The organism is Ignavibacteriota bacterium (assembly GCA_016716225.1).
Lineage (GTDB): Bacteria > Bacteroidota > Ignavibacteria > Ignavibacteriales > Melioribacteraceae.
On the sequence record JADJWT010000001.1, the window covers coordinates 4,066,346 to 4,181,688 of the forward strand.

95 protein-coding genes and 6 tRNA genes (2 of these 101 running past the window's edge) are annotated in these 115,343 nt (G+C 30.6%); 37 read left to right on the forward strand and 64 right to left on the reverse strand.

Annotated elements, in window-relative coordinates; translation table 11 throughout:
* The 24 genes from IPM32_17460 to IPM32_17575 form a co-directional block, all read right to left on the reverse strand.
* Positions 1–2,737, reverse strand: the 5' portion of a protein-coding gene (locus IPM32_17460; GenBank protein ID MBK8947038.1) for a CotH kinase family protein. The gene continues 803 nt to the left of window position 1, outside the view; 2,737 of the gene's 3,540 nt are visible here — the first part of the coding sequence; it begins with the start codon at positions 2,735–2,737; the stop codon falls past the left edge of the window.
* An 84-nt stretch (positions 2,738–2,821) separates the two neighbouring features.
* Entirely contained in the window at positions 2,822–3,655 is an 834-nt protein-coding gene (locus IPM32_17465; GenBank protein ID MBK8947039.1) for a glycoside hydrolase family 16 protein, read from the reverse strand.
* Between the two features lie 19 nt (positions 3,656–3,674).
* Positions 3,675–5,315, reverse strand: coding sequence for a sodium/sugar symporter (locus tag IPM32_17470; protein MBK8947040.1), 1,641 nt, complete (start codon positions 5,313–5,315; stop codon positions 3,675–3,677).
* A gap of 28 nt (positions 5,316–5,343) precedes the next feature.
* Positions 5,344–7,197 (reverse strand): glycoside hydrolase family 3 C-terminal domain-containing protein, encoded by a 1,854-nt coding sequence (locus IPM32_17475; protein MBK8947041.1) that lies wholly within the window; start codon positions 7,195–7,197, stop codon positions 5,344–5,346.
* A gap of 88 nt (positions 7,198–7,285) precedes the next feature.
* Positions 7,286–9,106 carry a family 16 glycosylhydrolase gene (locus IPM32_17480; protein ID MBK8947042.1) on the reverse strand — a complete coding sequence of 607 codons (1,821 nt, stop codon included), beginning with the start codon at positions 9,104–9,106 and terminating at the stop codon, positions 7,286–7,288.
* Between the two features lie 17 nt (positions 9,107–9,123).
* Positions 9,124–10,155 (reverse strand): PorV/PorQ family protein, encoded by a 1,032-nt coding sequence (locus tag IPM32_17485; protein ID MBK8947043.1) that lies wholly within the window; start codon positions 10,153–10,155, stop codon positions 9,124–9,126.
* Positions 10,156–10,170: 15 nt separating this feature from the next.
* Positions 10,171–13,284 (reverse strand): hypothetical protein, encoded by a 3,114-nt coding sequence (locus IPM32_17490; GenBank protein ID MBK8947044.1) that lies wholly within the window; start codon positions 13,282–13,284, stop codon positions 10,171–10,173.
* A 15-nt stretch (positions 13,285–13,299) separates the two neighbouring features.
* Positions 13,300–16,020 carry a TonB-dependent receptor gene (locus tag IPM32_17495; protein MBK8947045.1) on the reverse strand — a complete coding sequence of 907 codons (2,721 nt, stop codon included), beginning with the start codon at positions 16,018–16,020 and terminating at the stop codon, positions 13,300–13,302.
* Between the two features lie 84 nt (positions 16,021–16,104).
* Entirely contained in the window at positions 16,105–18,726 is a 2,622-nt protein-coding gene (locus tag IPM32_17500; GenBank protein ID MBK8947046.1) for a T9SS type A sorting domain-containing protein, read from the reverse strand.
* 79 nt (positions 18,727–18,805) lie between these two features.
* A complete protein-coding gene (locus IPM32_17505; GenBank protein ID MBK8947047.1) occupies positions 18,806–20,371 on the reverse strand; it encodes a sodium/solute symporter in 1,566 nt (521 codons plus the stop codon).
* A gap of 183 nt (positions 20,372–20,554) precedes the next feature.
* Positions 20,555–22,888, reverse strand: coding sequence for a T9SS type A sorting domain-containing protein (locus tag IPM32_17510; GenBank protein ID MBK8947048.1), 2,334 nt, complete (start codon positions 22,886–22,888; stop codon positions 20,555–20,557).
* A 75-nt stretch (positions 22,889–22,963) separates the two neighbouring features.
* Positions 22,964–24,247 (reverse strand): T9SS type A sorting domain-containing protein, encoded by a 1,284-nt coding sequence (locus tag IPM32_17515; GenBank protein MBK8947049.1) that lies wholly within the window; start codon positions 24,245–24,247, stop codon positions 22,964–22,966.
* Positions 24,248–24,259: 12 nt separating this feature from the next.
* Positions 24,260–26,224 carry a cellulase family glycosylhydrolase gene (locus tag IPM32_17520; protein ID MBK8947050.1) on the reverse strand — a complete coding sequence of 655 codons (1,965 nt, stop codon included), beginning with the start codon at positions 26,222–26,224 and terminating at the stop codon, positions 24,260–24,262.
* Positions 26,225–26,493: 269 nt separating this feature from the next.
* Complete coding sequence (locus IPM32_17525) at positions 26,494–27,945, reverse strand: sigma-54-dependent Fis family transcriptional regulator (protein ID MBK8947051.1); 1,452 nt, start codon at positions 27,943–27,945, stop codon at positions 26,494–26,496.
* Positions 27,946–27,954: 9 nt separating this feature from the next.
* Positions 27,955–29,433 carry a histidine kinase gene (locus IPM32_17530; GenBank protein MBK8947052.1) on the reverse strand — a complete coding sequence of 493 codons (1,479 nt, stop codon included), beginning with the start codon at positions 29,431–29,433 and terminating at the stop codon, positions 27,955–27,957.
* Positions 29,430–30,758: an extracellular solute-binding protein gene (locus IPM32_17535; GenBank protein MBK8947053.1), complete on the reverse strand. Its 1,329-nt coding sequence runs from the start codon at positions 30,756–30,758 to the stop codon at positions 29,430–29,432. Before IPM32_17535 ends, IPM32_17530 begins: the two co-directional genes overlap by 4 nt.
* A 111-nt stretch (positions 30,759–30,869) precedes the next feature.
* Positions 30,870–30,940 (reverse strand) — tRNA-Gln (locus IPM32_17540).
* A gap of 114 nt (positions 30,941–31,054) precedes the next feature.
* Positions 31,055–31,255, reverse strand: a complete 201-nt coding sequence (locus IPM32_17545) for a hypothetical protein (protein MBK8947054.1) — start codon at positions 31,253–31,255, stop codon at positions 31,055–31,057.
* A gap of 206 nt (positions 31,256–31,461) precedes the next feature.
* Positions 31,462–32,334, reverse strand: a complete 873-nt coding sequence (locus tag IPM32_17550) for a hypothetical protein (GenBank protein ID MBK8947055.1) — start codon at positions 32,332–32,334, stop codon at positions 31,462–31,464.
* A 36-nt stretch (positions 32,335–32,370) separates the two neighbouring features.
* Positions 32,371–32,826 carry a hypothetical protein gene (locus IPM32_17555; GenBank protein ID MBK8947056.1) on the reverse strand — a complete coding sequence of 152 codons (456 nt, stop codon included), beginning with the start codon at positions 32,824–32,826 and terminating at the stop codon, positions 32,371–32,373.
* 60 nt (positions 32,827–32,886) lie between these two features.
* Positions 32,887–33,480 (reverse strand): hypothetical protein, encoded by a 594-nt coding sequence (locus tag IPM32_17560; GenBank protein ID MBK8947057.1) that lies wholly within the window; start codon positions 33,478–33,480, stop codon positions 32,887–32,889.
* A gap of 268 nt (positions 33,481–33,748) precedes the next feature.
* Positions 33,749–34,192: a class I SAM-dependent methyltransferase gene (locus tag IPM32_17565; protein ID MBK8947058.1), complete on the reverse strand. Its 444-nt coding sequence runs from the start codon at positions 34,190–34,192 to the stop codon at positions 33,749–33,751.
* Complete coding sequence (gene recR, locus IPM32_17570; protein MBK8947059.1) at positions 34,193–34,789, reverse strand: recombination protein RecR; 597 nt, start codon at positions 34,787–34,789, stop codon at positions 34,193–34,195. It lies immediately after the preceding gene.
* Positions 34,790–35,116, reverse strand: a complete 327-nt coding sequence (locus IPM32_17575) for a YbaB/EbfC family nucleoid-associated protein (GenBank protein ID MBK8947060.1) — start codon at positions 35,114–35,116, stop codon at positions 34,790–34,792.
* 117 nt (positions 35,117–35,233) lie between these two features.
* Between IPM32_17575 and IPM32_17580 the strand changes: the two genes are divergently transcribed.
* The 16 genes from IPM32_17580 to IPM32_17655 all read left to right on the forward strand — a co-directional run bounded on the left by IPM32_17580 (position 35,234) and on the right by IPM32_17655 (position 48,841).
* Positions 35,234–35,884 carry a phosphatidylserine decarboxylase family protein gene (locus IPM32_17580; protein MBK8947061.1) on the forward strand — a complete coding sequence of 217 codons (651 nt, stop codon included), beginning with the start codon at positions 35,234–35,236 and terminating at the stop codon, positions 35,882–35,884.
* On the forward strand, positions 35,884–36,582 hold the full coding sequence (gene pssA, locus IPM32_17585; protein MBK8947062.1) for a CDP-diacylglycerol--serine O-phosphatidyltransferase: 699 nt from the start codon (positions 35,884–35,886) through the stop codon (positions 36,580–36,582). The genes IPM32_17580 and pssA overlap by 1 nt, the downstream gene beginning before the upstream one ends.
* Before the next feature lie 39 nt (positions 36,583–36,621).
* Complete coding sequence (gene purS, locus IPM32_17590) at positions 36,622–36,879, forward strand: phosphoribosylformylglycinamidine synthase subunit PurS (protein ID MBK8947063.1); 258 nt, start codon at positions 36,622–36,624, stop codon at positions 36,877–36,879.
* A complete protein-coding gene (gene purQ / locus IPM32_17595; GenBank protein MBK8947064.1) occupies positions 36,869–37,561 on the forward strand; it encodes a phosphoribosylformylglycinamidine synthase subunit PurQ in 693 nt (230 codons plus the stop codon). Before purS ends, purQ begins: the two co-directional genes overlap by 11 nt.
* 15 nt (positions 37,562–37,576) lie before the next feature.
* Positions 37,577–37,765, forward strand: coding sequence for a twin-arginine translocase TatA/TatE family subunit (tatA, locus tag IPM32_17600; GenBank protein MBK8947065.1), 189 nt, complete (start codon positions 37,577–37,579; stop codon positions 37,763–37,765).
* 15 nt (positions 37,766–37,780) lie between these two features.
* A complete protein-coding gene (gene gatA, locus IPM32_17605; GenBank protein MBK8947066.1) occupies positions 37,781–39,193 on the forward strand; it encodes an Asp-tRNA(Asn)/Glu-tRNA(Gln) amidotransferase subunit GatA in 1,413 nt (470 codons plus the stop codon).
* A gap of 240 nt (positions 39,194–39,433) precedes the next feature.
* Positions 39,434–39,628: a hypothetical protein gene (locus tag IPM32_17610; GenBank protein MBK8947067.1), complete on the forward strand. Its 195-nt coding sequence runs from the start codon at positions 39,434–39,436 to the stop codon at positions 39,626–39,628.
* Between the two features lie 153 nt (positions 39,629–39,781).
* Positions 39,782–40,660, forward strand: coding sequence for a succinate--CoA ligase subunit alpha (sucD, locus tag IPM32_17615; protein MBK8947068.1), 879 nt, complete (start codon positions 39,782–39,784; stop codon positions 40,658–40,660).
* Positions 40,661–40,672: 12 nt separating this feature from the next.
* Positions 40,673–40,819 (forward strand): hypothetical protein, encoded by a 147-nt coding sequence (locus tag IPM32_17620; GenBank protein MBK8947069.1) that lies wholly within the window; start codon positions 40,673–40,675, stop codon positions 40,817–40,819.
* A gap of 22 nt (positions 40,820–40,841) precedes the next feature.
* Positions 40,842–41,273 (forward strand): nucleoside-diphosphate kinase, encoded by a 432-nt coding sequence (gene ndk, locus IPM32_17625; GenBank protein MBK8947070.1) that lies wholly within the window; start codon positions 40,842–40,844, stop codon positions 41,271–41,273.
* Complete coding sequence (locus tag IPM32_17630) at positions 41,273–41,806, forward strand: NUDIX hydrolase (protein ID MBK8947071.1); 534 nt, start codon at positions 41,273–41,275, stop codon at positions 41,804–41,806. The genes ndk and IPM32_17630 overlap by 1 nt, the downstream gene beginning before the upstream one ends.
* Positions 41,776–43,035: a DUF1343 domain-containing protein gene (locus IPM32_17635; protein MBK8947072.1), complete on the forward strand. Its 1,260-nt coding sequence runs from the start codon at positions 41,776–41,778 to the stop codon at positions 43,033–43,035. The genes IPM32_17630 and IPM32_17635 overlap by 31 nt, the downstream gene beginning before the upstream one ends.
* Positions 43,036–43,050: 15 nt before the next feature.
* A complete protein-coding gene (locus IPM32_17640) occupies positions 43,051–44,079 on the forward strand; it encodes a hypothetical protein (GenBank protein MBK8947073.1) in 1,029 nt (342 codons plus the stop codon).
* Between the two features lie 108 nt (positions 44,080–44,187).
* A complete protein-coding gene (locus IPM32_17645; GenBank protein MBK8947074.1) occupies positions 44,188–46,431 on the forward strand; it encodes a TonB-dependent receptor in 2,244 nt (747 codons plus the stop codon).
* The gene (locus tag IPM32_17650) at positions 46,428–47,393 is read left to right on the forward strand and encodes a hypothetical protein (protein MBK8947075.1); all 966 of its coding nucleotides are present in this window, start codon (positions 46,428–46,430) and stop codon (positions 47,391–47,393) included. The genes IPM32_17645 and IPM32_17650 overlap by 4 nt, the downstream gene beginning before the upstream one ends.
* Positions 47,390–48,841, forward strand: coding sequence for a PEGA domain-containing protein (locus IPM32_17655; protein ID MBK8947076.1), 1,452 nt, complete (start codon positions 47,390–47,392; stop codon positions 48,839–48,841). The genes IPM32_17650 and IPM32_17655 overlap by 4 nt, the downstream gene beginning before the upstream one ends.
* Before the next feature lie 2 nt (positions 48,842–48,843).
* Here the strand turns inward: IPM32_17655 and IPM32_17660 are convergent, their stop codons facing one another.
* From IPM32_17660 to IPM32_17675, 4 genes are all read right to left on the reverse strand, one after another.
* Positions 48,844–50,163, reverse strand: a complete 1,320-nt coding sequence (locus IPM32_17660) for a nodulation protein NfeD (GenBank protein MBK8947077.1) — start codon at positions 50,161–50,163, stop codon at positions 48,844–48,846.
* A 140-nt stretch (positions 50,164–50,303) separates the two neighbouring features.
* Positions 50,304–50,618, reverse strand: coding sequence for a preprotein translocase subunit YajC (yajC, locus tag IPM32_17665; GenBank protein MBK8947078.1), 315 nt, complete (start codon positions 50,616–50,618; stop codon positions 50,304–50,306).
* Positions 50,619–51,767 (reverse strand): tRNA guanosine(34) transglycosylase Tgt, encoded by a 1,149-nt coding sequence (tgt, locus tag IPM32_17670; protein ID MBK8947079.1) that lies wholly within the window; start codon positions 51,765–51,767, stop codon positions 50,619–50,621.
* Positions 51,768–51,929: 162 nt separating this feature from the next.
* Positions 51,930–52,004: transfer RNA gene (locus IPM32_17675), tRNA-Glu, on the reverse strand.
* Positions 52,005–52,181: 177 nt separating this feature from the next.
* Here IPM32_17675 and IPM32_17680 point away from each other — a divergent pair.
* The 15 genes from IPM32_17680 (at position 52,182) to IPM32_17750 (ending at position 64,358) form a co-directional block, all read left to right on the forward strand.
* Positions 52,182–52,613, forward strand: coding sequence for an NADH-quinone oxidoreductase subunit A (locus IPM32_17680; protein ID MBK8947080.1), 432 nt, complete (start codon positions 52,182–52,184; stop codon positions 52,611–52,613).
* A gap of 2 nt (positions 52,614–52,615) precedes the next feature.
* On the forward strand, positions 52,616–53,104 hold the full coding sequence (locus IPM32_17685; protein ID MBK8947081.1) for an NADH-quinone oxidoreductase subunit B: 489 nt from the start codon (positions 52,616–52,618) through the stop codon (positions 53,102–53,104).
* Positions 53,101–53,631, forward strand: coding sequence for an NADH-quinone oxidoreductase subunit C (locus IPM32_17690; GenBank protein ID MBK8947082.1), 531 nt, complete (start codon positions 53,101–53,103; stop codon positions 53,629–53,631). The genes IPM32_17685 and IPM32_17690 overlap by 4 nt, the downstream gene beginning before the upstream one ends.
* Position 53,632: 1 nt before the next feature.
* Positions 53,633–54,748, forward strand: a complete 1,116-nt coding sequence (locus IPM32_17695) for an NADH-quinone oxidoreductase subunit D (GenBank protein MBK8947083.1) — start codon at positions 53,633–53,635, stop codon at positions 54,746–54,748.
* Positions 54,748–55,818, forward strand: a complete 1,071-nt coding sequence (gene nuoH, locus IPM32_17700) for an NADH-quinone oxidoreductase subunit NuoH (protein ID MBK8947084.1) — start codon at positions 54,748–54,750, stop codon at positions 55,816–55,818. Before IPM32_17695 ends, nuoH begins: the two co-directional genes overlap by 1 nt.
* A gap of 2 nt (positions 55,819–55,820) precedes the next feature.
* Positions 55,821–56,414 carry an NADH-quinone oxidoreductase subunit I gene (locus tag IPM32_17705; GenBank protein ID MBK8947085.1) on the forward strand — a complete coding sequence of 198 codons (594 nt, stop codon included), beginning with the start codon at positions 55,821–55,823 and terminating at the stop codon, positions 56,412–56,414.
* A 6-nt stretch (positions 56,415–56,420) separates the two neighbouring features.
* Positions 56,421–56,918 (forward strand): NADH-quinone oxidoreductase subunit J, encoded by a 498-nt coding sequence (locus tag IPM32_17710; protein ID MBK8947086.1) that lies wholly within the window; start codon positions 56,421–56,423, stop codon positions 56,916–56,918.
* Positions 56,915–57,232 (forward strand): NADH-quinone oxidoreductase subunit NuoK, encoded by a 318-nt coding sequence (gene nuoK / locus IPM32_17715; protein MBK8947087.1) that lies wholly within the window; start codon positions 56,915–56,917, stop codon positions 57,230–57,232. Before IPM32_17710 ends, nuoK begins: the two co-directional genes overlap by 4 nt.
* Before the next feature lie 3 nt (positions 57,233–57,235).
* Entirely contained in the window at positions 57,236–59,332 is a 2,097-nt protein-coding gene (gene nuoL, locus IPM32_17720) for an NADH-quinone oxidoreductase subunit L (protein ID MBK8947088.1), read from the forward strand.
* A gap of 32 nt (positions 59,333–59,364) precedes the next feature.
* The gene (locus tag IPM32_17725; GenBank protein ID MBK8947089.1) at positions 59,365–60,969 is read left to right on the forward strand and encodes an NADH-quinone oxidoreductase subunit M; all 1,605 of its coding nucleotides are present in this window, start codon (positions 59,365–59,367) and stop codon (positions 60,967–60,969) included.
* Positions 60,970–61,006: 37 nt separating this feature from the next.
* Positions 61,007–62,512: an NADH-quinone oxidoreductase subunit N gene (locus IPM32_17730; GenBank protein MBK8947090.1), complete on the forward strand. Its 1,506-nt coding sequence runs from the start codon at positions 61,007–61,009 to the stop codon at positions 62,510–62,512.
* Between the two features lie 65 nt (positions 62,513–62,577).
* Positions 62,578–62,985: an Rrf2 family transcriptional regulator gene (locus IPM32_17735; protein ID MBK8947091.1), complete on the forward strand. Its 408-nt coding sequence runs from the start codon at positions 62,578–62,580 to the stop codon at positions 62,983–62,985.
* A 13-nt stretch (positions 62,986–62,998) separates the two neighbouring features.
* Positions 62,999–63,313, forward strand: a complete 315-nt coding sequence (locus IPM32_17740; GenBank protein MBK8947092.1) for a hypothetical protein — start codon at positions 62,999–63,001, stop codon at positions 63,311–63,313.
* A complete protein-coding gene (erpA, locus tag IPM32_17745) occupies positions 63,297–63,650 on the forward strand; it encodes an iron-sulfur cluster insertion protein ErpA (protein MBK8947093.1) in 354 nt (117 codons plus the stop codon). The genes IPM32_17740 and erpA overlap by 17 nt, the downstream gene beginning before the upstream one ends.
* 99 nt (positions 63,651–63,749) lie before the next feature.
* Complete coding sequence (locus tag IPM32_17750) at positions 63,750–64,358, forward strand: superoxide dismutase (protein ID MBK8947094.1); 609 nt, start codon at positions 63,750–63,752, stop codon at positions 64,356–64,358.
* Between the two features lie 57 nt (positions 64,359–64,415).
* Here the strand turns inward: IPM32_17750 and IPM32_17755 are convergent, their stop codons facing one another.
* The 19 genes from IPM32_17755 to lipA form a co-directional block, all read right to left on the reverse strand.
* Positions 64,416–64,838 carry a F0F1 ATP synthase subunit epsilon gene (locus IPM32_17755; GenBank protein ID MBK8947095.1) on the reverse strand — a complete coding sequence of 141 codons (423 nt, stop codon included), beginning with the start codon at positions 64,836–64,838 and terminating at the stop codon, positions 64,416–64,418.
* 1 nt (position 64,839) lies between these two features.
* On the reverse strand, positions 64,840–66,246 hold the full coding sequence (gene atpD / locus IPM32_17760) for a F0F1 ATP synthase subunit beta (GenBank protein ID MBK8947096.1): 1,407 nt from the start codon (positions 66,244–66,246) through the stop codon (positions 64,840–64,842).
* 75 nt (positions 66,247–66,321) lie between these two features.
* The gene (locus tag IPM32_17765) at positions 66,322–67,566 is read right to left on the reverse strand and encodes a T9SS type A sorting domain-containing protein (protein MBK8947097.1); all 1,245 of its coding nucleotides are present in this window, start codon (positions 67,564–67,566) and stop codon (positions 66,322–66,324) included.
* On the reverse strand, positions 67,567–68,667 hold the full coding sequence (locus IPM32_17770; GenBank protein ID MBK8947098.1) for a hypothetical protein: 1,101 nt from the start codon (positions 68,665–68,667) through the stop codon (positions 67,567–67,569).
* A gap of 6 nt (positions 68,668–68,673) precedes the next feature.
* Positions 68,674–69,654, reverse strand: coding sequence for a PorV/PorQ family protein (locus IPM32_17775; GenBank protein MBK8947099.1), 981 nt, complete (start codon positions 69,652–69,654; stop codon positions 68,674–68,676).
* 272 nt (positions 69,655–69,926) lie between these two features.
* Positions 69,927–72,731 (reverse strand): TonB-dependent receptor, encoded by a 2,805-nt coding sequence (locus IPM32_17780; protein MBK8947100.1) that lies wholly within the window; start codon positions 72,729–72,731, stop codon positions 69,927–69,929.
* A complete protein-coding gene (locus tag IPM32_17785) occupies positions 72,731–74,266 on the reverse strand; it encodes a hypothetical protein (GenBank protein MBK8947101.1) in 1,536 nt (511 codons plus the stop codon). The genes IPM32_17780 and IPM32_17785 overlap by 1 nt, the downstream gene beginning before the upstream one ends.
* Positions 74,267–74,315: 49 nt before the next feature.
* Entirely contained in the window at positions 74,316–74,807 is a 492-nt protein-coding gene (locus IPM32_17790; protein ID MBK8947102.1) for a T9SS type A sorting domain-containing protein, read from the reverse strand.
* 1,674 nt (positions 74,808–76,481) lie between these two features.
* Positions 76,482–78,557: a hypothetical protein gene (locus tag IPM32_17795; GenBank protein MBK8947103.1), complete on the reverse strand. Its 2,076-nt coding sequence runs from the start codon at positions 78,555–78,557 to the stop codon at positions 76,482–76,484.
* 118 nt (positions 78,558–78,675) lie between these two features.
* Positions 78,676–79,230 carry a 2-oxoacid:acceptor oxidoreductase family protein gene (locus IPM32_17800; GenBank protein MBK8947104.1) on the reverse strand — a complete coding sequence of 185 codons (555 nt, stop codon included), beginning with the start codon at positions 79,228–79,230 and terminating at the stop codon, positions 78,676–78,678.
* A 2-nt stretch (positions 79,231–79,232) separates the two neighbouring features.
* A complete protein-coding gene (locus IPM32_17805; GenBank protein MBK8947105.1) occupies positions 79,233–80,057 on the reverse strand; it encodes a 2-oxoglutarate oxidoreductase in 825 nt (274 codons plus the stop codon).
* Positions 80,054–81,124: a 3-methyl-2-oxobutanoate dehydrogenase subunit VorB gene (locus IPM32_17810; GenBank protein ID MBK8947106.1), complete on the reverse strand. Its 1,071-nt coding sequence runs from the start codon at positions 81,122–81,124 to the stop codon at positions 80,054–80,056. Before IPM32_17810 ends, IPM32_17805 begins: the two co-directional genes overlap by 4 nt.
* Positions 81,121–81,408, reverse strand: coding sequence for a ferredoxin family protein (locus IPM32_17815; GenBank protein ID MBK8947107.1), 288 nt, complete (start codon positions 81,406–81,408; stop codon positions 81,121–81,123). Before IPM32_17815 ends, IPM32_17810 begins: the two co-directional genes overlap by 4 nt.
* 649 nt (positions 81,409–82,057) lie before the next feature.
* Positions 82,058–83,446, reverse strand: a complete 1,389-nt coding sequence (locus IPM32_17820; GenBank protein ID MBK8947108.1) for a Gfo/Idh/MocA family oxidoreductase — start codon at positions 83,444–83,446, stop codon at positions 82,058–82,060.
* A 33-nt stretch (positions 83,447–83,479) separates the two neighbouring features.
* The gene (locus tag IPM32_17825) at positions 83,480–84,598 is read right to left on the reverse strand and encodes a DUF5009 domain-containing protein (protein ID MBK8947109.1); all 1,119 of its coding nucleotides are present in this window, start codon (positions 84,596–84,598) and stop codon (positions 83,480–83,482) included.
* Positions 84,599–84,614: 16 nt separating this feature from the next.
* Positions 84,615–85,463: a nucleotidyltransferase gene (locus IPM32_17830; protein MBK8947110.1), complete on the reverse strand. Its 849-nt coding sequence runs from the start codon at positions 85,461–85,463 to the stop codon at positions 84,615–84,617.
* 44 nt (positions 85,464–85,507) lie between these two features.
* The gene (locus IPM32_17835; protein MBK8947111.1) at positions 85,508–86,590 is read right to left on the reverse strand and encodes a GHMP kinase; all 1,083 of its coding nucleotides are present in this window, start codon (positions 86,588–86,590) and stop codon (positions 85,508–85,510) included.
* A gap of 32 nt (positions 86,591–86,622) precedes the next feature.
* On the reverse strand, positions 86,623–88,272 hold the full coding sequence (locus IPM32_17840; GenBank protein ID MBK8947112.1) for a sodium:solute symporter family protein: 1,650 nt from the start codon (positions 88,270–88,272) through the stop codon (positions 86,623–86,625).
* Positions 88,273–88,574: 302 nt separating this feature from the next.
* Complete coding sequence (gene lipA / locus IPM32_17845) at positions 88,575–89,474, reverse strand: lipoyl synthase (GenBank protein MBK8947113.1); 900 nt, start codon at positions 89,472–89,474, stop codon at positions 88,575–88,577.
* 179 nt (positions 89,475–89,653) lie between these two features.
* Between lipA and IPM32_17850 the strand changes: the two genes are divergently transcribed.
* From IPM32_17850 to IPM32_17860, 3 genes are all read left to right on the forward strand, one after another.
* Positions 89,654–90,055, forward strand: a complete 402-nt coding sequence (locus IPM32_17850; protein MBK8947114.1) for a zf-TFIIB domain-containing protein — start codon at positions 89,654–89,656, stop codon at positions 90,053–90,055.
* 27 nt (positions 90,056–90,082) lie between these two features.
* Positions 90,083–90,637 carry a LemA family protein gene (locus IPM32_17855; protein MBK8947115.1) on the forward strand — a complete coding sequence of 185 codons (555 nt, stop codon included), beginning with the start codon at positions 90,083–90,085 and terminating at the stop codon, positions 90,635–90,637.
* Between the two features lie 192 nt (positions 90,638–90,829).
* Positions 90,830–92,044, forward strand: a complete 1,215-nt coding sequence (locus IPM32_17860) for a M48 family metalloprotease (protein ID MBK8947116.1) — start codon at positions 90,830–90,832, stop codon at positions 92,042–92,044.
* On the opposite strand, the gene IPM32_17865 is transcribed toward IPM32_17860, so the two are convergent.
* The 8 genes from IPM32_17865 to IPM32_17900 form a co-directional block, all read right to left on the reverse strand.
* Entirely contained in the window at positions 92,041–93,585 is a 1,545-nt protein-coding gene (locus tag IPM32_17865) for a 2-oxo acid dehydrogenase subunit E2 (GenBank protein ID MBK8947117.1), read from the reverse strand. The genes IPM32_17860 and IPM32_17865 overlap by 4 nt on opposite strands.
* 146 nt (positions 93,586–93,731) lie before the next feature.
* Complete coding sequence (locus tag IPM32_17870; protein MBK8947118.1) at positions 93,732–95,828, reverse strand: tungsten formylmethanofuran dehydrogenase; 2,097 nt, start codon at positions 95,826–95,828, stop codon at positions 93,732–93,734.
* 9 nt (positions 95,829–95,837) lie between these two features.
* Positions 95,838–96,542, reverse strand: coding sequence for a lipoyl(octanoyl) transferase LipB (gene lipB / locus IPM32_17875; protein ID MBK8947119.1), 705 nt, complete (start codon positions 96,540–96,542; stop codon positions 95,838–95,840).
* Positions 96,543–96,650: 108 nt separating this feature from the next.
* Positions 96,651–97,325, reverse strand: coding sequence for an endonuclease III (locus IPM32_17880; GenBank protein ID MBK8947120.1), 675 nt, complete (start codon positions 97,323–97,325; stop codon positions 96,651–96,653).
* A gap of 96 nt (positions 97,326–97,421) precedes the next feature.
* On the reverse strand, positions 97,422–98,456 hold the full coding sequence (locus IPM32_17885; GenBank protein MBK8947121.1) for a PorV/PorQ family protein: 1,035 nt from the start codon (positions 98,454–98,456) through the stop codon (positions 97,422–97,424).
* A 53-nt stretch (positions 98,457–98,509) separates the two neighbouring features.
* On the reverse strand, positions 98,510–102,049 hold the full coding sequence (locus IPM32_17890) for a hypothetical protein (GenBank protein ID MBK8947122.1): 3,540 nt from the start codon (positions 102,047–102,049) through the stop codon (positions 98,510–98,512).
* 40 nt (positions 102,050–102,089) lie between these two features.
* On the reverse strand, positions 102,090–104,930 hold the full coding sequence (locus tag IPM32_17895; protein ID MBK8947123.1) for a TonB-dependent receptor: 2,841 nt from the start codon (positions 104,928–104,930) through the stop codon (positions 102,090–102,092).
* Between the two features lie 106 nt (positions 104,931–105,036).
* Complete coding sequence (locus IPM32_17900) at positions 105,037–107,031, reverse strand: VCBS repeat-containing protein (protein ID MBK8947124.1); 1,995 nt, start codon at positions 107,029–107,031, stop codon at positions 105,037–105,039.
* 176 nt (positions 107,032–107,207) lie between these two features.
* Here IPM32_17900 and glmM point away from each other — a divergent pair, with 176 nt between their 5' ends.
* Positions 107,208–108,554 (forward strand): phosphoglucosamine mutase, encoded by a 1,347-nt coding sequence (gene glmM / locus IPM32_17905; GenBank protein ID MBK8947125.1) that lies wholly within the window; start codon positions 107,208–107,210, stop codon positions 108,552–108,554.
* 69 nt (positions 108,555–108,623) lie between these two features.
* Here the strand turns inward: glmM and IPM32_17910 are convergent, their stop codons facing one another.
* From IPM32_17910 to IPM32_17950, 9 genes are all read right to left on the reverse strand, one after another.
* Positions 108,624–109,529, reverse strand: coding sequence for a DUF58 domain-containing protein (locus IPM32_17910; protein ID MBK8947126.1), 906 nt, complete (start codon positions 109,527–109,529; stop codon positions 108,624–108,626).
* Positions 109,530–109,534: 5 nt separating this feature from the next.
* Positions 109,535–110,038: a tetratricopeptide repeat protein gene (locus tag IPM32_17915; GenBank protein ID MBK8947127.1), complete on the reverse strand. Its 504-nt coding sequence runs from the start codon at positions 110,036–110,038 to the stop codon at positions 109,535–109,537.
* A gap of 82 nt (positions 110,039–110,120) precedes the next feature.
* A complete protein-coding gene (locus IPM32_17920) occupies positions 110,121–111,074 on the reverse strand; it encodes a radical SAM protein (protein ID MBK8947128.1) in 954 nt (317 codons plus the stop codon).
* Positions 111,075–111,483: 409 nt separating this feature from the next.
* Positions 111,484–112,425 (reverse strand): LD-carboxypeptidase, encoded by a 942-nt coding sequence (locus IPM32_17925; GenBank protein MBK8947129.1) that lies wholly within the window; start codon positions 112,423–112,425, stop codon positions 111,484–111,486.
* Between the two features lie 104 nt (positions 112,426–112,529).
* Entirely contained in the window at positions 112,530–113,333 is an 804-nt protein-coding gene (locus IPM32_17930) for a 1-acyl-sn-glycerol-3-phosphate acyltransferase (protein MBK8947130.1), read from the reverse strand.
* A gap of 121 nt (positions 113,334–113,454) precedes the next feature.
* Positions 113,455–113,529: transfer RNA gene (locus tag IPM32_17935), tRNA-Glu, on the reverse strand.
* 13 nt (positions 113,530–113,542) lie between these two features.
* Positions 113,543–113,616: transfer RNA gene (locus IPM32_17940), tRNA-His, on the reverse strand.
* Between the two features lie 38 nt (positions 113,617–113,654).
* A tRNA-Arg gene (locus IPM32_17945) sits at positions 113,655–113,728 on the reverse strand.
* Positions 113,729–113,754: 26 nt separating this feature from the next.
* Positions 113,755–113,829 (reverse strand) — tRNA-Pro (locus IPM32_17950).
* Between the two features lie 223 nt (positions 113,830–114,052).
* On the opposite strand from IPM32_17950, the gene IPM32_17955 reads away from it, so the two are divergent.
* Together IPM32_17955 and IPM32_17960 are read left to right on the forward strand one after the other, a co-directional pair.
* Complete coding sequence (locus IPM32_17955) at positions 114,053–115,273, forward strand: ABC transporter permease (GenBank protein ID MBK8947131.1); 1,221 nt, start codon at positions 114,053–114,055, stop codon at positions 115,271–115,273.
* A 1-nt stretch (position 115,274) separates the two neighbouring features.
* On the forward strand, positions 115,275–115,343 hold the start of the coding sequence (locus tag IPM32_17960) for an ABC transporter permease (GenBank protein ID MBK8947132.1). 1,158 nt of this gene lie beyond the right edge of the window; only the first 69 of its 1,227 coding nucleotides appear in the window; its start codon is at positions 115,275–115,277; its stop codon lies off the right edge, out of view.

A 115,343-nucleotide genomic window follows, 5' to 3' on the forward strand; every position in this document is an offset into this window, starting at 1 on the left:
TCTTATTAAAATTTGCTCTTAAGTCAATTGTACTATTTACCAAAATCTCAATACTGTCAGAACTTGAATTAGCAGAACCGCTCCATCCGGCAAACTCATAACCCGGATTTGGCAAAGCTTTTACAATTATTTTTGAGCCCTTAAAATAATTTCCATACCAAGTATTTTGATTTAAAGTCAATGAATTCAGTTTAATTTTTCCGCCATTAATATCGTTATTATTTATTACTACAACTTGTTTTCCATTGAAACTAAAATAATTTTCAAAATGAGTACTAAGAAATGAAAATCTTAAATCACCAAAATTCTTAATTACTGAAATATTGTATTCCCAAGTTGAAAAATCGAAAGCATTCCATTTTTCAATATGGTCCGGGATTTCATTTCGAATTTTTTTAGAAATACTTGTTAGAATTTTAGAAAGATTTTCCGGTTTAAAAATTGTGTTCCCTAAATCAGCAAATCTATTTACAAATTGATTTTTGAATGTTTCATTTTCTAATAGTTTTCTTAACAGTAAAGTTCCCCATGGTGGATTTGGCCAATCCGGACCATTTGGTTCAGTTGCATATTCTAAAGTATTATGTCTGTAACTATCCAAATATCCAAAACCAAAATCCGTATCAAACAATATCCATCGCCATTTTGGTTGTTCGGTTCTTGATCTCCAAAATTTATTATTATTTCCGGGCCAATCGGTATTTCCAATAAAAATTTGAAATAAGTTGTAATCAACAAAACTTTTTATATCTATTTGGCTTGCGACAATTTTATAATTTTCATTATCATCCAAACTATTTGCATAAAGAAATTCCGTAAGTGCTATATAGCTTTCATTATTTCCATCGATCACAAATCCTTCCAATTCCAATAAATCTATAGAACTTTTTTCAACATTATAATGTGAAGCTAAATAATTAAGATTTACCTTTTCTCTTATATTATGAATACCCCAATACTCTCCATTTAAATACATTACAGACGGCTGAAACGCTAAATTATCAATATCCAAATCATTTGCAATTGTGTGAATAAAACCATCTCTTAACAGAGTTAAATTCCAATCATTCCCAGAATTTCTCAAAACAATTGATTCAAAATTATCAATAGAAAGATTTGGAAAAAATTTGTGATCAAATGTTTCGTTACCTTTTGCAAATACTGCTAAAGATTTTTGCGGATGTGCTCTACTCCATGCACCATAAATTTTTATATCTGCATTCCATTGTTTTGCAATATTTTTATCAATTTCAAAATATTCGAATGAAGCTGGTCTAGACCAATCCTCCCAAAAATTTGCTCCAAAATTTGGAATTGAAGATTCTGCATTTGGACCGAGTACATAAATTCCATAATTATAATCCCACAAATTATAAGGGTCAGTTGAAATAGAAATAACCGGTAAATATTCGTTTTCACCAATGAAATAAGTTTGTGTAAATGTTCTACTTGGTAAAAGATTTTCTTGAAACGATTTTATCTTTAAAACTTTTGTACTTGATAAAATTAAATTCTTTGCAAATAAAGTAGAATTTTCATCCGGTTCAGAGCCATCCAAAGTATAATATGTTCTTATATTTGGATTTGAATTACCTGCATTTATTGAAATTCCATTTTGATAAAATCCGGATGGAAAAGTAAGAGTGGGAGTTTCTACTTGTCCAGAAAAACCATTAAAAATATTTTCACTTCCGGGTGTTGGTTGATTGAAAAAATAAATTTCGTTTCCGCCATTTTTTCTTCCGATGGAAATATCAGAATCCGCTGAAATCAATTTTAAAGAATCAATTATTTCGCCGGAAATATTACTCAAATAAACGGTTTCTTCGCCATTTGCTAAATTAAAATTTGTGTGTAAAGTTGGTATCGATGAAAGTATTTCTTCTGGAACATTATTCTCATCTTGACTAACTTTTAATCCAATTGTTAAAAATGGAATTGCTGTTAAATCACTAGACTGTGAACCAAAATTATGAACTTGAATTGATAAAATATTGTTACCATCTACCAAAATTTGATCAGGTTCATTTATAAAAAATGTTTCTAATTTTTGATTTTGAAATAACTTTGCTTCAATTGTATTATCCGCTGATTTATTAAAAGGTATAAAATCACCATTAATGCCTAAATTTGATCGAGCAATTTCTTTACCATTTAAATAAGCAACAAATCCATCATCATAATCAATATTAAAAAATATTTCAGAAATATTATTTTTATCATTAACACTAAAATTTTTTCTAATATATACAGAATTAACATTAGATATTATTGTATTGTCATCATCATCACCGTAACCAATTCCAGCTTGACCAATATTCCATCCTAAATCATTAAATGAAATCTCTTTCCATCCGCTTGGAGGTTCTTTTGTTCCAAGAAAATATTTGCAGAAATCTCCTTCTTTAATTACTGTCTGCCAAGAAATAGCTTGAGTTTTAATATCTTTTCCGGAAGCATTAATTAGTAAATACTCGTTAGCATTCAACTGAATTGGAGGCAAAACCCATTTTTGCAAATTTGGTTTTGAATCAGAAAGTGCAAATCCACTTAGATTTATACTTTGTCCGCTATTATTAAAAAGTTCAATCCAGTCCGGAGTATCTCCAAATTCATCAAAGTAAGAATTCGAATTTGAAGGCATTACTTCATTTATTAAAATATTTTGCGAGAAATAAATATTATTCGATAAAAATGTTATAATAAATAATTTTGGCAATGTAGAAAAGAAATTCAAAATTCCCCCAAATAGAACTCTATAAAAAAAAATAGTGAACCAAAATAAAATTAGTTCACTACTTTCGTAAAATTAAACAAATAATTAATTTTCTATTTTTTGATAAACTCTAACATATTCAATTTCCATTGTTGCCGGAAATGCGTCGGGATCAATTCCTTGTGCACCGCCCCAATTTCCTCCAACTGCAACATTTAATATCAAATGAAATCTTTTATCAAACGGCCATTTTTCCCAACCTTTGTATTCATTTGTGAAAGTAAAATATTTTTGGTCATCAATAAAGAAATCAATTTTTTCTTCACTCCAATCAACAGAATATTTATGAAAATCTGAAATTGCAGTTGGAATTTTTAACTTATTTGTTTTTTGAGTTCCAATTACATGGTTATATGCTTTTGTGTGTACCGAACCATGAACCATATTTGGATCGTAACCAACATGTTCCATAATATCAATTTCTCCGCTTTCCGGCCAACCTCCGTATTCCCAATCTGTCGAAAGCATCCAAATTGCTGGCCAAGTTCCTTTTCCACTTGGAATTTTTGCCGAAACTTCAATTCTGCCGTATTTCCAATCACCTTTATACTTACTTCTTAAACGGGCAGAAGAAAAATCTCTGGTGCCTTCAGGTCCAGTATATTTTTCAGCAATTGCAACAATTTTAAGTTTTTCATTTTCGGTAAATGAGTTTTCTTTTCGGGCTGTATAATATTGCAATTCGTTATTACCGCCGCCACTTGCATTTACTTCGTATTCCCATTTTGATAAATCAATTTGTGGATTTTTGAATTCATCATTCCAAACTAATTTGTATCCTTCAATTTGAGGAATGTTTTCTTCATCTTTTGGTTCATTTCCGGATTCATTACAATTTAAGAAAGTGAACAACAATAAAGTATAAAATAAAGTTATCATTTTGTTTTTCATTTTTTAATTACCAAAAAATTGCATACAGAACTGCTAAAATTAAGCAAACAGTATATGATGCAAGATTAAATGTTTTATCTGTGTTAAATATTTTTGCAGTTAAATTAAAACCTTTGGGATCGTCATCATTTTGATTCGATGATAAACTAATCATTCCGGATATTACTATTGTAATAATAAACGTATATAACATTTGATCCATAAAAGGCAATTCAATTGCTGGAATTTTTAATATTAAAGCTACCGGAATTGATAATATAGCACCCCAAATTGCTCCTCTTGTTGTAACTTTTTTCCAGAACAATCCCATCATTGATACAGCTAAAATGCCTGGACTTACTAAACCGGTATATTCTTGAATATATTGAAAAACTTGTGGAAGACTTTTTAACAAAGGTGCAACTAATAATGCAATTACCAATGCTACTGCTGCTGTTATTCTGCCGGTTGTTACCAGATTTTTTTCACTTGCATTTTTCTTTATGTATGGTTTATAAATATCCATTGTAAAAATTGTTGCTGTTGAGTTAAGCATTGATGCTAATGAAGAAACAATAGCTGCAGTTAATGCTGCAATTACAACTCCTTTTAATCCACTTGGAACAAATGTACTTATCAACCAAGGATAAGCTTTATCATAATTTAAAGTTCCATCTCCTTTAGTAAATGCTTCTTTTGCGCCTTCAATTATAGCAGTTCCTTCCGGTTGTGAAAACATTACAAATGCAACAATGCCGGGAACTACAACAATTAAAGGAATAATGAGTTTTAAAAATGCTGCAAATGCAATACCCTTTTGTGCTTCTTTTAATGATTTTGCGGCAAGTGTTCTTTGAATGATATATTGATTAAATCCCCAATAATATAAATTTGCAATCCACATTCCGCCAATTAAAACTGCAATTCCCGGTAGATTATTAAATTCCGGATTATCTTTCGATAATATCATATGAAATTTATCGCCGGCTTTATCATAAATGTGAGAAAGACCATTTATAATTCCGCCATCTGGGGTTACATAATCTAAAGCAATAACTGTTGTAACAATCCCACCAAGAATTAATAAAATTACTTGAATTACATCTGTCCAAGCAACTGCAGAAAGTCCGCCATAAAGTGAATAAGCAGCTGCCAATAAACCCAATCCAATCATTGCTGGAAATAACAAAGAACCGTCACCTGTTCCCATTACAGTATCTAATGCTTTAGCCCCTAAGAACATTACTGTTGTTAAATTTACAAATACGAATAAAAATATCCAGAAAATTGCAAGAATTGTTTTTAGAGTTGTGTTAAATCTTTGCTCAATAAATTCCGGAATAGTGTAAATCTTTTTCTCAATGAAAATTGGTAAAAAGAATTTACCAACAATTAGCAATGTAATTGCAGCCATCCATTCATAAGATGCAATTGCTAAACCGCCGGCAAAACCGGATCCGGACATTCCAATAATTTGTTCGGCACTAATATTTGCTGCAATTAATGATGATCCAATAGCCCACCATGTTAAAGTATTTCCAGCTAAGAAATAATCATTAGAATTTTTTTCATGACCTTTTTTGTTTCTTGAGACAAAAAGTCCAAGAGCAACAATGCCAATTATGTAAATTCCAAAAATGATATAATCGAGACTGCTAAAGTTCAATATCTTTTCTCCTTAATTTAAATTTCAGTTATCACTTTTTATAAGACAATCCAAATCCAAAAGGAAATAATGGATCGTATTTTTCGTCACCTACATTAATTGGTAATTGTTCAACATTTTTTGGCCAAGTAAATGATAATTTTCCGCTAAAATCTACATCACCAAATAGCACATCGGCAATCCCTTGTCCTTCAGAACCGGGAAGCCAAGCTGCAACAAATGCATTTGCTTTTTCTAATTCATTGTTTATTATCATTGGTCTGCCAGAAAGTAAAACAATAATCATTGGTTTTTTCGAGGCTTTAACTTTTTCAATTGTTTTAATATCTTCATCATTTAGAGCTAAATCTTGATCATCTCCAAAGCCTTCTGCATAGGGATTTTCACCAACAACTACAATTACCAAATCAGAATTTTCTGCGCCGCTTCCATCTGATGATGACGACACAATTGTATTTTTATTCACTGTGCTTTTTACAGCATTCAGTATACTTGTTCCGCCTTTAATAATTTCACCATGATTACCTTGCCATGAGATTGTCCAACCTCCGCACTGCATTCCAACATTATCTGCTCCCCTTCCAGTTACTAAAATATTTTTTAAATCTTTAGAAATTGGTAAAATATTATTCTCATTTTTAAGTAACACAAGAGATTGCTGAACAGCTTTTCTTCCTACTTCTCTATTTTCTTTAGAACCAACTTGATCAGCAAAATTATTTTTAACTTTAACTTTGTTAAATAAATCAAAATTGAATTTAGCTTTTAAAATTCGATTAACTGCATCATCAATTCTGCTAAGTGGAACTTTACCTTCCTCAACCAATGCTTTTAAATTTGTGATAAAATCTAAATAAGTATTTGCTGGTTCTCCATTAACTCCTACTTTTCCTTGTAAAGCTGGACCATTAGGAATCATAATCATATCAAGACCGGCATTGATTGATTTTTCAATATCACTTTTGTAATCACCTTGTAATTGATCAATTGCAGCCCAATCGGAAACAATAAATCCTTCATATTTCAGTTCACCTTTTAACAAATCAGTTATCAAATATTTGTGTTCATGCATTTTTAAACCATTCCAACTGCTGTAAGAAATCATAATGGATGCTGTTTTTTCTTTAATTGCAGAAATGTAACCTGGTAAATGAATTTTTCTTAAAGCTTGTTCATCACATTCTGTATTACCTTGGTCCTTTCCTTTTGTAGTTCCGCCGTCTCCCATAAAGTGTTTTGTACAAGAAAGTACTGCATCCTGCGATGCTAAATTTCCATGCTCAAATCCTTTTACTGCAGCAGCACTAAGTTCTGAAACTAATTCTGGATCTTCACTGAAACTTTCATAAGTTCTTCCCCATCTTTCGTCCCTAACAACTGCAACACATGGTGCAAATGTCCAATGTATTTTTGTTGCTGCAATTTCTTTTGCAGTAACTTGAGCAACTTCTTCAACAATTTCTGGATTTCCTGTGCAACCCAAACCAATATTGTGAGGAAAAATAACGGCATTGTTTACATTATTATGCCCATGAACAGCATCAATCCCAAGAATAATTGGAATTCCTAATCTGGTTTTAAGTGAATAGCTAATTAATGTATCTGCCATATTAGCCCATCCTTGTGAGGAAATATCTGGTATTTCAGAATTCCCACCCCATAGAACTGAACCAATAGAATATTTTGTAATATCGTTATAATCAACAAATGCATTTTGATCAACTTGCGTCATTTGTCCAATTTTTTCATCAAGCGTCATTTTACTTAACAAGTCTTTTACTTTTTCATCAATACTTAATTCTTTTTCTTTTCTAACAACATTATTTGAACATGATAGAATGATTATAGAAATCATTAGTACAAAAATTAGTTTTAATTTCTTCATTAAATTTTCTCTGGGTTTAAAGTTCTAAAATTATAAAGGAATTTAATTTATTTTTTTGAGGAAAAATTTCTTTAAGCATGATTTGCACTTATTTAAGATATACCATTTTTTTTGAGAATTGTGAATTTTCCGTAATTAAATTAACAATATAAATTCCGGAATTTACATTATCACCATTATTGTTTATAGCACTCCATAAAAATTGATGTTCACCACTATTAAGATTTAAAAATTGTTTTGAAAATATTTCATTCCCAATTATATCATAAATCTTAACATAAACATTTTGTTTTCTTGAAAGTTGAAATTGTATATGAGTTTCACCATTAAATGGATTAGGATAATTTTGCTTCAATTCAAAAAAAGAAGAATTTTTATTTGAATTATTTTGATTGATACTTGTAGATAACTTCTCAATAACAATTCCGCTTAAAATTGGTCTATCCAATTCTGCACTAAAATTAAATTCAAGAATTCCATCAACTACTTCAATATTGTCATGAACTAAATCATAAGCAGCATTTTTGGGTACGTGACTTAAAATATCCAAATTATCTTCTAACAAAATTCCTTCTACATGAACATCAAATATTCTTTTTCCAATTGTATCAAAAGATTTTTCAGCAAACATTAGTTTAATTTTATAACTGCCATTTGGAACTCTAACTTTATAACTTACAAGACCATTCATATCGGTTCTATAAATTTGATCCAAATCTGTAAGCCCAATAGAAGCTGTAAATTGAGATTCATATCCTTCTGTAAATCCGTATTCTTTATCTAAAAACCATTCTTGATCCGCAATAAAATCAATTTGTTCATTAGCGCCAACATTAATTTTTAGGGGAAATTTCAATTCTTCGCTTACAGAAAATGATGTTAATTTACCCGCCATTGTGTTAGGTACTGCGGCAAGATCTTTGATATTAAGTGCTATAACATTATAAGTTTTAGATGTATCAAGATCGGAAACGGATAATCGTACAGTTTTTTGATCTTCAAGAAGTTCAGCTTTTTCAATTGCAACTCCAACAATTGTATAACTTGATTTATTTTCTGCAGATTGCTTATTTATCTGTTCGGAAAAAAATAAATCAATTGTATTTTTGATTGCTCTAATCTCCAAAATTGTAGGCGGAGTTTTATCAACATAACCAATATTTGTATCATCAGTAAGACAAAGGATTAATTTTCCATCGGTTATTACTGCATTTTCCACAATGAACTCACAGCCATTTCCATCCCAAGTATGGGTAGCTTTTGACCATCTTGTTTCATCAAAATTATCAAAATTATCTAACCACTGAAAAGTAAAATTATTATCTGATCCTGAATCACCGTTTCCTGGAGTGTATGAATAATATTTCACCCAATCATAGTGTGCAAAAACTGGAAGAACTTCTGGTTTAAATTCGCCAACCCAATCTTTATAAATAGGATTCCAAATATTCATCATAATTTTTTGAGGATAAATTAAAGTTGAAATATGACTTCCACTTTGGCGGTAAACTTCTTGATCATCAATAAACCAAGCAACATAATCCGGGGTCCATTCAAATCCATAAGTATGAAAATCTTCTGTTGGATCAAAATTTACAAAATTTGATCTAACATGATTTGTTTGTCCTGGTGTAATTGTATTAAACTGAATGTTATTGTTATATCTGCCTAAAATCTCAATATCAATTTCATTCCATTTTCCGGTTGTCCACGGAATTGAATCCGTTCCGGTAAAATAAGTAAAGAAGGATGCTAAAATTCCATCCTTCGCTTGTAATTTGTAATTAGCTTCAAACTTTCCATAAAGAAATGCTTCGATCGTTCTATATTCCGCACCTCTATAATCTTTTGCAAAATGAAGTGTTTGAGAAAGCAAAATTAAGAATAAAATCTTTACGGTCTGTTTCATTTACGCAACTTTTAGTTTTAGAATGTAATAATTAATGTAAATTTTTGAACGTTGCTTAATCTTCCAAAATTTTGATAAGCATAATCAAAACCTATTGAAACATTACCTAACATATATTGTTTAATTCCGGCACCTAAAGAAAAGGATTCCTCAGAATCTTCCAGAAACATTGATTTATATCCACCTCTTAAAGAAAACAAATCATTAAACACATATTCCATACCAAGATTTACACTCTCATAATTATCACTTACATGCAAAGCATCCATTGCAATTAGCAATTGGTGATTATCAATTTTAATTGGATCATAAGCAACACCGACTCTAAAATTTAACGGAAGATCCCATTCATCGGTTTGAAGATAAGCTGGAATACTACTATTATTACCAGAGTTTGATTCATCGGGATCATAAACAATTAATGCCGAATTTCCTTGAAGCTGCATTTTTGTTCCAAAGTTTGAAATAGACATTGCAAGCATCATTCCATCGAAAGGAGTAACATATTGAACGCCCATATCTATTGCAATTGCAGAAGCAGACATTTTCCAAATACTTTGTTGAACAAATTTTGGATTAAATCCAATAGCAAAATTATCAGTTAACTGAATAGCCCATGCTATGCTGAATGCAGCATCGGTAGCACTAAAAGTCTCTCCAGTACCGTTCGGATCATCAATTGTCGTTACTTTCATATCACCAATATCAGATGTTATGTAACTTAATCCGATTGAGCCTAGCGATCCTAAATTGTATGTTAACCCAATAAAATCATAGCTCACATCCGCAATCCATTGGGTATGGTCAACAATAAAACCGGCGCCTTCAACTTTTGTAATTCCTGCTGGGTTCCAATATAATGCGCTTGGATCATTTGCAACGGCAACAAATGCACTTCCCATTCCCATTGATCTCGAACCTTGCGATATAGATAGAAAAGGTGCAGCAGTTGTTCCACGTTTTGAAACATTACTAACAAATTCTTGAGATATTATTAAAGAATTAGAAAGTAAAAGTATTGCGAATATTATTAATTTTTTATTTTTCATTTTCAATCTCTTAGCTTATTTAATGACTGCAAATTTGCCAATTTTTTCACCAACACCCGGCGCATCCAAATGATAAATATATATGCCGTAAGCTATATCCATTCCATCATCTGTAACAAGATTCCATGTTAAAGATCCATCTGTAGGTGCTGAATCTTTATATAAAGTTTTAATCAATGCTCCGGTTATCGTATAAATTCTAACAGTGCATTGCGACGGCAAATTAATAAAATCAATTCTACGCTCACCTCTACCGGATTCTGCTACAGTTTGCTTTTCCCATTTATTTGTAACAACATATGGATTAGGAACAACACCAACATTATCAAGTTTATTTTTTGCACTATCTAAATCAACGCGTGCGGATTTGGTTGAAAACGATATATAGTCGCCCGTTGCAAATGGTTTATTTGTTGCAAGTTGGAAAATATCTCCAGCAACTGGCGGAGAAGCAAATGGAGCATTTGTTGGGCCTTCCCATTTAATTTTCCAAGCATATATCAATTTATTATTTATTTTTTCTAAGAGAATAATTACATCACCAAGATCAAATGCTTTGGATTTATTTATATCAAAAATTTCAACTTCAACTGTATCCCCACTTGTAATATTTTTTGCAACAAAGTTTATTGGAATTTTTGTATATGTAGTTGTAACCGAACCCATCGTAACAAATTCTAATTGATAATCTGCAGGAATTCTCAAGTCATTATTTTTTGCTTTTATAACACCTGTATCCGGCACGGCATGTAGGTTATAATTGCTAAATCCTCTTATCCAGCCGGTTCTTTCAGAACTTGCTGTTAAGGAGTCGTAATTCATAATACTTAAAGCAATTCCATCAAAAGGAGTTCCTAATAGACCGCTGCCAAAAGTTGAAGAATCAGCAGCTGCTTCATGCAAAGTATCTACAACTCCATTTAGTTCTCTAGTAACGAAATAATTAGTTGTTCTGTAATTTGTTTTACTTCCAGATTTAATATTTTCATTTGATGAAACAAAGTTAACTTTATAATTAGCACCGTCTTTAATTTCACCGCCATTAATTACCGTAACCGCAAGTGATCCTGTTCCTAAACCTTGTGGATCAGAAAGATTGGTTATTTGTGAAGCATTATATCCCGCTGCCGGTGAATTCGGAGTAACCATCGCACAATTTATATCAATTCTTGTTATGTTGCCAGCTTCGTCAGCTTCAATAATTTTAGTTGTTTCTGTTGGAATTAATCCTTTTGTTCCCCTATCAGGATCACCCTGGTCATAAGCAACAAGCGCATAATAATAAACTTGTCCATTAACAACATCTTTATCAATATATGAATGTTGAAGCCCCGTATCATCGCCTCTCCAGAAATGAGCGCCATTTACGCCAACCGGATCAGGTCCCTTAATTCCATTTACAACATCAAATTGTGCAATAGGTTTGTAATATTTTTCACTGCCTTTTGAATCTGTTATAATTTTTACATCTTGAAATTCTGGTTCCCTACTTCTTAAAATCATATAGCCTTCAAAATCCATTTTATTTAGAAATGGATCAAAAGATTTTTCAGAAATATCATTCCAGAATAGGGAAACTTGTCCATCACCTTCAACAGCTTTTAGTGTTGGCTTATTCGGTGGACGAGAAAAATTGTAGTCAGCATTATAAATTTGTTGTACAGTTTCTTTATTGAAAACTAAATCCGCAAGATCATCACCAAAGGCTAATGCAACCGAAAATCTTTCATTGTCATTTCTTCCAAGCGGGAAAGCACCAGAGCCAAATAGAATTTGAATATTTGCATTAGCAAGAATCGTATCAAATTGGCTAATTTGAAATCTTTGGTAAATTACATCGTCATTTTTAAGCCAGATATCTTTATTACCTTTTCCAGCAAGTCTTTGAATTGCTAAACTTGTTAAACCTATTTGATCTGATTCATCTTTATCGGTTGTGTCAAAATTTGGTTCTCCGGTTGTAGGTAATCCATCACCCTCTCCTTCATCCGGTGCTTCATATTCAATATCAAAAGGTCCTAAACCATCTTTACCAACGTCACTTCTTAATGGTTCTTTTATGTCAGCATCCCAAACACCGTTTCCATTTATATCTTCAAAAGGAAGCCAGTCATTATTATTATCAATTCCATCGTTCATATCTTCATTAACCATTCCATCTTCATCATCATCAAATCCATTACTAGCATTACCCGGGCTCTGTAAAAAAGCATAACCAATTACACCGGTCTTAAATCTTTCAGACATTGGACCACCCATTGGAGGATCATTAAAAGCATAAGCAATATCAAGTGTTTTATCATAAGATGCAAAATCTCCTGAGTTTGCGTCATAATAACCACCAACACCAGTATCGCAATAAAAACCGAAATAAGTTGAATCATAACCGGCATCAGCTAAGTTATAAATATCATAATGCCAGAATATAATATCTTCAGCGAGCACATTTACCCATTGCAATCCTCTAATTTCTACTCTGATTCCTAAACCTCCTCTATCAGGCATAGATGCAATTGGGAAATATGAATATGGAGGACGAGTATATTCACGATCTTTTGAATCATCTATTACATAAAATGTTTCTTCATCTGCATTTGCTTTTTTTCCAAAATAACCATACCAAAATCCATCCCAAGTATCATCAACTAGCGGTAAGGCACGAGACCAAGAAGGAGGCCAAGTTTTAGCATTAGTACTAATTGCTGGCGATTCGCTGGAAGGATTAACATAACCAGGAACAGGTCTTGTTACCCATTCTTCATTTGTAACGGGATCTTTATCAACTTCTTCTCTGTAAGCGCCTTCTGCAGGATGAATTACATTATTATTACCAGGTGCAACTGTTCGAGCAGTTACAATTGGTGTGCATCCATCTATATAACTATGCTTACTTCCTTTAGGCCACTCACCAGAGTTAGTAATAGCTGCACCATCTACCCAATAACCAAGTTCTCCAGTATTTTCAAAAACCGAACGAACCAAATTACCTTGAAGTACTCCTCTCTTTTTGTATAATTTATTTCCAAGCGGTTCGTTTCTATATTTATCATATTGTTGCTCAGCAGATTGACCATAAACTAAACTTGATAAAACAAATATGATTAGTAAATTAAATTTCCATTTAAACATTCCGAACTCCTTTTATTAAAAACCTACGCTAAATCCAATTCTTACTTGTCTTGGAGCAGAGTAATCATTTGGATTGAGTAAATATTCATCAATAGTATTTAATCCGTAAATTATTCCTGTATAGTCTTCAGCACCTAAATCAATGCCGGCTCTACCGGTTGTAGCATTTACACCATATTCATTTTTAATATCAAACAAATTATATACTAACAAATAGGTATTAAAGAATAAACCATAAATCTCTAAAGTTTTTGTTGCTTTTAGATCAAGATTCAATACTGTTGGTTTTCGCCCATTATTTTCGAAACGAAGTTTTTGTGTATATCTTGCATCTTCGGTATATGGCATTCCAGAACCATAATTAAAAATCATTCCAACTGTCCAATCTTTTGGATCACCAATAGTGAACGAAGCATTTAGTGTGTGATTTTGATCCCAATTTAACGGAACAACTTTTTTATTTGATTCTTTTGGTGGAAAAGTTTGTTGATTGTAAAAGTTCGTTAACGGATCCGAAGCATTTCCTTGAGCAACTTGATATGTATAATCGATTTTTGCACTAAACATATCTGCATATCTTTTATCAAGAGTCAAAACTAATCCTCTTACATTTCCATAATCTCTATTATAATAACGTCCGTAAAGATCGCCATCATAAGTTTTAATAACTTCTGTACCTAACAAATTGTTAATATCACTGTAATAAATTGAAGCATCGACCGAAATATTAGGGAAAATAACTTGTTGAACACCAAGTTCATATTTTACTGTTTTCTGAGCTTTTAATTCCGGATTTCCAATTATTGAACTAAGTGCACCTTCTACAATAACATATGCGCCATTTGTGTAAAGTACATCAAATGTAGGAATTTGGAAAAAATGTCCATATGAAAAATGAATGGCACCTTGATCAGAAATCGGGAAAGAAACTCCTAACCTTGGACTAATTTGAAATTCCGGTTGCGCTTCAATATCCCCTAATGATCCATATTTAGAAATTGTTGTTTCATGAAATAAAGGATTACTTTTTGGATTCTGAAGGTCAATTGGTAAAGTATGATTTGCATTAAAGTAATCTAATCTTATTCCTGCATTAATAATCATAATATCATATTCCATTTTGTCCTGTATATATGCAGAAAATTCAAAAGGTCTTCTTTGGAACTTTTCATTGTATTGTGTTCCTTCATTATTGTAACCAATTGTATAAACCGGCTGTTGTGTAATAGAATCAATTAAACTTTCTGTTTGATTTCTAATGTCTTTCCAATGATAGAATAATTTATACTGTGTAAATTCTGCCCCTAATTTAATTTTATGTTGTTTTGTTACTTGAGATTCCAACGCAAAAATTGCAGTATTTGTATAGGTAAATCTTTTATAACGATCTGTTTCATTTCCGCCATGCCTAAAAGTATAAGAAGATTGTGTTGATGATAAATTCGGGTCAACATAATTTGTATCTAATTCATTTTCATGTAAATATCCTTTATATCTATTAAAATTTGAAGCTAATTTCAAAGTAGCAAAAATATCTTGAGTAGGATAAAATGATATTTGAATATTATTGCTTGTGTTTGTTCTATAATGATTTTTCAATCCGTCCGGAGCTAAACGATAATCATGATTATAATATTTGTTCCAATGATCATCCCAGTAAAAGCTGTAAGAAAATTTCCAATTTTCTAATCCATATGATAATTTTCCATTAAATGATTTATTTTCTTCTGGAGACATCGGAACATATTTTCCATTACCGCTGTAAATATTAAAAAATCCTTCCGGATCATTTTGATCAAAAATAAAAGGTTTTTGATCTGTTATATTATAAACTCTTTTTCCGTAAATGTAACCATCACTTTCAAAATATCTACCGGTCATAAAAAATGTTAAACCGTCAAATAATTTAGTAGGACCGCTTAAACTAAATTGTAAATCTTTTGGTCCTGATAAATCAACTTTATTTAAATTGTAAAAAACATCTGTGTGATTTGTAAAATAACTACCTAGATATGCAGATGCAAAACCTTCATAAAAGGAAGATCCATCTTTGGTTACTATATTAACAACACCAGAAAGTGCTTTACCGTATTCAGCATTAAAAGTTCCGCTAATTACTTCCAACTCTCTAACTGAATTGTTTTCTACTTGAAGTGCATTTTGACCATTGTAAACATCATTTACAGGAATACCATCAACCAAATATGCAACTTCATTTGATCTTCCGCCTCTAAAATGACCGCCAACAACACCAGCTTGCAAATTAATAATTTGCCCAATATTTTCAACGGGCATCATTTTAATATCTTCTGAAGTGACAATTGCTGAAGTTGAAGTTAAATCTTTAGTAATCATGGGCGCTTCTGCCTGAATTACAATTTCATCAATTTTTATTGATTCGGGAACCAATGAAACATCGAGATTTGTTGTTAAATCAATTCTAACCCCAACATTTTCGATTCTAGTTTTATGGTATCCTACAGCACTCACAATTACAACGTATTTCCCCGGAGGAATATTGTTAATATAGTAATCACCTTCTATGTCTGCGGCGGCACCTAAAAAAGTACCTTCAAGCAAAATATTTGCTCCAATTACTGGTTCACCGGTATCTTTATCAAAAATTTTACCTGATAGTTTACCTGTTGTGCCGGCATATAAAATTCCGGTAGTAAGTAAAATAGTTATATAAAGTGATTTATAAATTATTCTTATACATCGAAAATCTATTCTCATAGTTTTTCCAAAATTTTTAAATATCGTTTTTGTATTATCAAAATTAAAATAGGGCAGATTTAAACTGCCCTATCTGTAAATAAATTACTTCAGTAACATCATTTTCTTTGTAGCTTTAAAAGAACCGGTTTCAATTGAGTAGAAATACAATCCGGATGATAAATTAGAACCATTAAAATCTACAATGTACGAACCAGTATTTTGTTGTTGATTAACCAATTCAGCAACTTGTCTTCCAAGAACATCAAATACTTGAACTTTAACCATTCCTGGTTTTTCAATTGTGTAAGTAATTTTTGTACTTGGGTTAAATGGATTTGGATAGTTTTGATCTAAGCTATATTGTTTAGATACCATTGGAATTTCTTCAATTCCAAGAACTTCATCTTCAATCCATGTATGTGCCCAAACAGAAACATTTTGCCAACCTTGATCACCATTTTTAGCTGAGTAGAAAATCATTCCTTCTCTTGTTGCACCGTCATTATCATTTATACCAAAATCAAATGGAATTTTCCAGCCTCTTTCCCAATCAATTGGCTCATCAACAATAGCAGTTTCAAGATTTCGTTTTGTTGCTAAATCAACTAATGGAATTCTTGCTTCTAAAATATAACCTGTAGGGAAAGCTCTTTCAACCCAAGCATAATTTTCTGTTCCAGCAACAAGTAATGAATCATAAGCAGAATCATTTTGATCATTTCTTGCTAAAAATTTACCGAATCTTAGATGATAATCTGGATTAGCACCATGTTGATATCCAACATGTGTTGTGGTATAATTATAAAATCCGATAAACAAATCCGGTGCATCATTTTCATATGATTGAAGTGCTGGATCATGATTAACAACATCATCTGTAACTTCCATAGCTACATATAAATAATCAGCATCAAGAGCTACATAGCAATCAGCTGAACAGTCAGCATCATCAGTTACAGTTAAAACTGGATGTGCAGTACCATCTGATAATTTAATACTGAAAGGTTTTATTCCAGACCATTCAGTTAAATCTCCATCAGCAACAAAAGTAGGTGCAGTTGTTGCAACAGTAGGAATTCCTTTTGCAGTATTTGTAATTGCTCCAGAAACACCTGGTTCGCTATAGTTTGGTTTAAGATCATAACATACAACTGCATAATAGTATGTTTTTTCTCTATCAATATTTCCAGAAACGATTGGATGTTCAACTACTTGAACATTTTCTGCAATTCCAGTCCCAATTTTTTCAACTCCTGCAGCTTCAACATCAGAAATTGGGGATTCACTAGCATAAACATTATATTTTTCACCAACTTCACCAGGAACATCTGTCCATGTAACTAAATTTGAATAATTTCCTTCAACAACTGCAACAACCGGAGCAGCTGGAGCTGTAAAATCAGCAATTTGGAAACCAGAAGTTTGAAGTACATCTAATAAAATTGAACCTTGGGCTAATAAAGCACCTGAATAACCATCTTCAGTTCCTCTGCCAAATGGTTCAATTCTGATTTTGAAAATTTTAGCTGGGTTAAGTAAACCATTACCAGCACCATTTTTCAAAGCAAATCCATCTTTAGGTGGAAAACGATCATTAACTCCCATTGGTTTGGGAACTAAAGGAAGATGATAATGTGTCCAGTCTGAAACAACACTTAAATCAATACCCGGATCAATTATCCATTCTTCAGTTGCACCGGTTTCATTATCATTTTCAAAAACGAAAACTCGCATAAAACCTCTTGCAGAATCAGTAGCCATTGCTACTAAATTTTTAATATAAAGTACTAAAGCAGTTCTTTCTTCCATACTATCATGAACTGTTACTTCTTTATCAATTGCAACAAATCCACCCCAAACTTCAGGAGCGCTTAAAGTGAAATCCATCTTCAAAGCACCAGTACCTTCTACAAAATCAGTATTTTCATCTGAAAGAGTAACATCACCTGGAATTGCATTCCAAGACATTTCATCAACACCCCAAGTTGTAGCGGAATTATCAAATGTTTCAAGTGAACCGTAACGTTGTCCTTCTAATTTAAGATTATCCATTTGGAATTCACCAACAGCAGAAGGTGGATTCTCTTGATTACCACCTGTTATGTAAACCATTGCAAATTCAAATCCTTTAACTTTATCAAATTGAAGAATATCATCAACGCCGCCACTTTGAACTGCAAAACCAGTTGTTTTATCTGAGGTTTGAACTAATGGCATAGTTACTTTTACCCATTCGCCAGATTGATCAAAGAAATCAATATTTGGCTGATAGAAGTAATATTCTCTCTGATTTTCTGTATCAAATTCAGCTAATTTGAATTCCATAAATACGCTGCCACCTTGTGTTGTATCGGCAGGAACAGTAACTTTAACCCACATTGTTAACTCAGTTCCTGTTGAAAGGTCTAAGTATGGAACTGAACCAATATCTGTTTCATGATAGTCTGTTCTAACAGTATAACCGCCCCAGCCATCATAAGCTTCAATGCGGTATTTCACTAACATTGATCCTGTACCTTCTTTTGCATCTGCACTATTAAATAGATCAGTATATGCAGTTGGACCATTTGTATAGAAGTTGGTATTTGTAATTGCGGTATCAGCCCAATTTGTTCCTATACTTGTATTGGGTTTAACTGCATTATCAAAAGATTGAACTACCCATTGGGCATTCAATGCAGTTGATAACATTAGGATAAATAATAACGAGAAAAGTTTCTTCATGTATTGCCTCCTTTATTTGATTAATTGTACTAATTAAAGATTAAACTTTAACCAGTTGTTTTTTGTGAATAAAAATTATTTATTTTTCTTTCAAAATTCTACCGTAGCTATGTGCTAAAATATTTGTTTTAACATCACCAATATTTACGGTAAGATTTTTTAATGCTTCTGAATCCTTTACAACTTTTGTACTCATTAAACTTATTGCAATCATTATAATTGAACATATAAAAAAAAGTATAAAAGTAAAATGTAGAAAGTTTATATTATTCAAAAAGTTAAGAATTTCAATACTTGAAACGGTTTTGGGATTTAAAACTGTTACCACAATTTTCAAAAATCCTATAATTCCTCCAATTAATAATGTCCAAATTGCGCCTGTGCTTGTTGCTTTTTTCCAGAATATTCCAATAAGTAAAACGCTAACAATCGGAGGTGCAATGAAAGATTGTATTGATTGTAAGAATAAATAAATTTGTATATTTATCAGTTTTGTGAAAGGTACAATTGCAATTGCTAAAATTACAAATATCATTGTTGCTAATCTACCGACTAAAACTAATTCTCTATCACTATAATTTTTTCTAAACATTTGATAAATATCAAGCGACACTAATGAAGCAGCACTATTGAAAGAACTTGCAAGCGAGGACATTAACGCGGCAAAAAATCCGGCAATAACTAATCCTTTAATTCCAACCGGAAGTAAATTTCCAGAAAGTAACATTGAATATGCCGAATCTCCTTTAATTTCCGGATACAAAACTGCGGCAATTAAACCGGGGAAAATTAAAAAGAATATTGGAAATATTTTAAAAATGGCTGCCAGCATTGTTCCCTTTTTTGCATCTTCAATTCCTTTTGCTGCAAGAACTCTTTGTACAATATATTGATCTGCGCACCAATACCAAATTCCAATTATTGGAGCTCCAAACAAAATTCCAATCCATGGTACGTTTGAATCAGAAGTTGATCTAAAAATGCTAAAGTAATCCGAAGGTAATTTTGAAACAAGTTGATTAAAACCTCCAACTTCAAACAATCCGAAAAGTGATAGTAAAACAGCTCCAAGAATTAACATAATCGATTGAAAAACTTGTGTTAATGCTACTGAAGTTAATCCACCAATTACTGTATATAAGCCAGTTATAAAAACAATAATTATTGTAGATGTAAACATATCCCAGCCTAAAACTTCTTTAAGTACAAAAGTTCCAGCTAATAACGTAACACCAATTTTTGTAAAAATGTAAGTAAGAATTGAAACAATTGTAAGATATAATCTGCTCTTATTATCAAATCTTTTTCCAAAAAACTGAGGTACCGTAAAAACATTAGATTTGATAAAGATTGGGGCAAAAATCCAGCCAAGCATAAAAAGAATAATAACCGCAAGCCATTCAAAATATCCAACTGATAATCCATGAATTGATCCAGCTCCAGCTAAACCAACAAAATGTTCACTTGAAATATTAGTTGCAAAAAGAGAAGTTCCTATTACTAACCAACTTAAATTTTTACCAGCTAAAAAATATTGGGTTATAGAATTCCCTTTTGATCTTCCCGCAAAAAGACCAATTCCCAAAACTATTAGGAAATAAGTTAGCAAAATTAAATTATCAAAAGTATTGAGATTACCGCTCAAGGGTCCTCGTTCCCTTTATTTGGTAGAATAAAATAGTAACTCACAAATTATGCCATTAAAACTCTCGCTGAATTAACGTGATTTTTGCAATCGGATTATATTATTATTATGAAATGCTTATTATTTCAATAACTACGGATTATTATTTTAATAACCCGCAGTTTTGACTAACTTTGAAGCGACTTATTTTAATAAGGATATTTTTATAGTTTTTTGAATTTCTTTTGAATTTTCTTGAATGGCATTCATTCTGATGAAATAAATTCCCGAAGATAAATTTCCGGCATTAATATTTAATTTATAATTTCCAATTTCAATCGTTGAATCAACTAAAACGCTAATTTCTTGACCAATTAAATTAAATAGTGAAATCTTAATTTTACTTTTTTCCGGAACCGAATATTCAACAACTGTATTTGGGTTAAACGGATTTGGATAATTTTGTTTTAATTCAAAAGTCTTTGGTAAATTAAAATTTATTTTATTTTCTTTAATATTTGTTAAAACTCCCTCTTTATCAAAATATGGATAATATAAAGTTTTTATTTTTTGGGCAACCGGTTTTTCGGTTTTTCTATCCATAGTGTATAATCCCATACTTTGGTAACCTCTTGGAATTCCAGCAGTGTACCAATCAAAAACGCACCACCAAGTACATGCCATTAATGAACCGTTTGAATTAACTGTTCCATCTTGATTTAACGCAGCATGAATCTTGAAAGCTTTAAAAGTTTCATCGGCAACTGTAACTTGATCTTGCAGAGTTGAATTATTTTCGGATGACCAATAACCGAATTCCGTATCTAAAATTGGTTTCTCCGGAAAACTAGTTTTCGCTTGATTGATGAAATTGAAAGTTCCGCCAAAATAAGTTGAGCCGTGAAAAATTCCAAAATACATTGTCCAGCCCGCAATATCAACAATACTTTGCGTAACATCAGTCGGTCCCGGATTATCTGCAGCCGGCGATTGAGAAATTAATCTCCCATCATCATAATTTTGCTCAAAATCGTCAATTACCATTTGGTTAAAAATCATTCTATTTGTTTCTTCATGACATTCATTTGACATACTCCACATAATTACGGATGGACGATTATACTCTTTATAAACCATTTCTCTAAACATTTGCAGATGCATTTTTCTATCATTGTTTTGAATTTGCCAAGGTTCATCAGTATCAACTTGCCAAAGTGGAATTTCTTCCATTGCAGTAATTCCAAGTCGATCTAAAATTAAATATGTATATGGATGATTTGGATAATGTGCAGTTCTGAGAAAATTTACATTTAAGGATTTTATCATTTGTAGATCGCTGAAAATAATTTCTTTTGGTAAACTTCTTCCATAAACCGGATGATCTTCGTGTCGTGCAGTTCCGGTTAAGAACATAATTCTGTCGTTCAACAAAAATTTATTTACGGATGTTTTTACAGTTCTAATTCCAAATTGTGTATAATATTCATCAACCAAATTTTCTTCTTCAAAAACTGAAATTTTCATAATGTAAAGATTTGGATTTTTAGGAGACCAAATTTGGGGATTTTCAATTTTAAGATTTGTTTCAATTATTGAAATGGAATCTTCTTTTATTGAATTTAAAAATTCAGTTTGTCCGGTTAGATTTATTTCATCACCAATTAATTCATAACTGACTTCTGAAGCAATATTGAAAGAATCTACTTCTGCTTCAAAAACTTTTAATTCAATTTTAAAGTTTGATTCAACATTTTTTTCATTCTGAATAACAACTTTTGTTATTAGATTTCCACCCAAATCAGTTGGGATTATATCACTTCTTACGATTGAAAGTGGATTTGAAAACTCAATATATACATCTTGCAAAATTCCACCGTAATTAAACCAATCAACTTGTTTATGCGGAATAACATCAATTCTTGCACCCCAAGAAATAACATCAACTCTAACTGCAATTGTATTTGTTTCTCCATAATTTAAATATCCAGATACATCAAATGCGAAAGGTGTATATCCGCCTTCGTGATATCCTACATATTTTCCGTTTATCCAAACATCAGCAACATAATTAACAGCAATAAAAACGAGTTTTGCAAATTTACCGGAATCAGAATTATCTACTTCAAAAGATCTTCTGTACCAAACTCCGTCTTTGAAAAATTCCGGCGCATTAGGATATTCATTCATTTTATTTTCAACTGATGGAATTTGTTTTTCTTCCCATGTTGAGTCATTGTACTCAGCTAAATATCTTCCTGCAGATTCATTTATTAAATTTTGATACCCTGCAGAATCTCTTTTCGCCAATGTGATATTATCATCTGCTGAGGTTCTTTCTTTTTTCCAAGTTCCCGATAAATCCAACATCTTTCTATTTTGTTTTTCAAATGTTGTAAGCGGAATTCCATTTTGGTATGGAACGCTAAATCCATTTACATTTTTAATTTCTAAAGTTCTTTCCAAAGTGGCCGTTTGTGAAAGTAGAATAGAAGGTATTACGAATATTATATTTATCAAAAAAGAAAAAATTTTTTTCATATCATTTCCTTATAAAAACTTGTACAAATTTTTCTGTTTTTTATTTCGAAATTTTCTTGAATTTTTATTTACAATTTATTTCAACAATAACATTTTTTTTGATTCAAAATAATCATTAGCTTGAAGCACATAAAAATAGGGTCCGGCAGAGAGATTTGCCGCGTTCCAAACTGTTTTGTGAGTTCCAGTTTTAAGATTTTCATCAACTAACGTATTTATTAATTGACCCAAAATGTTGTAAACTTTTAGCAATACTTTTGAATCTTTTGATAATCGAAATTCAATTGTTGTGGTTGGATTAAACGGATTTGGGTAGTTTTGCGAAAGCTTAAACTTTACCGGAACAACTTTAAAATATTGATTTACCGAAGTAAGTACAGCTTGCTCATAAATTTGTTCAGCAACAACTCTATTAAATAAAATTCTATGTCCGGAATCATTTAAATGAATTCCATCTCCAGAATCATAATTTGAATTTATTGTTCCATCTGCATTTGCCAAATCTGTCCAAAAATCTATTGCATAATTTTTAAATTTAGTATACGTAGAATCTCTAACTTCCATTTGTTGTAATCGTTGTGATTCTGTTAAATTTCTCGGTTGAGTTGTAGAAATCCAAACCGGAATATTTTTTTCCGAAGCTTTAACTACAATAGTATCATAATTTTTTAATTGTTCAGAAATCGGATAACCTTGTGTAACGTCATTTGATGGCAAATTTATAATTACGGCTTTAGGCTCATAAGATAATGCTTTTGTGATATTTGAAGATATTTTTGGTGAAGGTCTTCCGGTAGGAGGAATAAAATTATCCGGCATTAAATCGTAAGTTGTATAACCACCAACCGCTAGATTTATAACTTGTATATTTGTGTTTTTTTGAACTAAGTGTTTGCGATATCTATTTACCCAAGCACTATCAATATTGCTTGGACCAATTCCGGCGGCAGTTGAAGAACCTATTACAACTAATTTTGCAACAATGGAATCTTGAGTAATTGTAAATACTTCTTCACTAATATCAAATAACTCCGGATTATCATATTTGGATATTTTAACTAAACATTCGTTAGATAATATTTCCGGAATTTTCCAATTGGAATATGAAAAATTTGCCGCAATTGCATACGGAGCAATAGTTTGCCAATTAATTCCATTATCATAAGAAAGTTCAATTTTGATTAATGTAACATTTTTACTTTCCCAACTTATTATCGGGTTTGCACCTACAGTCCAATACTCGCCGCCATTTGGGCTTATTAGTTTTAGAAATGTTGAATCTGTTTGGGAAAAAACTGAAATGTTAAGTATTATAAAAAGTAAAAATATTTTTTGCACATAATGAATTGATGCTTTCATATATTTTGAATTTTAATTTAGCAGTATCATTTTTTTTGTTTGATTAATACTTCCATTTTTCAATTCGTAATAATAAACTCCGCTTGGAAATTCCGAAGCATTAAAATTGATTTCATAATTACCAGCTGGCTGAAATTGATCAACTAAAGTTTTAACTTCGCGACCAAGAATATCATAAATCCTTAATTCAGTGTTAGAATTTATGTTTGAAGCAATATTTGGAATTGAATACTTTATTGTTGTATTTGGATTAAATGGATTAGGATAATTTTGAAATAGTTGAAAATATTCCCGTAAATTTTCTTCATCATTTAATCCAACCGTGCTTTGCGTAAATTCAAAATAATTAAAATTGTACCCATTAAAATAAAATTTAAGAAATATTTCATGCTGACCTTGAGATAAAAAATAATCATCAATAATTGTTGTTTTCCAATTCTGCCATCCATTGGTTACTGGCACATCAATAAATTCAGTGAGATAAGCTCCATCAATTGCAAATAATATTTTTCCACCGGAAGAATTTGCAGATGACCGAATTGACAAAGTATAATTTCCGTCTTCAATTACACTAACCGTAAATTTCAACCATTCGCCGGTTTCAATCCACCCAACATTAAAACCGTTTGTAATTTGATCAGTACAAATTTCAATATCTACGCCATCATTTCTATACTTTCCTCCGGTATTCCATTCTGCATTTCCCAAACCTTTTGTATTATCATAATCAACATCGTTGTAACTAATTAATCTTGGTCCCAAATCGTAATCTGTTGCAAAAATTCTACCCGGAATTGTAAGTTCCTTAAAAGGTCTTGAAGTTTTATCATCGATATGTCTTATAAGTGCATCAACAACATCCGGTTGAAAAGTGCAATTTTCAAATTTCAGATTCTCAAACTGAGATAACAAAACTGCATATGCATAAAGTTCACTTGGTTTATTTCCGGTTCCGTTCCAATAATCCAATAAAGTTTGATAGCCCGAAACCATTGGTGCAGAAAGAGGTCCAACTACATTGTCAATTTTTTTATGAGGCCACCAAGCCCATCCGATATTATTTTTTTTCATCAAATCTATACAATCTAAAAACCAAGAATTTGAATTTTCACCGGTTTCGCCAAGCCAAAGAGGAACATTATTTTGATCGCGGAGATTTACCAAATATTGAATTGTACCTTGATCATTTGAATTCCAATATCTGTGAAAACTGTAAGACATATTATCATCCCAAGGTGGAGTTAATCCATTGAAATCTGTTGCATACCAATTTCCTTCAATAAATAAAATATGATTTGTATCAACTGTTCTGATTGAATCAGTAATTTTTAGATATAAATCGCGCAATGGTTTATTTTCAGAACCTAATTCCCATTTGGGTTCGTTGATTAAATCATATCCGCCAATCCATTCTTTATCAAAATATCTTTTTGCAATTTCTTTCCAAAGTTCAATTGTTAAATTTTTATTATCTTCACTTTCCCACAAAGATGGTTTGGAATTATCATAATCACTAATTGCTTCATCGCTTTGACCGCCCGGAGCTGCATGCAAATCTAGAATTAAATATATTTGATTTTTTTCGCACCAATTCAAAAGTGAATCGATAGTTTGAAATCCTTCTTTAGAAAATGTAAGTGGATTTGTTTCAGAAATTAATTTATTCCAATGCATTGGCAATCTGATAGAATTAAATCCCCATTTTGCAATATTCTCAACATCAATTTCTCGAACATAATTTTTATGATAAATTGAATAAAGTTCATTGGTTTTCTCTACTCCAACCAACTTTTGAATTTCATTTCTGATTTGATGTTCAGCTCCAGCAATTGAATATGGAGTTTTAAGCATATATCCTTCTTGCACAAGCCAGCCGCCGAGTCCAATTCCCTTCAGAAGAATTTCTTCGTTATTTCCGTTTACAATTTTCTTTCCGTTGGCATGTAAATAACCTTGAGCGAAAATTGTGTTTGTCAAAAAAATAATTAACAATATAAAAAACAATATCTTATTTGATAGTTTCATAAATTTTATAAAATTAATAAAAAAAAATACAATCAAATTTTGAGCCGAACAAAAACTTGAGATTTTATTCAAAAAATAGTATTTAAATTTTAGGTGTAATGCGGAAAATTATTTTTGTAATAATCTTTGTTATTATTTTAATAAGTCAAGATAACCAAAATTATAAACCTCCAAGGTTTAAAAACTTCGGAGGTTTACCTTTAGTTCGGTCAGTAAAAAATTTATTTTAAGCCCAATTCTTTACTCATTCTGTAATAATTTGGCGGAGCTAATCCTAATCTTTTAGCTGCTTCTGCATCAGAAATACTTTTTTCTCTTACGAAAGAAAAATATTGATGTCTGAATTCCATTTCCAAATCTTTGAGTGGTAAAATATCTTGAATTGAACTGAAATTAAAAATTTTCCCATCTTTACTTTCAGAATATAATTCGGCGCTTAAAACACTTTTTATTAATTTTTCGTCAATTTTATTTGAATCTAAAAATAGTAATCTTTGTACAACATTTTTTAATTCCCTAACATTTCCAAACCAGCTGTAATTTAGTAAATATTCATTTCCGGATTTTTCAATAAACGGATTTTGCAATCCCATTTCTCTACTGAATCGAATTAAAAAGTGATCAATCAATTCTGTGATATCTGATTGGCGTTTTCGTAGCGGTTGAATTTTAATTGGAACAACATTTAAACGGTAATATAAATCTTCTCTAAACTTATTTTCTCGGACAAGTTCTTCCAAATTTTTATTTGTAGCGGCAATAATTCTAACATCAACTTTAATTCTATCAGTTCTTCCGATTTTTTCAATTTCACCTTCTTGAATTACGCGAAGCAATTTTACTTGTGCAGATTGAGGCAGTTCCGAAACTTCATCCAAAAATATTGTACCGTTATTAGCAATTTCAAAGAGTCCAAGTTTTTTATTCACCGCGCCAGTAAATGCACCTTTTTCATAACCGAATAATTCACTTTCGATTAAATCATGTGGCAATCCGCCGCAATTAATCGGAACAAATTTTTCATACTTTCTGTTACTTCTGTAATGAATATTATTTGCAACCAACTCTTTTCCCGTTCCGGATTCTCCATAAATCAGAACGTTTACATCTGTTTTTGCATATTTATCAATTTGGTCCAATAACATTTTCGTTGCTTCGTGATTTCCAATAATTTTTTTCTGAAGCAAAATTTCTTCAACATTTTGCCTTAACTTAGATTTTGAAATTGAATTTTTTAACTCGAGTTTTCTTTTTTCAAATGCATTGAAAATACTTATTAAAAAATCAGTTGGCTGATAAATAAATTTTTCAATATCACCGGGATATTTTGTACAATACCAAAAAGCTCCCGCATTTAACAATCGATTTGCAAATTCAAAATCTGTCATATCAATTGTTAATTTTGTAATTACAATTATTTGAATAGAATAATCTATTTTTTTAATTTCCAGAATTAGCTCCTCGCCGCGAAGTCCACCAGCAATTTGGTAATCCATTATTATCACGTCAAAAGAATTTGATTTATCTTTAATCAAACTTAAAGCATCCAATCCGTTTGAAACTATATCAGCTATTTCCAAATTTTGCTGCATTAGATCAATAGTATTCTTAACTCTACGAACATCAAAATCTTCATCTTCTATTAAAAGAATTTTTACTTTTTCATTTAACATTAACAACTCCTAATTTTTAATAACCAAAGAAAACTTAGCTCCGCTTTCATTTAAATTTTCTGCATCAATTATCCACAAACATCTTTTTGTTGCCATTTGATGAGCAATATAACAACCGTAACCACGATTTGTTTTTTCGTCATTTGTAGATACACTTTCCGTAAATATTTTTTTAATTCCTTCTTCATTAAATTCCAATAAATCTTTCTTAATCCCAATTCCATTATCTTTAATTTCTATTAAAGAAATTTTAGATTTCTCATCATATTTTGTTGAAATTGTTATAACAACATTTTTCATTTTCGAATGGTCAATAGAATTTTGAATAAGCGGTTCAAGAATTTCCCAAACAACAAATTCATTTATTTTTACATTCGGAAGTTTTTCATCCAAATCTAATTTGAAGCTGAAAACATTTGTACTTTTTGATATTCTAAGAAATAAATTATCAACAATAAATTTTATTACTTCATTTATATTTGTAGAAAATATTGGATTTCGAATTGTGTGAATAGGCGGATCGTACCATTTCATATCATAAATTACGCGCGATATAAAATTTGCATATTTGTTTAATTTATCTTTAGATGAAGATATATTTTCAGTTGTTAGATGTCGCAAATCTTCTTTAATAAATCCCATAACTTTTTCTGCTTTGTGATGCGTATGATAAATACGTTTTGTAAACATCGCTTCTTTGTTATGATCAATTTGATCTTTTAAATGTTCTTCTCTTTCTTCGTAAAATAAAGTTTTTGCTTCGTCTCTTTCTCTAACTGTGTAAGATGAAATATAATACATAGCAAGTAATCCAAGAACAATTAACGAAGTATAAATTATTGCAACCTCATCATAACTTGAAAGAATTTCTTCCGTAATAAATTTAAAGTTTGGTTTATTCTTCATATAAAAAACGCCAATAAATTCGCCATGAGGAACAAACGGTACAAGAATATGAAAAGTTTGATCTTCATCAAGCAAACTAAAAATCTCTTCTTCCTTCATTAATTCTTGTTTATGTTCCAGAAACAAATCCGCAGCGATTTTAAAATCATTATTTACCGGTGAGAGTTCTGCAGTTTTATGATTTAGAAAATCCAAAAAAACTTTTCCATCATTTATTATATATGGAATATTATCTTTTAAAATTATTAAACAAGTTTGTCTAACATTTGGTTCAAGTAATTGCTGACTAAAAATAATATTAAATGATTGAATAATTTTTTTCTTGCTCTCTTCACTTTTATCAATACTATTATTAATATTTTCAACTAATAATTCAAGCGAGGTTGTATTTAAGTTTGCCATTCGTTCTGCAGAATCTCTTTGATACCAGTGTTGAGTTTTTTCTAAAAAATTTTCAAGCGATGTTTTTTGAATTACGGATAAAATTATTTGAAAGGCAACCAAAATTATAAGCAAAACTGTAAGATGCTTAAACTCAAATCTATATCTTCCAAAATTTTCTGATAAAGTATTTTTTTTCATCTTATTATAATTCTACCGGTTTTTATTGTTTCATCAGCTTTTTCTAAAGCATCTTCAATTGTTATTTCTTTCTTAATAACTTTGTTTACATAAAATGAAATTACATCTGAAAGTTTTGTGTAATCTTCAAGAAAAGGGCGATGCACACCTTTATCAAGAAGTTCTTTATTTTTTTTCAAATCGGGATATTCTTGTAAAAAATTTTTATCTGAATATAATGAACTTAAAACCGGTAAATAAGATCCAATTTCATACATTTCTTTTTGCGAATTTTCTTCCAAAATAAATTTTATAAATTGGAAAGCTTCATTTTTATGTTCGCTATATTTAGAAATCATGATATTCCATCCGCCTAAAACAGAAAAAGGATTGTTTCCATTTAAGTGAGGGATTGGCGCTTTACCAACTTTTGAATCAATATTTTCCCATTTTGCCAAACTTATAAAATCTCTTTCCGAACTTGGCCATCCTCTTAAAAATATTGCATCATTTTCTATGAAATAATCATAGCAGTCATTTTCATTAAACTCAGAAACACTTATAGGACTAATATTGAAATTATGAAAAACATCATAAATTAATTTGAACGAATTTTTATTTTCTTCAGATTTAATATCAAATGTTTCATTAACAATTTTGTGTGAAGAATAATTGTATAAGATTTCAATATAAGAGCAAACTAATCCTTCATAATTATCTGCGGGGAAAATGTAAAATTGGTTTTTATCCAGAATAAAATATTTTCTTAAGCCTATAAAATCTTCCCAAGAAATTCCACTTTTTATTTTTTCTTCAACATCAAGATAATTTGGAATTTGCTTTAACAAATCTTTCCGATAGTACATAATCCCAACATCAATATACATTGGTAAAGCGACCAAATGATTTTTAAAAATGCATGATTCAAGTGATTGGTTTAAAAGTTTAGCAGTATCATTTGGCGTTATAAATTTATCAAGAGGTTCAGCCCATTTTGCAAATCTTGCCGACCAAATTAAGTCAACAGCAAAAATATCTAACTTTTTACTTTTACTTCTTAAGGAACGTGCGAGCAATTCTTTTCTTTCGTTTGTGCTGAATTTACTAAACGGAAGATTAATTGGTTCAATTTTAATTTTGCCTTTATGTAATTTGTTGAATTTATTAATCAAATTAAGATGTGCCGAAGAAATATTATCAGCATAAGTAATAACAACTTCATTTTGTGCGTTGTTAAAATTTGATGATTTAAAAAGTGTATTTATAAGAATGTAAAAAATTCCTAGCGTAACAAAAACTACTATAATAGCAATTGCGAGATAATAAGTTTTGTAATTTTTATTCATCTAAAAAAACAATTTTATAAACGATTAATATTTTTGCTTATAAATTAGGTAATTTTTTTTAATGTTTGCGGATTCAAAAAAAGATAGAAAATAATAGATGAAATAATTGTGTTGCCCTGTCAGGATTCGAACCCGAAACAAAGGTTCCAGAGACCTCTGTGTTACCGTTACACCACAGGGCAATTTTTGTTTTTGTAAAATAAGGAATTTTTAAAATTATTGTGGATTAATTTCTAAATAGAAAAAACATATTCTATCAGAAATTAACTAATTTGAAATGTTTGATTGAATTATTTTTAAAGAAATAACGAAACTGAGAAAAATACTACAGCCGCGAAATATAAAAATCCTAAATAAATTTTAACTTGTTCAACATCGGCAGTTTTTATTTTCTCAATATAATTTGCAATTGATCTTGTTGGATTTTCTGCTTCAAATTCATTTAAAATTAAACTGGAGGATTTTAATTCTTGAACAGTTGAATTTGATTCTAACATTTTTACTCCGAAAATTTTCTACAAAATATTCCAGAATTATGCCAACTTTGAAACTTTAAGTTTTAGCTTATTTTTGTGATATGTATCAATTTGAAATGAAATTTTTAAATAATTACGTTTCATTTTGAAACATTATAAGTGTTGAATTTTGATTTGAAACACGTTTTTACGTGTAAATTTTTCAGAAAAGCAAATTAGAGTGAAACTTATTTAACTTTATTAATTTTTAGCGAGACTTTTAAAGTTGATAAATAACTTCCTAAAAATCCTAAAAATATTCCTAAAATTATTATTAAAGAGACAATGTAATAAGTTTCATTTTTAATGAATTGCGCAGCATAAATTTGTGATAAGAAATTTTCTATCAAAATGTAAATTACCAAGCAAATTATTGATGAAAAAATTCCCATAACAATTCCGTTTAAAATAATTGGAATTTTTATTGTGCTTAATTTTGCACCGACTAACTTCATTGTGTTGTATTGATTTAATCGAGTTGCAAGCAGCAATCTATTATTTGAATAAACCAAATAAATCGAAAGCAAAACCAAAATTATGGAAACACTATATATTACTTTTTTCGATTCGTTTATGTAATTAAGAACTTTTAAAGTTAGTGAATAATCATAAACAACATCATCAATTCCTTTAATTTTTTTCAAAGTTTTAATAATTGGTTCAATCGTTTGTGCATTAATGCTATCTGAAATTAGTTTTACTTGGAACATTGCAGGAAGCGGGTTTGAATCCAAAACGGTAGAAAAATCTTTTCCAGTTTTTTCCTTCATAATTTGTAAAGCTTCTTTCTTACTAACAAATTTTTTCGATGCTACATAAATATTATTGCTTAAATCTTTTTCAATTCTATTTATAACTTTTGTATTCGAGCTATCGCTGACAAATAAACTAATTTGAATATTGTCTTTTAAATGTGAATTTATAACTTTTGAAAAAACTACCAATCCAATTGAAAAGGTTACAAAAATTATTGCAATTGCTGTTGTAAAAATTATTAAAAGTGAAGCCAATTTTGATTTAAATAACGAGCTGAAAGTTTCTTTAAGATAATAGAAAAACATAATTATTTTTTACCGTAAAAGTTTCTTGTAAAATTACTAAAAATTTGATTCATCAATCCATGTAATTATTTGCCATTTATTTTCTGCAGATTTTGCAAGTTGAAGATTTACTTTGCCTTCCACATATTCAATATCCATTGGATTATAAGTAACTGTTAAATTAAAACTTCTTGTTACATTTGTGGAATCTGCAGTTATTGAAACAATTCTATTCCAAATTAAATCAAGTCTTTCTACATTATTAAATAAACCGTAAGTTGTTCGCATTTCCAATTCCCTTCCCCAAGCTTCGTCAACTTCTGTTTCATAATTTCGAAATGTAAAAGTAAAATTTGGATTTAATAATTCGCCGTAAATTGTTGTGTCTTTAAAAGTATATGCATATTGCATATTGTTAAAAATTCCGTCAATTGTTTTCAAATCACTTATTAAAGAAGACTCATTTCCGATATTTTCATCAAGTTCCGGAGCAAACGGATTTATACAACTAATTGTAAAAATCTGAATTCCAAGAAACAAAAAAATAATATTTGCTTTTTTAAACTTCATAATTTAGAAAATATAAAATCTTCCTTTAAGTTCGCTCCAGCTTGGATAATCTTCGGATTTGTTATCAATCCACTCAACAATTACCCATTGATTATTTTCATCCAAACGAATATTAAAAAACGCATTCCCTTTGTAAAAATTTGGGATAGTTTCGCTTTCAATCGGTAAAGTTATTGAATAATTATAATTTCTGTTTTCACTATTTTCTGTAACAGAATTTGAAACAAGCTGCAAACTTAAAATTATTTGTTTACCATCGCCAATATTATTTATCAAATTTCTGAAGTATGTTTTTTCAGCTTCCAAATCCCAATCGGAAAGAATATTATATTTTACAATTGCTTCTGAGGAAGGAGTAAATTTGTAATTTATTTTTAGAAATGAACTATCAACAAAATTGTTGATATAATCTTTTTCAATTTTTTCTGCAAATGAATTTTGTAAATTAATGAAAAGCTGATCCGGTGTTGTTGCTGCAATATAACTTGATCTTCCGGTTTCCGGTTCTTCGGCATCTCTTGTTGTTAAGAGATCACAAGTCGAAAAAGAAAAAATCAATATTATTGATATAATTATTTTTGAAAAATTATTATACATCTTTGAGATTCTTTTTCATTGAATTCTTGACCTAAATAATTTCCAAAAGTTTTAAAAACTTTAAATCCAATTTGAGAAAAATTTTGCACTAATTCACCATAAGAATAAATTCTTACGGATTCAGAAAAATTGTATTCATTAGTTTTATTTATAATTTTGATTTCTTTAATAACTCTTTCATTTTCAATTCTACGAAATTCGGAAATTATTTTTCCATCAATATTTTTTTCTGAAAACGAAACTAAATTTTTTATTAAAAATTCTTTATTTAAAAGTCTAAAACATAATATCCGTTTGAGTTTAGCAATTTATAAGAATTTTCTACAAATTTAAAATTCTCTTCATCAGTTTCAAAATATCCAAAACTTGTAAACAAATTTGCTACTAAATCAAATTTTCTGTTAATGTAAAAATTTCTTAAATCACTTACTAAAAAATTAATATTCAGATTTCGTTCTTTTGCACAATTTATTCCGATATAAAGCAAATTTGTACTTAAATCGAATGCAGTTACGTTAAACTTTTTTTCTGCAAATTTTACAGCGTGTCTTCCAACGCCGCAAGCTGCATCAAGAATATTAGAATTTTCTTTCAAATTAATTTGGGAGAGAATTAAATTAACAATTTCATCAGCATCTTTTTCATTTCTATGATTGTAAACATCAAGATAATATTTAGATGAAAACCAATCTTTAAACCATTCGTACTGCATTTACATTTCAATTCTATTTAAAACTGCGCGACCAATTGTAGCTTCATCAGTAAATTCCAAATCGCCGCCGATTGGTAAACCTCTTGCCAATCTTGTAATTTTTATGTTTAGCGGTTTTAATAATTTTGCCAAATATAAAGAAGTGGTTTCGCCTTCAGTATCGGGATTTAGCGCAAGAATTATTTCTTTTACATAATCACTTTTTAATCGTTCAAGAAGTTCTTTAATTTTTAAATTCTCAACACCAATTCCGGAAAGCGGTGAAAGAACTCCGCCTAAAACGTGATAGATTCCGTTAAATTCATTTGTGTTTTCAATTGCGATAATATCACTTGCATCTTCAACAATACAAATTGTAGATTTATCTCTTTTAGGATTTTGACAAACCGAACAATAATCTTCAGCCGAAAGATTATAGCAATTCTTACAGAATTTAATTTTATCTTTTAAATCGATTAGAGCTTTAATTAAATCTTCAATTTCTTTTTTGTCTTTTTTTACCAAATGAAGTGCAAGTCGCTGTGCACTTTTTTTGCCTATTGATGGAAGTTTATTTAATTCTTCAATTACAACTCTAAGTGGTTCTGCAATTTCCAATTAGAAACCCGGAATATTTAAACCTGGAGGAATCATACCTTTTGTAACACTTGCCAAATCTTCTTCAGCCATTTTTCCGGCAGATTCTAAAGCTTTATTTACTGCGGCAACAATTAAATCTTCCAACATTTCTTTATCGCCGGATTTTGCAATTTCATCATCTATCTGTAATGAAACTAATTCTTTTTGTCCGTTTGCTGTTGCTTTTACCATTCCGCCTCCGCTTTCAGCAGTAACTGTTTTATTTGCTAAATTTTCTTGCGCTTTCTGCATTTCTGCTTGCATTTTCTGGATTTGCTTCATCATTCCAGCCATATTTCCTTTCATTTTCCCTCCGCTAATTTATTTTTCATTTTCGAAAGTTCTTTTTTCAAAAATTAAATTTAATGAAATTATTGTATTAATATATTACTTTTGTTCTTTCAAAAATTTTGTATAAGTGACATGTTAACAAAATATGGTTATTCAACTATTGGAATTGCGGCATTTATTTCTTTTTTGTTGATTTTATTTTCAATTTTTGCAGATTCCAATTTCATAAGATTTCCATTATTTATTTTAGGGGTTTTACTATTAATATTTACTCTAAATTTTTTTAGAGATCCTGATAGAAATACTCCTAAAATTGAAAATATTGTTGTTTCTCCTGCAGATGGAAAAATTTTGTTAATCAAAAATGTTTATGAGAAGAGATTTCTAAAAGAAGAAGCAACTCAAATTTCTATTTTCATGTCGCCATTAAATGTACATGTAAACAGAATTCCAATTGATGGAAAAGTTGATTATTTAGAATATATCAAGGGTGAATATTTAGTTGCATATCATGATAAAGCTGATGAAAGAAATGAAAGATCGGAGATTGGAATTACATCAAAATTTGGGAAAGTTTTATTTACTCAAGTTGCGGGAATGGTTGCGCGTAGAATTGTTTATGATTTGAATTTAGGCGATAGCGTAAAAATTGGAGAAAGATTCGGAATGATAAAATTCGGCAGCAGAGTTGATGTAATTGTTCCAAAAAGTTGGAAAATTTTAGTTGAAGAAGGTGATTTAACAACCGCCGGCGAAACAATTTTGTTTGAGATAAATAAATAATGAAAAAATCTTATATCCCAAATACAGTTACTTCTTTCAGTTTATTTAGTGGATTTTTATCAATAATTTTTACAAGTAAAGGTGATTTTCAATTAGCTGCAGTTATGATTTTTGCCGCTGCAATTTTTGATTTGATTGATGGAATTGTTGCTCGACTTTTGAAAACTTCAAGTCAATTTGGTGTTGAATTAGATTCGCTTGCAGATATTGTAAGTTTTGGCGCGGCGCCGGCATTTTTAATTTTTAGTTTTCACTTTTATAAATTAGATGGAATTGGAATTGTTATTAGTTCATTATTATTAATTTTTGGCGCTTTAAGATTAGCTAGGTTTAATTCTCAAATTGAAGATTTGGAAACAAAAAGTGATTTTAAAGGATTGCCTATTCCCCTTTCTGCAATAACAGTTGCAATGTTTGTTTATTATGTTTACAATAACGGAGAATTTATTCAACCGTTATTTTATGTTTCAATTCCGCTTGTAATTATTTTATCAATTTTGATGGTTAGTAGCATTAAATATTCTGCATTTCCAAAATTGAATAAAAGTACTTTGCGCGGAAAACCATATTATTTGGGACTTACAATAATTGGATTAATTCTTACTTTTTTAACAGATGGAACTGCATTGTTTTTCATAATTTTAGGTATTGTATTATTCGGTATAATTAGGCATCTTGTTAAAAAAATACTTGCATAAATTTTTTATAAATTTTTTAAAATAAATATTGAGTGAAAATTGTACAAAGCAACAGTAATAATTAGAACAAGAAAAGATATTCTTGATCCTCAAGGAAAAGCTGCCGAACAAGGCGCAAAACTTTTAGGATTTTCAAATGTATCAAACACAAGAATTGGCAAATATGTGGAATTTTTTGTTAATACAGATGATAAAAATTTTGCTGAAAAAGAAATTATAGAATATTCAGAAAAATTATTAAGCAATCCTATTATGGAAGATTTTGAATTTAAAATTGAAGAAGTAAATGAAGCCTAAATTTGGAGTTGTGGAATTTCCCGGATCAAATTGTGATCATGATGCATATTTTGCCGTAAAAAAAGTATTGGGTTACGATGCTGAATTTTTATGGCATAAAGAAAACGATCTTAAAAATTGTGAAGTAATAATTCTTCCCGGCGGATTTTCTTACGGAGATTATTTAAGAACCGGTGCAATTGCAAGATTTTCTCCAATTATGGAATCCGTAATTTCTTTTGCAAATAATGGCGGAATTGTAATTGGAATTTGTAACGGATTTCAAGTTTTACTTGAAGCTGGTTTATTGCCCGGAGTTATGATAAAAAATGAATCGCTAAAATTTGTTTGTAAGGATGTTTTCTTAAAAGTTGCAAATAAAAATTCAACATTTACAAATCAGATTGATAAAGATGTAATAAAAATTCCAATTGCTCATGGTGAAGGAAATTATTTTGCAGATGATGAAACTTTAAAATCGCTTAAAGAAAATAATCAAATAATTTTTGAATATGTAAACGAAAATGGATTTGCAGATGAAAAGTCAAATCCAAATGGTTCAAAACTTAATATTGCCGGAATATCAAATAAAAATGGAAATGTTCTTGGAATGATGCCGCATCCGGAAAGAGCTTGCGAATTAATTTTAAATAATACAGACGGACAATTAATTTTCAAATCAATAGTTAATAAATTAAAATAATAAATAGAGGTAATTATGTTTGGAAGTTTAGGTGCAACCGAAATAATTTTAATTATCGTTGCAATAATTCTTCTTTTCGGCGCAAAGAAAATTCCGGAACTTGCTCAAGGCGTTGGCAAGGGTATGAAGGAATTTAAAAAAGCTATCAAAGAAGTTGAAGAAGATATTACCGATGTAAAAGATGATATAAAATCTAAAAAATAATTTTGGTCTTTAATATTGTTAACTTATAAAAATCACTCTGAAAAATTAGATTTAATCAAATCCGGAAAATTATCTCTTGCAGAAAATGTTAAATATTTTCTTAATCAAATTGAGCAGAAAAAGGATTTAAATGTTTTCAATTTTATTTTTGATGATTGCATAAATTCTGCTGAGGAAATTCAGAATAAAATTGTAAATGGTACATCTGGAAAACTTGCCGGAATGGTAATTGCGATAAAAGATGTTCTGGCAATAAAAGATAAACCGCTTACTTGTTCATCTAAAATTTTGGAGAATTTTGAATCATTATTTACAGCAACAGCAGTTCAAAAATTAATTGATGAAGATGCAATCATTATTGGCAAAACAAATTGCGATGAATTTGCAATGGGTTCATCTAATGAGAACTCATATTTCGGTCCAGTAAAAAATCCAATTAATCAAGAATATGTAACCGGCGGATCAAGCGGCGGTTCTGCTGCTTCAGTTGCAGCCAATTTATGTGATGTTGCAATTGGAACTGATACCGGCGGATCAATTCGCCAACCAGCTGCATTTTGTGGAATATATGGAATGAAACCAAGTTACGGAAGAGTCTCAAGATTTGGATTAACCGCATTTGCTTCATCTTTTGATTCTATCGGACCTTTCGCAAAAAATATTTACGACATTTCTTTAGTTCAAGAAGTACTTTCCGGTTTTGATCAAAATGATTCTACTTCAGAAAATAAATCTGTTCCAAATTATTCATATTTTTCCAAAAAAATTGAAAACGTAAAAGTTGGAATTCCTAAAGAATATTTTGCAGAAGGGTTGGATTCAGAAATTAAATCCGCAATTGATAAACAATTGGAATTAATAAAATCTAAAGGCTTTGAAATTGTAGAAATCAATTTACCAATGACAGAATTTTCGATCGCAACTTACTACATTTTAACAACAGCGGAAGCTTCATCAAATTTAGCAAGATTTGACGGAGCTCGTTACGGTTATAGAACAAATCAAAAAGTTGGATTGCGAGAAATGTATACAAAATCCAGATCGGAAGGATTTGGTAAAGAAGTTAAACGAAGAATTATGCTTGGCACATATGTTTTATCCGCCGGATATTACGATGCATATTATAGAAAAGCTCAAAAAGTTCGAAGGTTAATAAAAGATGATTTTGATAATGCCTTAAAAAAAGTCGATATAATTTTAACTCCAACTTCTCCTACAACTGCATTTAAAATTGGCGAAAAATCAAGCGATCCTCTTCAAATGTATTTGAGCGATATCTACACAACTTCGGCAAATTTAGCTGGAATTCCAGGTTTAAATATTCCAATCGGCTTCGATAATAATGGGCTTCCAATTGGAATGCAATTAATGGCAAATCAGTTTGAAGAAGATTTGTTATTGAGTTTTGTAAACGAAATTTCGAATTAATATTTACAAATTTGTCTTAAGGTTATCTCAATACATTTCATAACTCGATAACCTTTTATTCTGTTTGTTTTCGATAATTTTTCTGATACAATCAGAAAAATTATCGAGAAAACAATAAATTATATGTGGATTTCCGATAACAACATTCGGAAATGACAAATATAAAATGTTTTACAGTCACTAATTATTCAGTAAAAAAATAGATTCTTAAATTTAATTTAATTTTATAGGAAAAATAAAATGTCTGAATTACATAAATGTATTAGCTGCGAAAGAGAAGAAACAATTATTCCTTTAGTTTCAATAAGATTTTCAAAAATTCCAACTTGGATTTGTACACAATGTTTGCCAACTTTAATTCACAATCCCGCAAAATTGGAATCTAAGTTTAGAGATATGGATGTTGAAAATCCGGTAAAACCAAAAATCAATTAACTTATAAATCTATTTTTCGTCACTAAATCTTTTGGTGACGAAAATTTATTTAAAATCATCTTAATAACACTTCCAAATTCTTCAAATATTTTACACAAAAATTTATTAAGTTTTGAATCAAGTTTAATAATAAAAATATTCAAGGAATTTCTAATGAGCATCTTACTTGATAAGAAAACAAAAGTTGTTGTGCAAGGAATTACCGGAAGCGAAGGATCGTTTCACGCCGGACAAATGATTGAATATGGAACAAACGTTGTTGCCGGTGTAACTCCAGGTAAAGGCGGAACCGAACATCTTGGCTTACCGGTTTTTAATACTGTTGCCGATGCAGTTACAAAAACCAAAGCTGAAGCTTCTGTAATATTTGTGCCGCCGGCTTTTGCAGCAGACGCAATTCTTGAAGCCGCCAATGCCGGAATTAAATTAGTTATTTGTATTACTGAAGGAATTCCGGCAAAAGATATGGTTCAAGTTTACAATGTAATAAAAAATAAAGATGTTAGATTAATTGGTCCAAATTGCCCCGGAATAATTTCTCCCGGAAAAGCAAAAATTGGAATTATGCCTGGATTTATTCATAAAAAAGGGAAAGTTGGTGTAGTTTCAAGAAGCGGAACTTTAACTTACGAAGCAGTAAAACAATTAAGTGATTTAAATATCGGTCAATCAACTTGTGTTGGAATTGGCGGTGATCCGGTTGTAGGTTCACAATTTATTGATATTATAAAATTATTTAATGAAGATCCGAATACTGAAGGAATTGTAATGATCGGAGAAATTGGCGGAACTGCTGAAGAAACTGCTGCGGAATTCATTAAGAAAAATGTTAAGAAACCGGTTGTGGGATTTATTGCCGGGCAAACAGCTCCTCCAGGAAGAAGAATGGGACACGCCGGTGCAATAATATCAGGTGGAAAAGGAACAGCTTCAGAAAAAATGAAAGTAATGAAGAAAGCCGGAATTCATGTTGTGGAAAGTCCCGCAGAAATTGGAATTACGATGCAGAATGCATTGGCAATGAAAAAATAATTGTTGAACAATTTGTCATTTCGAATCCCAACATTTTTGTTGGGTGAGAAATCTTTTACAAAAATATTTTTTAGAGATTATCACGTCGTCCGTCATCAGTTAACAAACGGAGACGGACTCTTCAGAATGACATCACTTGAAGAATTTAGTATTTTTTAATTTATAATTACGGAGAAACATTTTGAGCAACAGAACTTTAGCAATTCTTAAACCAGATTGCATTGAAAAAAAATTAATTGGACAAGTAATTCAAAAAATAAATGAAGCCGGATTTAAAATTTTAGCAATGAAAATGGTAAAATTAACAAATGATTCCGCCGGCGGTTTTTATTCAATTCATAAAGAACGACCATTCTTTAATGATTTATTAGTTTATATGACTTCCGGACCTTGCGTTCCAATTGCTTTAGAGAAAGAAAATGCAGTTGCAGATTTTAGAAAATTAATTGGAGCAACAAATCCGGCAAATGCAGAAGACGGAACAATCAGAAAACTTTACGCAGAAAGTATTGAAAAAAATATTGTTCACGGTTCAGATTCCGATGAAAATGCTGCAATAGAAATTTCTCATTTCTTCTCAAGAAAAGAATTGTTAGAAAATAACGGATTTTAATGAGTCTGAAAAAATGGATGAAACTTTCCGAAAAAGTTTTATTCACAAACAAACATTGGACTTACAAATTAGATCAATTTGAAATTGAAGGAGTTACAAGGAGTGAATATCATTATGTTCACTCCCCCGGCTCCACAATGGTTATTCCAAAATTAAGCAATTCAAAAATTCTGCTCACAAATCAATTCAGATATTTAAATCAAAAAGAAAGTTTAGAATTTCCTTGCGGTTCAATTGATGGTAATTTATCAAAAGAAGAGAATGCGTTAAAAGAATTAAGAGAGGAAACCGGATTTACCGGAAATCTAAAATTCATTGGAGAGTTTTCTCCATACACCGGAGTTTCAAATGAAATGTGTTCCGTTTTTATTGCAACGGATTTAATAAAATCTCCTCTTCCCGATGATTTGACGGAAGAATTTGAACTTATGGAAATTTCGATTGAAGATTTTGAAAATAAAATTTCGCAAAATATAATTTGGGATGGGTTAACTTTATCAGCATGGCAATTGGCAAAAAAATATTTTATCTAATTTTTTTCAGTTTTATTGTTATCAACTTTTCATGCAAAGAAAAAATTGAAAACAAAATTGAAGTTTTTACCGGCGCTGATGTTTTGGTTTCCGGGAATTTAAATTTAATTGAAAATAAAAATCTCGGAATAATTACAAATCATACTGCAATTTTAAAAAGTGGAATTCATCTTGTTGATACTTTATCAAAATTAAATAACATAAATATTGTTTGCTTATTTGGACCAGAACACGGCATTCGCGGAAATGCTTCAGATGGAACAATTATAAATGATAGTGTTGATTCAAAAACCGGAATTCAAATTCGTTCACTTTACGGAAATATTCGAAAACCTACAAAAGAATATTTGAAAAATATTGATGTTTTGATTTTTGATATTCAAGATGTAGGCGCAAGATTTTACACATATATTTCAACAATGTATTATGCAATTCAAGCCGCTTCAGAAAATAATATTCTTATAATAATTTTGGATAGACCAAACCCGATAAATGGAATAAATGTAAATGGACCAATGCTGGATTCAAATTTTACATCTTTTGTTGGAATTACGGAATTACCAATTCAGCATGGAATGACAATTGGTGAATTGGCAAATTATTTTAATCAGCCAAAAATTTTAAAGACAAAAATTCCGGCAGAATTAAAAATCATAAAAATGAAAAATTGGAAACGTGAATTTTATTTTGATGATTGCAATTTAAAATGGATAAATCCAAGTCCGAATATTCCAATTTTAGAAACGGCAATTGTTTATCCCGGATTGTGTTTAATTGAAGGAATTAATATTTCAGAAGGACGCGGAACTTATTCCCCATTTACACTAATTGGTAGTCCGTATATAAATTCAGAAAATGTAATTTATGAAATGAATAAATATAATTCGGCTGGAGTAAAATTAAAAGATTCAAATTTTACGCCGATTGAAATTCCCAACATGGCTTCTAATCCAAAATATAAAAATGAAAAGTGTAACGGAATTTTAATAAAAGTTACAAACAGAAATATATTCAATCCGATTGAATTTTCTGTAAAATTGATTCATACATTTCATAAATTGTATCCGGAAAATTTTTCTTTTAGGGAAAATTCAATTGATAGACTTTGGGGTAGTGATAATTTTAGAAAAAACATTCTTGCCGGAAAATCTCCGGATGAAATTATTGAGTTATATCAATCAAAATTAAATGAGTTTAAAAAAATTAGAAAACAATATTTATTGTATTAGAACTTAGGAAATAAAATGAAATTAAAAATTTTAATATTTGTATTAATAATATTTCTTTTTGCATGCAGTGATAAAAAAGAAAAAAGTGAATCGGAGAAAAGTGATAGTCTTGCAAGTGCAGATGTTGTAAAGGAGGAAATTATTGGACCAAAAATTCATTTAAGTTACAAATTTAAAAAAGGCGATAAATTTAGTTATATGTTAAATACATCTTCTGTAAATTCAGAATCAATTTCTGCGGATACAACTTTAACAAATGTTATCAAACAAAATATTACTTACATTTTTAATTTTGTTGTAAATAACATTTCGGAAATTGAAGGAACTGAATTAACAACCACAATTTCATCAATAGTTGCCGAATCTAATTTTAATAAACAAAATATTAAATATGATTCAAAATATATTTACAGCACAAGAGAAAAAATTCAATTTGTAGATTATGAAGCTGTAAAAAAAGTTCCTTTTAGAATTTATGTAAACAATATTGGACAAGTAACAAAAGTTGATAAGATTGATAAAATTATGAATAACATTTTATCAATACAACAAGTTCCGGATACTTTAAGCAAAGCAACAAAAGAAAAGATGAAATTCAATATTGCTAACGGAACTTTGATGCCTTTAACTCAACAAGTCTTTAAAGTAATTTCTGAAGATGAAGTTGGCGTAAATTCAACATGGGAATTGAAATTCAACACTCCTCTCGCAGTTTTCGATGTGGAAAATACTGCAGTATTCAAAATTAAAGATTTAAATTTTGATGAAGATACAGTTGCAAATATTTCTTCAAGTTTACTAATGAATGTTAAAGGAAATAACATTGTTACTGAAAACAATATTAAATATACATTCGATAACCCAAAACTTGATGGTAGTGGAAGAGTTAAATTTAATAACACAAAAGGTCTGGTTGAATTTTCTGAATCGAAAACAAATTTACAAATGTCAATGCTTATGGAAGGAATGGATAATAATAATCAGCTTAAGCAAAACAGAAAAACAGATAATTCTACAAATATTAATACTGTTAAATTACTATAGTTTTGTGCATTTATTTTTACACTTATTATAAAATAAATATTAACAAATTTTATAATTATTTTTTTCCAAGTTTATAAAATTTCTTTTGTTGAAAATGTGGAATTTCTATTGATTAGTTTTAACAAATATTTTTATAGTTTATTACCCCTACTATTATTTTCACTGCAAATTAATTTATTTTCGCAAAATATTGGCACAATTAGAGGACAAATTACAGATATAAATACCGGCGAAGCATTGCTTTATGCAAATGTTTTAATAAAAGAATTGCAGCTTGGTACATCAACAAATGAAAATGGGTATTTTATTTTTACTTCAATTCCTCCGAATACAAATTATACAATTCTTGCAAGTTACGTTGGTTACGAAAACAAAGAAATTAAAATAGTTGTTCAAGCAAATAGAGTTACAAAAGTCGATATTGGATTAAACCCAACAAGTTTTGAATTGCAAACAGTTGAAAAAGTTGGGCAGCAGCAAATTGAAACAAATACCACTGATGTCGGTCTTCAAGTAATTACTATGAAAGAACTTGAAACAATGCCGCAAGGTGTTGAAACAGATATTTTCAGATCACTTCAATATGTGCCCGGTGTAAAAACAACCGGCGATATTTCTTCAAGATATTATGTAAGAGGTGGATCAGCTGATCAAAATTTAGTTTTATTAAACGGTTCACCTATTTATAATCCCTTTCATGCACTTGGAATTTTCAGCATTTTCGATCCGGAAATTGTAAACAGTATGGAATTATACAAAGGAGGATTTCCGGCTGAATTCGGTGGTAAAGTTTCATCAGTCCTCAATATAATCACTAAAGACGGAAACAGAAATAATTTTAATGCCAACGGTTCAATTAGTTTTCTTACCGGAAAAGTTTTGCTTGAAGGTCCAATTCCTTCTGGCTCATTTATAATTTCGGGAAGAAAAACTTATTCAAATAGCATTTTTAAAAAATTTCTAAATAACCAAGATGTGCCTATTGATTTTTATGATTTTTCATTCAAGGTAAATTATTCAGATCAAGAAGTTAGTGAAGGTACAAAAATAATTTTACACGGATTCTCAAGTCAAGATAGAATAAATAGAGTAAGTGAACTATCTGAAGATTATCTGTGGAATAATAATTTATTCGGTTTGAAATGGTTCCAAGTAGCTACAAATAGTCCGGTTTTTTGGGATATGGGTATTGCATTAAGTACATATAATGGTGAAATCATTCCAAAACTTAGCAATGTTAAACCACAATTAAATGATGTTAGTGATGTTTCATTTAAGGCAAATTTTAATTACGTGTTCGATAGCCGTGATGAAGCATTATTAGGATTTGATATAAAAGATATTAAAACAAAATTGCGCTTAGAAAATAACAAAGGTGCGGTTTCTGATGTCGTTTCAAAAGGAAGTCAAATTGCCGCATATGCAAAATATAAATTTTTAAGATTTGATAATTTGGGAGTTGATCTTGGTGCAAGATTGAATATTGCGCAATTATCAAATAATAAAGGAAAAACAATTGATCCGCGAATAAACTTAACATATACCATAATTCCGCAAATTTCAATAAAATTAGCTTGGGGACAATACCAGCAAGATTTAATAACTTTAACAAAAGAAGACCAAATTCTGACTTTATTTGAACCTTGGTTAATAACTCCAGATTATTTAGAACCAACAAATTCAACACATTATATTGGTGGAATTACATTAAGATTAATTGAAAATCTATCATTCAATTTGGAAGGATATTATAAGTTTACAGAAAATTTACCAGTTGTTAATGAAAATAAAATATATGATTTGGATAGAGATTTTGTTGAAGGGAATTCCGAATCTTATGGTTGGGAAACTATGATTGGTTATAATGATGAAATTGTAAACATAACTGCGTCGTATTCAAATTCATGGTCGTATAAAACTGTTGATAATTGGGTTTACTATCCAAAGTATGATATAAGGCATAGTTTTAATACAGGCTTAGCTCTAAATATTGGTGCAGGTTGGTTATTTTCAGCAATGTGGATTTATAATTCCGGATTACCATTTACACAATTAACCGGGTACTACGATAAATATTACATCAATGATATTTACTTCAACGAAAATTATTTTGATTCCACAATTCCATACACACTTTTAGGTGATAAAAATATCGCAAGATTACCAGATTATCATCGATTAGATTTAACATTATCAAAAAAAATTAGCATCTCAAAACTAAATATGTCGTTAAATGTTAGTGTTCTAAATGTTTACGATAGAAAAAATATTTTATATTTTAATAGAGAAACCGGAGAACGTGTAAACATGCTTCCGTTTTTACCAACAGCAACATTAAAGGTTGAATTGTGAAAAAGTTATTAAAATATTTTTTTGCAATTTTAATATTAGTTATACATTTAAGCTGTGAAGATGATCTAAATCCATTTGTTAAAGGTGAAGATGTATTTATTTTAAATTGTGTATTAAAAAATGATAGACCAAACCAAACAGCATTTTTATCAAAAAATTATTTTGTAGATAATTTTGATCCAAAATCTGATACAAATAATCATTCAATTGAAAATGCCTATATTAGAATTTTCTTTGATGATTCAGTTAAAATATTTGAAGATACTTTGATTAATAAAAATATTAATTCTGATCAGAAAATCACATCCTACTTCAACAACAATTTTTTTACAAAACCAGATACAGAATATGAGCTGGAAGCAATTTTAAGTGATGGAAGAAAATTAAGAGCAACAACCAAAACACCTAAAAAAGTTTCTTTTAATGGTGATAGTGATAGAATTATCCCTCCAGAAGAAAAAGATAATGTCACCATTCTTTGGGATGATAATCAACGTTTATACACTGCTGCAAGATTTTTAATAGTTTATTTTAAAAATGAAAATGGAATTTCCATTAAGCATCAGAAAGAAGTTCCAAGAAAATATATTTATGAGAATTCGCAATATATCCCATACTTTCCAGAACCATCTTATTCAGATGAAATAAATGTTGAAATGAGTACTTTTAATAAAGCAATGGAAGAAATTTCTCTTGGTGATGAAAATAAAGGAAACTACACAATATTTTCATTCATTCTTGAAATTTTAATTTATGACCAAAATTTAACTGCATATTATGCATCAAAAGCAGAATTAGACGAAGGATTTTCTGTAACAACAAGTGAAAATGATTATACAAATATTATTGGGGGAAGAGGTATTTTTGGAACATTTATAAAACAAAGATTTGCTATTAAATTTGCCCAAGATTACATAAAGTCATTTGGATATAAGCCAGGTTTAACGGAGAATTTAAATTGAATAGTATTTTCAAAACTTTATTTTTTTTAATCTTTATAATAGTAAATATTTCATGTGATAAAAAAGTATCCGTTAGTGATCCTATTGCTTATGAAATTTCAAATTTAGAATTTTTTATTCAAACAATTCCGGAAGGTGCTTCAATATTTGTTGATGATAAAAATATAAGCCAAACAACTCCAGACACAGTTAAATACTTAACTGAAGGTTCCCACAAATTTACACTTAAACTTGATAGATTTCTTGACTATACTTTTTACGCATATATTTCTGATAGTTTAATTAAAACTTACAATTATAATTTTTATGAAGATTCAACAAATTTTGGGTCTTTAAAGTTTGAATCTTACCCGCCAAATTGTGATATATATTTAAATAACACTTTACAAAATTTCAAAACACCATATTTATTAAAATATCAAATACCAGATAAATATAAAGTAAAGTATTCTCATCAAGGTTTTGCATCGGATAGTACATATGTCTTCGTATATCCGGGTAGAGAAACTCTTGTTAATTTAACACTTCCGGATACTTCTTTATGGGTTAATTTCAATTCAGATAATTCTCTTTTAGATGATGATTACATTAAAGATGTTTTAGTTGATAATTTTAACAAACTCTGGGTCGGAACATCTCATAATGGTTTATATATATTAAATGGAACAACATGGAGAAATATAAATTCCGATAACTCTTTACTTCCATCAAATATTATAAATAGAATTGTTAAACAAAATCAAAATATTTGGGTTGCAACTTATAATGGGTTACTTAATATAAATGGTGAAATTATGACTGTTTATCAAACAGAAAATTCTGAACTACCAAGTAACTTCATTACTGATATTGATTTTGATTCAAAAGGAAATGTTTGGATAGGAACACAAAGTGGCTTAGTTAAATTTAATGGTGAAAATTGGCAAATTTACAGAACTAGTAATTCTTCAATTCCTGGGAATTTTATAACTTGTGTTGAAATTGATAGAAGCAATAATATTTGGGTAGGTACAAATGCATTTAGTACTGGCAAAATGGATAACTCCGGAAATTGGCAAATTTTCAAATCAGACTCTAGTAAAGTTGGTGATAGTGTAAACGACATTTTTATTGATTCCGAAAATAATACTTGGGTTGGACTCTCAGCAATATTAAATGAAGGTAAACCCGGTGGAATATATAAAATTTTTGATAATGAAATGGTTGAAATTGATTTTTCATTATCAAATAAACACACAAATATTTTTTTTCAAGATATAAATAGTACAATATGGATTGGTACAAAATCCGGTTTACTTTTTTTAAGATCAGATTCTGATTTTACTCTTTATAATACTAATAATTCTGGAATAATGAATAATGATATTTCCGGTATAACAAAAGATTTAAATGGTAATATTTGGATCGGAACGAACGGGAACGGTATAATAAAATTTAAGAAACAATAATCTTACTGAACTTTTTCAACCACAACTTTTGAACCTTCTTCACTTATTATGGTAACATGAGTTTCTTTTGGGATATAATCTCCGCTTGTTACTACGTCAATTCTTTTGTTCTCAATTAAAGCAATTCCACTTGGTCGTAAATCTGTTAAAGCAATTCCCATTTTACCAATTAAATTTTTTACTTCAATTTCTGCAGCGTATCCGGAACGTTCTTCAATATTTTTTTTCAAAATTAAATTTCCCCACATTTCCGATTTTGGTAAAAATTTTAAAACTGAAAAAATTACAATTATTGTTAGAACAAGTGTTGAAGCAAATTGAATAATTGCCATAGAAATAATATCCCAATCAATAAGTGGAAAATCCGAAATTAAACCAAAGAATAAACTTCCAAACATTAAAATAATTCCTATTATTCCTGTTATTCCAAATCCAGGAATTATAAAAATTTCTATCAATAATAGAACTAATCCAATAACGAAAATTATAATTTCTATTATTGAAGCAAGCTCAAGAATATAGCCGGAACCGAAAAATAAAGCAAGTGCAATTAATGCTGCAGTTCCTGGTAATCCCCAACCGGGAGTTTTAATTTCAGTAAATAATCCTACTAAAGCAATCATCAATAAAATTGATGTTATAATAGGATTATTTAAAAATCTAATAAAATCTTCTGCCCAATTACTTTTTAAATTTATTACTTCTGCATTTTCAAGATTCATTGATTCTAAAACATCATCCATTTCATTCAAAACGGAGTCTGCAATTCCAAATTTTAATGCTTCTTCTGATGTGAGCGTAATTAATTTTGTACTGTCATCGTTTAATTCTTGAACAACTACTCTTTCATCAACCATTCCTTCAGCGATGTCTGTTCGTCTTCCGGTCTTTTCAGCAGTTGAACGCATTTCTGCACGCATATAACTTTGTGCTTTTTCTGATTGTTTGGTTCCACCTTCATCAACAACAGTTGTTGCGCCTATTGAGGCTCCTTCAACCATAATTATTTTTTCGCAAGATAATGAAATTAACGCACCAGCAGAAATTGCGCGTTTATCAATAAATGCAATTGTTTGAACTTTACTGTTTAAAATTGCATCTTTAATTTGTGTTGCTGCATCAACTCTTCCGCCAAAAGTATTTATTTTAAAAATAATTGCCGAAGCTGAATTTTTCTCTGCTTCATCCACTACTCTTTTTACAAACGGAGCTAAACCTAAATCAATCATTCCATCAATTTCTGCAACATAAACTTTTTTTTGTGCATGATTTTGAATTGTAAATAATGACATAACAAAAAGAATAAATAGTATTCTCTTCACTTTAGTATCTCCAGAAAAATTTTATTGAAATATATAAAAAAGTTTGGAATGAATTTCAATGAGTGAATAATGATATGAAACAAACAGATACTTGAGTAGAACCCCAACTCTTCACAAAAGTTGGGATTCTAAAAATAATTTTAGCTTTCTTTGGAAGCTACAACTTGTCCAATTGCACTTCGTTCCATTTTAATTTTTACATTATTACCAACATCAACTAAAACTGTTGTATCTTCTAATCCAGCAACAGTTCCATGAATTCCACTTCCGGTAATTATTTTATCACCTTTTTTCAAACTATTTAATAACGCATCACGTTCTTTAGCTTTTTTCTGTTGTGGTCTAATAATCATAAAATAAAATATTGCGAAAATTGCACCAAACATTATTAAAGTACTAATCATACTTCCGCCGCCATCTGCGCCTTGCGGAGCCATTGCAAAAAGTAAATTCATTTAATCCTCCAAATTAGAATTTATATTTGTTGTTAATTTACTAATTATTTTTTCTTTCCACTTTAAAAAAGTTCCGTCTATAATTTTTTCTCTTGCTGTATTTGTTAAATTTAAATAAAAAGTTAAGTTGTGAATTGAAGCAAGTTCCAAAGCAAGAATTTCTTTCGAAATAAACAAATGTCGTAAATATGCTTTAGAAAAATTTTTGCATGTATAACATTCACACTCAGAATCGATTGTTGTAAAATCATTTTTGTAGGATGCATTACGCATACTTAATATTCCTTGGCTTGTAAAAAGATATGCGTTCCGTGCATTTCTTGTTGGCATTACGCAGTCAAACATATCAATACCACGCTCAATAGATTCAAGAATATTTTCCGGTCGCCCAACTCCCATTAAATATCTTGGTTTGTTTTCGGGTAAAAAATCAGTTGTAAAATTTGTGATTTCATACATTTGTTTCGCCGGCTCACCAACGGCTAATCCACCTATAGCATAGCCATCAAAATTTATATTCACTAAATCATTGGCAGATTTTTCACGCAAATCTTGATAAACACTTCCTTGAACAATTCCGAATAAAAATTGTTTATGACCATATTTGGGATTTGAATTTTCAAAAGCTTCTTTATTTAAAATTGCCCAATCAGAAGTTAGCTGGCAAGATTTTTTTGCATAATCATAATCGCAAGGAAATGGAGTGCATTCATCCAAAACCATCAAAATATCGGAACCAATTATTCTCTGAATTTCAATAACTTTTTTAGGAGTGAAAAAATGTTTTGATCCATCCAGATGAGATTTGAACTCAACTCCATCACTTTTTAATTTTCGCAATTCTACTAAACTGAAAATTTGAAATCCCCCGCTATCAGTTAACAAAGCGTTTTTCCAATTCATAAAATTATGAAGTCCACCTGCATTTTCCAGAATTTCAGTTCCGGGTCTTAAATAAAGATGATATGTATTTCCTAATATTATTGAAGCTTTTATTTCGTCACTTAAAATTCTTTGCGAGACTGCTTTTACAGTTCCTTGAGTTCCAACCGGCATAAATCGTGGAGTTTCAATAATACCATGATCAGTTTCAAAAAATCCGGCGCGGGCTTTTGAATTTGAATCTTTCTTAACAATATTAAATTTCATTTATCACTTAAATTAAAGTTTCAAAAATACAGTTACTTATTGCTATTATCAAACTTTAATGAAGATTACTTAGAAAAGATACTGTTAATTTTTTTTAAAATTAGTTGAAGAAATTTTGATTAAATAAGTTTAAAATTTTTTATCAATTTCCAACATTTAAAGTAGCGCGTACGGGATTCGAACCCGTGATCTCCGCCTTGAGAGGGCGGCGTCCTAAGCCAACTAGACGAACGCGCCAAATTTTATATTCGAATAATAATTATATTCTTACTGATTTCAAATCTGCAAAAGCTTTTAATCATCTTATCAAAATTTATTTTTATCATAAAATCATCAGTTGTTAATTTTATCTTTTCTTAAACTTGACTTTAATAAGACCTAATTGTAATTTTTAATTCAAAATTTCTAAGTGTTATGCTAACTGAATTTGGTAAAGTTTTTGTCTTTTTAATATTAGCTGGTGCATTTGTTGGTATTGCAATTTTTGCTGCAATGTTAATCCGTCCCAAAAGACCTTCATTTGAAAAAAGTCAAATTTACGAATGCGGTGAAAATCCGCAAGGCTCACCTTGGGTAAAATTTAATATTCGTTTTTATGTTGTTGCTCTCATATTTTTAATTTTTGATGTTGAAATTGTTCTACTATTCCCATGGGCATTAACTTATAAAGAATTTGGGTTTGTTGGATTTTTGGTTGGCGCAATATTTTTACTCATTTTATTTTTGGGTATGGCTTATGAATGGCGAAAAGGTGATTTGGAATGGGCACGACCAAAAATTGAAAAACTTGAACTAAGTAAATTATTAGAAAAGAAAGTACAAAATCATTCTACTATAGAAAGTTAATTATGAGTTTTTTAGACCAAGAATTTACTGATAATAATATTGTAATTACAAAATCTGAAGATTTGTTAAATTGGGCAAGACTTTCATCAATTTGGCAATTGAGTTTTGGTTTAGCATGCTGCGCAATTGAAATGATGGCAACTTCAGCTTCTCACTACGATTTTGATAGATTCGGTGTAATTCCAAGACCTTCACCAAGACAAGCTGATGTTATTTTAATTTCCGGAACCGTTACATTAAAAATGGCAACAAGAATTAAAAGATTATATGAACAAATGCCAGATCCAAAATATATCATTTCTATGGGAAGTTGTGCAAATTGTGGCGGACCCTATTGGGAACATGGCTATCACGTTTTAAAAGGAATAGATAGAGTAATCCCCGTTGATGTTTATGTACCCGGCTGCCCTCCACGACCAGAAGCTTTATTAGAAGGATTATTAAAATTACAAGAGAAAATCAGAAACGAAAGATTGAGAAAGACTGCATGAGTGCTGAAGAAATTCTTGAAATATTAAAAAATAAATTCCCAAATTTTTCTTTCAGTTTTGATAATTCACTTCCATTAGAATCATTTCTAAATGTTGATGCATTGCAATTACCAGAAGTTTGTACATTTTTACGCGACGATGAAAAACTGCAATTTGATAATTTAATGAATCTTTCCGGCGTTGATGATAATAATGCAAAAAAAGAAAAAGATGAAAATGGAAATGAAAAATTAGTTGGCAGAACTTTAAGCGTTTATTACCATTTAGAATCGATGAAATTAAATCATAAATTAAATTTAAAAGTTTCCGTCGCAATCGAAAATCCGGAAGTTGAATCAGTAGAATCAATTTGGAAAAGTGCAGATTGGCATGAAAGAGAAGCTTTTGATATGTTTGGAATAAAATTTCTTAATCATCCCAATTTAATTAGAATTTTAATGCCATATGATTGGGAAGACGGAAGTTATCCTTTAAGAAAAGATTTCGAAACTCCAGAATTTTATAATGGAATGAAAATACCTTACTGATATGGCTATAAAAACTGAAGAAATGGTATTAAATATGGGACCTCAACATCCATCTACACATGGAGTTTTGAGGTTAGAAGTTGAACTAGAAGGTGAACTTGTTAAAAATGTAAAACCTCACATTGGATATTTACATAGATGTTTTGAAAAACACTGCGAGGCTATGACATATCCTCAAGTTGTGCCATATACAGACAGAATGGATTATCTTGCTTCAATGTATAATAATTTTGGTTATGCCGTTGCCGTTGAAAGATTATTAGGAATTTCAATTCCTGAAAGAGTTGAATATATCAGAGTAATTGTTGGTGAATTACAAAGAATTGCATCACACATGGTTGCGCTTGGAACTTACGGCGTTGATATGGGTGCGTTTACTCCTTTCCTTTTTTTGTTCGCAGAACGTGAAAAAATTCTTACAATATTTGAAGAAACTTGCGGCGCAAGACTTTTATATAACTATATTTGGGTCGGCGGACTTTCACATGATATTCATCCGGATTTTGTTCGAAAAACAAAAGATTTTGTCCGTGATTTTAAACCAAGAATTACTGAACTAAATAATTTGCTTTCGTACAATAAAATTTTTATTGAAAGAACCGCAAATATTGGAATTCTACCAGCCGATGTTGCCATCAATTATGGTGTAACTGGTCCAAATTTAAGAGCAAGCGGAGTAAAGTGGGATTTAAGAAGAAATGATCCGTATTCAATATATGATAAATTTGATTTTGAAATTCCGGTTGGTGAAGGATTAAAAGGAACACTCGGAGATTGTTGGGATAGATATTATATTCGAGTTTTGGAAATGGAACAAAGTTTAAGAATTATTGAACAAGCTATTGATAATATTCCCGATGGAAATGTTCAAGAAGCAATTCCAAAAAGAATAAAACCGCCAAAAGGTACAATTTATTCAAGAGTGGAAAATCCTAAAGGTGAACTTGGTTACTTTATTATTAGTGATGGAAATGTAAATCCATTTAGAGTAAAAGTCCGCGCTCCATCATTTGTAAATATGGAAGTTTTTGGTGAATTGTGTAAGGGTCATTTTGTTGCAGACGTAATTGCAATTCTTGGAAGTATTGATGTAGTATTAGGAGAAATTGATAGATAATGTACGAATTTTTAATTGACATATTCGGAAATCAAATTTTAGCATTTTTTGTTGCTGCTGCTTTACCTTTATTTCTGTTTATTTTACCTTACGCGCTTTTTGCAGTTTTAGCTGAACGTAAAGTTTCAGCACACATGCAAGATCGCCTTGGACCAATGCGAACCGGATATCATGGAATATTTCAAACGGTTGCGGATATTCTAAAACTAATTCAAAAAGAAGATATTATTGCTGATTCAATAGATAAAAGACTATTTAATTTTGCCCCCTATTTAGTTTTTATGGGAAGTTTTGCCGCATTTGCAGTTATTCCCTTTTCGAGCTTTTTTATGGGAAGTTCAATAGATATCGGATTATTTTACTTTTTAGCAATTTCTAGTCTAGTTGTTGCTGGAATATTAATGGGCGGTTGGTCATCAAATAATAAATATTCTTTGCTTGGCTCAATGAGATCGGTTTCCCAAATTATTAGTTATGAAATTCCTACAGCAATTGTTGTGCTCACAATGGTAATGTTAACAAGTAGTTTAAATTTAGATACAATTACAAATCAACAAACAGCCTTTTTCTGGAATTGGAATATATTGGGTGGAGCTTCTACAGGAATTGCAAAATTTTTACTTATCCCTTTAATGATTGGTGCGTTTATAATTATTTTCATAAGTACTTTAGCTGAAGTAAATAGAACTCCATTTGATATTCCTGAAGCTGAATCTGAATTAGTTGCCGGATTTTTCACAGAATATAGCGGAATGAAATTCGCAATGTTTTTTCTTGCCGAATATGCAAATATGCTTGCTGTTTCCTTCTTAATATCGGTTTTATTTTTTGGCGGATATCATTCGCCAATCGGATATATTGGGAATTCTATTGGTGTTGATTGGTTAATCCCTATTGAACAAATATTTTGGTTTGCATCTAAAGGTTTAACTTTGGTTATTGTACAAATGTGGTTACGTTGGACTTTACCAAGATTAAGAGTAGATCAACTTATGACTCTTTGTTGGAAATATTTAATTCCCTATTCAATTGCAATTTTATTACTTGTTGGTCTTATAACATTAATTTGATCATGAAAGAATATTTCAAAAATACATTCGAAGCTCTTTACACTGTTTTAGTCGGAATGAAAATTACATTCAAACATCTTTTCGTTCCTTCGGTAACAATACAATATCCAGATGTAAAACCAAAAATGCCGGAGCGAGCACGAAACAGACTTTTTGTAAATATGGATGATTGCATTGGCTGCGATCAATGTGCAAGAGCTTGTCCCGTAAATTGTATATCAATTGAGACTTTAAAATCTACACCAGATGATAGCCCGGGTGAGACTTCGCAAGGAAAAAAGAAAGCTTTGTGGGTTACAAAATTTGATATTGATATTGCAAAATGCTGCTTCTGCTCACTTTGTGTTTATCCTTGTCCAACTGAATGTATAAAAATGACTCAAGTTTATGAATTTTCTGAATTCGAAAGAGAAGATTTACTTTATAGATTTGCAACATTAACACCTTCGGAAATTGCAGAAAAACAAAAGAAGTTTGAAGAATTTACAGCCGCAAAAGAAGCTGAAAAATTGGCGGCGGCAAAAGCAAAAGTTGAAAAACCAAAACCGGTTGTTGAAAAAAAAGTTGATCCAAATACTGATAAAAAAGCAGAGTAATTTTTAATGGAATTGTACGATATCATATTTTATTTATTTGCAGCAATAACAATAATTTCTGCAGTAATTGTAGTAAATGCAAGAAATATTGTTCACGCGGCATTTAGTCTTTTACTTACTTTTTTTGGTGTTTCTGGAATTTATGTTTTACTTGGCGCTGATTTTATTGCTATTGTTCAAATTATGGTTTATGTCGGCGGAATTTTAATTCTCTTATTATTCGGTGTTATGTTAACCAATAAAATTACAAATGTTGAAATTCGTTCCGGTTCTTTTCAAGTTCTTCCAGCAATAATTGGTTTGGCCGCATTTGCTGCAATTTTATTCGGTGTAATGACTTCAACAAATTGGAAATCGCAAAGTTTTGAAATTCCAAATACAACATCTTTTGAATTAGGTAAATTACTTATAAGTGAATATGTTCTGGTTTTTGAACTCTTGGGAATTCTATTATTAATTGCTTTAATCGGTGCTGCATCTATTGCACGAAGAGATAAGGAATAATTAAAGTGGAAGTTGGATTAAATCATTTTTTAGCTATAAGTGTTGCACTTTTCTCCCTTGGATTGTACGGAGTTGTAACAAGAAAAAATGCCGTTATGGTTTTAATGGGAGTTGAATTAATTCTTAATTCAGCAAATATAAATTTTGTTGCATTTTCCAAATTCGGAAATTTTGGTATTGATGGTCAGCTTTATGCATTATTCGTTATAATTTTAGCAGCTGCAGAAGCAGCAATTGCTTTGGCTATTGTATTAAATATTTACAAAAGATTTGCAAATGTTAATGTTGATGAAATAAATAATCTCAAAGAATAGTTTATGACAGTATTTACAAATATCAATCTTTCATTAGTTGTACTTTTACTTCCTTTGTTTGGTTTTTTCATTGTACTATTCTTTGGAAAAAAATTCCCTAAATTATATTTGGCTGAAGTTGGAATTATAACACTTGCTTTTATTTTGTCGCTTGTTATTGGTTACTCAAAATTAACTTCATTTTCGCATCAAGATATTTTATTTTCTTTCACTTGGATTGACTTTGGAAATGTTCCAAATCTTGGAAATCTTCACGTTGATTTGGGAATTAAAATTGATAATCTTACAGTAATTATGTTGTTTGTCGTAAATCTAATAAGCATGTTAGTTCATATTTATTCTATAGCTTATATGAAAGGTGATTCGAGATATTCAAGATATTTTGCTTATTTAGGAATTTTCACTTTTTCGATGTTAGGAATTGTTCTAACAGATAATTTGTTGATGATGTATATTTTCTGGGAACTTGTTGGATTATCATCATATTTATTAATTGGTTTCTGGTACGAAAAACAATCAGCTTCCGATGCCGGTAAAAAAGCATTCCTCACAAATAGAGTTGGCGATATTGGAATGTTTATCGGAATTCTAATTTTATTTACTAACTATAAATCTTTCTCATTCGATTTTATATATTCACAAATTGCAAGCGGAAATTTACCTTTTGGAAGTGAAGCTTGGTTAACCGCTGCCGGAATATTGGTTTTTATGGGCGCGGTTGGAAAATCTGCTCAATTCCCACTTCATGTTTGGCTGCCGGATGCAATGGAAGGTCCAACTCCGGTTAGCGCTTTAATTCATGCCGCAACAATGGTTGCTGCTGGTGTTTATTTGGTTGCGAGAATATTTGTAATGTTAACTGCAGATGCAATGCTTGTAATTGCTGTTGTTGGAGCAGTAACTTCACTATTTTCAGCAACAATTGCATTAACTCAAAATGATATTAAAAAAGTATTAGCTTACTCAACTGTTAGCCAGCTTGGATATATGGTTATGGCACTTGGTGTTGGCGCATATACTTTCGCATTTTTCCATTTAGTAACCCATGCATTTTTTAAAGCTTGTTTATTTTTGGGTTCCGGTTCTGTAATTCATGCAATGCATCATGAACAAGATATTAGAGAAATGGGTGGATTGAAGAAAAAAATGCCGATTACATATTTTACATTTTTAATTTCAACTTTAGCTATTTCCGGTGTTCCGTTATTTTCCGGATTTTTAAGTAAAGATGGAATTCTTGCGGGAACTTTAGCATTTGGCCATTTAACCGGGCATTGGTTAATTCCAACAATGGGATTTTTAGTTGCGTTCCTTACGGCTTTTTATATGTTCAGATTAGTAATTTTAACATTCCACGGTGAACCAAGAAATCATCATAAATATGATCACGCACATGAATCACCTTTTGTAATGGTTATGCCGTTAGTTGTGTTAAGTACTTTGTCAATATTTTTCTGGTACACTCCAAATCCAATTTCTCCGGATGCCGGATGGTTTACTACAAGTTGGGTAACTACTCCGCAAACTGTCGTTCCTAAAACTGCAGCATATGATTTTATGATAAATGAATCTTCAGAGCATTCAGTTCAAAATTCTCATGGAGAAATAATTCATTCAGAAAAATATACTCATGCTATGCATTGGGCACATTATCCGGCAATGATTATTTCATTAATTGTTGCGGGGCTTGGAATTCTATTGGCTTTCACAATGTACCAGTGGAAGAAAATATCTCCCGATAAAATTGCAGATAGTGTAAAAGGACTTTACAAAGGTTCACTTAATAAATGGTATGTTGATGAATTTTATGCAAAATCATTTATCGGCGGAACTTTAAAACTTGGTGATTTATTATCTTGGTTTGATAAATGGGTTGTTGATGGAATTGTTAACGGTTCTGCATACTTAACAAAAATTTTCTCAAAAATTAGTGGATTGTTTGACACATATATTGTTGATGGATTTGTTAATGGTACAGCTTTGTTCAGCGGATTTGTTGGATTTAATTTTAAGAAATTGCAAACCGGAAAGGTTCAGACATATATTGTTTTGGTTGTTTTTTCAGTTATTATTTTATTTTTCATAATAGGACCTTTTTAGAAAAGTTTAAAAATATAAGGTAACACATTATAATGAATGGAATTCCTATTTTATCATTAATTACTTTTTTGCCAGTTATTGGTATGATTTTAATTCTTTTCATGCCAAGCAAAATGGCAAGAGAAATTAAGATTACATCACTAATAATAACATTTCTGCAAATTATTCTTGCTGGTGTTTTATTAGCAAATTTTAATTATTCCGCCGGTGGAATTTATGAAGCAAGTTCATTTCAATTTGTTGAAAAATTTCAATGGATAAAAATTGCCGGTCTTTCTTGGATTGGGACAGTAAAAGTTGATTACTTTTTAGGTGCTGATGGTCTTAGTGTGCCTATGTTGCTTTTAACAGCTTTGGTTTCGTTTATTGCAGTAATTTCTTCATGGAGTATTAATAAATCTGTAAAAGGTTTTTTTGCACTTTTTTTATTACTTGATACTGGTATGATGGGCGTTTTTGTATCCTTAGATTTCTTTTTATTCTACATTTTCTGGGAACTAATGCTGTTGCCTATGTATTTCTTAATTGGAATTTGGGGCGGACCAAGAAAAGAATATGCGGCAATTAAGTTCTTTATTTATACTTTATTCGGCAGCGTTTTTATGCTTTTAGTTATGATTGCTTTATATTTTAGCGCAAGTGAAACTTTAGCAGATGGCACAACAGTTTTTACATTTAATTTACTAGCTTTGATGGATCCGACAAATTATACAACTAATGGAATTTTATCTCCTTTAAATCCTAATAATTATAGACTTGCGGCATATATTGCTTTGTTTGTTGGCTTTGCAATAAAAATTCCAATGTTCCCTTTCCATACTTGGTTACCGGATGCACACGTTGAAGCTCCAACTCCAATCAGCGTAATATTAGCCGGCGTTTTACTTAAAATGGGAACTTACGGAATTCTAAGAATCAGTTATCCAATTTTTCCGGAAATCACACAAGATTTATCTTATTATATTGCACTGTTTGGCGTAATAAATATTATTTATGGTGCTTTAGTTGCATTGGCTCAAAAAGATTTCAAAAAATTAATTGCTTATTCTTCAGTTTCTCATATGGGTTATGTTTTACTTGGAATGGCTTCAATGTCAACAACCGGAATTACAGGAGCAATTTTCCAAATGTTTAACCATGGTACAATCACTGCAATGCTCTTCTTGATTGTTGGTGTTATTTATGATAGAGCTCATACTCGTGATATAAATGGATTTGGCGGTTTAGCAAACAAAATGCCGGTTTATACTTTTTTTGTTACTGTTGCTTTTTTTGCCGCAATCGGTTTGCCAAGCTTATCGGGATTTATTTCTGAAGCTTTGGTTTTTGTAGGAGCATTTGGCGTTGCTGAAATTAGAGTTTTAACAATGATTGGAACACTTGGAATCTTATTCGGCGCAGCTTATATGTTATGGACTCTACAAAGAATTTTCTTCGGCGAATTTAATAAAAAGTGGGAAGATGTTTTAACTGATATCACATTTAGAGAATATGCAATGTTTATTCCTTTAACTATTATAATTGTATTTTTAGGAATTTATCCCTCGGCAATGCTGGATATCATGAATACGTCTGTTAATACTCTTGTTCAATTTTTAAGTGATAAAGCGCAAGGTTTTTCCTTAAGCGGAATGTAATTGATAATAAATTTTTACTCAGAATTCTGATAATAAAATGTTTGAAAAACTTTTAACCGATATCTCTTTAATAATTCCAGAAGTTATCATTTCTGGAACTTTGATTCTATTAGTTTTGGTGGATTTAATTTATAATAAAGACAAATCAATAATTCCTTTTATTGGATTAATTGGATTATTTGTTTCTTTATATTTTACAATAAACGGTTTAAATTTAAATTCAACTGCATTTGTTGTAAGCTCCGCAAATAATGATTACGGATTATTAACTATTGATTCATTCGGTTCATATTTTAAGATTATAATTTTAATTACTTCTATTTTAATAATTTTATTCGCAAAAAATTCTTCTGAAATTCAAAATTTATCAGATCGCTCCGGAGAATTTTATACATTAATTTTCGGAATGATTTTGGGAATGCTGTTTATGGTTTCCGCTTCCGATTTGATAATGATTTATTTATCCGTAGAATTACTTTCACTTTCCTCATACGTTTTAGCTGGATTTACGAAATTAAGGGATAGAGATACTGAAGCTTCGTTAAAATATTTAGTTTACGGTGCTGCTTCTTCTGGTTTGATGTTATTCGGAATTTCAATCATTTATGGCTTAACCGGAAATACAAATCTTTTCATCATTAATGATGTTTTTAAATCAACAAGTGTAAATATTTTAGCGTATTCTTTCTCAATAATATTAATTTTTACCGGAATTGGATTTAAAATTTCTGCAGTTCCATTTCATTTTTGGACACCAGATGTTTATGAAGGTGCACCAATTTCTGTTACTGCATTTTTATCTGTTGCAAGTAAAGCTGCTGGTTTTGCTCTTCTAATCAGATTTATTAAAACAACATTTTTGTTAAAAGAAGTTAGTGGTAGTTGGATTCTTTTAGATGGTTTCGATTGGCAAAGTTTTATAATTGTTATTTCAATTTTAACAATGACACTAGGAAATTTTGCTGCTTTATGGCAAGATAATATTAAAAGAATGCTTGCATATTCAAGTATTGCACACGCCGGATATATGCTTTTGGGCATTGCTGTTTTAAGCGATCAAGGTTTGCTATCAGTTATGATTTATTTCTTAGTTTATTTACTAATGAATATTGGCGCTTTCTATATTGTAATGGTTATTGCAAATCAGATAAATTCAGAGAATATAAACGATTATAATAAACTTGGTTACGCTTCCCCATTTCTCGGTGTTTCACTAACTGTGTTTTTAATTTCTCTAACCGGATTACCGCCAACTGCAGGATTCATTTCTAAACTTTACATTTTCATTTCTTTGATTGATGCAAAAATGATTTTTGTTGCAGTTGTTGCAGTATTAAACAGTGTTGTTTCACTTTACTATTATATCAGAATTCTTAAACACATGTTTATAAGCGATGCAGAACAAGAAGTTCCGCAATTAAAAGTTTCAGCAAACGAAATTGTTTTCATTCTAATTCTCTTAATTCCAACACTAATTTTTGGAATTTATTTTTCACCACTTGTAGATTTTGCCCAAAATTGTTTAGCAATTTTAGTTAATTGATTTTTTCTATCTTGTATTTTTGTTGATACTTTTTTATTTTAAATACGACAATTTTAGTCGTGTTTATGATAAAAATTTCTAAATCTGTTGAATATTCAATTCTTGCACTTAAATATATTTCTGAAAATAAAGAAATAAAATTAAGCAGTTCAACTATTTCCGGAGAGCTAAATATTCCTTACGATTTACTAGCCAAATTGCTTCAAAAATTAGTGAGGAAAGGAATTGTAAAATCAGAACAAGGAAAATACGGAGGTTATTCTCTAATTGTTCCATCTGAAAAACTTACAATTCTTCAAATTATTAATGCACTGGATGAAAATATTCAATTAACAAATTGTAGTTTTGAAAATGCAACAACAGAAAATTGCGGACGACTAAATAATTGTTTTATAAGAACTCCATTTCTGAATTTACAAAATAAAATTAATGATATGTTTGGATCAATAACATTGCGAGAAATTACAAATTAATATTAGAGCTAATATGAACCAACTTGAACATTTAAAATCAAACAAAAACATTTTTTTCAATTTTATGAAAGAAGATTATCCTTTATTTAAACATTCAAATTTATTTCTTCGAGATCTTCAATATGCAATTAAATCATATTTTGATATGAAAGAAAATCCAATTAGTTATTCTCAAGCAGAAACAATAGCAAGAAATTTTATTGATGAATTATTAAAAACGAATGATCTTTTGCAAATTGATAAAAAATCTTGGAAAGTAAATTTTGATATAGGAATTAAACATAAAATTACCGAATTGGAAGGAGTTTCAAATGAACAACGCAATTGATACAAGTTCAACAATTACAATTTCTGAAAAAGCCATTAAACAAGTTAAACAAATTATGATTGAAAATAATATCCCTGAAAATTATTCACTGCGAATAAGTATAAAGGGCGGCGGATGTTCCGGATTTACTTATAACATGGGATTTGATGCTGATGAAAAAGATGGAGATACTTATTTTGAAAATCAAGATTTAAAAATTGTGGTTGATGGAAAAAGTCTGTTTTATTTAATGGGAACACAACTTGATTTTAGCGATGGATTAAATGGACGAGGTTTTATTTTTAACAATCCAAATGCAACCAAAACTTGCGGCTGCGGTGAATCATTCGGAGTTTAAATGAAAAGAAATAGATTTTTAACGTCGCTTGGACTTTTACCATTTGTAACATTTAGTTCAAAAATTAATATTTTTTCAAATAATAAAAGGAGTAACGTAATGAGTAAATTTGAATTGCCGGCATTACCGTATGATTTTAATGCACTTGAACCATATATTGATGCAAGAACAATGGAAATTCATCATGGAAAACATCATGCTGCATATGTAAATAATTTAAATACTGCAATTGCCGGAACCGAGATGGAAGGAAAAACTTTAGAAGAATTATTAGCTAGTATTTCAAAATATCCGGCAGCAGTTAGAAATAATGGCGGTGGACATTTTAACCATTCTTTATTCTGGACAATTATGGGTAAAGGAAAAGGCGGAGTTCCAACCGGTAAATTAGCTGAAGAAATTAATTCAACATTCGGATCATTTGAAAGTTTTAAAGAAACATTTTCTAAAGCTGGTGCAACAAGATTTGGATCGGGCTGGGCTTGGTTGGTTGTTTCCGGTGGGAAATTAGTTGTATCTTCCACGCCAAATCAAGATAATCCTTTAATGGATGTAGCTGAAGTAAAAGGAACTCCAATTTTAGGTTTGGATGTTTGGGAACATGCTTATTATTTACATTACCAAAATAGAAGACCTGATTATATTTCAGCTTTTTGGAATGTTATTGATTGGGATGCTGTTTCAAAACGTTTTAATGATGCAAAGTAATTTGAGATGATTTATGAAAAGGGTTTAAAGTTAATTTAAACCCTTTTTGTATTAATTTCAGTTTGAAAAAGAAGAATAACTGTTTGCTGTTTTTAACCTATTTATAGCTCTTTTTAAAGCAAGTTCGGCACGCATTTCATCAACATTCTCACTTCGCTTATTTTTCAATCTATTTTCTGCGCGTAATTTTGCTTCTTCTGCTCTCTTTATATCGATAGAATCTGCTCGTTCAAAAGATTCCGCTAAAATAATTATTTTATTGTTTGATAATTCTAAAGTTCCGCCGCTTGTTGAATATATTAATTTAGAATTTTCAGTTTCTTCAATTTTAATTTCTCCAATTTCCAAAGAGCTTATTATTGGTGCATGATTAAAAAGTATTTGAAAATTTCCGTTAGTTCCCGGAACAGTTACAGAAATTACCTTTCCTTCATATCCAATTTTACTTGGTGTTATTATTTCTAATTCCAACTTTTTCATGTTAAGCCATTTTTTTAGCTTTTTCTACAGCTTCTTCAATTGTACCAACATACATAAAAGCCATTTCCGGCAAATTATCATGTTTGCCTTCAAGAATTTCCTTGAAGCTTCTAATTGTATCTTCTAATTTTACATACTTGCCCGGAATTCCCGTAAACTGTTCAGCAACATGAAACGGCTGACTTAAAAATCTTTGAATTCTTCTAGCTCTTCTAACTACAACTTTATCATCTTCTGAAAGTTCATCCATGCCCAAAATATTAATAATGTCTTGTAAATCTTTATATGCTTGCAAAATTTCTTTAACTTGACTTGCAACTTTATAATGTTCTTGTCCTAAAATTCCCGGTTCAAGAATTCTAGATGTTGAGTCTAAAGGATCAACCGCCGGATAAATTCCTAATTCAGAAATTTGTCTACTTAAAACTGTGGTAGCATCCAAATGAGAAAAAGCTGTTGCCGGTGCCGGATCGGTTAAATCATCTGCGGGAACATAAATTGCTTGTACAGATGTAATTGAACCTTTATCAGTTGATGTAATTCTTTCTTGCAACTCACCCATTTCCGAAGCTAAGTTTGGCTGATATCCAACCGCAGAAGGCATTCTTCCTAACAAAGCACTTACTTCTGAACCAGCTTGCGTAAAACGGAAAATATTATCAATAAACAATAAAACATCTCTTTCTTCAACATCTCTAAAATATTCTGCCATTGTTAAACCGGTAAGACCAACTCTTAATCTTGCGCCTGGAGGTTCATTCATTTGTCCAAATACTAAAGCAGTTTTATCCAAAACTCCGGATTCTTTCATTTCTCGCCAAAGATCATTCCCTTCTCTTGTTCTTTCACCAACTCCGGTAAATACTGAGTAACCACCGTGCTGTGATGCAATATTATGAATAAGTTCTTGAATAATTACAGTTTTACCAACCCCAGCACCTCCAAATAAACCGGTTTTACCGCCTTTTGAATATGGCTCTAACAAATCTATAACTTTAATTCCGGTTTCAAACATTTCCTGCGATGTCGAAAGTTTATTAAATGCCGGTGGATGATGATGAATTGGAGCTCGTCGTTCAGTTTTAATTTCACCTAATTCATCAATTCCTTCGCCTAAAACATTTATTAAACGTCCTAAAGTTTCTGGTCCAACCGGTACTGAAATCGGTTCACCAGTATCAATAGCTTTCATTCCTCTAACTAATCCATCTGTAATATCCATTGCAATAGATCTAATTCTGTTTTCGCCAAGATGCTGTTGAACTTCTAAAGTTAAAACTGATTTTACTCCATCATCTTCGCGTGGAATATGAATTGCGTTATAAATTTCCGGAAGTTTTCCACCTGAAAAATCAATATCCACAACTGGACCAATTACTCTGACAATTGTTCCTTCGTTAATAGCCATTTTTCTCCTTTATGTAATAAATCAATTTGTAAAGTTAGGGATTATTAAAATATTTTTCAATTTAATACTAAAATTCTACTTTAATAAAATCATTTTTTTTGTTGATAATTTATCATCAACTTGAAGAATATAAAAGTAAACCCCAGAAATTAAATCTTCTGCATTAAAAATTATTTCATAATTTCCGGGCAATTGAACTTTATTGAATAAAGTTTTTATTTCCCTTCCAAGAACATCATAAACCCTTAGTTGTAGAGATGCAAAATTTTGCGTTTCTACAGTACCAATTGAATATTTAATTGTTGTACTCGCATTAAATGGATTTGGATAATTCTGATTTAACACAAATTGATTTTTAATATTAGTATCAGATTTTATTGAAGTAAGAGGTTCAACTTTAAAATCTGCAAAAACCGGAAGATGATCCGATGAATAATAAAGTGCAGAAGCAATTTCATCTGAAACCGAAGTATTTGGAAACGCGCTAATTGCTTTGTTAAAATGATTTCCGTCATTACCAAAAGATTTGTAAGAATTAGGAATGTATGTAATTCCCCCAGTATCAATAATTGATTGTGAAGCAAGAATCATATCAAATCTATCATCAAGTCCGCCGGTTGAGCCTTCATCAGAGAGATTTGTTAATCTTGTAGACTGCGTATGAATTCCTCTGTAAGTTGAATTATTATGCCAATAACCAATTTGATTTATTGGATCTAAAAAATATCCCGAATTTGTTTTATCAACTAATTCTTGAAATGCAGGTTCGGTTGAATAATAAATATTTAAATCGCCGACTAACAAATAATTTTTACTTGGAAAAAATTTATCCGTAACATCTCGCAAAATTTTAACTTCTTCCAATCTTTTTTGTCTATCTGTTTCCGAATCACTTGCCTTTAAATGTGCAGAAAAAATAATTAATGTATCATTCGTATTTTTATGAACAAAAGTAAGTTTAGAAATATTTCTTAAAGCTGTATTAATAGGTTCATTATCTATAAAAGTAAAAATTGAATCTTTATAAAAAAGTGCATTATCTGTATCGTAACCATCAACAAATTCACCGGCTGTATAATTCGAATCTAAAACTTCATTTATAAATAATTCAACACCGAAAGCGCTTTCCATTTCTTGAACAACTAAAATATCCGGCTTAATTTCATAAATAATTTTCTTAAAATACGGATTTCGTGTGGAAGAAATTTTGCTTGGATAATTTAAAATATTATATGTCATTACTCGAAAAGTATCTTGAGCGAAAAAATTATTTTGAAAGAAAATTACAAAAAGTAAAAAGTAATATTTTTGTTTTTTCATTTAATCAATTTCAGTTGAAAGAATAAATCGTAAAATTCTGTTATTACCTGTATCCAATATGTACAAAGTTCTATCATAATGCGCAACGGCATGCGGCGATGACATAATTTCCGTTCCACCAAATGATTCTAATTCATCCCCAAATGAATTGAATTTGAAAACACTATCTTTTTCTGCATCTGCAACATAAATATTATTTGCTTCATCCAAAGCAATATCTTCCGGTTTACCAAATTTATTTACACTCATTAAATCGCAAGAAAATGCACTAAGTTTTGAAAGATACCCTTCAAAATCAGAATTAGAAATAAATTCCAACCACTGAACCTTAAAGCTATTATTCCCAACTAATGTAAGAATAACATCAGAACTTTTTGAATTTAAAGAAGTAAGCGAGCTAATTTGATTTGCGGATAAAATTCCCGTTCCTTCCGGTTCTAAGCCCGGAATTTTAAATAATGAAATTGTACCATTATTTAAAATTCTAACTCGAATTATTGTATTGTCTCTATCAACCGGATTTGAATTTGACGGACCTTTACGTGAAACATAAACTGAGTTATCGTAAAAAGTGCAAACTCCGGTGTAAAATCTATCAGTTCTGTTAAATGCAAAAGGATCAATACTTGGATTTTGAGGAAGAATTCTTTCCAATTTTGTGTTTGATAAAATATGCCCGGTTTCAACCAAATCAATTTTGTACAAAGAGCTAAAAGTTAAATTTTGATTATTAATTAAAGTATCAAACTCAGCAACGACAAATAAATTAAGCTTGTAATCTTGCGCAATTGCAATTGGCTTTTTAATTTTTTTTTCGCTTAAAATTTGTCCGGAAATATCAATCATTATAATTCTATCATTATCAGTATCAGCGACATAAATGAATAAATCTTTTCCAATTATCATGTCTTGCGGATTATTGAATCCGGTCCAATTTGGAAATTGCTGAATATAAAGTGTATCTCCAAAATTTCCGCCATTATCATTTTTAGAAATATTTAAATCATTAATATCAAATTTATCAGTGCAAGAAAATGCAATAATTATCAATCCTACAATTGCAGAAAATTTTATAATCGATATTATTTTTTTACTTAACATTTTATTTTACAAACCAAGAATTATGGAGAATCTGTGAGCTGAACCAAGTCGCTCAAAATTTACGAATGAATAATCCAAAGTAAAATCAGCAAATTCCGTATTCATATTTACACCCGCACCAAATGAAATATCTTGTTCATCAACATTAATTTTATAACCTCCGCGAATGAAAAACATTTCATGCCACGAATATTCAATTCCTGTTGATACATTTTCACTATTATCATTCGGATGATTAAGCTGAATTGAAGTTGTAATTCTATGATTTTCATTTTGATAAGGTTCTAAAGCAAAACCAATTCGAAACATTGTAGGAGGAGAAAATGATTGCCATTGTTCTTTTTTTCTTCCGCCGAATAAAATTACTTTTCCATCCGGAGCTAATTCATTTCCAAAATTTGTAATTGTAACTGCAAATCTTGTTGAACCCAAACCAGTGTAATAAAATGTTCCTAAATCAACTAAAACTCCTCGCATTTTTAATTTATCTAAAGTTTCTTCAAAATACCTAATTGTTGCACCAAAGCTGAATTGTTCCGTCATCTTTCTTGAATAAGTTGCAGAAATTGCAAAATCGCCAAAGGAAAAATATTCGCCGGTTCCAAACGGATTAACTTCCGTTGTAACTTTCATATCTTCCATATGAAGCGATATTAACGATATACCAACTGCATCATTTGTTGATAAATGATAACTTGCGCCAAGAAATTCATGACCAATATCTACAATCCAATTATTGTGTGAAAACATAATTTCATTTTTATTTGATAAAACCAATCCCGCCGGATTCCAATAAAGCGAAGAAACATCATTTGCAATTGCAACAAATGCATCTCCCATTGCCGTAGCTCTTCCACCAACTCCAATTTTTAGAAATTGTGCTGTAGAAATTCCGGCTCTCTGTCCGCCCAAAGTTGGAAAAAGTTGAGCATTCAATTCTATAACTGAGAGAAATATTAATAAAAGTATTGTAAATATTTTATTCATAAATTTTTTATAAATCACAAAAAGCAAAAATCAAATTTCTAATAAAAAAATTGTAAATGATAAAAATCAAATTTCAAACAAACGACAAATAACATATGTTAGAACTTAAATTTCAAACAAATTTCAAATTCAAAAAAAAGAAAAAACCAAACTTCAAATAATTTTCAAACTCAAAAACACAAAATACTACTTATTGTTATTCCCGAATGATAATATCGGGAATCCATTTTATTTTTATGGATTTCCGATATCGCGGGAATGACAAAATCTATTTAAAATTTTAAACTAACTCCAAATTTTATATTTCTTCTTGTTAAATATCTTGCCGGATTATACGGATAAGGATTTAACGGTGCTTGCAAATCCGGATAATTGGGATCATTCCAAGTTGATGGAGTTGCATCACCAGTTTCATAAGCTTTTCCCGTAACGGGATTTACAATTGCAGAATTATTAATATCAAATAAATTATTTACTTCTGTAAATACTGAAAAATTTAATCCGGCAAACTTAAAATATTTTTCTATATTCATATCGACCCAAAACCAATTAGCACCTACTGATTCTAAAATATTTGTTCTGTCATAAGCGTATTCCGGTCTGCCGTCCGTATCATAATTTCCGGTAAAAATATATTCCGTATAACGTTTCCCGGATTGATAAAATAATCTGAAATAAATATTTATATCATCTAAAATTCCAGGAGCAAAACCAAATAACGGTTCATCCTTTTCTATGTAAAAATTCATACTTCCGTTGAAAGTAAAAGGTCTATCCCAAGACATAAATTGTTCTTTAATTGATTCATCCAAATCGCCGCGTAAAATTAAAACTCCTTCTTCAGCCGATGAACTTTTTCCGGTTACAATTGCGTATGATAAAGACATCATTCCGTTAAACCATTTCCCGATTCTTTTTTTATACTCTAATTCAACGCCGCGTGATTTTGCATAATCCAAATTTGCGTAAGTTGTAAAAGATTGAGTTGCAAATCTTGGCGATGTAATTTTTGCGGTTCGCGTTCTTACATAATCAAAAATATCTTTGTAGTAAGCTGTAACTGTTAAAACATCATCAGTAGAAAATTGATTTTTTAATCCAAGTTCATACGCAACAGTTGTTTCTGGATTCAAATTTGGATTTCCAAAAGTTTGAAATGATGACTGCGCATTTGTTGGACTAAGTTTTGCATAAATATATTTTGGATTCGGCCATTTGCTGAAATGTCCGTATGAAAAAAATAAAACTTGATTATCAGTTACCGGATGTGAAATTCCCAAGCGCGGACTTAACCTTGCTTTGAATCTATTTCCGTTCAACCATTTAAAAGTATCTTCTTTATATTTTGTTCTTGTTTCATTTGGAATTGTAATAACATCCGGATTTTCAATTGCATCATCAACATATTTTCCAGGGAACCAATAATCTAATCGCATTCCGAAATTTAAAATCATTCCGCTGAAATTTATATTATCTTGAGCATAGAATGATCCTTTTGCCGGATGAACTTTGTAAATATCATTATTTAAACCAAGTTCGCCGATCCAAGGTTTGTAAATATCAATCACTTGCATTTCTTGAAAAACTAAATCGAAGCCGGCTTTAAATTTATTTTTTTCATCAAAAAAACTTGTAACATCACCTTTAAAAGAAAATTCATCAATGTAATGATCACGCCAAGTATAAGGATTTCCAACATCCCAAAATCCATCACCGGGAATTACGCCAATCGTATCAGTATCCAAATTATAATATTCAATCGGAAAAGTTACGATATCTTTCGGCTCAATATATTCGCTCCAATTTTTCCCATTTGCATCTGCCCTTAAGTTGGAGAAAAATTTATTAATCTTCATAGTATAGAAAGTACTTGAGTTTAATGTGTGAGTCCAAGTAAGAGAGTTATATGTATTGTTGTGAGTGAAAACATTTGCATTATTTAAATTATATTGAAACTCATATTGATAGCCCGGGCTTGGTTCAACATATTCTAAGTTTGATTGCAATGATTGAGAATTTTGATTTATACTTACCGACTGATTATACGAATAATCTAATTTCATAGTCGGCGAAATTGCATAAGTTAATTTTCCGAGCCAGAACCAATTATTTTCCGCACGCGGAGAAAATTTTGTTCCGTGAAAAGTTGAAGAATAAATTTGTGATGCTGTTGGTTTATAATAACCTTGAGTAATTCCATCGCTAATTCCCATATAAAAATTTGCGAAGAAAGAAAGTTTTCCCGGAATTTGTAATCCTAATTGTGGAAGTAAAAAAGTTGTTATTGGTTCCGGACCGCTAAAATTTGCTTCAGCAACATCCAAATTAAAAACGTATGAAGATGATTTATTTCCAAAATTATCCCGCTTGTAAGAAATTGCTCCGGAATATTTTTCTCCGCCTTCACGAGTCTTAACATTTATAACTCCGGAAGTTGCTTGACCAAATTCTGCATTAAATCCGCCCGTAATAACTTCAACTTCTTCAATTGCATTGGCGCTTAATTGCAAACCAAATCCGGTTCCGGCTAATGGATCTTGAACGGAAACACCATCTAATAAAAATGCATTTTCATAAGATCTACCTCCGCGGATATGAATTGCATTATCAGATTGAACAACACCAGCTTGCTGAGTAACAATATCTTTAACATTTTCAATTACTGCAACTTCAATTTCATCTCTTCCAATTGATTTTACACTTTGAGTTTCTTCCGCATCAACTAAAGGTTTTTCTCCAACTACAACAACATCTTGTTCCATTGTTAAAACAGTTTCTTCCATATTGATATCAAGCAAAGTTGTTTTGTTTGATAGAATTTCAATTCCGGTAAAAACCATTTGCTTAAAACCAATTAATGTTGCTTTAACTGTATATTTTCCGGGAGTGATTTTTTCAATTATAAAATTTCCATTGTAATCAGTTGCAGCGCCGTAATATGTTCCTTCAATTATAATATTTACGCCGGGCAAAGCATCTTTTAAATTTTTATCAATTACTTTTCCTTGAATCTTTCCGGTGTTTTGAGCAGAAATTATTGATTGAAATAATATTAATATTATGAGTATTTTCTTCATTAATTCAATCCAAACTCATTTACAAAAATTTGATTGAGTAAATTTCCAACATTTCCATTTGCATCACATTGATGAAGCGGAAGTCCGATAAAAAATAAATTTTTGGTATTATTTATCAAACCAATACTTCCGTTAATTTGACTGCTTGTCAAATCATAAACTTTGGATGCAGTAATTTCACTTACTTTAAAAGTTCTTACAAAGCCAATTGTGGATTGGGTTTTTAAGGTTGGATAATTTTCAAATTCCGTTGAAGGTAAAATATTTGCACCAGCAAACATAAAAGATAAAGTTTTTTTACTATCAAAACTTTCTATTGGTAAAAACGTTTGAGCAATTTGTGTTGAAAATTCAAAATTATCCGATGAATCTTGAAACGTCATTGAGAAGGCAATTTTTCCGCCATTCTGTAAATAATTTTGCGTTACTAAATTTGCTAAATCAATTCTCGGATTTGAACCGGAATACCAAAATATATATTTGAAAAGATTTAAAGTATTTTTGAATGTTATTGCTTCATAAGGAAACGAAATATTTTCCAAATCAAGTTCGTTGAATTTTCCTTCTGCAAAAATGTTAAAACTATTTCTATAAAATTCTGCAGCTTGAGTTCCGCCAATAAAATCATCAAGAATTAATAAATCTCCTTTTGGTTTTGAAACAAACCAAGTTCTGCTTGTATCCGGCAAAGGTAAAAATTTGGATTTTGATCCGCTTACATCAACACCGCGAATGTACATTCTATTAAAATTATCCAATTGCAAATTTTGAAGTTTTTGCGATTGCAGTTTATTTTCATCGGCATTAATAAAAATATTCATTTCGGGAATTGCGGAATTTACATCATCAACAATTATAGACACTAATCGCGTTGAACCATTGAACGAAACAAAATTGTTTGTATCATTTAGTGCAAGATGAATTTCAGTAATTGTCTCATTTCCGTCAAGATCAAATGCGTTCCATCCAATTGTCATAACTGGAAACGAAATTTCCGGAAGAACACTTAAATCATTCCATGTAATTTCCGGCGGCGAATTTTTAATTGGGAACTTTTGCGCTGCGGGTGTTTCATCAATTAATCCAAAATCAACAAACGGTTCACCATTATCATAAATTTTATTCCCATTTAAATCTGTAAAAGGTTCTGCACCAATATTTAAATTGTTAAAAATAACTTCATTATCATAAATTCCATTTCCGGAATTATCAATTGCGGAAATATAAAATATATAAGATGTATCTACGGTACCGATTGGGAGTGTAAATGTAGAATCATTTGAAGTTGTAAAATTCCAAGTTTGATTTATTCCTTCCCATTTAAAAATATAACCAATTACTAATCCGTCTTTGTCATCTCCCCACCAATGAACTTGGAGTTTACTTTTTTGCTGACTTATTTCAGAATCTGTATAAATAAATAAATGAGTTTCCGGCGATTGATTTTCAACCAGATTATCATTTATCGTTTCATCACAACTTGAAATTGCAACAATAAGAAACAATATAAAATATTTTAGTAATTTTTTTTTCAATTTCGTTTTTTTTGTAGAGACGCAAAATGTTACGTCTCTACATATTCAATTATTTTATTAACATCATTTTTTTTGTTTGATAAAAATCACCGGATTTTAAAGTATAGAAATAAATCCCGGTTGATAAATTTCCGGCATCAAATTTAACTTCATAATTTCCGGGAGTTTGAACTTTGTTAACTAATGTTTTTATTTCTCTTCCGAGTACATCGTAAATTTTCAAGGTAACACTCGAGTTAAAACTCGAAGCAACATTTGGAATTGAATAATTAATTATGGTACTTGGGTTAAAAGGATTAGGATAATTTTGTGATAAACTATAAACTTCCGGTACAACGTTTTCTTGACTGATATTTGTTACATGTCCTACGAAATCATCATTTTTTCTTGGAACAAGTTTATAATTACTAAATGAATAAAATAAAATTCCGGTAATGCTTTCAAAAGTATGCCCAGCTTCAATTTTAATTCCTTTGCCTTCCAATGCTGAATCCCACATATTATGATAGTCATGTGTTCCGTCTTGAAGCTCTAATCTCATTTGAACATTTGATGTATCTGTAATATAAATTTCGCCAAAATTTCTGCTGCCGCCGCTTCCTTCATCCGGTCCATCAGTTATGCCATCGGCGTTTGCATCAAGAATAGTTACATTATTAATTTTTACTAAAACGCCCTCATAAGATTCTGCCGGAAGTGATCCATCACTTGAAGAGCCAATATCCGCTGTTGAAATTAATTCTAATTCCGGATAAATTGGTGGAAACCAATCTGCTAATGAATATTCCACTTTTGCACCAATATCCAAAGTACCGATTCTTGTAACTCCGAAACTTTCATTTACAATTCCAGTTACAAATACATGTTCATTTCTTGGTGCTGCTTCAGCTTCAACTCCAAAAATTTGAATTCCGCTCCATGGTCCATTTTCATATCCTTGAATATAAACTTGCCGACCAATATTTGCACCATCACCTTGAATATCAGTCGTGTCAGCAGATACTTGTCCGCTAACAGTAACTTCATATCCATTATAACCACTATATCCGCTTCCGAATGGTGAATACTGAATATCACTAACCTTAAGTGGTCTATCTAAAACCATATAAAAATAACTTCTATTTATATTGGAAGGACTCGTAGAACTAAAATTATTTGAATCGGTTGCAGAAACATAATACTTAACCAAAGCAGAATCAGTTGAAGCCGGAATTGTTGCACTCCAAATTGAATCAGTTAAATTTGTTAAAGTCATATCTACCGAAACAAATGCTGCATCATTTTTACTGTAATTTAATTTTACACTTTTTATTCCCGAAGTTTTGTCTTCATCAACAACTTTTGCACTTACCACTACTTCTTCATTGAATTTCACAACTCCTTTATCTCTTATTACATCAGAAATATTCGGAGCACTTTCGCCATAAACTATATCATCTGGATAAACCGGATTTAACATAAACCAGCCGTATTGCCCGCCGGTTCTGGTTTCAATATAACCTCTTATTCTTGTTACATTTGTACCCGGAGTAGGTGGAATAAAACCACTTCTTAAATAATTTCCCTTGTTATAGATAACCATACTTGTATTATTTTCATCAAAAATTTTGAATGTACCAGAACCAACTGCACCGGGATCGGAAGTTGTTACGTTTTGAAATTCAACATAAACTCCTTCCCATTTTTCTGCAAGATAGTTGGGATTTGTTGTTCCTTTTTCAAACAATGAATCCAAAGTTAGAACAACTGGTTTTGGTCTTGCAATTTGACCAATCACATTTGATGCATCAAAACTAATTACATCTACTTCTGATGTAGTGAAGTACTCAACTACCTCTACTGTTGCCTTAATTATCATACCAGAATCAAGAATTGCAAATACTTCATTTGTTAAAGAACGATCTCTACAAAGAACTCCACCCCATTCCGGATTATTTAGATCTTGAAGAAAAATAGCTGGTGCGCCGGCAGCTAACATTTCACCATTTTCTGGATTTGCATTAAAATATGGTGAATTCATTACCACTCCGGTAACAATTACTGTATCGCCAGCAAGAGCTGGAATTGGTTCAGTATTTAAACTTCCATAATATAGAAGTGAATCATTTGGTGCAAAATTCACGTCTTTAATTGAAACTTCCGGATATGTTTGAGCAAAAATTTGATATGTTAATATTAGAAAAAAAAGTATGTTTCTAATTTTCATTTCATCCCTCTATTTTATTACTAAAAATTTTCCGCGTTTTATATTTCCATTTTTTTCATTTTTTACAGTAAATAAATATAAACCAGTTGCAATTGCTTGATCGTTTTCGGTAATTAAATCCCAAGCATGTTCACCACCAGACATTTGCTGTTTCCCATCTTTAGAAAATGTTTCAAACCATCTTAAATCAGATCCGTTACTTTGCTGATTATGATATATTTTTTTTACAATATCACCGGAAAGAGTATAAACAATTATTTCACATTCTTGAGGTAAATTGAAAAAGTAAATTTTTCTTAATCTCTCTGAATTTCCATCCCAGTAAGCTTCTCCGTAATATGGATTTGGATAAACTCCGATTTCCAAATTTTCATCTTCTGTTGATGGCGTTCCCGGAATAACTTTCTGCATATTTGCCAAAGGTCCGCTTTCCAAACTTTCCAAATTATTTTCTTTATCACCTTGATCAAATGCAGTAACTGAATAAATATATTGCCAGCCATTTAATTGATTTTCGATTTCAAATTTATACCAATACTCCGTATTATCACCTTCAAATGTAATTGGAGATTCTAATTCAATAAAATCAAATCCGGAGTTGAAACCTAATTCATTAATAGAACTATCAAATTCAGCAACCATAATCAAAGATGAATTTATATCTTGAGATTCGGTTAAATCATAACCGGGATTTGTTCTATAAATTCTGTATCCTTCAAAATCTTTTTTTGCAGAAATCGGATCAATTGATTGCTCTGATCTTTTATCCCAATAAATTGTTACAGATTGATTCTGCGAAATTACTTTTATTTTCGGTGGAGTTGGAGGTGCCGGTAAAATATATCTTGTAATTTTTCCGTTACCGTCCAAATCTTCATCTTCATCTAAAATATTATTTGCATTTTTATCTTCACCGTTATATGCACGTAAAGCCCAACTCGCATTTAAATAAAAATCCGATTTCTGCTCATCAGTATCAAATGAAGGTAAATCATTGCCAGTTTTTTTTGCCGCGACAATTGCAAAAGTTACATTCACAGAATCATTTGGAGCAAGTGAATTTTTAATTCCCGATGTTATTAACATTGAACGATTACTCGCAGATTTTATAGCATTCGGTTTTATTGCTTCATTTTCGCCGAATCTATTTGAACCACCATAATACCCAAGCATTTTTTGAAATCTTTGAACATCATTTTGTGGAGCAAAAAAGTTTGGATCAGTTGTATTTCTAAATTGCCAGTTTACAAAATTTATTCTTTCAATTTCTTTATCAGCTCCAAGAAATTGTATTCCAATATAACTATCTGTAAATCCAACATCACCGGTTGCATCAAATTCGTAAGCAATTTTTAACGAATCACTATATCCATTACCGCCTTTATTATAAAATGCGCTTCCGGTTCTTGGCGACGTGATATTTGTATTTCTTACTACTGTGTCAGTCCAAAGTCCAACATGTAAGCTATCCAAATATTTATTTGATGTATTTTTTACCCAATAATTTAGAATAACAAAAAAATCTGCGAATGGAAAATTCCATGCATAAGTTTCTTGGTGAATGCTAACTCCGAGTGGACGGTGATCTACAATTAATTCTCCATTGCTTAAGTTCGTGTTTGTATCAACAAAATCCATAACAAAATCTTGGTGAGAAATTGCTTTTGGATCGAAGAATTTTGAATCAAACAAAGATGATCTTTCTCTTACAATACTTCCTTGATTGTTTGTAAATTCAAATCCACCACCGCGCGCAGAAACTGAAGAAGCATCAACAGCTCCGGTTGTAACAAAAGGACCTAATTTATTATTGCCATTTTCATCACTTAATAATCCTCCAATCCAAAGACCACCGTCAAAAATATGTTCAATTCCGCTTCCTATTGGATATTCACAAGAGGGCTGTTCCGGCCAAAGACTAAAACCATGACCGTAAGTTCCAAAGTTAGTTACTGTTAAGCCAATATTCCCAACATTTGTAAATTTGGAATTATCATCATCGGCAACTTTACTTAAGATTTGCTGATCTGTTTGGGAGTGAACAACATATTGGAAAAAAAGAAGAAAGAATAAAATTTTGTACATGATTTATTAATTTGATTAAAACGGACTTTAAGATACAATCAAACGAAATTAAATTCAAATTCAAAAAAAGAAAACCCGTACATAGAGTACGGGTTAAATTTAAATGATAGAAAAATATTTAAATTGTTACCGAACTTTCTTCTACCATTTCCATTCCTCGTCTGAGTGCTTGCTCATTGAGCGGAATTAAGTTATGATATCTTTCCGGAAGAACTTTTTTTAATCCTTCTAAAATATTTGCTATTTCTATTATTGGTCGTTTTTTCAAAAATCCGCCAAGCATAATCATATTCATAATTTTAATATTTTTCATTTTCGCTGCTTCTTTAGTTGCATCAATTCCGATAATTTCAATATCACTTCTAGTAGGCGGATGTATGACATTATTTGCTTCGTATAAAAGTAATCCGTTTGTTTTAACAGCTTTTTCAAATTTATCAACGGAAGGTTGGTTTAATGCAATCACAGTATCAAATTTTGAAATTATTGGCGAGCTGATTTTTGTATCACTAATTATTGCAATACAATTTGCAGTTCCCCCGCGCATTTCGGGACCATAAGATGGCATCCAGCTTACTTCTTTATTTTCAATCATTCCGGAATAACATAAAATCATTCCCATTGATAAAACACCTTGTCCACCAAATCCGGCAATAATAATTTCTTCTGTCATAATTAATTCCTCCCATTTGGTAACTTAATATCGCCAAGCGGATAATATGGAAGCATATTTTCTTCAAGCCAGTGATTTGATTCTATTGGAGTCATCTTCCAATTTGAAGGACAATTAGATACAATTTCAATAAAACAAGTTCCCTTATTATCTTTTTGTAATTCAAATGCTTTTTGAATAGCTTTTTTTGTTTTGCGAACATTATTTGGTTTGTGAACTGATTGACGAGTTACGTAATAAGTTCCTGGCAAAAGTGCAACTAACTCAGTTATTTTTAATGGATTTCCCATTGTTGCTACATCTCGTCCAAATGGAGATGTTGTTGATTTCATTCCCGGTAAAGTTGTAGGTGCCATTTGTCCACCAGTCATTCCGTAGATGCCATTATTGATAAAAAGAATTAAAATATTTTCACCACGATTACAAGTGTGAATTGTTTCACCGGTTCCAATTGCAGCTAAATCGCCATCACCTTGATATGAAAAAACATATTTTTCCGGAAGAACTCTTTTAATTCCAGTTGCCGCAGCAGAAGCTCTTCCATGAGCTGCTTCTGAAAAATCAATATTTAAATAATTATATGCTAGAACTGAACATCCAACCGGAGCAACTCCAATAACATCCGATTGGATTCCCATTTCATCAATTACTTCTGCTAAAATTCTATGAACAACTCCATGACCGCAGCCTGGACAATAATGCATATCAACATCTAACAAAGTTCCAGGTTTTTCATACACAATATTTTCCGGTGAAATAATTTCAGCGTGTTCACATCTTAATGTATGTTCAAAATGTTCATCATCAATTAATGCTTTTTCATTCATGCGGCACCTCCAACTAATTTTTCTTCAATTGCCTTTAAAATTTCTTCTGGACCCGGAACAACTCCGCCCATTCTTCCATAAAATTTCACCGGAATTTTTCCGTTTACCGCAAGCCTAACATCTTCAACCATTTGTCCGGCACTCATTTCAACATCTAAAATACTTTTTACTTGATCAGAAAGTTTGTTGATAATTTCATAAGGATAAGGGAATAATGATATTGGTCGAAGTACACCGACTTTAATTCCTTTTTCTCTGGCAAGATGTGCTGCTTTTGTACAAATTCGGGCAACTAATCCATAAGCAACAATTAGATAATCGGCATCATCACAATCAATAGCTTCATATCTAATTTCATTCTTCTCAATTTCCTTATATTTTTTTTGAAGATGGATATTAATAATTTCCATTTCTTCTGCTTTAAGATTTAACGAAGTTATAATATTATGATTTCTTTCTTTCACTTTTCCGGTTAATGCCCAATCTAATATTTCAAATTTTCTTTCTTGCTGAGGAAATAAATCAACTTTTTCCATCATTTGACCAAGAGCGCCATCCGTTAAAATCAATACCGGATTTCGATATTGAAATGCTAACTCAAATCCTAATTTTACAAAATCTGCCATTTCTTGAACTGTTGCGGGAGCCAAAACAATTAATCTATAATCTCCGTGTCCACCGCCTTTTACGCTTTGAAAATAATCACTTTGCCCAGGTTGGATAGTTCCTAATCCAGGTCCACCACGATTAACATTAACCAATAAGCAAGGAAGTTCTGCACAAGCAATATAAGAAATTCCTTCTTGCATTAAACTCATTCCCGGGCTTGAAGATGAAGTCATAACTTTCTTTCCGGTTCCGGCAGCACCGTAGACCATATTGATTGAAGCAATTTCACTTTCTGCTTGAAGTACAACCATACCAGTTCTGTTTTCAGCTTCGCGACTTAAATATTCCAAAACTTCTGATTGAGGAGTAATTGGATAACCAAAATAAGCATCGCAGCCGGCACGAATTGCAGCTTCGGCTAATGCTTCATTACCTTTCATTAATTGTAAATCTTTCATTCGTTCACCTCAATTGAAATGTCAGAAGAAATATTTTTTACTTCAGCGATTTGTTTATTGCCACTTTCTGTTTTTCTGTAAACCGTAATTGCACCTTCCGGACAAACCAAAGCACAATTTGTGCAACCGGTACAATTATCAATAACTTTTACGATGTACAAATAACCTTTGTTGTTTACTTGGCGGGCTCTTTGAAGTGAATCTTGCGGGCATGCTTCAACGCAAAGTTCGCAGCCTTTGCATTTTTCGATATCAATAATAATATCGCCTTTTACTTTTGCCATAAAAACTCCAATAATTTCTTTCAATGTTATTTAGAGTATAATATTTATGCCAAAATATTTATAAAAATTCATAAAAAGAAGTAAAACAAAAAATTTGTTTAAGTTGAATAGGCTCAATTTAGATATAGACTTTAGGTCTGATTATTTAATAAAATCCATATTTCTTATCAGATTTGAGAATGATTGAATTGAAATGAGAAAGAGAAAATGTTAAAACGTATAACAAACTAATAAACGTTGAAATGTTAAGATGAATAAACGTAGAAATAAAAAACGTTAAAAGTGAAATGTGAAAAAAAACGAAAGAAAAATTTGTCAATATGAGGTGTAAAATAACGTGAGAATTTTAGATATAGAAATAAGTAAAAATGAAAAGGCAAAAACGAGATTTCTCATCAAAAAACAATTCGACATGACAGACTTCGATAGTTTCGATTCCGATGTTTTTTATCGGAAGAAAAATCTCTAAAAAAATATATCAGTTAGTTAACAGATTAAAAGATTTAAAAATCCCATATAAATTGATTGTTTCATCAAAAATCATTAAGCAGCATATAAATCTTTTTTAATATTATCAAAAATGCCATCTTTCAAAAAGTTGTCATCTTTTAACTTCCAACTTTAATATTTTACTCAAATGTATGAATTATCAAATTCCAAAAATTGGTTTATTGGTCATCCATCTTCCTCTTGTAAAATCTGGAAAATATTGCGGTGAACTATTATTTTGAATTGATGCTTCGGATAAAGGAGTTATAACGCTCCATGCTGCTGCATCATATACATCAATTGGCGGATTTTTTTCTTCTTTTACTGAATCAACAAATTGTTTAATTGTGAAATAATCGATACCACCATGGCCAGCATTTGCCGCATTTTTTTCTTCTTCAGCCCAAAGCGGATGATCATTTTGTTTCATGTATTTATCAAAATTTTCATTTACTTCCCATTCATGCTGAGGCGATTTTCCTTCAAGATAAATTCGTCTTCCTTCAAAATCTCCGCACCAAACTCCTTTTGATCCATGTAATGTAAATCCCCAAGAATATGGGCGCGGAAGGCTTGTATCATGATTTAAAATAATTGTTTCATCATTTGCAGTTTTAATTACTGAAGTTATAATATCTCCCAGTTTCCATTTCAATTTTGCATTCGGATGATCTTCTCCACCTTTTGGATTATTAACAATATAATCTTTTAATCCAACTGCTTTTGTGGCTGTAGATGTTAAAGTTACAAATCTATTTCCACGATTTATATCAAACCAAGTAGCTACTGGACCAAGACCGTGCGTGGGATAAACATCAGCATTTTGATTTATATAGTATTGAGTTCGCCATCTTGCTTCTCCTAAAGCTTTTTCACCAAATTCAACACCGCCGCCGTAAGTTTGATTGCCGCCATTAAAAAGAACTTCGCGTAGATCATGTCGATATCCGCAAGTTGCATGAACTAATTCACCAAATATTCCTTCTCTAATCATTTTTAAAACTGCCATTGATTCTCTTGCGTAGCATACATTTTCTAAAATCATTAATGGAATTCCGGTTTCTTCGTAAGTGTTTACCAAATCCCAGCATTCTTCTAAAGTATTTGCAGCAGAAACTTCAACGCCCGTAAATTTTCCGGCTTTCATTGAAGCAACCGACATTCTCGCATGCCAAACCCAAGGTGTGGAAATTATAACTCCATCTATATCATCTCTTTCTAATAATTTCATAAATGAAAATTCGTCACCGGTATAAACTGTAACTTCCTTGCGATTATTATCTCTTAGTAATTTTTGAGTTTTAGTAATTGTATCTGGATCAATATCACAAATTGCAGTAATTTCTGTATCTGTTCTTTGTGCTACTAATTCTACATGAGAGCGCCCTCTTCCACCAACTCCAATAAACGCTATATTCGTTTTGCCGGATGGTTTTGCTCTTTTAAATTTATTTTTTTCTTCAGATTTAATCAATGATGGTGAAACTGCCATTCCAAAACCGGCCATTGCAGCGGTTTTAATAAAATCTCTTCTTTTAAAATTGTTCATAAAATTTCCTTCAATCTATTAAGAATTACAAAATCAAATTTTGAAAAATATTTTTTTCTTGAATAACCAATAACATAAATATAACTCAATTGAAAAAACTACTAACGAATTTATAATATTTGAAATCTCTTGATGTACCGATAAATATTGAGCGAAACCACTCACAAAAATATTTACAAATTCGTTAAACCACTGCCCACCGAGAGTTTGACTAAACATATAAATAAAAATGGGATTCATTCCAACAACAACAAAAATTGTCATTCCCTTATTGAAGCTTTTCAAATCAACTAAATAATAAAATATTGCTAACGTTAATAAACTCCATCCACCTGAAACAATTACAAATGAACTTGTACAAATTCTTTTAATAATTGGAGTAATTCCTAGAAAGTCTAAACTATAACCGGCAACAATTCCAATAATTCCGGCAATTGCAATTATTTTAAATTTATCTAAATTTTCTTTTTTACTGAATAAAATTTTTCCGGCAATTACTCCCCAAATTGTGTGAGCAGAAGTTGGAAGAAAATTTATTACAACCCAGCCGCCATCATTGATTTTATTCATTAAAATTAAATCCATCCAAGAACCAAAGTTTCTTCCAATTTCAAATGGTTGATTAAATCCTTCAATGTTTGAATATCGATATAAAATTTCTGTGAGAAATAAAATTAGTATTGTAATTATGAATTGATAACGAATTCTTAAATTAAAAATTGCGTATGATATTAGAATTGTAAAGCCCAGTTGTGTTAAAACATTCCACAATTCCCAAACTAATTTTTGCGAATAACCGCAATGCAAAATAACCCCAAAGAAAAATAGTGTAACACTTCTAATTAAAATATGTTTTGTAATTTCACTTTTAGCAACACCTTTGCTTAATCTTTTATTGATTGAAAATACCATTGCAACACCCACAATGAACATAAAATACGGTTGAATCAAATCCCAAAATCTTAATCCATTCCACGGATGATGATGAAATTGCAAAATTAGACTATTGAAAAAACTTCCTTCACTTGTTGCTTCCCTAACGTATCCATAAAATTCAGTTCCTTCTAAAACAAGAAAACTCATAGTTAGTCCTCTAAAAAAATCTAAAGATAATAATCTTTCATTTGGCATTAGTGTATTTTGGATATTCATATGTTGTCTAATTATATTAAAATTTACCATTTGAATTGAAGTTAAAATTTATTTTTTCAAATTCTTTCATTAAATATTTTTTAACCGGAATTATGTCTTTTTTGCTTGTCAAATCCGGCATGTGTTCTTTCATTTTAAAAGTTTTTAAACTTTGAGGAAATTTATCAATCATATTCTTAATTGCAGTTGGTAATTCCTTCTCATTTCTATCGGGATGAAATTGAACATTTTCCAAAAATGAATATATCATATTAAAATCTAATTTGAAAATATTCATACTCACACCAACAAATCCATCTTGCGTTTTTATTTGTTCAATTATTTGTGCAGAGGGTTTTTCAATTATATCAAGAAGAAATTCATTCTCATCAATTTTTGTTACTGCAAATTTTTCAACCCGTTCTTTTTCAAATTCAAAACCATCTCTATCATAATTTATCATTGCATTCTTGAATTCTGTATTTATCATTAAATTTAAAGCTTTTACAGAATACAGATTATCACTATTACAAACTGTAAACTCATCATTATTTAGCCATGGAGAAACTTTTAAAGCAGAAAATAAAGCATCCGCAGTTCCTAAAGGTTTAATTCTGTTAGATGGAATAAATTGTGTTGCATATGTAATTTTTAATCCGAGAAAATCATTAATTTCGTTTGAACCGTAATACTGCTTTATGGAATTATCTTTTTCTCCTATTACAATTATCACATTTTCATAACCGGATTTTTTTATATTGAATAATAAATAATCAAGGAAAGGACGATACCCATTTCCAACACCAATCATAGCTTTGGATTTTTTATCTGCATCTTCCAATAATTTATTTTCAACCGATAAATTTTCATCGGTGGGATTTTTCATTCTCGAACTAATTCCGCCGGCGAGAATTATTACTGTTTTACTTTTCAAGAAACTTCCTCATAAATTTCTTCAACTGTTCCTTTATCTACTTCAACAATAAAAGTATCTGAGCTGATTTTTTTTACGGCTTCCAAAACTTGTTCAGTATTTTCCGGAGCATAAGCAAACATACAACCACCACCTCCGGAACCATTTATTTTAGCACCGTAAGCACCAGCTTCCAATGCTGCATTAATCATTTCTTCAATTTTAGTAGTTGAGATTTTTAAAACATCCCTTAAAATATTATGGTGATCAGTCATCAATTTTCCTAAATATTTATGATCAATTTCATCTGATTGTAAAACCTTTTCAGCTTCAAAAGTTAAATCACGATTTCTAATTGTACCATAAAGTAATTCAAACTGATTATCACTTAACTTTGTTTTATATTTTTCTATATCATTCATATTTATAGTTTGAAGTGAAAATTCTGAATTGTTTTCTTCAAGTAATTTTGTTAAAGCAAGAACTTTATTTTTTACATTTGCTAAAATAAATTTTGTATCCTTTGGTTCGTTAGAATTACCTAAAACAAATTTTCCTAATTTTGCATTTACTTTTTTTAAATCAATTTTTAAATATGAATTTAGATGAATTATTCCTCCAACTGCTGTAGAATAATGATCCATCATTCCTCCGGGCTCACTAAATTCTAGTACTTCAGCTTCGTAGGCTAGAAGTGCAATTTCTTCGGTAGAAAGATTTTTTTCTTGATCACTCATTCTTGTTAAGAAATTTATCCAGCTAACCATTAATGCGGATGAGCTTGATGTTCCGGCATTTATTGGAATATTGCTATTTATTGTGCAGTCAAATCCTTTAGAAAATGTAAATCCTTTTCTCTGTAAAACATTTATTGCACTTTTAAAATAATCTCTTTCAACTTCATATCTAAGTTCGCCATTCAGTAAAAAATTTTCTTCCGAATTAATATCCGGCATTTGAATATTTATCAATTTATCATATCGATGTTTTCCTTGAACTACAATTCTTCTCGAAATTGCACTTGCAATAATTGGCAAATGTAAATAATCTTGATGTTCACCGAATAAACATACTCTTCCCGGAGTAGATATTTTAAGTATGTTATTATCTAAATCCAATTTTAACCTCTATATTAATTCGTATATGTTCTTGCTAATCCGCCGATAAAATAAATCACCATTCCGGCAATTGCAATATGTGAAGCATACTCGTACGCGCTGCTTCCCGAAATTACGCCAATTAAAAATATTAATAATCCAGCGAATAAAATTCCTAAACTAATTTTACCTTTAAATGTTTTGGGAAATATATGATAGACATCATTTGCTTTGATTTCTTCATCACTTGTTGATCTAGCTTTCCAAATTGCCGACAAATTTGGATTTTCAACGTTAGTTTTAAAAATAAAACTAAATAAAGGAGTTGCAATAATTGTAACGCCGGCGCTGATAAAAGTTGTTAAATTAAAATCGTAATTTAAAATAAATTGTCCAACAGCTCCAGAAATTGCACCGAAGCTATATCCCAAAATTGCACCTTTCCAATGAATTTTTTTCCATAGTAATCCGTAGAAAACTGCAATTATAAAAAGCGGCATATCCATAATTGCAATAATTGTTAAATAAGCATTTACTGCTCCGCCCAACATCGGAACCCAATATGTAAAAAGCATCATTGCAATTCCGGTAATTATGGTAACAACTCTTGCTACAAATAAAAAATCTTTTTCGGTTGCATTCCGCTTCAAAATATTTGCATAAATATCACTTGTAAAAATTGTTGCAACTCCATTTAGATTTCCGGAAATTGTGGAAAGTTGTGAAGATAATAATCCAACAACAATAACTCCTAAAACAATATTTGGAATATGATTTGCAATCAATATCGGAACCGCTGAATCTGGGTTTTGAAGAGCTGGATATAAAACTCTTGCTGCTAATCCCGGTAAATTCCATAACAATGCAAAAGGTGTTGTAACAATTCCGGCAAGCACTAAACCTTTAGCAACTGATCTTGTACTTTCAGCACCAAATGCTCTCTGCAATAATCCTTGATCAACACTTGCCCATTGAATTCCAAGAAGAAATATTGCTAAAATAAATTTCCAATTATATGTTCCTTCTTGCTGAACAAATGTTAATGATCCTTGGGGAAGTTTTTCAACTAAACCGGGCCACCATCCTACCAAGCTCATAACAATTGGTAAAAGAATTAATGCTCCCGCAAGCATTAGTATGAATTGAATTACGTCGGTTAAAGCAACCGACCACATTCCGCCTAACATAGTATAAAGTATTACCACAACTGAGAATATTAAAATCCAACCGGTAAATGATTCATATCCGGTAATGGTTTGAGCGGCAATAACAGCAGTATATAATACTACACCAAGCCAAAATGATAATCTAAAAATCCATATAAATGCTACAAAAGTTCTAACACCTTTACTGTATCTCATTTCTAAAAATTCGGGAATTGTTCTAATTCGTAAGCGTCTGAAAATTGGAATTATAAAAAGTCCGGAAATTACCATTGCCATGTTTCCGGTCCAAGTTTGCCATATTATTGAAATGCCTTCTTTGTACGCAATACCGGCTTGACCAACAAAACTATAAAGATTTACATTTGTTGCCGCTAAAACTGCTGCAAGTATAAATGGAGTTAACTGTCTACCGGCTAAATAGAAATCATCAGAATCTCCAACCCATTTATAAAAAATTGAGCCTATATAGAACATTGCTCCAAGAAATGTAAAAACAATTATGTAATCAATTGTATTCAAGAATTACTCCACAATTTTACTTTTTATTTCACTTCGTTTTTTTTGAATTAATATTTTAAATTCTTTAACGGGAACCATAATCCAAATTACCAATATACTAAATCCCGTAAGCCAAATACTCCAAGTGATCCAATCAAAATACATTTTTGCTCCAATATTTTTTGAATTTTTCTTTTTATAAATTTATTTTTTTGAAACTTTTATTTGGTAACATTAAAAGTATTTTTGATAGAGGCAAGAACTATTTTCGAAAAAAGATTTTTAACTATTTAAAATTTTGGATTTGCAAGAATAAACAAAAACTATTTAACATGTTTTTCTGCGTGATACGAACTTCTAACTAGCGGACCGGATTCAACAGCTTGAAATCCTAATTTTTTACCTTCTTCTTTGTACATTGCAAATTCTTCTAATGTAACATATCTATCAACCGATAAATGATTTTTTGTCGGTTGTAAATATTGTCCAATTGTCATTATATCACAATTATGATTCTTCAAATCCTTCATTATTTCTAAAACTTCTTCGGTTTTTTCACCGATTCCAACCATAATTCCACTTTTGGTTTTTAACCCTTTTGATTTAAACCATTTTATCAAATTTAAACTTCGCTGGTAATTTGCTTGAGGTCTTACGGCGTGATATAATCTCTGCACAGTTTCTAAATTATGATTTAAAATATCCGGTGGATTTTTCATAATAATTTCAAACGCTTCTGCATCGCCTTGAAAATCCGGAATTAAAATTTCAACCGTACATTGAGAAGCTTTCTCTCTAATTAATTCAACTGTTTTAGAAAATATTGCTGCGCCGCCGTCTTTTAATTCATCACGATTTACAGAAGTAATTACAACATGTTTTAATCCTAAATCTATAACAGATTGCACAACTCTGTTTGGTTCATCCCAATCTAAAAAAGTTGGTCTTCCAGATTTCACATCACAAAATCCGCAAGTTCTTGTGCATGTATCTCCCAAAATCATATAAGTTGCGGTTCGGCTGTTCCAACATTCTGCTAAATTCGGACATTTAGCTTCTTCGCAAACAGTGTTGAGTTTTGATTTTCGCATCATTGAAAGAACTTCACGATAATTATCACCGGAAGGCAATCTTACTTTTAACCAATCCGGTCTTCTTCCCAATTCAACTTTTTCATGTTCAACGTTAACTTTGTATTCTCTTTGATGCTTGTTTAATTTCATTTTATAAACTTTCTTTTTCTAATTTTAAATGTAAAAATAATCAAAACATTACTATAATATTAACATTTACAAAAATTACTTTATCGCTTTTTAAATTTTATTAACTTTAATACTATGTTAACTTTAGCACTTTCTTTAGATAATTTATTATATTTACTAACAGTTGAATTGAGAAAATTATGTTTTGCCCAAGCTGTAAAAATCCTATGATTGTTTTAGAGTTTGAAGGAATTGAAACTGATTATTGCCCAAACTGTGAAGGCATTTGGTTGGATTCCGGAGAACTTGAATTATTTCTTGAAGATTCAAAGGATAAACAAGAACTGTTAAATTCATTTAAACCAGCGAAAGAAGAAAAAGAAAATAAACGAAGATGCCCAATCTGCAACAAAAAAATGGGAAAGACTCGAGTGAGTGATGATAAAGATATTGTACTTGATGAATGTAAACGTGGTCATGGTTTATGGTTTGATAAGGGAGAAATTCTCGAAGTAATCAAAGAAGGTTCGACAAATAAAAACAACAAAATTATTAATGTTTTAGAAGATATGTTCAAAAAAAAGATTGAAACAAGAATTTAGAAGTTAGAATAAAAAAATGGAGGATAAATGAGTGCATTTTTAATTTTTGTGATAGCAATTGCTGTAATTGCAATGTATGCAGTTTCAATTTATAACGCTTTAGTCCGCTTACGAAATCAAGTGAAAAATGCTTGGTCGCAAATAGATGTGCAGTTAAAAAGAAGACATGATTTAATTCCAAATTTAATTGAAACTGTTAAAGGATATATGAATCATGAAAAAACTACTTTAGAAAATATTACCAGAGCAAGAAGTGCCGCAGTTGACGCAACTTCAGTTGCCGATAAATCCAAAGCTGAATCTGAATTAAGTGGAGCTTTACAGAAATTTAATTTAGTCGTTGAAAATTATCCCGATTTAAAAGCAAATCAGAATTTTCTTGCACTTCAAGAAGAATTGACAGCAACGGAAAATAAAATTTCTTTTTCCCGACAAAATTATAACGATCAAGTTTTATTTTATAACAATAAAATTGAAATGTTTCCATCTAATATTGTTGCTGGAATGTTCAAATTTTTAAAAGAAGAATTTTTTGAAATTGAAGTTGCAGCAGAACGCGAAGTACCGAAAGTACAATTTTAGGAAAATAAATCATAAATAATAAAAAACAAGCTACAAAAGTAATAAAGTACAAATTCTTAATAAAAAATTTTGTTTTACCACATTTTGTAACTAATAATATCTTAAAATTTCTTTTTGATATTTTAATTTGATTTTTGTGATTTTATATTTTATTGACTTTTAACTTATGACTATTAACTTTTGACTTATTTTATGTGGGAATTAATTCAAGCAAATAGACGAAAGTCAATTATACTTTTTTTTGCAATGGGAATTATCCTTCTACTGCTTGGATATTTTGTTGGAGAAACTTTTCTTGGTTATGGAAACGGTTCATTTGGAATTTTAATTGCATTTGTAATATGGTTAATAGTTTCAGCAATAAGTTATTTTGCAGGAAGCTCAATTATTCTTTCAATTAGCAATGCAAAAGAAGTTACAAAGGAAGTTCATCCGCAACTATTTAATATTGTGGAAGAAATGTCAATCGCTGCAAATCTTCCAAAAATTCCTAAAATTTTTATTGTAAATGAACAAGCTCCAAATGCATTTGCAACGGGAAGAAAACCGGAAGACAGCGTTGTTGCAGTTACTGCGGGATTATTAAGTCAACTTAATAGAAATGAATTACAAGGTGTAGTTGCACACGAAATTTCGCACATAATTAATAGAGATGTTTTGTTTATGACATTTGCGGGAATTATGCTGGGAATGATTGTTATAATTTCTGAGGTTTTTACAAGAGGTTATTTTTACGGCGGCGGTTCGCTAAACAGATATAAGAATAAATCTTCAAATGGTGGAAATGAACAAATTATTCTTTTAGTATTTTCTATAATATTTGCGATTACCGCTCCATTCTTAGCTCAGCTATTATATTTTGCGATTTCAAGAAAGCGTGAATATTTAGCAGATGCAAGCGCCGTAAGGTTAACACGTTATCCGGAAGGATTGGCAAATGCATTGGAAAAATTATCTCAAAACAGATTTAATTTAAATTCTGCAAACAAAGCAACTGCGGGAATGTATATTGTAAATCCACTTAAGAAAGCCGGAATGCAGATTGAAGATTTGTCTTCCACACATCCGCCGATTTCTGAACGAATAAAAATATTACGCGGAATGATGCACGGTGCTGATTTTGCCGACTATCAAACTGTTTACAATAAAATTAAAAATAATTCCGAAAAAATAATTCCAGCTTCCGGACTTAAAACAAAAGTAGATATTCCAATATTATCGCAAATAAAAGATGTTACAAATCTTGGGAAGAAAGAAGAACAAAGAAAACTTGGTGATATTGTAATGAATGTAAATGGATATAATTTTTACAATTGCAAATGCGGAGTTACAATTAAAGTTCCCCCAACTTTTAAAGGAAATTCTGTTAAGTGTCCAAGATGCGGTGAAGTTAATGTAAAAAATTAAACATTACTCACTTCAAAATTTTCCAAAGTTTCTTTTATAAATTTCAAAAACATTCCGCCCAACATTCCATCAATTAATCGGTGATCATGACTTAAGGTCAAATACATCATAGGTTTTATCGCAATTGTATCAATTCCTTCAACTTCGATTACAACCGGTTTTTTGACAACCGCCCCAACTCCAAGAATTGCAACTTCTGGCTGATTTAAAATTGGTGTGCCAAACAATGCACCAAAAACTCCGTAATTCGTAATTGTAAAGGTTCCGCCGATCACATCATCTGGAGTAAGGCCTTTATTTCTAGCTTTCAAACTAATTTCTGAAATTGATTTAGCCAAACCTCTAACATTTTTTTCATCTGCATTTTTAATATTGGGAACAACAAGACCGTTTGGTTCTAACGCAACTGCAATTCCTAAATTTATATTTTTTTTCAAAATAATTTTTTCTTCATCAATTGAAGAATTTACTAACGGAAATTCTTTTAATGCTTTAATTGCCGCATCAGCTATGAATGATAAATAAGTAAGTTTTACATTCTCATCTTTTAAAAATCTTTCTCTATACTTTTCAATGAAATTATGAATTTTAGTCATATCCACTTCCATCATTTCAGAAACGTGGACGGAAGTATCACGGCTATTTATCATATGTTCCATAATTTTTTTTCTAATGTTATCCATTGGTATAATTTCATCATTTTCTCTAATAGAAATATTTTTTTGTGAAAATATTTTTGGAGCAGAAACTGTTGTTACTGTACCTTTGGTTTTTACATAATCGAGAATATCTTTTTTTGTAATGCGTCCGTTTGTACCAGTTCCAGTAATCGAATTTAATTCACTCTGCGTAACACCTTCTTTATTGGCAATATTCATAACAACCGGTGAAATAAAACTATTTGAGTTGATTTTCCGAGTAGATTTATTTTCGTCAACTAAAATTTCTTCATCAAATAATTCACTGCCTTCCTTACTTTCTTTATCTACAATTTTTGTAATTCCGGATTTGGTAGATATTCTTGCAACAATTTTTCCAACTTCAACAACTTCATTTACTTTAAATAGAATTTCTGTAATGATTCCATCAACAGGAGAAGGAACTTCCGTGTCAACTTTATCAGTACTAATTTCATAAATTATTTCATCAACCTTAACTAAATCTCCAACATTTTTATGCCATTTAATAATTGTACCTTCATTTATGCTTTCACCCATTTTGGGCATTGGCAATTCTACTATAGAACCTACTTGATCGGTTGAGGGAATTTCATTTTTACTTTCAATAATAATTTCACTATTACCATTTGTTTCAATAACTGCTACAATTTCATTTATCGGAACAGTTTCATTTTCAAAAGCTTTTATTTCAATTAACGTTCCATCTGAAGGAGAAGGAATTTCGGTATCAACTTTATCCGTACTGATTTCGTAAATTATTTCATCTTTTTTAACTTTATCACCAACCTTTTTATGCCATTTTATAATTGTACCCTCGTTAATACTTTCACCCATTTTCGGCATAATAATATTTACTTTCATTGCTTCTCCAAAATCTGTAATTGTTAATTCAAATTACTTTGAAAATATTTTAATCATAATTTTGTGATCTTTAATTTCTAAAAATAATTAATATATACTTTAGTCGTCCAAAAAAAGGACTTCTCAGAATGACTAAATATTATAAATTAATATTCTAAAAGCTTTTTTAATTCATTATAAATTTTATTTCTGGATGGAAGAATTTCTCTTTCCAATTTTGGATGAAATGCAATCGGTGTATCCAATGCTGCATAACGTTTTACGGGACCATCCAAATATTCAAAACATTCTTCTGCAATCCTCGATGCAATTTCTGCACCAAATCCGGCAGTTAAAGTATCTTCATGAATTACCATAACTTTTCCCGTTTTTTTAACAGAGTTAAAAATTGTTTCAACATCAAGTGGATTTATCGTTCTAATATCAATGATCTCAACTGAATAACCTTCCTCGGTTAAAATTTTTGCAGCAAATTCAGTTTCATGAACCATTGCTCCGTAAGTTATAACAGAAATATCATCACCTTCTCTAGTAATATTTGCTTTTCCGAATGGAACTAGATAATCAGCATCAGGCTCGGGTTTTGTTGCATAACTTTGTCGATATAAACCTTTATGCTCAAGAAATAAAACCGGATCATTTAATCGAAGTGCAGTTTTCAGTAATCCTTTTGCATCAGCAGCGTTTGATGGATAAGCGATTAGCAATCCCGGCATGTGTGCAAAGAATGCTTCAATATTTTGGCTATGATACAATCCGCCATTAATATATCCGCCTACTGCAACTCGAATTACAACCGGCGCTTCAAAACCATTATTTGATCTATATCTTAACATAACAAGTTCATCTCTAATTTGCATAAAAGCAGGCCATATATAATCACCAAACTGAATTTCAACACAAGGTTTTTTTCCGCCAATTGCCATACCGATTGCAACCCCTAAAATACTTGCTTCTGCTAATGGTGAATTGAAAACTCTTTCATTCCCAAATTTAGTCGATAAACCTTTGGTAGCTGTAAACACACCACCTTTTCCATCTGCAACATCTTCTCCGAAAACATAAATTTTACTGTTCCGCTCCATTTCTTCCCGCAATGCATGGTTTATTGCATCAACCATAACAATCGGAATTCCTTCAGATTTAAATTCATTATATTTTAATTTATTCTTTTTACCGCTTTCATCATAAACATATTTTTTCACATTTTTCACATCCGGTTCGGGTCTTGTGTAAGCCCAATCAGCTGCATCGTTAACCTTTTTGGTAATATCTTTTTTTAGATTCTCAAAAATTTCTTTTGTAGTTATACCATTTGAAATAAGATAATTCGAAAATTTATTTAATGGATCATTCTGCAAATCTTGTTCAAGAGAATCTTTCGGTCTGTATTTACTTTGGTCATCAGAAGTGGAATGAGAAAATAATCTAATTGTTTTTGCTTCAATTAGTACTGGTCCGTTTCCATGTCGTGCATATTTAAAGGATTTCAGAGCAGTTTCATAAGCTTTGAAATAATCAGTCCCATCAATAGAAAACCTAAGCAAATTCTCGTACCCACTCATCATTTCAGCAACAGAGGCATTTTTTCCAGCAGTTTGATTTTCAACTGGGACTGAGATTGCCCATTTATTATTTTGGATTACAAAAATTACTGGAATTTTTTCGCGGCTTGCCCAGTTTACTGCTTCATGAAATTCACCTTCACTTGTTGTTCCTTCTCCGCTGCTCACATAAGTTACAGAATTTATTCCGGATTTTTTTTGAGCTATTGCAGTTCCAACAGCTTGTAAAAATTGAGTTCCGGTTGGACTAGATTGTGTTGGTACATTAAATTCTTTTGATGCCCAATGACATGACATTTGTCGTCCACCAGTCATAGGATCTTCTTCTTTTGCTAGTTGATGTAAAAGTATATCTTCTATTCTAGTTCCAAGTCCAAGCATAAATGCCATATCTCTATAATATGGATAAGCCCAATCAACTCCTTTATTCATTAACATTCCAAATGCAATTTGTGTTGCCTCATGTCCGGCTGATGGTAAATGAAAATATGATTTCCCTTGCTTCAGCATATTCATGATTTTAACATCCATTGCTCTGGATGTTATCATCAATTTCAGTACTTCAATTAAATTTTCATTTGTTAGAGATTTTTTTCCATTATTTTGGATAGATATTTCTTCGGTTACATTATTATTTTTTTTATCAATTATATTTTTCAACTTTGCCCCGTTTTGCATTTTATACAATTAATTTTTAATCAAATTTTCTAATCCGCTTATTGATAAATTTTCACTTTGCGAATAAGAAAAAACTTGCTGAAAATTTTTCATAATATTTTTTTTTACTTCTTCTAAATTTATAATTTTATTTAACTCCTTACTCAACGAAGTAACTTCTTTATCACTAATGCCACATGGGATAATTCCGTTATAAATATTTAAATCAGTATTAACATTAAAAGCAAATCCATGCATTGTAATCCAACGACTAACCTTAATTCCAATAGCACAAATTTTTCTGTTTTCAATCCAAACTCCCGTGTACTTTTCAATTCTTGAAGGAACTAATCCATAATTATAACAAACTTGCATTAAAACTTCTTCTAAAGAACGTAAATACAAATGTGTATCTTGTTTCCAATTCGCTAGATTTATAATAGAATATCCAACAATTTGCCCTGGACCGTGATAAGTAATATCTCCGCCGCGATCAATTTCAAAAACATCTATACTTTTTTCATTCAAAATTTTTTCATCGTAAAGGAGATTTTTCTTATCGGCAACTTTACCTAAAGTATATGTATTGGGATGTTCACAAAGAAAAAAAATATCATTTATTCTATCATGAGTTCTCAGCTCAAAATATTTTTTTTGAATATCCCATGCATCTTGGTATTTAATCAATCCTAAATCGCAAATCAGTAATTTTCTTTCTGCGAATTTGTTTTCCATAATTTCTATTTGATTTAAGAAATGATCCCGATAGTTGTATTCTAATTATCGATAAATATAATGAACATTAACAAGAAAACAAATTAGATGAAAAGAGGTTTAAGTCCGTTAAATATTGTCTAAAAGCATAAACGATTTTTCTTTCAATTGAATTTTCTCATTAAATTTTTTTTGATCAAACATACATTTTTTTTCAATCGGACAAATTTCACAATTGTAATTTTTTGGTTTACAAATTTCTCTTCCCAATCTTATCAAATTTTTATGAAGTGAGTGAGCAATTCCTTTAGTTAAATTTTTATTTATCTCAAAAAATGTTTTATCCGGTGACGTTGTTTTAATTACACCAATTCTATTAAGTGTTCTATGCACATGCGTATCAACGGGACAAATATTTTTATCAAGTGAAAAAAGTAATACGCAGCTTGCAGTTTTAACACCAATTCCTTTAAAATTTGTTAAATATTTTATTGCTTCTTCCTCACAAATTTTTTTAAAAATATTCATTTTATAGTTATGATCATTAACATATAACTTTTCCAATAAATTTTTAATTGCAGTTGCTTTCTGAATTCCTAATCCAGCAATTTTAATTTCATTTTCAATTTTGTATAATTCCGAATTTCTAACTTCATCCCAATCTTTAAAATTATTTTTTAGATTTTGAAAAGCCCGAAATGAATTTTTATCATTTGTATTTTGTGAGAGAATTGTCGCAATAAGAAGATCAATTGGTTTGGGTAATTTTTTTGGTCTTTCCGGAATTCCAAATTTTCCAATAATAGTGCATTTATTTCTTTGAGAATTTTCATTTTAAAATTGTGAGGATAAAAAAAATCCTCATTAAAATTTCATAATGAGGATTAAAAACAAATATTATTAGAAAATTAAACCAATATCAAAATATTGAATATTTTTCAAACGATTGTAATCTGCATAAGCATAGTTGAAAGTAAATTCAAGTTCCGGAGTAATATTGTAATTTATTCCAAATCCAAGTGTTAAACCTTGTTCGCTGTTTGGTAAAAATATTGATTTATAACCGCCTCTTAAAAACACCATATTATTATATCCAAATTCAAAACCGGAATTTAAATATTCTTTATTATCATTTGGATGGACTGCATCAACTGCAGCTTTTAATCTAAAAAATCTTGTGTCCAACAAATTCATTGCCAAACCAACTTTAAAATTTAGCGGAAGATCATTTTTTTCAGTTGCATAATTTCCCGGAATATTATTTGGACCAGATTCTGGAGTTTCATTTGGATCAACATTTATCTGTAAATCTCTTCCGGATAATTGCATTTTTGTTCCAAAATTATTGAAGCTTGCACCAATTACCAAATCATTAAAAGGTGTTACATAATATGTGCCAACATCTAAAGCAACTCCGCTTGCTGATGAATTCCAAATTGATTCTTGAATATATTTCACTTGAAATCCAATAGAAAATCTATCTGTTAAACTTCTTGCATAACCAACACCAATAACCAAAGAATTTGCATCCCAAGTTCTGCCATCGCCTTCGGGATAATCAAATGTTCTTACTTCATCTTTAGGAACTTGCAAAGATGAAAAAGTTGCAAACAATGTTCCAAGTCCATCTACATTTATTGAACCAGCAGCAAAATCGTAATTTACATCAGCAAGCCATTCGGAGTGATTAAACGCAACTTGGCTATTTCCTTTGGATTTTGTAATTCCAGCAGGATTGAAGTAAACAGAATAAATATCGTCGCTTACGCCAACATAAGCGCTTCCCATTCCAAGCGATCTTGCACCGGGAGAAATTTTAAGAACAGAAGCAGCTGTTGTTCCTACTCTTGTTATTTCTTGATCAACTTGAGCATGAATGAAATTTGTAAAAAGTATAGATGCAAGTATTAATAAATATTTTTTGTTTATAATCATTGTTTTCTCCAACAATTCAGCAATATATTTCAAAAGCTTAAAATTTTTGTCAACTATTTTATTACTCCAAATCTTCCAATTTTTTCACCAACTCCGGGTGAATCAACATGATAAATATAAACTCCGTAAGAAATTCTCATTCCTTCCGAGCTTAACAAATCCCAATAAGAAATACTACCATTATCATCTTTTTCAATTGTATCAACAAGTTCACCGGTTAAAGTATAAATTCTAATTGTACAAACCGGGGGAAGATTTCTAAATTGCAATTCTCTTTCACCTCGTTTTATTTGCGTTCTACCGGGATTCTCTGATGAACTATATGCCACATAAGGATTAGGAACTACATAAACATCGTTTAATAATTTATCGGAATTTGAAGCAGCAAATTCAGCTTTTTTTGTACTGAAACTATATTCATCTCCTGCTTCAAAAGGTTTATCTGTAACAAGTTTATAAATATCTCCAGCTCTTGGTAAAATATGCTCAGTAACATCGGGTCTTAATTTAAGATCAATTTGATATGAAGTTGTTGCATCTGTAGCACCTTGTGGTTGCAATGTTATTGCTTCACCCCAATCCCATCTTCCATTAAAGTTTTCTTGATCAGTTACAAAAGTTGCATCTTCTTCAGAATAAAAATTGGGAGCTTTTTCTATAATGTATTTAATTCTAAATGGCGCAATAACCGGACCTAACAAAGTCTGTAAAGTATCTCCATTTGCCCAACTGCCGTTAGCGAGTGTATCTGTATTATTCCATCTAATTTCCCAATCAGCTCTAACTTTAATTTTATCACCACCAATTAAAGGAGGAAAAAGTACTCTACTATCAATAGTAATTGCTGAATTTGTAATAAACCTTGATTCACTAATATTCGGATTTAATTCATCTTCCTGAACAAAAACACGCATGCCATCAAATACATTATTTCCATCTTCGCTATTTACATAACTGCTTTGGTAAATCGGGTAATATTTATAGCTTATTGTGTAAACATTTCCTTCAGGTAAATCTGCAGAAGTATTTCCGGCAATTTGCCCTCTTTCAATATTAACTGAATAATTTGTAGAAGGAATTGTTGTGCCATTTTGGTCTTTTACAACTATTGATTCTTCAACTATATTTTTATGACGAAGTGAAACTAATACAGTTCCTTTGGAAGTAAAATTATAACTAACTCCGGTTTCATCTAAAACATTATAAGAATTTTCCGAATCAAAATTAATTTTGTAGGATTTATCGGGAACTGAAAGTTCGTCTAAAACTTCTAAAAATATTTCTCCAGTTGAATTGCCTATTAACTGATTAGGTTTTCCACCAATACCAACTTCCGAATTCTTAATTCCGTTTGCCATTGGACCCGGAATTACTGCCAAAGTATTTAAATCAAAAATTAAATTTCCGGTTGTTGGATCTTGTTGAATTACTGCTTGTGTTTCTGTTGGAGGTAGATCGTCTGTTCCTCTATCATAAGCAACAACAGCATAATAATATTTAATTCCATTCTGGACAGTTGAATCAACATATTCGTGAACCAATCCAGTATTACTGCCCAAATTATATCTAATACCTCGGCCTACATATTCAATTCCAGCGAGCCCGGAATATTCATTTACTAAATCAAATTGAGCTGGTTCACCAGAATTAACGTCAAAAAGAGCTTGTCCTAAATACGGGATTCCGTTAGCATCTGTAATTGTAAAAACATCAGAAAAATTGTAATCTCTACTTCTATAAATTTTATAACCTTCAAAATCTTGCTCACCGGTTAATGGATCAATCGACACTTCTGATTTTGTATCCCAATATAATGTTACTTTTCCATCACCGGTGACTGCTGTAACTGTTGGTTTATCCGGTGGTTGTGCAAATTGATAATCTGCTTCAAGAATTCTAACTGAAGTTGTTGCGTTTAATTTTAAATCATTTAAATCTTCTCCTAGTAGAATAACCATAGAAAATCTTTGTGATTCTCCTTTTTCTAAAACCATTGGACCAGTGGAAAATGCAAAAATATTATCTCCTGCTGATTGCAAAAATTCTTGATTTGGATCAATTTCCGGTTTGGTTAACCAACTCCAAATTATTTCATCATCCTTTGGATCAACAAGACCCCAGCCATTTACCGTAAATCCAGTCAATCCTAATTGATCAGATTCCGAAATATCTCTAAAGCCAAAGTTTGGTTCAGAGCCAGCCCATTTTTTCCCTAAACTCCAATCATCTGTTAAAGTACCAATTTCGTTATCATCAAATATTCCATTATTATCAAAATCACTATACCATGCTTGTGATGGAATTCCGTCTCCTTCACCATAATCTTTGCCGGGATAATTTGGCGAATCCGGTCCTATTCCATCAATACCAACATCGTTTTTTTCCGGATCCCAATCACCGTCTTCATCTCCAGACCATCTTGCTTTTGGAGCTCCGTAAGTTTTGGTGTATTGTTCAACATCTGAAATTCCAGTTATTAGAGGAACAATTGTACCATCAATATATTCACCTTTGTTTTGGAAGGGTGATTCATCAGTAATTCCATCATCGTCATTATCATTTATATCATCATCTAAAGACGGTGATTCAAGAAATTTCCAGCCAAAATAACCAGGTCTTTTACCACCTCTGCCTTTAAAATCAGCATCCCAGCCATAAACCATGCTTCTTTCTCTTTGCTCAAATTTATCAGCCAATTCTCCTTTGGGCGGAATAAAAAATGCCATATCATCACCCGTATCACCAACCCCGCCAATGTGTGGGTCACCAAACATTCCCATATAAAAATTGCCAAGATCACGATCACTTGCATTTGTAACTTGGTAAACAGTAAATATTAAATCTTCTGCTAAAGGATTGTTAAATTGTAGAATTCTAACGTCTGCATCTAAACCCAAACCGCCTTTTGTGGCATCTGCATCAAACGGAAGATACTTGCCAATAAATTCATGATTTGAATAATCATCAATCGCAAAATAAACTTCTTCATCAGGAGCTGTTGATGCATCTCCTAAAAATGCAGGCCATAAATATTTTCCTGCACCTGGTGAATACCAGCTTTCGGGCCAAGAATCCGGTTTACCGTCTCCATCAGAATCCGCAGCATTTAATGATGCAACTTCATTTTGGTCTGGATCACTGTATGCTGCCTTGGGCAGCCATCCCCATTTTTGCTTTCCTGAGGCATCATAATCTCCTTCTGATGGTGAAACATGAGAATCGCTTATTATACTTACTGAATCTCCTTGAATTGTTGGAACTCTTGCACCGGCAATCAAACCAAATTCATATCCATAACCAAGTCCGTTCCAAACTAAATCTTCAATATCAGCTAGTCCACCGGGACGACAAACTGATCCATAATTAAAAAGTTGTGTTTGAATTTTATTTCCTTTAATAATAATGGATTTTATTTCATCAGTTTCACCGGTTATTTTATTTAACCTTGGACCAAATAAATTTCCATATAGCCGTTCAAATTCTTCCGGAGAAGTTATTTTTGTTCTTGGCTCTTTTGCTTTTTCAACAGTTTGACTAAATAATGGAATTACCAAAATTAGCATTAAAATGAAAACCAATATTTTTATTTTCATTACTTTTCCCAATTAAATTTCTTTGTTACAATTCATTTTTCTAATTAAATAATATTGAAAAACCTAATCTTATTTCTCTTGGCAAACTTACTCTTTCCTCTCTGCTGTAATAATTATCTAAGTAAGAAATGTTAAATAATCCCGGATCATTTAATATTCTTCTTCTTAAATCAGCAAATTGACTTGCATTAATTTTTTCTTCAGCATTATTCAAAGCTTCACCGGAACTTGCCCAAACATATCTTTGATTTTGTGTATCAAATAAATTTTTTACTTGTACAAAAATTGAAAAATCGAATGGATCTATTGTAAAGAATTTTTCAATTTTTAAATCAACATTCCACTGAAATGGTTTGTTTGCAGAAGTTTGTTCATAAGTAATTGTTGATAAAGTTGGCGGAAGTGCTGGTGTATATGGAGTTCCGGTTTGTAAAGTATAGACAATTCCAGCCGACCAATTTCTTGATTCTGATAATGTAATTGTTCCGTTAATTAAATGTGATCTATCAAAACTAAGCGGTACCAAATAAGTTTCAGTTTGCTTTCCTGCAGATTCACTAAAAAATAAATCTTCTTCTGGTTCGGTTCTATTTCCTTCAGCAATTTGATAAGTATAATCCAAAGTTGCAGAAAATAAACTCCCAGGTGCTTGTCTTTTTATAAATGATAAAGTTAACCCCTTTACGTTTGCATAAGAAAGATTTGTTAAAACTTGATACTCTCTTGCATTTTGAGAATAAACAGTTTGAGTATAAATATAATCTCTCACATCTTTGTAGAACCCGGTTAAATCAAATTTGAAATCATCAGTTAATTGCTGTTGCAAACCTACTTCATATTGAATTGATCTTTCGGGATTAACATTTGCATTTCCAAATCTTGCAACTGTAGAAATATTTTCAACTTCCCAAATAAGATTGCGATATAAACTTGATAAAGATCCAATTTGATAAAAATGACCATAAGAAAATCTTATTACACCTCTATCTGTAATTGGATATGAAACGCTTAATCTTGGTGAAAACATATGTTTAACTTCTGCATCAGCTACATATTGTGTTAAATTACCGCTTTTTTGATCATCAATATCTTGAGATAAATTATAATTATATTTTTCTGCAGGATCAAAATATTCATATCTTAATCCAGCATTTAAAATAAGTGTTTTCGCCAATTCAATTTTATCTTGGATATATGCTGCAAATTGAGTTGGACTTACTTCAAAATTATCTACTTCAGGATCTAAAACATTTTTGTATTGAACATTATCGCCATATAATAAATCGCTTGGACTTAAAATTGTATTATCCAATTTCAGAAAATCTAACGTAAAAGCTTCCCTTTGCAAATTATGTTTTCTAAATTCAAATCCTGCTTTAACTTCATGTATATTAAATAGTTGAGAAACAATATCGCCTTTTAATGTAAAAGTTTTGGTTGTTCTATCTGATCTATAATTATCAGTTCCACCGGAATAATAAATTGTTGTTCCAATTGTTTGACTATAAAAATTTGGTAAGTAACGTTTATTATTATAATCTTCATACAAATAATATTTTGCATTATTCCAAGAATATGAACCTTTTAGTGTGTAGAATGTTGAATTACTTAAAGTATGCGTTAAATCTAATGAATGTACGAGTCCTGTACTATAATTAGTTCCTAAACCATCCGGATTAAATAAATATTGTCGTCCTCTTGTTAAATCATATCCCGGTCCAAATGCACTTGATTGTGATTTATCAAAAACAAGCTCATATTTTACTTTTATTAGTGAGTTAAAATTATGACTAATATTAGCTTGAATATTCCAATCTTGAGAAGGATCCATTGCAACTAATGAATTATCTCCGGTCGGTAATCCATTACTTGTTTTCGAATACGGATTAAAAAAATATGGTTCACTTGCGTCACCACTTCTTGGGTCCGTACTTTCAAATGCTTCTGCAGTTAGATAAGAATCTGTAGTATTATATAATCTTTGACCATAATAAATCCCTTTATCATCTTCAAATATTCCGGAAATAAAAAACTTTGTATCATTTGAGTATGGGATTTTTCCACCAAAAGTAAATTCCATACGCTTTCTATTTAATGGATCAAAATCCTCAATATTCTTAAACAAATCTTTGTTAGCCGATAAATATTCACCAGCATAACCTCTTAAACTAAAACTTAATTTATCTCCACCTTCTCTTGTAACGTAATTTACAACTCCGCTTAGTGCGTTGCCAAATTCAGCACCAAAAGTTCCGGTTGAAACAGAAACTTCTTGAACTGCATTTGTTGCAACCCCAACTGCTTTAGAATTTCCGTATGGATCATTTATTGAAAGTCCATTGATTTGATAAGCAACTTCATTATCTCTTCCGCCTCTAACGTGTAAAGTTCCGTCATCATTTTGAACAACGCCGGCTTGAAGTTTAATTACATCTGCAATATTATCAACGGGAAGAATATCCAAAGTTTCAGAATTTATTGCAACTGTGGGATTTGTTAAATCTTGACGGATCAACGGATTTCTTTCACCTTGAACAATTACTGCATCCATTTCAATCGCACCGGAAGGAAGTGAAAAGTCTATTGCTGTTGTGAATCCAACATTTACTCTTACATTGGTTCTTGTTACTTTTTGATAACCAATATAGGAAGCTGTAACCGTATAAACCGCTGGAGGAACATTGAGAATTACAAAATTTCCGTCAATATCTGTTGCAGCTCCAATGGAAGCGCCCTCAATAAAAACATTGGCAAACGGAATGCCATCTCCGGTTGCAGCATCAAGAACTTTGCCCATAATTTTTCCAGTAGATTGAGCAAAAATTGATGTAAATGAAATGAATGATAAAATAATTAAAAATTGAAACAATTTGTTTTTCATAAAATCTCCGGCTCAACTGTAGTTGATTTGAAGTTTGAGTCTTGATGCAGATTATAAATTAATTTTTTCACAGCTGAAAAATAATTCCAGCTGTGAATATCAAAATTTATTTCAAAACAGTCATTTTAATTGATTTAGAAAAATTACCAAATATTAATTTTGCAATGTAATTTCCGCTTGAAACACTATTTCCGTAATTATTGGTTCCATCCCAAATAACTTGATGATTCCCTTTTTTATAGTTCTTTAAATCTATTATTGATTTAACTTCTTGTCCCAACATATCATAAATTTTAAGAGAAATTTGTTTATCAACCGGTAAAGTAAAATTAATTGTTGTAGATGGATTAAACGGATTTGGATAATTTTGATTTAGTTCATAATCATCGGGAGAAATAATTCCATATTTATTTTCCTTCAAACCAACCGCATTACCGGTATATTCTAAAACTCGAATTGGTTGTCTGTATGGATTGTAAATTTTATGTGATTGTTCAAGATTAAGAATCCATTGACCAACTCCGGATGTATCAATCCAATCATAAATATTTATACTTACTGAATCATAAATACTTTGCTGAGCTAAAACTATTTCTAAATTTCCGTCTTTATCAAGATCAACATTATCAGCAAAAATGTAAGAAGTAAATGGAGTTTCTTTTTTCAAAGTATCAATAACAGATGGATCAAATCCAATTGGAGTTTCAACAACTTCCATTGAATCTGTTCCGGCATATAGAGTATCTAGTTTGTAAGTTACTTTTCCATTATAAATTTCCCAAGTCGCAAATCCTTCATTACCTTGACCATTAAATACAACATTTAAATCATAAGAACTTCTTTCAAGTAAACTTCCTTCACCTTTATATTGGATTGCAACTAGATTTAAACCAGTTCCACCACCAGTATAAAGCTCATCTTTTCCATCTTTATTTAAATCACCTTTTACAATTGGCCAAAGTTCCACAGCAGTTTTACCGGCAAGCTCTGCAATTTCTGAACTTTTTATAATTTCAGCATAATTTTGCGTTTGAGAATCATTGGTCCAAATATTTTCTCCGGAAACAGTATTAGGAAAACTTATAACAGCTACAGCATGTGCATTTCCATATTGAGTCCCGTAAATTTCATCTTTGCCATCTCCATCAACATCGGCTGCTCTGGCTCCAAAATAACTAACTGCGTCAACTGCACAATATTCATGATAAACGCCTTTAGCTTTAGCATCGGCATTATCTGTGGCAGATGGATACGAATATGAATTAGGTCCGTTAACTCCAATCGACCAAAATCCATAATTATTAAATGTATGATTAACTATTTCCAATTTTCCATCACCATTAATATCACAAGGTTCAGCATTCCAAAATGAACCTCCGGCTCCCCAATCACCACCATTTGTTTGAACTGTTGGCTTACCGCCTTCAATTGAAATATTTGCAAAACCGGGGAATGTAAATGTTACTCCTATTATTAAAACATCTTGTCTCGGATCATCTCCATGCGGAATTAATTCAGTTCTACCGTCTCCATCAAAATCATAGACCGTTAAAACTTCTCTCGTAAATCTAGTTCCTTCTCTACCTCCAGCTGCTTCTATCATTGTTGGTGTAATAGAAAATGCTGGAGCTGAGCCCCAAGTAGTGCCGTTCCATTCATAAATTGCAATTCTTCCTAAACTTCCATCTTGATTTACAAAATTTGCTTGTTCAAAAATAATTTCTTTTTTTCCATCTCCGTCACAATCACCAACCTGAATATATCTTGGAGTAGAACCGCTTGATGAAGTTGCTGCTGGCGATGACCAGACAACCTCAAGCAATGAATCTTGAGTTACTTCAAGAACGTGAACTCTTCCGCCGTTTATATAATCTGTAGCAAGTACTTCTTGATCTCCATCACCATCTGCATCTGCAACCACAACTCTTCTAACACCAAGTTGACTGTTAATGCCTGGATATGGGTAATATGGTGATAAAGTATCTTCAGATGCTTCCACAGTGTATATTGATGTCTGCTTTGCGGTAATAGGTTGAGTTTGAGCAAAAAGTGTTGAGAATGAAATTAAAATAATCAAAATTAAAAAATAAAATTTCTGCATAAAGCCCCCGATTTTCACTCTAATAATTGTTATTTTTATAAAATAAGAAAATACAATCATTTATTTTCTTATGCAATATAAAAACCTAAAAAGGTTTATGATATAAATCATTTTGAATTTTATCACCCTTTCTCTTAATTATTATTCAAATTAGAAAAAATTTTTAAGGAGTATCAATGCCAACTTTAATGGTAAGTGTTTCCGGAATTCGCGGATTAGTCGGTGATGGTCTAGACCCTAACACAATTGTAAAATATGCATCAGCTTATGCAGATTTTTGCGGAACCGGAAAAATTGTAATTGGTTCCGATGGAAGAATTTCCGGCAATATGGTTAAACAAATTTTAATTGGAACATTATTGGCAAAAGGAAATGATATAATAGATATCGGAATTTGTCCAACCCCAACAGTTTTATACAATGTTACAAAACTTGGCGCAGTCGGCGGAATTCAAATATCAGCAAGTCATAATCCAAATGAATGGAATGCATTAAAGTTGCTGAATTCTAAAGGAGAATTTATGACTCCCGAAGAAAATAAAATTATGTTGGATAAATTGGAAACATCAAATAATTATAAAAAATGGAATGAGCTTGGCACACTTACTTCATATGATGATGGCTTAAAAAATCATGTTGAAAACGTTTTAAAATTAGTTGATATAGATTTAATAAAATCCAAAAAGTTTAAAGTTGTTCTGGATTGCGTAAACGGTGCCGGAAGTTTTGTAATGCCGAAATTTTTAACTGATTTAGGATGTGAAATAATAAAAATTAATTGCGAAACGACCGGAATTTTCCCTCGTTTGCCGGAACCAATTCCAGAAAATTTAACAGAAACAATGAAATTTGTAAAAGAGCAAAATGCAGATTTGGCTATTGTTGTTGATCCGGATGTTGATAGATTAGTTTTAATCACTGATAAAGGTGAACCGTTTATTGAGGAAAATACGATTACACTTTCTGCAAAACATGTACTTTCAAAAGCAAAAGGAAATGTGGTTGTAAATTTATCAACAACAAGAGCAATTGATGAGGTTGCTTCAGCGGAAGGTTGCAAAGTTTTTAGATCTCCGGTCGGTGAAGCAAATGTTGTAAAATTAATGAAAGAAGTTAATGCAGTAATTGGTGGTGAAGGAAGCGGAGGAGTAATTTATCCCGAACTTCATTATGGAAGAGATGCTTTGGTTGGAACAGTTTTAACTCTTGAACATTTGGCGGAACAAAACAAAAAACTTTCTCAAATTAAAGATGAATTGCCAAAATATTTTATTGCGAAGAAAAAAATAGAATTGGGAAATGTTAATCCGGAATTAATAATTGAGCAAATCAAGGATAAATATAAGAATGAAAAAGTGAATACGGATGACGGTTTGAGAATTGATTTTGAAAGTCACTGGGTTCATTTTAGAAAATCAAATACGGAACCGATTATTAGATGTATTGCGGAAGCAAAAACTGAAGAAGAAGCTAATTTATTTATCGATAAATATTTTGGTGAAATTAAAGAATTGATGAAATAATTATTTTTATTGTAGGCGCAAGCTTCAGCTTGCGTTTTTATAGCCGCAGCTTAAAAGCTGCGGCTACATTTAATTTAGTCTTTGCCGTTTTTTGAAAAAATTCATTAGGGCTAAATCATAAGATGAAGTTGTTTCTATCAAATTATAATCATAACCAAGTTTTGTACATCCGTTTTTAATTTCACTTAAGTAATTCTGCATCGAATCATAATAAGATTTTTGAATTTGAATAGGCTGGGTTGTAATTTCTTCATTCGTTTCAATATCAACAAAAATCGAATCTTTTTCAAAATTGAATTTAATTTCGCTTGGATCTAAAACATGGAAAATAATTACTTCATTTTTTTTGAAATAAAATTTCTTTAATGAATTTAAAATTTCTTCTGGGTTATCAAGAAAATCCGAAATAATAATTACTAATCCACGTTTTGTAATTTTTTCCGCAATTGAATTTATTGAAGTAGAAGTTTTTGTTATGCTATTTGGAGTAAATTTTTCAATCTCGGTAAGTAATTGTTTTAAATATGTTCTTTTAGATTTTGGCGATAAATAACTTTTAACTTCACTTGAATAAAGTGCCAATCCAACAGCATCTTGTTGTTTTAATAAAAGATATATAAAACTTGCAGCTAAAATTTTTGCATATTCAAATTTAGAAATTTCACTTTCTTTTTTATAATCCATTGATTTGCTTGTATCAAGAATTATGTGCGCTAAAAGATTTGTTTCTTCTTCATATTGCTTAATAAAATATTTTTCACTTTTTGCAAAAACTTTCCAATCTAAATTTTTAATTGAATCACCTTGCATGTAAGGTCGGTGCTGACTAAACTCAACGCTGAAACCGTGGTAAGGACTTTTATGATATCCAACCATAAAACCTTCAACCACAGTTCTGGCTTTTAATTCAAGAGTTTTTAATTTTGCAATTACAGAAGGATTTAAAAGTTTAGAAAAATCATTTTGCTTTTTCATCAAATTTATAAAACGTTTTGATTTCTCAAAATATCTTCCGGCGCTCTGCCTAAATTTTTTAATTCCATTTTTGCATCATCAGCCAAATCTCCATTCGGAAATTTTTCCAAATATAATTTGTAAGTTTTTTCTGCTAACGGGAAATTTTTAATTTCATTCGCAAGAATAAAAGCCGACATAAAAATTGAGTTTTCTGCTAATTTAGAATTTGGATATTCTTCATAAATTTTTTTGTATGATTCAACTGCTTTATTCAATGATTCCATTGGTTTTACATTTTTTATTACTTGACCTTGATAGAGTTTAGCAATTTCGAAAAGTGACGAGTCTGCAACATTACTTTGAGGATATTTACTAACAATTTCCTCAAATTTTACAACTGCTTCATCATACTTTGCTGATGTTATTAAGTTTCTTGCTTCATCAAAAATTTGTTTCTCGTTGTTTGAACTGCAAAATGCTAATGTAAATAAAGAAATTAGAAATAAAAGATTTTTAATTGATTTCATAAATTTTGCCTTGTGTAAAATTAGTAAACAAAAAAATTACGGAATGAATTTTATCAAAGTTTTGAGTTTTATGAAAGGAAAATCAGTTTACGATTTTATCTTTTCTAGCTGAAGTTTTTATTTCGGAAATTTTATTTTTTGTTAAAATTTCATTTCCGGAAATTTCCATAAGTAAAATATTTGCACCAACTTCAAATAATTGCTTTTTTTCATTTCTATCATAAAAATCAATTGAATCCGAGACAATAATATCTGATTTTCTTAATAAAATTCGTGTTACGGCAATAATTTTCTGCATCAACAAAATATTTGTTTTATCAGCATTTTTGAATTTTGAATAGTAACGCGGTACAAACGGAGTATTGAAAATCATTTCCGGTTCGAGAGATTTTAAAAGCAATAAATCATTTACCAAATCTTCTTGAGTCTGATTTGGAAGTCCTACAATATTTCCCGTGCAAATTTTATAACCTAAACGTTTTAGATATTTTAGATTATTAATTCTTTCCTCAAGTTTATTATTTTTATTGAAAAAAGAAAAATTCTCGGAATTTGAAGAATTAAATTTCAGAAGATAATTATCGGCTCCGGCAAATTTCCAAGCGCGGTATTCATCAAAGCCTCTCTGAAGCAAATGAAGCGTAATTTGAATATCATGGTCTTTTTTAATTTTGTAAATTAAATAAGAAATCATATCGGTATCGTAATAACTATCGGAACCGGATTGCAATATTATATTTGAAATATCATTGCTGATTATTTTTTTAATTTTCACAAGAATTTCATCGGGCGAAAGTCTAAATCTTTCCGCAGAAATATTATCTTCGCGTAATTCGCAATAAAGGCAGTTGTTTTCGCAATTATTAGAAAATTGAATTGATGCTATTTTATTTGTAAATCTGCCTAAATAAAGTTCTTTTATCGCTCGAGATTTTTCAAAAAGAATAGATAAATCTTCTTTCGCTTCCAAATTTAAAAGAAAGATTATTTCTTCTTTTGTAATCTCTGTTTTATTTAAGATTTCTAACAAATTCATTTAATTATACAAATTATACGCTTAGTAAAAACATCAAGAAATATACCAGTAAATGATTTATCTGAATTAATTATCAAACTTTACAAATTATTAATTTTGTGCAAAAAATATTTTTTTTAGAATGAATTTTCTGAATGATAATAAAAAATTAAATTTTTAATTGAGTTTGGTTTTTATGTAAGAATATTTCGTTTTTGGTTAAAAATAAAATTCTTCTTCTCAAGAATTTATCCAGATATTATACAATAAAAATTTTTAAAAGGGTTTTGTTAAAATGAAGTGTGTACTTTATTTTGAAATTTGAGATTTGAATTTTGATATTTTTTTATTCTATTTCCTAAAAAAGAGAATTTAGATAGGTAATCTTTTTTATTTAAGAAAATTAAGACAACTTTATACTATAAAATTTTTATAAAACTGCACTTTCCGGAATTTCTACAAATGATCTCGTTGCATTCAAAATACAATTTATGCCGAACGGAATTGTTAGATTTTCTTTTATATGTCCGTGGTTAAAACTATAAATTACCGGAATCTTTAATTTTGCAAAATAATTTTCAATTACTTCATTCAAAGTTATATGATTTTCTTCAGATTTTTTTTCGTAACAATCGACAAATCTACCTAAAATAATACCTTTTACATTTTTAAAAATTTTTGCCAATTTAAGCTGATTTAACATTCTATCAACTCTGTAAGGTTCTTCGCCAATTTCTTCAATAAGCAAAATTGAATTTTTTAATTCCGGAAAATATTCGGTTCCCATAAGTGAAATTAATAACGATAAATTTCCGCCAAGAATTTTTCCTTCTGCTCTTCCAGAATTTAGAATAAAGAATTTCTCATTTCTCGGGTTATGAAGTTTACCAATTTTCTTTGTTGAAGTTAGAACTTTCCAAAAATTTTCTTCTGCAAATTCATTTATTTCTCCGGAAAAATCGCTTGCAACCATTGGTCCGGCAAATGTTACTAATCCCGTTTTATTAAAAATTGATAATTGTAAAGCTGTAATATCACTGTAGCCGACAAATATTTTGGGATTTTTTTTAACAATATTGAAATCAATTTTTTCCAATAATCTTCCGGAACCATAACCTCCGCGAACACAAAAAATTGCTTTTACATTTTTATCAGCAAACATTTCGTGAAAATCATCTAATCTTTCTTTATCCGTTCCAGCTAAATATCCATGTTTTTTACCAACATTTTTACCGATTTTTGTACGATACCCTAACTTTTCTAAATAATTTACTCCGTTTTGAATTGCGTCTAAATTATTTGGAGTTGATGCCGGAGAAATTATTCCGATTAAATCATTTTGCAGAAGTTTTTTAGGTTTTATTGTTTTCATATGAAATCTTTCAAAAAAATTTGTTGAATATATAAAAACTTAAACCTTTTTCCAAAGTTTGATTTGAGTTTAGATAACAAAGATTTTTTAAAAAAATGTAGATTTCACAAAATTAAATCCGTTCTACCCCATTCTACAAATTTAGTTTTTATAAAATTTAGCACAAATTCATGTTGATCGTTTCCGTTTCCTTCAACATTTATCGGTTCGCCAAATTCAAAATGAACTTTTTTACTAACGTCAATTTTACCTAATTCTTTAATTAATTTTCCATTTCCCCAAGCATCAGTAATCAATGCCAAGGGAATTACTGGAACATTATTTTTCTTTGCTAATTTAACACCAAGCGAATTAAATGCAGATTTATCAAAATATGCTGTTCTTGTTTTTTGAGGAAAAATAATTATTGATCTGCCTTTTTGAAGATTTTCCGAACCTTCATCCATTACAATTTTTAAATCTTCACGTGGATTTGTTCTTCCAACAATAATTGGATGTCGAGCAGCAGCAACTGGTCCGAATAATGGAAAATCTACCAATTCCTTTTTAATAACGAAAATTACCGGTTTAATTGGCTGAATAAATGAAGGTAAAAGCAAAGTTTCCATTGTGCTCATGTGATTTCCAATTATAACAGACGGACCTTCAAAACTTGATAAATTTTTCATTCCTTTAACGGTAATTTTTATTCCGATACTTTCAACCGCATGTAAAACAGCTAAGGAAGATGCAACCCAATTATATCTATCATATATATTTTTCTTTGTCTGACCATTTGCAAATTTTACAACTTTAATTAATCTTGAGTAAAAAAGTAAAGAAGATAAAAAAGGTTCTTTTAAATTTGGATTAGTAAAATATTCGTCAGATTTAGCAAGTATTTCCGGATAGTCAGAATAGTTTTTCATTTTTTATTCCATCTAAAAATTGAAATGTAATTTTATAAAAAATTATGAAAATGAAAAGAATAAATGTTAGTAAGAAATTTGGTTTGTATAAAATAAAAAAGCCTTGAAGATTCAAGGCTTTTGGTGACCCCAAGGGGATTCGAACCCCTATTACCGCCGTGAAAGGGCGAGGTCCTAACCATTAGACGATGGGGCCAAAATTTTTTGTGGGTGAGCGATGGGATTTGAACCCATGACCTTCTGGGCCACAACCAGACGTTCTAACCAACTGAACTACGCCCACCATGAAATTTTCCAATAATATTATTATTGTTTTTCATGTACGCCCGAGTGGAATCGAACCACTAACCTACAGCTTAGAAGGCTGTTGCTCTATCCGATTGAGCTACGGGCGCATACAGTTTCCTAAGCTTTGCTCGAGTCGGGGCGGCGGGATTCGAACCTGCGACCTCCTGCTCCCAAAGCAGGCGCGCTAACCGGACTACGCTACGCCCCGTTTACTGCCCATAAAAAAATTTTCATCAACTAAAGAACATTAAAAAATTAAGAAGCTAAATCTATATTTTTATTACTTTAATGTCAATTATCTTGCCAAATTTTTATGATTAAATGTTAAATTTATGTCTATATTTATTTTCAAAAAATCATATTCTGTGCAATTTTCAAACTTTTGCAGAATTTTTTACAAATTAAAATCGAAATTACTTCCATAAAATTAAATGAATTTTTCATTTCAAATTGCTAACAGATATATTAGATCTAAAAAGGGATCAAGGTTTTTATCGCTTATTTCTGTTATTACAATTGGCGGAATTACACTTGGTGTTGCAGTATTAATTATTGCAATTTCAATTTTAAATGGATTTGACAAAACCGTAGGTGAAAATATCATAAAATTTAATTCGCATTTAAATATTAGCGGATTTGGTTCAAAAAATTTGAAAAATTTTAAGGAAATTTCCGAATCCATAAAAAATGAATTGAAAGGAAAATATTCAACATTTTCTCCATACATTTCTCAAAAAGTGCTAATTACAAAAAAAGATTTTACAGACGGAATTATTCTAACCGGAATTGACTCAAGTTTTGCAGAACAATCGTTAAGAAAAATTTTAATTGATGGAATTTTAGATTTATCATCAAATAATTATAATGTGATAATAGGAAAGAAACTTGCTGGAAATTTAAAAGTTAATGTTGGTGATTTCATCAATATTATTTCTCTCAAAAATGATGAAGTTCCCTCTTTAACAAATTTTCCAACAATTGAACAATTTAAAATTTCCGGAATTTACGAAAGCGGAATGGCTGAGTATGATGATATTTATGCATATATAAATTTTGAAACAGCAAAATCTTTGTTTGAAATTAATGATGAAATAAGCGGTTATAATATAAATGTAAAAAATATTACTGAGATAGATTCTTTAAGTGAAAAATTGCAAAATATTTTACCTTATCCACATTATGTAAGAACTTATCGCGAAATTAATAAACATATTTTTACTTGGCTTGAACTTCAGCAAAAGCCTATTCCGATAGTGCTTGGCTTAATTATAATTGTTGCAATTTTTAATATTGTTGGAGCTTTGTTAATGTTGATAATCCAGAAAACAGAAGCAATCGGAGTTTTAAAATCAATGGGTGCAAAGCAAAAACAAATTATTCAAATTTTTATTTTTCAAGGATTATTTCTTGCCGGCGTTGGAATTTTATTAGGAAATTTTCTAGCTTTTTTTCTTAGTTGGATTCAAAACACTTTTAAAATAATATCGCTTCCATCTCAAATTTATTATTTATCAAGTGTACCAATTTTTATTGATATAAAAGTTTATCTGCTAATTTCAATTTTGGGAATTACATTGGCTTTTTTTGCTTCGTTAATTCCAAGTTATATTGCATCACGAATTCAACCAATTAAAGCAATTAAATTCAATTAATATGTTTGAATATTTTATAGCAAAAAAGTATTTACGATCTAAACACAGTTTGAATTTTATTTCCGTGATT

Coding starts and splice junctions, on each gene's coding strand:
- IPM32_17465 (MBK8947039.1), bottom strand. CDS start 3,655: ATGATAACTTTATTTTATACTTTATTGTTGTTCACTTTCTTAAATTGT.
- IPM32_17475 (MBK8947041.1), bottom strand. CDS start 7,197: ATGAAGAAATTAAAACTAATTTTTGTACTAATGATTTCTATAATCATT.
- IPM32_17480 (MBK8947042.1), bottom strand. CDS start 9,106: ATGAAACAGACCGTAAAGATTTTATTCTTAATTTTGCTTTCTCAAACA.
- IPM32_17485 (MBK8947043.1), bottom strand. CDS start 10,155: ATGAAAAATAAAAAATTAATAATATTCGCAATACTTTTACTTTCTAAT.
- IPM32_17490 (MBK8947044.1), bottom strand. CDS start 13,284: ATGTTTAAATGGAAATTTAATTTACTAATCATATTTGTTTTATCAAGT.
- IPM32_17495 (MBK8947045.1), bottom strand. CDS start 16,020: ATGAGAATAGATTTTCGATGTATAAGAATAATTTATAAATCACTTTAT.
- IPM32_17500 (MBK8947046.1), bottom strand. CDS start 18,726: ATGAAGAAACTTTTCTCGTTATTATTTATCCTAATGTTATCAACTGCA.
- IPM32_17510 (MBK8947048.1), bottom strand. CDS start 22,888: ATGAAAAAAATTTTTTCTTTTTTGATAAATATAATATTCGTAATACCT.
- IPM32_17515 (MBK8947049.1), bottom strand. CDS start 24,247: ATGAAAGCATCAATTCATTATGTGCAAAAAATATTTTTACTTTTTATA.
- IPM32_17525 (MBK8947051.1), bottom strand. CDS start 27,945: ATGTTAAATGAAAAAGTAAAAATTCTTTTAATAGAAGATGAAGATTTT.
- IPM32_17530 (MBK8947052.1), bottom strand. CDS start 29,433: ATGAAAAAAAATACTTTATCAGAAAATTTTGGAAGATATAGATTTGAG.
- IPM32_17535 (MBK8947053.1), bottom strand. CDS start 30,758: ATGAATAAAAATTACAAAACTTATTATCTCGCAATTGCTATTATAGTA.
- IPM32_17545 (MBK8947054.1), bottom strand. CDS start 31,255: ATGTTAGAATCAAATTCAACTGTTCAAGAATTAAAATCCTCCAGTTTA.
- IPM32_17550 (MBK8947055.1), bottom strand. CDS start 32,334: ATGTTTTTCTATTATCTTAAAGAAACTTTCAGCTCGTTATTTAAATCA.
- IPM32_17560 (MBK8947057.1), bottom strand. CDS start 33,480: ATGTATAATAATTTTTCAAAAATAATTATATCAATAATATTGATTTTT.
- IPM32_17565 (MBK8947058.1), bottom strand. CDS start 34,192: ATGCAGTACGAATGGTTTAAAGATTGGTTTTCATCTAAATATTATCTT.
- IPM32_17575 (MBK8947060.1), bottom strand. CDS start 35,116: ATGAAAGGAAATATGGCTGGAATGATGAAGCAAATCCAGAAAATGCAA.
- IPM32_17580 (MBK8947061.1), top strand. CDS start 35,234: ATGTTAACAAAATATGGTTATTCAACTATTGGAATTGCGGCATTTATT.
- pssA (MBK8947062.1), top strand. CDS start 35,884: ATGAAAAAATCTTATATCCCAAATACAGTTACTTCTTTCAGTTTATTT.
- purQ (MBK8947064.1), top strand. CDS start 36,869: ATGAAGCCTAAATTTGGAGTTGTGGAATTTCCCGGATCAAATTGTGAT.
- tatA (MBK8947065.1), top strand. CDS start 37,577: ATGTTTGGAAGTTTAGGTGCAACCGAAATAATTTTAATTATCGTTGCA.
- IPM32_17610 (MBK8947067.1), top strand. CDS start 39,434: ATGTCTGAATTACATAAATGTATTAGCTGCGAAAGAGAAGAAACAATT.
- sucD (MBK8947068.1), top strand. CDS start 39,782: ATGAGCATCTTACTTGATAAGAAAACAAAAGTTGTTGTGCAAGGAATT.
- IPM32_17630 (MBK8947071.1), top strand. CDS start 41,273: ATGAGTCTGAAAAAATGGATGAAACTTTCCGAAAAAGTTTTATTCACA.
- IPM32_17635 (MBK8947072.1), top strand. CDS start 41,776: ATGGCAATTGGCAAAAAAATATTTTATCTAATTTTTTTCAGTTTTATT.
- IPM32_17640 (MBK8947073.1), top strand. CDS start 43,051: ATGAAATTAAAAATTTTAATATTTGTATTAATAATATTTCTTTTTGCA.
- yajC (MBK8947078.1), bottom strand. CDS start 50,618: ATGAATTTACTTTTTGCAATGGCTCCGCAAGGCGCAGATGGCGGCGGA.
- tgt (MBK8947079.1), bottom strand. CDS start 51,767: ATGAAATTTAATATTGTTAAGAAAGATTCAAATTCAAAAGCCCGCGCC.
- IPM32_17680 (MBK8947080.1), top strand. CDS start 52,182: ATGCTAACTGAATTTGGTAAAGTTTTTGTCTTTTTAATATTAGCTGGT.
- IPM32_17685 (MBK8947081.1), top strand. CDS start 52,616: ATGAGTTTTTTAGACCAAGAATTTACTGATAATAATATTGTAATTACA.
- IPM32_17690 (MBK8947082.1), top strand. CDS start 53,101: ATGAGTGCTGAAGAAATTCTTGAAATATTAAAAAATAAATTCCCAAAT.
- IPM32_17695 (MBK8947083.1), top strand. CDS start 53,633: ATGGCTATAAAAACTGAAGAAATGGTATTAAATATGGGACCTCAACAT.
- nuoH (MBK8947084.1), top strand. CDS start 54,748: ATGTACGAATTTTTAATTGACATATTCGGAAATCAAATTTTAGCATTT.
- IPM32_17705 (MBK8947085.1), top strand. CDS start 55,821: ATGAAAGAATATTTCAAAAATACATTCGAAGCTCTTTACACTGTTTTA.
- IPM32_17710 (MBK8947086.1), top strand. CDS start 56,421: ATGGAATTGTACGATATCATATTTTATTTATTTGCAGCAATAACAATA.
- nuoL (MBK8947088.1), top strand. CDS start 57,236: ATGACAGTATTTACAAATATCAATCTTTCATTAGTTGTACTTTTACTT.
- IPM32_17725 (MBK8947089.1), top strand. CDS start 59,365: ATGAATGGAATTCCTATTTTATCATTAATTACTTTTTTGCCAGTTATT.
- IPM32_17730 (MBK8947090.1), top strand. CDS start 61,007: ATGTTTGAAAAACTTTTAACCGATATCTCTTTAATAATTCCAGAAGTT.
- IPM32_17735 (MBK8947091.1), top strand. CDS start 62,578: ATGATAAAAATTTCTAAATCTGTTGAATATTCAATTCTTGCACTTAAA.
- IPM32_17740 (MBK8947092.1), top strand. CDS start 62,999: ATGAACCAACTTGAACATTTAAAATCAAACAAAAACATTTTTTTCAAT.
- erpA (MBK8947093.1), top strand. CDS start 63,297: ATGAACAACGCAATTGATACAAGTTCAACAATTACAATTTCTGAAAAA.
- IPM32_17750 (MBK8947094.1), top strand. CDS start 63,750: ATGAGTAAATTTGAATTGCCGGCATTACCGTATGATTTTAATGCACTT.
- IPM32_17755 (MBK8947095.1), bottom strand. CDS start 64,838: ATGAAAAAGTTGGAATTAGAAATAATAACACCAAGTAAAATTGGATAT.
- atpD (MBK8947096.1), bottom strand. CDS start 66,246: ATGGCTATTAACGAAGGAACAATTGTCAGAGTAATTGGTCCAGTTGTG.
- IPM32_17765 (MBK8947097.1), bottom strand. CDS start 67,566: ATGAAAAAACAAAAATATTACTTTTTACTTTTTGTAATTTTCTTTCAA.
- IPM32_17770 (MBK8947098.1), bottom strand. CDS start 68,667: ATGTTAAGTAAAAAAATAATATCGATTATAAAATTTTCTGCAATTGTA.
- IPM32_17775 (MBK8947099.1), bottom strand. CDS start 69,654: ATGAATAAAATATTTACAATACTTTTATTAATATTTCTCTCAGTTATA.
- IPM32_17780 (MBK8947100.1), bottom strand. CDS start 72,731: ATGAAGAAAATACTCATAATATTAATATTATTTCAATCAATAATTTCT.
- IPM32_17790 (MBK8947102.1), bottom strand. CDS start 74,807: ATGAGATTAGAGCTTCAAGACGGAACACATGACTATCATAATATGTGG.
- IPM32_17795 (MBK8947103.1), bottom strand. CDS start 78,557: ATGTACAAAATTTTATTCTTTCTTCTTTTTTTCCAATATGTTGTTCAC.
- IPM32_17800 (MBK8947104.1), bottom strand. CDS start 79,230: ATGACAGAAGAAATTATTATTGCCGGATTTGGTGGACAAGGTGTTTTA.
- IPM32_17805 (MBK8947105.1), bottom strand. CDS start 80,057: ATGAATGAAAAAGCATTAATTGATGATGAACATTTTGAACATACATTA.
- IPM32_17810 (MBK8947106.1), bottom strand. CDS start 81,124: ATGAAAGATTTACAATTAATGAAAGGTAATGAAGCATTAGCCGAAGCT.
- IPM32_17815 (MBK8947107.1), bottom strand. CDS start 81,408: ATGGCAAAAGTAAAAGGCGATATTATTATTGATATCGAAAAATGCAAA.
- IPM32_17820 (MBK8947108.1), bottom strand. CDS start 83,446: ATGAACAATTTTAAAAGAAGAGATTTTATTAAAACCGCTGCAATGGCC.
- IPM32_17825 (MBK8947109.1), bottom strand. CDS start 84,598: ATGAATATCCAAAATACACTAATGCCAAATGAAAGATTATTATCTTTA.
- IPM32_17830 (MBK8947110.1), bottom strand. CDS start 85,463: ATGAAAAATCCCACCGATGAAAATTTATCGGTTGAAAATAAATTATTG.
- lipA (MBK8947113.1), bottom strand. CDS start 89,474: ATGAAATTAAACAAGCATCAAAGAGAATACAAAGTTAACGTTGAACAT.
- IPM32_17850 (MBK8947114.1), top strand. CDS start 89,654: ATGTTTTGCCCAAGCTGTAAAAATCCTATGATTGTTTTAGAGTTTGAA.
- IPM32_17855 (MBK8947115.1), top strand. CDS start 90,083: ATGAGTGCATTTTTAATTTTTGTGATAGCAATTGCTGTAATTGCAATG.
- IPM32_17860 (MBK8947116.1), top strand. CDS start 90,830: ATGTGGGAATTAATTCAAGCAAATAGACGAAAGTCAATTATACTTTTT.
- IPM32_17865 (MBK8947117.1), bottom strand. CDS start 93,585: ATGAAAGTAAATATTATTATGCCGAAAATGGGTGAAAGTATTAACGAG.
- IPM32_17870 (MBK8947118.1), bottom strand. CDS start 95,828: ATGCAAAACGGGGCAAAGTTGAAAAATATAATTGATAAAAAAAATAAT.
- lipB (MBK8947119.1), bottom strand. CDS start 96,542: ATGGAAAACAAATTCGCAGAAAGAAAATTACTGATTTGCGATTTAGGA.
- IPM32_17885 (MBK8947121.1), bottom strand. CDS start 98,456: ATGATTATAAACAAAAAATATTTATTAATACTTGCATCTATACTTTTT.
- IPM32_17890 (MBK8947122.1), bottom strand. CDS start 102,049: ATGAAAATAAAAATATTGGTTTTCATTTTAATGCTAATTTTGGTAATT.
- IPM32_17895 (MBK8947123.1), bottom strand. CDS start 104,930: ATGAAAAACAAATTGTTTCAATTTTTAATTATTTTATCATTCATTTCA.
- IPM32_17900 (MBK8947124.1), bottom strand. CDS start 107,031: ATGCAGAAATTTTATTTTTTAATTTTGATTATTTTAATTTCATTCTCA.
- glmM (MBK8947125.1), top strand. CDS start 107,208: ATGCCAACTTTAATGGTAAGTGTTTCCGGAATTCGCGGATTAGTCGGT.
- IPM32_17910 (MBK8947126.1), bottom strand. CDS start 109,529: ATGAAAAAGCAAAATGATTTTTCTAAACTTTTAAATCCTTCTGTAATT.
- IPM32_17915 (MBK8947127.1), bottom strand. CDS start 110,038: ATGAAATCAATTAAAAATCTTTTATTTCTAATTTCTTTATTTACATTA.
- IPM32_17920 (MBK8947128.1), bottom strand. CDS start 111,074: ATGAATTTGTTAGAAATCTTAAATAAAACAGAGATTACAAAAGAAGAA.
- IPM32_17925 (MBK8947129.1), bottom strand. CDS start 112,425: ATGAAAACAATAAAACCTAAAAAACTTCTGCAAAATGATTTAATCGGA.
- IPM32_17930 (MBK8947130.1), bottom strand. CDS start 113,333: ATGAAAAACTATTCTGACTATCCGGAAATACTTGCTAAATCTGACGAA.
- IPM32_17955 (MBK8947131.1), top strand. CDS start 114,053: ATGAATTTTTCATTTCAAATTGCTAACAGATATATTAGATCTAAAAAG.